Annotated in this window: 101 protein-coding genes, 1 tRNA gene, 1 pseudogene and 2 riboswitches (2 of these 105 only partly in view); of the genes and pseudogenes, 54 read left to right on the top strand and 49 right to left on the bottom strand. The window is 41.8% G+C overall.

Translation table 11 applies throughout. From position 1 onward, the window contains the following. The 6 genes from BC751_RS06500 to BC751_RS06475 all read left to right on the top strand — a co-directional run. A protein-coding gene (locus BC751_RS06500; RefSeq protein ID WP_130274834.1) for an anhydro-N-acetylmuramic acid kinase crosses the window boundary here: on the top strand, nucleotides 1-112 show its 3' end. Its footprint begins 965 nt before the window's first position; the window shows 112 of its 1,077 coding nt (coding positions 966-1,077); the start codon falls outside the window, past its left edge; the stop codon is at nucleotides 110-112. A gap of 62 nt (nucleotides 113-174) precedes the next feature. Next, nucleotides 175-1,401, top strand: a complete 1,227-nt coding sequence (locus BC751_RS06495; RefSeq protein WP_130274833.1) for a Glu/Leu/Phe/Val dehydrogenase dimerization domain-containing protein — start codon at nucleotides 175-177, stop codon at nucleotides 1,399-1,401. Nucleotides 1,402-1,595: 194 nt separating this feature from the next. Beyond that, a complete protein-coding gene (locus BC751_RS06490) occupies nucleotides 1,596-3,098 on the top strand; it encodes a sodium:proton antiporter (protein WP_130274832.1) in 1,503 nt (500 codons plus the stop codon). A gap of 495 nt (nucleotides 3,099-3,593) precedes the next feature. Beyond that, entirely contained in the window at nucleotides 3,594-3,989 is a 396-nt protein-coding gene (locus BC751_RS06485; RefSeq protein ID WP_130273830.1) for a transposase, read from the top strand. After that, nucleotides 3,986-4,936, top strand: a complete 951-nt coding sequence (locus BC751_RS06480) for an IS3 family transposase (protein ID WP_242617320.1) — start codon at nucleotides 3,986-3,988, stop codon at nucleotides 4,934-4,936. The genes BC751_RS06485 and BC751_RS06480 overlap by 4 nt, the downstream gene beginning before the upstream one ends. Nucleotides 4,937-4,987: 51 nt before the next feature. Continuing rightward, nucleotides 4,988-5,719: a TonB-dependent receptor plug domain-containing protein gene (locus BC751_RS06475; RefSeq protein ID WP_130274831.1), complete on the top strand. Its 732-nt coding sequence runs from the start codon at nucleotides 4,988-4,990 to the stop codon at nucleotides 5,717-5,719. A gap of 48 nt (nucleotides 5,720-5,767) precedes the next feature. Here BC751_RS06475 and BC751_RS06470 read toward each other — a convergent pair whose 3' ends face one another. Further along, nucleotides 5,768-6,949: an IS4 family transposase gene (locus tag BC751_RS06470; protein ID WP_130273808.1), complete on the bottom strand. Its 1,182-nt coding sequence runs from the start codon at nucleotides 6,947-6,949 to the stop codon at nucleotides 5,768-5,770. Nucleotides 6,950-7,085: 136 nt separating this feature from the next. Then, on the bottom strand, nucleotides 7,086-8,267 hold the full coding sequence (locus tag BC751_RS06465) for an IS4 family transposase (RefSeq protein ID WP_130273808.1): 1,182 nt from the start codon (nucleotides 8,265-8,267) through the stop codon (nucleotides 7,086-7,088). 385 nt (nucleotides 8,268-8,652) lie between these two features. Between BC751_RS06465 and BC751_RS06460 the strand changes: the two genes are divergently transcribed. Genes BC751_RS06460 through BC751_RS06450 form a run of 3 tightly spaced genes read left to right on the top strand, consistent with a single transcriptional unit; the run spans nucleotide 8,653 to nucleotide 12,004 of the window. Further along, entirely contained in the window at nucleotides 8,653-10,629 is a 1,977-nt protein-coding gene (locus tag BC751_RS06460) for a SusC/RagA family TonB-linked outer membrane protein (RefSeq protein ID WP_130274830.1), read from the top strand. Between the two features lie 28 nt (nucleotides 10,630-10,657). Further along, nucleotides 10,658-11,014 (top strand): RagB/SusD family nutrient uptake outer membrane protein, encoded by a 357-nt coding sequence (locus tag BC751_RS06455; protein ID WP_130274829.1) that lies wholly within the window; start codon nucleotides 10,658-10,660, stop codon nucleotides 11,012-11,014. Beyond that, complete coding sequence (locus BC751_RS06450; RefSeq protein ID WP_278043600.1) at nucleotides 11,015-12,004, top strand: RagB/SusD family nutrient uptake outer membrane protein; 990 nt, start codon at nucleotides 11,015-11,017, stop codon at nucleotides 12,002-12,004. A gap of 40 nt (nucleotides 12,005-12,044) precedes the next feature. Here the strand turns inward: BC751_RS06450 and BC751_RS06445 are convergent, their stop codons facing one another. Beyond that, nucleotides 12,045-12,323 carry a DUF6520 family protein gene (locus tag BC751_RS06445; RefSeq protein WP_130274827.1) on the bottom strand — a complete coding sequence of 93 codons (279 nt, stop codon included), beginning with the start codon at nucleotides 12,321-12,323 and terminating at the stop codon, nucleotides 12,045-12,047. Between the two features lie 356 nt (nucleotides 12,324-12,679). On the opposite strand from BC751_RS06445, the gene BC751_RS06440 reads away from it, so the two are divergent. Beyond that, a complete protein-coding gene (locus BC751_RS06440) occupies nucleotides 12,680-13,291 on the top strand; it encodes a cyclic nucleotide-binding domain-containing protein (RefSeq protein WP_130274826.1) in 612 nt (203 codons plus the stop codon). Here the strand turns inward: BC751_RS06440 and BC751_RS06435 are convergent. From BC751_RS06435 to BC751_RS22745, 8 genes and pseudogenes are all read right to left on the bottom strand, one after another. Then, nucleotides 13,283-13,540, bottom strand: coding sequence for a hypothetical protein (locus BC751_RS06435; RefSeq protein WP_130274825.1), 258 nt, complete (start codon nucleotides 13,538-13,540; stop codon nucleotides 13,283-13,285). The genes BC751_RS06440 and BC751_RS06435 overlap by 9 nt on opposite strands. 871 nt (nucleotides 13,541-14,411) lie before the next feature. Further along, complete coding sequence (locus tag BC751_RS06430; protein ID WP_130274824.1) at nucleotides 14,412-16,955, bottom strand: glycine-rich domain-containing protein; 2,544 nt, start codon at nucleotides 16,953-16,955, stop codon at nucleotides 14,412-14,414. A gap of 560 nt (nucleotides 16,956-17,515) precedes the next feature. Beyond that, nucleotides 17,516-19,027, bottom strand: a pseudogene (locus tag BC751_RS06425) (IS1634 family transposase). Nucleotides 19,028-19,943: 916 nt separating this feature from the next. Next, a complete protein-coding gene (locus tag BC751_RS22030) occupies nucleotides 19,944-21,203 on the bottom strand; it encodes a fibronectin type III domain-containing protein (RefSeq protein ID WP_207226848.1) in 1,260 nt (419 codons plus the stop codon). After that, complete coding sequence (locus BC751_RS06415) at nucleotides 21,175-21,645, bottom strand: hypothetical protein (RefSeq protein WP_130274823.1); 471 nt, start codon at nucleotides 21,643-21,645, stop codon at nucleotides 21,175-21,177. Before BC751_RS06415 ends, BC751_RS22030 begins: the two co-directional genes overlap by 29 nt. A gap of 472 nt (nucleotides 21,646-22,117) precedes the next feature. Next, entirely contained in the window at nucleotides 22,118-22,945 is an 828-nt protein-coding gene (locus BC751_RS22755; RefSeq protein ID WP_130274822.1) for a glycine-rich domain-containing protein, read from the bottom strand. An 8-nt stretch (nucleotides 22,946-22,953) separates the two neighbouring features. Then, complete coding sequence (locus tag BC751_RS22750; RefSeq protein WP_165389805.1) at nucleotides 22,954-23,097, bottom strand: hypothetical protein; 144 nt, start codon at nucleotides 23,095-23,097, stop codon at nucleotides 22,954-22,956. Beyond that, complete coding sequence (locus tag BC751_RS22745; protein ID WP_130274821.1) at nucleotides 23,066-23,782, bottom strand: glycine-rich domain-containing protein; 717 nt, start codon at nucleotides 23,780-23,782, stop codon at nucleotides 23,066-23,068. The genes BC751_RS22750 and BC751_RS22745 overlap by 32 nt, the downstream gene beginning before the upstream one ends. A 345-nt stretch (nucleotides 23,783-24,127) precedes the next feature. Here BC751_RS22745 and BC751_RS06400 point away from each other — a divergent pair, with 345 nt between their 5' ends. After that, entirely contained in the window at nucleotides 24,128-25,222 is a 1,095-nt protein-coding gene (locus BC751_RS06400) for a T9SS type A sorting domain-containing protein (protein WP_207226847.1), read from the top strand. Nucleotides 25,223-25,228: 6 nt separating this feature from the next. On the opposite strand, the gene BC751_RS22320 is transcribed toward BC751_RS06400, so the two are convergent. The 5 genes from BC751_RS22320 to BC751_RS06375 all read right to left on the bottom strand — a co-directional run bounded on the left by BC751_RS22320 (nucleotide 25,229) and on the right by BC751_RS06375 (nucleotide 31,585). After that, nucleotides 25,229-26,899 (bottom strand): T9SS type A sorting domain-containing protein, encoded by a 1,671-nt coding sequence (locus BC751_RS22320; RefSeq protein ID WP_242617389.1) that lies wholly within the window; start codon nucleotides 26,897-26,899, stop codon nucleotides 25,229-25,231. A 511-nt stretch (nucleotides 26,900-27,410) separates the two neighbouring features. Next, nucleotides 27,411-29,219, bottom strand: coding sequence for a transcription termination factor Rho (gene rho / locus BC751_RS06390; protein ID WP_130274820.1), 1,809 nt, complete (start codon nucleotides 29,217-29,219; stop codon nucleotides 27,411-27,413). Nucleotides 29,220-29,972: 753 nt separating this feature from the next. Beyond that, a complete protein-coding gene (gene recO / locus BC751_RS06385; RefSeq protein ID WP_130274819.1) occupies nucleotides 29,973-30,662 on the bottom strand; it encodes a DNA repair protein RecO in 690 nt (229 codons plus the stop codon). Between the two features lie 9 nt (nucleotides 30,663-30,671). After that, a complete protein-coding gene (locus BC751_RS06380) occupies nucleotides 30,672-31,253 on the bottom strand; it encodes a thymidine kinase (protein ID WP_130274818.1) in 582 nt (193 codons plus the stop codon). 5 nt (nucleotides 31,254-31,258) lie between these two features. Then, a complete protein-coding gene (locus BC751_RS06375; protein ID WP_130274817.1) occupies nucleotides 31,259-31,585 on the bottom strand; it encodes a 2Fe-2S iron-sulfur cluster-binding protein in 327 nt (108 codons plus the stop codon). 44 nt (nucleotides 31,586-31,629) lie between these two features. Between BC751_RS06375 and BC751_RS06370 the strand changes: the two genes are divergently transcribed. Then, complete coding sequence (locus BC751_RS06370) at nucleotides 31,630-32,748, top strand: hypothetical protein (protein WP_130274816.1); 1,119 nt, start codon at nucleotides 31,630-31,632, stop codon at nucleotides 32,746-32,748. A gap of 2 nt (nucleotides 32,749-32,750) precedes the next feature. Here the strand turns inward: BC751_RS06370 and rodA are convergent, their stop codons facing one another. From rodA to BC751_RS06345, 5 genes are read right to left on the bottom strand one after another with little or no spacing between them, the layout of a single operon-like run. Next, nucleotides 32,751-34,025: a rod shape-determining protein RodA gene (gene rodA, locus BC751_RS06365; protein ID WP_130274815.1), complete on the bottom strand. Its 1,275-nt coding sequence runs from the start codon at nucleotides 34,023-34,025 to the stop codon at nucleotides 32,751-32,753. Between the two features lie 5 nt (nucleotides 34,026-34,030). Then, nucleotides 34,031-35,830 carry a penicillin-binding protein 2 gene (mrdA, locus tag BC751_RS06360; RefSeq protein WP_130274814.1) on the bottom strand — a complete coding sequence of 600 codons (1,800 nt, stop codon included), beginning with the start codon at nucleotides 35,828-35,830 and terminating at the stop codon, nucleotides 34,031-34,033. A gap of 1 nt (nucleotide 35,831) precedes the next feature. Beyond that, nucleotides 35,832-36,353 (bottom strand): rod shape-determining protein MreD, encoded by a 522-nt coding sequence (locus BC751_RS06355; protein WP_130274813.1) that lies wholly within the window; start codon nucleotides 36,351-36,353, stop codon nucleotides 35,832-35,834. Between the two features lie 3 nt (nucleotides 36,354-36,356). Beyond that, entirely contained in the window at nucleotides 36,357-37,178 is an 822-nt protein-coding gene (mreC, locus tag BC751_RS06350) for a rod shape-determining protein MreC (RefSeq protein ID WP_130274812.1), read from the bottom strand. A gap of 7 nt (nucleotides 37,179-37,185) precedes the next feature. Then, nucleotides 37,186-38,214: a rod shape-determining protein gene (locus BC751_RS06345; RefSeq protein WP_106567326.1), complete on the bottom strand. Its 1,029-nt coding sequence runs from the start codon at nucleotides 38,212-38,214 to the stop codon at nucleotides 37,186-37,188. Nucleotides 38,215-38,432: 218 nt separating this feature from the next. Here BC751_RS06345 and BC751_RS06340 point away from each other — a divergent pair, with 218 nt between their 5' ends. From BC751_RS06340 to BC751_RS06305, 8 genes are all read left to right on the top strand, one after another. Beyond that, on the top strand, nucleotides 38,433-38,903 hold the full coding sequence (locus BC751_RS06340; protein ID WP_130274811.1) for a ribosome maturation factor RimP: 471 nt from the start codon (nucleotides 38,433-38,435) through the stop codon (nucleotides 38,901-38,903). 5 nt (nucleotides 38,904-38,908) lie between these two features. After that, nucleotides 38,909-40,153: a transcription termination factor NusA gene (nusA, locus tag BC751_RS06335; RefSeq protein WP_130274810.1), complete on the top strand. Its 1,245-nt coding sequence runs from the start codon at nucleotides 38,909-38,911 to the stop codon at nucleotides 40,151-40,153. A gap of 68 nt (nucleotides 40,154-40,221) precedes the next feature. Further along, nucleotides 40,222-43,110, top strand: a complete 2,889-nt coding sequence (infB, locus tag BC751_RS06330) for a translation initiation factor IF-2 (protein WP_130274809.1) — start codon at nucleotides 40,222-40,224, stop codon at nucleotides 43,108-43,110. Between the two features lie 65 nt (nucleotides 43,111-43,175). After that, the gene (locus BC751_RS22025; RefSeq protein WP_130274808.1) at nucleotides 43,176-43,367 is read left to right on the top strand and encodes a hypothetical protein; all 192 of its coding nucleotides are present in this window, start codon (nucleotides 43,176-43,178) and stop codon (nucleotides 43,365-43,367) included. Between the two features lie 110 nt (nucleotides 43,368-43,477). Then, nucleotides 43,478-44,023 (top strand): hypothetical protein, encoded by a 546-nt coding sequence (locus BC751_RS06320; RefSeq protein WP_130274807.1) that lies wholly within the window; start codon nucleotides 43,478-43,480, stop codon nucleotides 44,021-44,023. A 217-nt stretch (nucleotides 44,024-44,240) separates the two neighbouring features. Continuing rightward, nucleotides 44,241-45,164, top strand: a complete 924-nt coding sequence (locus BC751_RS06315) for a transporter (protein WP_130274806.1) — start codon at nucleotides 44,241-44,243, stop codon at nucleotides 45,162-45,164. An 11-nt stretch (nucleotides 45,165-45,175) separates the two neighbouring features. Then, nucleotides 45,176-46,717 carry a vanadium-dependent haloperoxidase gene (locus tag BC751_RS06310; protein ID WP_130274805.1) on the top strand — a complete coding sequence of 514 codons (1,542 nt, stop codon included), beginning with the start codon at nucleotides 45,176-45,178 and terminating at the stop codon, nucleotides 46,715-46,717. Then, nucleotides 46,718-47,872, top strand: coding sequence for a DUF3179 domain-containing (seleno)protein (locus tag BC751_RS06305; protein WP_130274804.1), 1,155 nt, complete (start codon nucleotides 46,718-46,720; stop codon nucleotides 47,870-47,872). A 1-nt stretch (nucleotide 47,873) separates the two neighbouring features. Here BC751_RS06305 and BC751_RS06300 read toward each other — a convergent pair whose 3' ends face one another. Next, nucleotides 47,874-49,511, bottom strand: coding sequence for a carbon starvation CstA family protein (locus BC751_RS06300; RefSeq protein ID WP_130274803.1), 1,638 nt, complete (start codon nucleotides 49,509-49,511; stop codon nucleotides 47,874-47,876). Between the two features lie 236 nt (nucleotides 49,512-49,747). On the opposite strand from BC751_RS06300, the gene accD reads away from it, so the two are divergent. The 7 genes from accD to BC751_RS06265 all read left to right on the top strand — a co-directional run bounded on the left by accD (nucleotide 49,748) and on the right by BC751_RS06265 (nucleotide 56,485). After that, nucleotides 49,748-50,590: an acetyl-CoA carboxylase, carboxyltransferase subunit beta gene (gene accD, locus BC751_RS06295; RefSeq protein WP_130274802.1), complete on the top strand. Its 843-nt coding sequence runs from the start codon at nucleotides 49,748-49,750 to the stop codon at nucleotides 50,588-50,590. 138 nt (nucleotides 50,591-50,728) lie between these two features. Then, a complete protein-coding gene (gene nqrF / locus BC751_RS06290) occupies nucleotides 50,729-52,024 on the top strand; it encodes an NADH:ubiquinone reductase (Na(+)-transporting) subunit F (RefSeq protein ID WP_130274801.1) in 1,296 nt (431 codons plus the stop codon). 85 nt (nucleotides 52,025-52,109) lie between these two features. Then, nucleotides 52,110-53,261, top strand: a complete 1,152-nt coding sequence (locus BC751_RS06285) for a formimidoylglutamase (protein WP_130274800.1) — start codon at nucleotides 52,110-52,112, stop codon at nucleotides 53,259-53,261. Continuing rightward, a complete protein-coding gene (locus BC751_RS06280) occupies nucleotides 53,262-53,498 on the top strand; it encodes a cytochrome b5 domain-containing protein (RefSeq protein WP_130274799.1) in 237 nt (78 codons plus the stop codon). Beyond that, nucleotides 53,495-54,337, top strand: a complete 843-nt coding sequence (locus tag BC751_RS06275; RefSeq protein WP_130274798.1) for an N-acetylglucosamine kinase — start codon at nucleotides 53,495-53,497, stop codon at nucleotides 54,335-54,337. Before BC751_RS06280 ends, BC751_RS06275 begins: the two co-directional genes overlap by 4 nt. Continuing rightward, nucleotides 54,334-55,155, top strand: coding sequence for an N-acetylmuramic acid 6-phosphate etherase (murQ, locus tag BC751_RS06270; protein ID WP_130274797.1), 822 nt, complete (start codon nucleotides 54,334-54,336; stop codon nucleotides 55,153-55,155). The genes BC751_RS06275 and murQ overlap by 4 nt, the downstream gene beginning before the upstream one ends. 103 nt (nucleotides 55,156-55,258) lie before the next feature. Further along, nucleotides 55,259-56,485, top strand: a complete 1,227-nt coding sequence (locus BC751_RS06265; protein ID WP_130274796.1) for a pseudouridine synthase — start codon at nucleotides 55,259-55,261, stop codon at nucleotides 56,483-56,485. 38 nt (nucleotides 56,486-56,523) lie between these two features. Here BC751_RS06265 and BC751_RS06260 read toward each other — a convergent pair whose 3' ends face one another. The 3 genes from BC751_RS06260 to BC751_RS06245 all read right to left on the bottom strand — a co-directional run bounded on the left by BC751_RS06260 (nucleotide 56,524) and on the right by BC751_RS06245 (nucleotide 58,841). Continuing rightward, on the bottom strand, nucleotides 56,524-57,111 hold the full coding sequence (locus BC751_RS06260; RefSeq protein WP_130274795.1) for a hypothetical protein: 588 nt from the start codon (nucleotides 57,109-57,111) through the stop codon (nucleotides 56,524-56,526). Nucleotides 57,112-57,484: 373 nt separating this feature from the next. After that, nucleotides 57,485-58,069, bottom strand: a complete 585-nt coding sequence (locus tag BC751_RS06255) for a hypothetical protein (RefSeq protein WP_130274794.1) — start codon at nucleotides 58,067-58,069, stop codon at nucleotides 57,485-57,487. Nucleotides 58,070-58,768: 699 nt separating this feature from the next. Next, nucleotides 58,769-58,841 (bottom strand) — tRNA-Phe (locus tag BC751_RS06245). Between the two features lie 103 nt (nucleotides 58,842-58,944). On the opposite strand from BC751_RS06245, the gene BC751_RS06240 reads away from it, so the two are divergent. The 4 genes from BC751_RS06240 (at nucleotide 58,945) to BC751_RS06225 (ending at nucleotide 63,958) form a co-directional block, all read left to right on the top strand. Further along, nucleotides 58,945-60,279, top strand: a complete 1,335-nt coding sequence (locus BC751_RS06240) for a 4Fe-4S dicluster domain-containing protein (RefSeq protein ID WP_130274793.1) — start codon at nucleotides 58,945-58,947, stop codon at nucleotides 60,277-60,279. A 110-nt stretch (nucleotides 60,280-60,389) separates the two neighbouring features. Beyond that, on the top strand, nucleotides 60,390-61,181 hold the full coding sequence (locus tag BC751_RS06235; protein WP_130274792.1) for a (Fe-S)-binding protein: 792 nt from the start codon (nucleotides 60,390-60,392) through the stop codon (nucleotides 61,179-61,181). A gap of 308 nt (nucleotides 61,182-61,489) precedes the next feature. Further along, nucleotides 61,490-61,981, top strand: coding sequence for a hypothetical protein (locus tag BC751_RS06230; RefSeq protein WP_130274791.1), 492 nt, complete (start codon nucleotides 61,490-61,492; stop codon nucleotides 61,979-61,981). A gap of 51 nt (nucleotides 61,982-62,032) precedes the next feature. Then, entirely contained in the window at nucleotides 62,033-63,958 is a 1,926-nt protein-coding gene (locus BC751_RS06225) for a CHU_0125 family OmpA-like outer membrane integrity protein (RefSeq protein ID WP_130274790.1), read from the top strand. A gap of 19 nt (nucleotides 63,959-63,977) precedes the next feature. On the opposite strand, the gene BC751_RS22565 is transcribed toward BC751_RS06225, so the two are convergent. Further along, on the bottom strand, nucleotides 63,978-64,106 hold the full coding sequence (locus BC751_RS22565) for a hypothetical protein (protein ID WP_278043579.1): 129 nt from the start codon (nucleotides 64,104-64,106) through the stop codon (nucleotides 63,978-63,980). 117 nt (nucleotides 64,107-64,223) lie between these two features. Between BC751_RS22565 and BC751_RS06220 the strand changes: the two genes are divergently transcribed. Together BC751_RS06220 and BC751_RS06215 are read left to right on the top strand one after the other, a co-directional pair. Then, on the top strand, nucleotides 64,224-65,009 hold the full coding sequence (locus BC751_RS06220; RefSeq protein WP_130274789.1) for a DUF3050 domain-containing protein: 786 nt from the start codon (nucleotides 64,224-64,226) through the stop codon (nucleotides 65,007-65,009). Nucleotides 65,010-65,088: 79 nt separating this feature from the next. Continuing rightward, complete coding sequence (locus BC751_RS06215) at nucleotides 65,089-66,261, top strand: methionine adenosyltransferase (protein ID WP_130274788.1); 1,173 nt, start codon at nucleotides 65,089-65,091, stop codon at nucleotides 66,259-66,261. Here BC751_RS06215 and BC751_RS06210 read toward each other — a convergent pair. Continuing rightward, a complete protein-coding gene (locus BC751_RS06210) occupies nucleotides 66,258-67,214 on the bottom strand; it encodes a pyridoxal-phosphate dependent enzyme (protein WP_130274787.1) in 957 nt (318 codons plus the stop codon). The genes BC751_RS06215 and BC751_RS06210 overlap by 4 nt on opposite strands. Here BC751_RS06210 and BC751_RS06205 point away from each other — a divergent pair. Further along, nucleotides 67,213-67,956, top strand: a complete 744-nt coding sequence (locus BC751_RS06205) for a peptidoglycan DD-metalloendopeptidase family protein (protein ID WP_242617388.1) — start codon at nucleotides 67,213-67,215, stop codon at nucleotides 67,954-67,956. The two genes, BC751_RS06210 and BC751_RS06205, sit on opposite strands and share 2 nt — an antisense overlap. On the opposite strand, the gene BC751_RS06200 is transcribed toward BC751_RS06205, so the two are convergent. Then, nucleotides 67,910-68,707 (bottom strand): type III pantothenate kinase, encoded by a 798-nt coding sequence (locus tag BC751_RS06200; protein ID WP_130274786.1) that lies wholly within the window; start codon nucleotides 68,705-68,707, stop codon nucleotides 67,910-67,912. The two genes, BC751_RS06205 and BC751_RS06200, sit on opposite strands and share 47 nt — an antisense overlap. A 96-nt stretch (nucleotides 68,708-68,803) precedes the next feature. Between BC751_RS06200 and BC751_RS06195 the strand changes: the two genes are divergently transcribed. The 6 genes from BC751_RS06195 to BC751_RS06170 all read left to right on the top strand — a co-directional run bounded on the left by BC751_RS06195 (nucleotide 68,804) and on the right by BC751_RS06170 (nucleotide 72,596). After that, nucleotides 68,804-69,286, top strand: a complete 483-nt coding sequence (locus tag BC751_RS06195) for a GNAT family N-acetyltransferase (RefSeq protein ID WP_130274785.1) — start codon at nucleotides 68,804-68,806, stop codon at nucleotides 69,284-69,286. Between the two features lie 41 nt (nucleotides 69,287-69,327). Further along, nucleotides 69,328-69,801, top strand: coding sequence for an antitoxin Xre/MbcA/ParS toxin-binding domain-containing protein (locus BC751_RS06190; RefSeq protein WP_242617387.1), 474 nt, complete (start codon nucleotides 69,328-69,330; stop codon nucleotides 69,799-69,801). A gap of 9 nt (nucleotides 69,802-69,810) precedes the next feature. Then, nucleotides 69,811-70,272, top strand: a complete 462-nt coding sequence (locus BC751_RS06185) for an RES family NAD+ phosphorylase (RefSeq protein WP_130274783.1) — start codon at nucleotides 69,811-69,813, stop codon at nucleotides 70,270-70,272. Beyond that, nucleotides 70,269-71,027: an SDR family NAD(P)-dependent oxidoreductase gene (locus tag BC751_RS06180; RefSeq protein WP_130274782.1), complete on the top strand. Its 759-nt coding sequence runs from the start codon at nucleotides 70,269-70,271 to the stop codon at nucleotides 71,025-71,027. The genes BC751_RS06185 and BC751_RS06180 overlap by 4 nt, the downstream gene beginning before the upstream one ends. Nucleotides 71,028-71,530: 503 nt before the next feature. Next, nucleotides 71,531-72,127, top strand: a complete 597-nt coding sequence (locus BC751_RS06175) for a hypothetical protein (protein WP_130274781.1) — start codon at nucleotides 71,531-71,533, stop codon at nucleotides 72,125-72,127. A gap of 4 nt (nucleotides 72,128-72,131) precedes the next feature. Next, nucleotides 72,132-72,596: a hypothetical protein gene (locus tag BC751_RS06170; RefSeq protein WP_130274780.1), complete on the top strand. Its 465-nt coding sequence runs from the start codon at nucleotides 72,132-72,134 to the stop codon at nucleotides 72,594-72,596. Nucleotides 72,597-72,648: 52 nt separating this feature from the next. On the opposite strand, the gene BC751_RS06165 is transcribed toward BC751_RS06170, so the two are convergent. The 4 genes from BC751_RS06165 to pnuC all read right to left on the bottom strand — a co-directional run bounded on the left by BC751_RS06165 (nucleotide 72,649) and on the right by pnuC (nucleotide 77,941). Continuing rightward, complete coding sequence (locus BC751_RS06165) at nucleotides 72,649-75,045, bottom strand: TonB-dependent receptor (protein WP_130274779.1); 2,397 nt, start codon at nucleotides 75,043-75,045, stop codon at nucleotides 72,649-72,651. A 164-nt stretch (nucleotides 75,046-75,209) separates the two neighbouring features. Then, nucleotides 75,210-75,306: riboswitch (TPP riboswitch) on the bottom strand. A 256-nt stretch (nucleotides 75,307-75,562) separates the two neighbouring features. Further along, nucleotides 75,563-76,627, bottom strand: coding sequence for a fatty acid desaturase family protein (locus tag BC751_RS06160; RefSeq protein WP_130274778.1), 1,065 nt, complete (start codon nucleotides 76,625-76,627; stop codon nucleotides 75,563-75,565). A gap of 173 nt (nucleotides 76,628-76,800) precedes the next feature. Further along, the gene (locus BC751_RS06155; RefSeq protein WP_130274777.1) at nucleotides 76,801-77,325 is read right to left on the bottom strand and encodes an AAA family ATPase; all 525 of its coding nucleotides are present in this window, start codon (nucleotides 77,323-77,325) and stop codon (nucleotides 76,801-76,803) included. Further along, nucleotides 77,318-77,941 (bottom strand): nicotinamide riboside transporter PnuC, encoded by a 624-nt coding sequence (pnuC, locus tag BC751_RS06150; protein WP_130274776.1) that lies wholly within the window; start codon nucleotides 77,939-77,941, stop codon nucleotides 77,318-77,320. The genes BC751_RS06155 and pnuC overlap by 8 nt, the downstream gene beginning before the upstream one ends. A gap of 445 nt (nucleotides 77,942-78,386) precedes the next feature. Here pnuC and BC751_RS06145 point away from each other — a divergent pair, with 445 nt between their 5' ends. After that, nucleotides 78,387-79,025 carry a CPBP family glutamic-type intramembrane protease gene (locus tag BC751_RS06145; protein ID WP_130274775.1) on the top strand — a complete coding sequence of 213 codons (639 nt, stop codon included), beginning with the start codon at nucleotides 78,387-78,389 and terminating at the stop codon, nucleotides 79,023-79,025. 261 nt (nucleotides 79,026-79,286) lie between these two features. Here the strand turns inward: BC751_RS06145 and BC751_RS06140 are convergent, their stop codons facing one another. The 4 genes from BC751_RS06140 to BC751_RS06125 form a co-directional block, all read right to left on the bottom strand. Next, entirely contained in the window at nucleotides 79,287-82,100 is a 2,814-nt protein-coding gene (locus tag BC751_RS06140) for a M16 family metallopeptidase (RefSeq protein ID WP_130274774.1), read from the bottom strand. A gap of 153 nt (nucleotides 82,101-82,253) precedes the next feature. Then, nucleotides 82,254-83,690, bottom strand: coding sequence for an NADP-dependent isocitrate dehydrogenase (locus BC751_RS06135; protein WP_130274773.1), 1,437 nt, complete (start codon nucleotides 83,688-83,690; stop codon nucleotides 82,254-82,256). Nucleotides 83,691-83,857: 167 nt separating this feature from the next. Then, nucleotides 83,858-85,156, bottom strand: coding sequence for a voltage-gated chloride channel family protein (locus BC751_RS06130; protein WP_130274772.1), 1,299 nt, complete (start codon nucleotides 85,154-85,156; stop codon nucleotides 83,858-83,860). A gap of 50 nt (nucleotides 85,157-85,206) precedes the next feature. Next, a riboswitch (Fluoride riboswitch) is annotated at nucleotides 85,207-85,273 on the bottom strand. 289 nt (nucleotides 85,274-85,562) lie between these two features. Continuing rightward, the gene (locus BC751_RS06125) at nucleotides 85,563-86,870 is read right to left on the bottom strand and encodes an IS1380 family transposase (RefSeq protein WP_130273823.1); all 1,308 of its coding nucleotides are present in this window, start codon (nucleotides 86,868-86,870) and stop codon (nucleotides 85,563-85,565) included. A 179-nt stretch (nucleotides 86,871-87,049) separates the two neighbouring features. Here BC751_RS06125 and BC751_RS06120 point away from each other — a divergent pair, with 179 nt between their 5' ends. Then, nucleotides 87,050-87,949, top strand: coding sequence for a TIGR01777 family oxidoreductase (locus BC751_RS06120; RefSeq protein WP_130274771.1), 900 nt, complete (start codon nucleotides 87,050-87,052; stop codon nucleotides 87,947-87,949). Nucleotides 87,950-88,207: 258 nt separating this feature from the next. On the opposite strand, the gene BC751_RS06115 is transcribed toward BC751_RS06120, so the two are convergent. Together BC751_RS06115 and BC751_RS06110 are read right to left on the bottom strand one after the other, a co-directional pair. Further along, a complete protein-coding gene (locus BC751_RS06115; RefSeq protein ID WP_130274770.1) occupies nucleotides 88,208-88,387 on the bottom strand; it encodes a PLDc N-terminal domain-containing protein in 180 nt (59 codons plus the stop codon). 3 nt (nucleotides 88,388-88,390) lie between these two features. Beyond that, the gene (locus BC751_RS06110) at nucleotides 88,391-88,618 is read right to left on the bottom strand and encodes a PLDc N-terminal domain-containing protein (RefSeq protein ID WP_130274769.1); all 228 of its coding nucleotides are present in this window, start codon (nucleotides 88,616-88,618) and stop codon (nucleotides 88,391-88,393) included. 89 nt (nucleotides 88,619-88,707) lie between these two features. On the opposite strand from BC751_RS06110, the gene BC751_RS06105 reads away from it, so the two are divergent. Further along, nucleotides 88,708-91,266 carry a M14 metallopeptidase family protein gene (locus tag BC751_RS06105; RefSeq protein ID WP_130274768.1) on the top strand — a complete coding sequence of 853 codons (2,559 nt, stop codon included), beginning with the start codon at nucleotides 88,708-88,710 and terminating at the stop codon, nucleotides 91,264-91,266. 20 nt (nucleotides 91,267-91,286) lie between these two features. Then, a complete protein-coding gene (locus tag BC751_RS06100) occupies nucleotides 91,287-93,536 on the top strand; it encodes a TonB-dependent receptor family protein (RefSeq protein WP_130274767.1) in 2,250 nt (749 codons plus the stop codon). Nucleotides 93,537-93,696: 160 nt separating this feature from the next. Here BC751_RS06100 and BC751_RS06095 read toward each other — a convergent pair whose 3' ends face one another. The 6 genes from BC751_RS06095 to BC751_RS21865 form a co-directional block, all read right to left on the bottom strand. Next, the gene (locus BC751_RS06095; RefSeq protein WP_130274766.1) at nucleotides 93,697-94,281 is read right to left on the bottom strand and encodes a hypothetical protein; all 585 of its coding nucleotides are present in this window, start codon (nucleotides 94,279-94,281) and stop codon (nucleotides 93,697-93,699) included. An 82-nt stretch (nucleotides 94,282-94,363) separates the two neighbouring features. Further along, complete coding sequence (locus BC751_RS06090) at nucleotides 94,364-95,989, bottom strand: InlB B-repeat-containing protein (protein ID WP_130274765.1); 1,626 nt, start codon at nucleotides 95,987-95,989, stop codon at nucleotides 94,364-94,366. Nucleotides 95,990-96,031: 42 nt separating this feature from the next. Further along, nucleotides 96,032-98,845, bottom strand: a complete 2,814-nt coding sequence (locus BC751_RS06085) for a TonB-dependent receptor (protein ID WP_130274764.1) — start codon at nucleotides 98,843-98,845, stop codon at nucleotides 96,032-96,034. Between the two features lie 194 nt (nucleotides 98,846-99,039). Continuing rightward, on the bottom strand, nucleotides 99,040-100,011 hold the full coding sequence (locus BC751_RS06080; RefSeq protein ID WP_130274763.1) for an AAA family ATPase: 972 nt from the start codon (nucleotides 100,009-100,011) through the stop codon (nucleotides 99,040-99,042). Nucleotides 100,012-100,181: 170 nt separating this feature from the next. After that, entirely contained in the window at nucleotides 100,182-100,841 is a 660-nt protein-coding gene (locus BC751_RS06075; RefSeq protein WP_130274762.1) for a pseudouridine synthase, read from the bottom strand. A gap of 123 nt (nucleotides 100,842-100,964) precedes the next feature. Continuing rightward, the gene (locus BC751_RS21865; RefSeq protein ID WP_165389804.1) at nucleotides 100,965-101,141 is read right to left on the bottom strand and encodes a hypothetical protein; all 177 of its coding nucleotides are present in this window, start codon (nucleotides 101,139-101,141) and stop codon (nucleotides 100,965-100,967) included. Between the two features lie 160 nt (nucleotides 101,142-101,301). Here BC751_RS21865 and BC751_RS06070 point away from each other — a divergent pair, with 160 nt between their 5' ends. After that, a complete protein-coding gene (locus BC751_RS06070) occupies nucleotides 101,302-102,435 on the top strand; it encodes an amidohydrolase (protein ID WP_130274761.1) in 1,134 nt (377 codons plus the stop codon). A gap of 2 nt (nucleotides 102,436-102,437) precedes the next feature. Here BC751_RS06070 and arsB read toward each other — a convergent pair whose 3' ends face one another. The 4 genes from arsB to BC751_RS06050 all read right to left on the bottom strand — a co-directional run bounded on the left by arsB (nucleotide 102,438) and on the right by BC751_RS06050 (nucleotide 105,399). Further along, on the bottom strand, nucleotides 102,438-103,466 hold the full coding sequence (arsB, locus tag BC751_RS06065) for an ACR3 family arsenite efflux transporter (protein WP_130274760.1): 1,029 nt from the start codon (nucleotides 103,464-103,466) through the stop codon (nucleotides 102,438-102,440). Nucleotides 103,467-103,611: 145 nt separating this feature from the next. Further along, nucleotides 103,612-104,223, bottom strand: a complete 612-nt coding sequence (locus tag BC751_RS06060) for a low molecular weight phosphatase family protein (protein WP_130274759.1) — start codon at nucleotides 104,221-104,223, stop codon at nucleotides 103,612-103,614. Between the two features lie 102 nt (nucleotides 104,224-104,325). After that, nucleotides 104,326-104,868, bottom strand: a complete 543-nt coding sequence (locus BC751_RS06055; protein WP_130274758.1) for a DUF6428 family protein — start codon at nucleotides 104,866-104,868, stop codon at nucleotides 104,326-104,328. Between the two features lie 201 nt (nucleotides 104,869-105,069). After that, nucleotides 105,070-105,399, bottom strand: a complete 330-nt coding sequence (locus BC751_RS06050) for an ArsR/SmtB family transcription factor (RefSeq protein ID WP_130274757.1) — start codon at nucleotides 105,397-105,399, stop codon at nucleotides 105,070-105,072. Nucleotides 105,400-105,765: 366 nt separating this feature from the next. Here BC751_RS06050 and BC751_RS06045 point away from each other — a divergent pair, with 366 nt between their 5' ends. From BC751_RS06045 to BC751_RS06005, 9 genes are all read left to right on the top strand, one after another. Then, nucleotides 105,766-106,962: a GTP-binding protein gene (locus BC751_RS06045; RefSeq protein ID WP_130274756.1), complete on the top strand. Its 1,197-nt coding sequence runs from the start codon at nucleotides 105,766-105,768 to the stop codon at nucleotides 106,960-106,962. Between the two features lie 498 nt (nucleotides 106,963-107,460). Next, nucleotides 107,461-107,835, top strand: coding sequence for a hypothetical protein (locus tag BC751_RS06040; protein WP_242617386.1), 375 nt, complete (start codon nucleotides 107,461-107,463; stop codon nucleotides 107,833-107,835). A gap of 197 nt (nucleotides 107,836-108,032) precedes the next feature. Then, complete coding sequence (locus BC751_RS06035) at nucleotides 108,033-108,410, top strand: hypothetical protein (protein WP_130274755.1); 378 nt, start codon at nucleotides 108,033-108,035, stop codon at nucleotides 108,408-108,410. A gap of 122 nt (nucleotides 108,411-108,532) precedes the next feature. After that, nucleotides 108,533-109,375 (top strand): MbnP family protein, encoded by an 843-nt coding sequence (locus BC751_RS06030; protein ID WP_130274754.1) that lies wholly within the window; start codon nucleotides 108,533-108,535, stop codon nucleotides 109,373-109,375. 1 nt (nucleotide 109,376) lies between these two features. Further along, nucleotides 109,377-110,444: a cytochrome-c peroxidase gene (locus BC751_RS06025; protein WP_130274753.1), complete on the top strand. Its 1,068-nt coding sequence runs from the start codon at nucleotides 109,377-109,379 to the stop codon at nucleotides 110,442-110,444. Continuing rightward, a complete protein-coding gene (locus BC751_RS06020; RefSeq protein WP_242617385.1) occupies nucleotides 110,437-111,399 on the top strand; it encodes a hypothetical protein in 963 nt (320 codons plus the stop codon). The genes BC751_RS06025 and BC751_RS06020 overlap by 8 nt, the downstream gene beginning before the upstream one ends. A gap of 94 nt (nucleotides 111,400-111,493) precedes the next feature. Beyond that, on the top strand, nucleotides 111,494-111,937 hold the full coding sequence (locus BC751_RS06015) for a DinB family protein (protein ID WP_130274752.1): 444 nt from the start codon (nucleotides 111,494-111,496) through the stop codon (nucleotides 111,935-111,937). Nucleotides 111,938-112,157: 220 nt separating this feature from the next. Next, nucleotides 112,158-112,694, top strand: a complete 537-nt coding sequence (locus BC751_RS06010; protein WP_207226846.1) for a hypothetical protein — start codon at nucleotides 112,158-112,160, stop codon at nucleotides 112,692-112,694. Nucleotides 112,695-112,851: 157 nt separating this feature from the next. Beyond that, nucleotides 112,852-115,005: a TonB-dependent receptor family protein gene (locus BC751_RS06005; protein ID WP_207226845.1), complete on the top strand. Its 2,154-nt coding sequence runs from the start codon at nucleotides 112,852-112,854 to the stop codon at nucleotides 115,003-115,005. Between the two features lie 84 nt (nucleotides 115,006-115,089). Here the strand turns inward: BC751_RS06005 and BC751_RS06000 are convergent, their stop codons facing one another. Continuing rightward, on the bottom strand, nucleotides 115,090-115,343 hold the 3' portion of the coding sequence (locus tag BC751_RS06000) for a transposase (protein WP_130274749.1). 133 nt of this gene lie beyond the right edge of the window; only the last 254 of its 387 coding nucleotides appear in the window; the start codon falls outside the window, past its right edge; it ends in the stop codon at nucleotides 115,090-115,092.

Genomic DNA, 115,343 nt, shown 5'->3' with positions numbered 1-115,343 from the left:
ATTGATTTTTGCCTTTTTGGGTGTACTTCGTCTAAGAGGTGAAAACAATTGTCTTTATACGGTAACAGGAGCATCCAGGGATAATTGTGGCGGTGTGGTATATGGTCTTTGACAATCTTGCTTTTAGATTGGTTTTATTTTCTATTTTTGCCCCTGTAAACCCAAATATTCAACATGAAAGAGTTACTCAAAAAATTTGAGAACCAGCAGCCAGAAATTGTATTTGAGTGGAGCGATAGCGAATCAGAGGCAGAAGGCTGGGTGGTCATCAATTCCCTGCGAGGCGGAGCAGCCGGGGGCGGAACCCGAATGAGAAAAGGGCTGGACAAAAGGGAAGTGGAATCCCTGGCCAAGACTATGGAGGTGAAATTTACCGTGTCAGGACCTGCTATAGGCGGCGCCAAATCGGGTATCAATTTTGATCCCAATGATCCCAGAAAAGAAGAAGTTCTGAAAAGATGGTACAAGGCAGTCATGCCGCTTCTTAAGAATTATTATGGCACAGGCGGTGACCTCAACGTGGATGAAATCCATCAGGTCATCCCGATTACAGAATCTTATGGACTTTGGCATCCGCAGGAAGGTATCGTCAATGGACATTTCAATGCCACAGAACCCCAAAAAATAAGAAAAATAGGACAGTTGAGACAGGGTGTTTCCAAGGTTTTGGAAGATCCTACTTACACACCAAACGGGCCTAAGAAATACACCGTAGCGGATATGATCACCGGCTATGGTGTAGCCGAAGCCGTGAGGCATTATTATGAGATCTGGGGTGGCCAACTGAAAGGCAAGCGTGCCATCATCCAAGGATGGGGCAATGTAGGTGCAGCGGCTGCCTGCTTCCTTGCGGTAGAAGGTGTTAAAATTGTTGGGATTATAGACAGGGTAGGTGGACTCATTCATGAGGAAGGATTTACCTTGGATGAAATCAGAGAGCTGTTCCTGAAAAGGGAAGGCAATAAACTGGTAGCGGACAACCTGATCCCATTTGAGGAAATCAATGAAAGAATCTGGGACCTTCCTGGAGAGATCTTTATCCCAGCTGCAGCTTCCCGTCTGATTACCAAAGACCAGGCAGAAAGGATGGTAAAAACCGGCCTGGAAGTAATCTCCTGTGGTGCCAATGTGCCTTTTGCCGATCCTGAGATTTTCTTGGGACCTATTGGCTTATGGACCGATGAGCAGGTGTCTGTGATCCCTGATTTTATTGCCAATTGTGGCATGGCAAGGGTCTTTGCTTACCTGATGTCGGATGAGGCAGTGGATACCGATGATGCCATTTTCAATGATGTCAGTCATACTATAGCCAAGGCCATGAAAACTACCTACGAGAAAAATCCAGGTAAAACCAAGATCGCTCAGGCCTCTTTGGAAATTGCTTTGAAGCAGTTGATATAAAAATTAAACCAGTCATCAGCCGGGTTGAATGTTTTTTAATTAATTCAGCCCGGCTTGTTTATTTTATGTAGGCCTTTTCATTCAAAATAAGTAGTTTAGCGAGAACAAACTTGGAGTTTGTAAACCTGTTTTTATAAGTTTGCCAAGTTTTTTCGATCCAAAACACTTGAAGAAAAAAGCTTAATTAACACTGAATGAAGAATATATTAGCCGTTTTTGTGTTCCTATTTGGGATGCTGGTCTTTTCAGACCATGCCGAAGTTCAAGCCCAGGTAGATGCACAGATTGAAACTGTAGATTCCCAAGAACAATCAGATCCCATTACCAGTGTAGTTGCCCATATCCATGATGATGCGCATGAACACCATGATTCTGCGCCCATTTGGTTGGTAATCCCTTTCGTGGCGCTTTTGCTGATGATCGCGACGGGTCCTTTGTTTTATGAGCATTTCTGGCACCATAACTACCCCAAAATTGCCGTTGGCTTTGCCTTGCTTGTTGTCTTCTACTATTTGTTCATCCTTAACAATGTTCACGGCCCTGTGCATGCATTGGCTGAATATGTGCAGTTCATTGCACTTCTGTCTTCTCTTTATATTGCTTCAGGGGGAATCCTTATCGAAATAGACAAGAAAGCAACGCCAATGGCCAACGTGGCACTTCTATTAATTGGAGCAGCTGTATCCAACTTAATCGGTACCACGGGAGCTTCCATGTTGCTCATCAGACCTTTTATCCGTCTCAACAAAGGTAATATTCAGCCCTACCATATCATTTTCTTCATTTTTATGGTCAGCAATATCGGGGGTTCCCTGACCCCTATCGGAGATCCGCCCCTTTTCCTTGGCTTCCTGAAAGGTGTTCCTTTCTTCTGGACATTGGAGCATAACTGGCCGGCATGGATCCTGGCATTGGCCATCTTGGCAACCATCTTCTATTTCGTCGATAGGAAATTCGGAAAGGCAAATGAAGAAGAACTGGAAGAAGTCACCTATACCAATAAATTTGAACTGATCGGTACCAAAAATTTCCTTTGGCTGGCAATCGTCATAGCTTCTGTATTCCTGGATCCAAACGTGATTGACTGGGTGCCTGCCATCCACTATGACGGACAGAAATTTTCTTTCATCAGAGAAATCATCATGCTTTCTGTAGCTTACTTCAGCTATAAATTTGCCGATCAAAAAGCCATCCAAGGGAATGAGTTCAACTTTGAGCCAATCCGTGAAGTAGCATTTATATTTATCGGTATTTTCGGCACCATGATGCCGGCATTGGAGTTGGTAGGCAACTTTGCCAAATCTCCGGAAGGCGCCGCTTTGATCACACACAATACCCTTTACTGGGGAACAGGTATATTGTCCGGTGTTTTGGACAATGCCCCCACCTACCTGAATTTTCTTGCTGCTGCCATGGCCTCCCAGGGGGCTGAAATCAGCAACATCGATATGGTGAGAGATTTTGCCATGGACAATTACCATGATTCGGCCTTTGAACTGATGGCCATCTCTCTTGCGGCGGTGTTCTTTGGAGCCATGACCTATATCGGCAATGGTCCTAACTTCATGGTGAAGTCCATCGCAGAGCAAAGCGGTATTAAGATGCCTTCTTTCTTCGGTTATATCATCCGGTTCTCCTTACCTATCCTTTTACCGGTATTGATCATCACCTGGTTGGTATTCTTTGCTTTTGTATAATTGAAGCAAATCATATAAGCAAAAAAGCTCGGTTTGCACCGGGCTTTTTTGTTTTATGAATGTATTTCAAAGATCGGTCTTTCAGACCTCTTGGGATGGCTATAACAGAGCGGCCCTTCAGGCCTTTCCCGAAATCAGACTTTCCTGAAATCCGTAAAACACGCCATTTTTTAAAATTCAAAAAACTGCCAGAAACCAAATCAGCTTTATATGAGCCAAGAAGCCTTTGAACCGAACAAGTATTATTTAATTCCAATGACCGATAAAAGTTAAATCGACAAAGAACTCATAATTCGATTAATTCGCGGAATTAGTGGTTTTATTTCCGAAATCCGACTTCAGACATCCACTTTTTAAAACGGCTCTCCCGGCTTAAACCTTAAGCAATTAAACCTTAAACTCCTCCAACCCTTCACTTAGTCCCTTCGTCCCCCACATCCCCCCTTTTTTGTCCTTCCCTGAAATAGGTTGACCGTTTTTAACCGAGAAAAAAAGATGTTAAAAACAGGAAAAAGGATTAATTCTCAGCGTAGATTTTCAGAGGAATTTAAACGTAAGTTGGTTGATGATTTTGAGAAAGGAATCATGACAGTTCAGCAAATGGAGCGACATTATGGAATTGTGAACTCAGTTATTTATCATTGGATTTATAAGTATTCGACCTATAATGAAAAAAATATCAGGATAATTGAGATGAAAGACAGTCAAACCAATAGGCTCAAAGAACTCGAAGAAAAGGTCAAAGATCTCGAGCGTACCGTTGGCCAAAAACAGATCATGATCGATTATTTGGAAAAAATGATTGATTTGGCCAAAGAAACTTACTCAATCGATATTAAAAAAAACTCCAAAACCCCACACTCTGGTGGTTCCAATCCAACAAAAGTATGATAAACCATTCGCTCAATGAACTTTATCGGACTGTTGGAGTAACCAAGCAGGCCGTTCAACAAGCCAAAAAAAGGCAGCAAGCATTCGATCTTGAAATTGCCCAACTGGTAATCCTGGCCGATGAGCTCAGGGAAGACCATCCAGGATGTGGGGTCGAAAAAATGTATTATACATTGAAACCCGAATTCATGGGAAGGGATCAATTCTGTGAAATTTTCATGGAAATGGGATATGGTATCAAAAAAATAAAAAACTACCAGAAAACCACTTACGCAGGCCTTTATTCTTATCCAAACCTTATCGAAGGTATGGCCATAAACAGACCTTTTCAGGTCATCCAAACCGATATCACTTACTTTTACCTCAATGGTGAATTCTATTATTTGGTCTTCATTATTGATGTTTATACCAGGATCATCGTGGGATATTCGGTCAACGACAACTTGCGCACAGAAGGTAATATCAAAGCTATGAAAATGGCCCTCAGTACTTTGAGATACCAGCCTTGGGGCCTGATCCACCACTCAGATAAAGGTTCCCAGTACAGTAGTAAAGAATACACCTCCTTGCTCAACAAAAACAATATCCATATCAGTATGGGAAATATCGCATGGGAAAACCCCTACGCAGAACGAATCAATGGAATCATAAAAAATGAATACCTCAAAAGGTGGATAATCAAAGATTTCAGCGACCTGAAAAGAAAAGTGGCGAAAGCTGTAGCCAACTACAACAGCATAAGACTACACAGGGGATTTAAAATGAAATACACCCCCATGGGATTTTATAAAAATATACTAAATTTAAAAGCCCAAGAAAGACCGACGGTGATTGTTTATACCGAAGGAAGAAAAAACTTCTTAGGGGCATCGAGCCCCTTCGAAGTTTGCCCAAGAGAAGAACCTCTGGCTCATGATTGCCCGATGGAAATATTTAATGAATGTTGAACCAAACGGTCAACGCTATTCAGGGAAGGACATGAAACTGAAAAAGTAACAGTGGGCGCTCCTAAAGAAGAGCTTCTTTTGATCAAGTTACGACCTCAGGACCTCTCACTTTCAGAGGTGGAAATAGTATCTACTGGATACCAACAGCTACCGAAGGAAAGGGCAACAGAATCTTTTGTACAGGTGGAAAATGAATTGATTTCCAGAAGGATAACTACCAACCTGATTGACAGGTTAGAAGATATCACTCCGGGATTGAGGTTTAACCGGACCGGAACCGACCCGATAAACATCAGGGGTCGGGACACCTTGTTTGCCAACAACAGGCCTTTGGTGATTATCGATAACTTTCCTTACGACGGTCCACTTGAAAATATCAACCCCAATGATGTGGAAAGTATCACAGTTCTGAGGGATGCTGCGGCAGCTTCCATATGGGGTGCCAGAGCAGGAAATGGAGTAATCGTCATCAATACCAAACGTGGGGGATTCAATACTCCTGTCACCGTTTCCATTACCTCAAATATAAGTACCACAGACAGACAGGATGCATTTTACAGGCCCCTGATGGGTACCCAAGACTATATTAGTATTGAGCGAGACCTGTTCAATAGGGGATTCTATGCAGGGACTGAAAACTCCATTGTAAGAGCACCTTTGAGCCCTGTGATAGAAACCCTTATAGATGCCCGTGATGGGAGGATCACTCAACAGCAAGCTGACAATATCATTGAAGGCTTTTCAATGATGGATGTAAGAAATGATCAATGCTGTCCTAAATAATTTACAAGACAGATGTTTAGCTGTGTTTCTGCAATTTCTATTGTGATTTTATCTGTAATCCGGAAATAGAACCCCCTGTTGGCTTTTTTGAGGAGGTTTTTCATGGTCTTCAAAGGGTTTGTCCAGCCACTTTTGCAGCTCTATTTTAACGAATATGTTCAGTCTGATAAATGCAACCAGATTGGACAGATGCCATCCGAATTTAGCGGTTGCCTTCATCACTTTTAGGAGCAGAATGGTGATCAGCGCGGTCCATATCTGGATCATCACGGCATTTTTCGATGTTCCGATAAAGGTTTTGATATGGAGTAACTGCTTGATGTCCCTGAAGAAGATCTCAATCTCCCATCGGCACCGGTAAAGATCACCGATTGTCTTTGCTGACCATTTGAAGTTATTGGTAATCAGTTCGACGGTCTGTCGGTTTTTTTCGTCCCATACAGCCACTCTTCTGAGTTTTCCGGGGTACTTCACTTTTGACTGCGGGTTTACCAGTTCAATTTCTTCGTCTATCAGTACTTCCTGTGCAGTATTTTCAGGGAGTCGACGTTCATTGATTGTGCTGAACTTAAGGTTATCCTTGTGCCTTATGACGAAAAAGACCCCCTTGCTGTCCCAAATGTTGAGCATCGGAAAGTCATTGTAATAGCGGTCCGCCACTATAACGGATCCTTTCTCCAAAGGAATATCATAAGCGCCTTTATTGTCTGCCATACTTCCTTCTGTAATATTCACATAAACAGGGAGTTTCCCGTCATAGTCCAGAAGCGTATGCATCTTTACAGCACCCTTTTTGGTCCTGAAGGTTGCCCAGTCAAACATCGAAAGGCAAAGACTTACCACCGTGGAGTCGAGCAGATAGACGGGAGCCTTGATCCGTAGTTTTACCCTGCTCAGGGACGCCTGCTGTCCTAAATGCTTCAGAAGCCCGTAATACAGCTCCTTGAACAGGTCAGAGTCCCTGCGCTTGTTCTGATAACTGATACTGGACTTGGATGGTGCCTTGGCAATCCCCAGATGGTTGAGGTTCCCCGTGGCCGAACGCAGGCCGTTTGAAATATCCCTTACAGAAGTACTTTTGGCAAAATGGCAAAAAAGCATGGAAACCAAATGCGTCCAGCTGTCAAAGCCTTTGCAGCCCTTGTCCGTTTGCTTCTCTTCAACCAGTTTCTTGAAAATTGAACGCTCGATTTTTTTAATAATCTGAGAAAACAATGTAATATTACTCATGGGAGGTTTATGTTTTTTGGTGCAAACCCAAAATAGCTATTTTGGGCAAAAAACCAGACCTCTCATATTTCAATGCTGTCCTAAATAATTTACAAGACAGATGTTTAGCTGTGTTTCTGCAATTTCTATTGTGATTTTATCTGTAATCCGGAAATAGAACCCCCTGTTGGCTTTTTTGAGGAGGTTTTTCATGGTCTTCAAAGGGTTTGTCCAGCCACTTTTGCAGCTCTATTTTAACGAATATGTTCAGTCTGATAAATGCAACCAGATTGGACAGATGCCATCCGAATTTAGCGGTTGCCTTCATCACTTTTAGGAGCAGAATGGTGATCAGCGCGGTCCATATCTGGATCATCACGGCATTTTTCGATGTTCCGATAAAGGTTTTGATATGGAGTAACTGCTTGATGTCCCTGAAGAAGATCTCAATCTCCCATCGGCACCGGTAAAGATCACCGATTGTCTTTGCTGACCATTTGAAGTTATTGGTAATCAGTTCGACGGTCTGTCGGTTTTTTTCGTCCCATACAGCCACTCTTCTGAGTTTTCCGGGGTACTTCACTTTTGACTGCGGGTTTACCAGTTCAATTTCTTCGTCTATCAGTACTTCCTGTGCAGTATTTTCAGGGAGTCGACGTTCATTGATTGTGCTGAACTTAAGGTTATCCTTGTGCCTTATGACGAAAAAGACCCCCTTGCTGTCCCAAATGTTGAGCATCGGAAAGTCATTGTAATAGCGGTCCGCCACTATAACGGATCCTTTCTCCAAAGGAATATCATAAGCGCCTTTATTGTCTGCCATACTTCCTTCTGTAATATTCACATAAACAGGGAGTTTCCCGTCATAGTCCAGAAGCGTATGCATCTTTACAGCACCCTTTTTGGTCCTGAAGGTTGCCCAGTCAAACATCGAAAGGCAAAGACTTACCACCGTGGAGTCGAGCAGATAGACGGGAGCCTTGATCCGTAGTTTTACCCTGCTCAGGGACGCCTGCTGTCCTAAATGCTTCAGAAGCCCGTAATACAGCTCCTTGAACAGGTCAGAGTCCCTGCGCTTGTTCTGATAACTGATACTGGACTTGGATGGTGCCTTGGCAATCCCCAGATGGTTGAGGTTCCCCGTGGCCGAACGCAGGCCGTTTGAAATATCCCTTACAGAAGTACTTTTGGCAAAATGGCAAAAAAGCATGGAAACCAAATGCGTCCAGCTGTCAAAGCCTTTGCAGCCCTTGTCCGTTTGCTTCTCTTCAACCAGTTTCTTGAAAATTGAACGCTCGATTTTTTTAATAATCTGAGAAAACAATGTAATATTACTCATGGGAGGTTTATGTTTTTTGGTGCAAACCCAAAATAGCTATTTTGGGCAAAAAACCAGACCTCTCATATTTTATTTAGGACGGTATTGCTCATATTTTATTTAGGACGGTATTGAGAAATGATATAAATGCTTATATCTACAGGCCCAGTACTCTGATCCAACAGGCCGTTAACATTCAGGGAGGTGGGAAAACCTCAAGGTATGTGGTATTTCCGCAGGTAATGATAAGACAGCAGCTGAGCTGGTTGGCAATGAGGGGGAAAGGTTTACTGTTTCTTTTCAGAATGATAACAGGTTTCTGGAAGGGAAACTTAACCTCAGTACAGGACTCTATGCGGTCAAGTCTGAAGGTACAAACAACGGTATCAATCCGCTCCTTTTATCCATGCAGTCGGCTGGTAATGAAAGGCTGTATCCCTACGCCCAGCTGGCTGATCGGGAAGGTAATCCGCTTCCCATTACCCATGAATACAGAAGGGGTTTTGTTTTGGATTCAGAGAACCAAGGACTGCTTGACTGGCAATACAGGCCTCTGGAAGAAATCCGGGCCAGAGATTACCGCACCAACGCCATTGATCTGAGATTGAATCTTGGCCTCGACTATGATATCCATAAAAATTTTAAAGTAACTGCCGCTTATCAGTTTTGGCAGAATAAGAACAGCAGAAATCAGCTCAATCCGGAAAGCACTTATTTTACACGTAACTTGATCAACAGGCTTACACAGGTGGGCCCTAATGGCTCCCTGAGCTTTCCTATTCCTCATGGTGATATTCTAGAAATCAACAACTCCAGTTCATTCAGCCATCAACTAAGGGGAATGTTGAGTTATAGCAATACTTGGAAGGACAAGCATGATTTGTCGGTAATAGCAGGAGCAGAAGTCAAGGATCTTCAGGGACTGAACAACAACAATAGGTTCTATGGATTTGATTCTGAAATCGGAAGAACTTCAGCTGTGGATTATACCTCTTTTTTCCGTACATTCCACTTCCCGCTTTCTGTAACCAGAATCCCGTTCATGCAGGGATTTAGCGGAAATGTAGAAAGGTTTACCTCGGTATTTACCAATGCAGGTTATACTTTCAATAACAAATACCTGCTTTCTTTCAGTGCCAGAAAAGATGCTTCCAATATTTTCGGCGTAGAAACCAACCAAAGAGGGATTCCGCTTTGGTCAGCAGGTATGGGTTGGATCATTTCCAACGAGGATTTTTATGGATTTGATTATCTGCCCCATTTAAAACTGAGGGTTACCCAGGGGTATAACGGTAATGTGGACAGAAGTTTATCTGCATTTACAACAGCAGAAATTTTCGGAAACAGTTTCTTGACCGGAAGACCTTTCGCCAGAGTCCAGAATCCTCCCAATCCAAACCTGAGGTGGGAGAGGATTTCCATTTCAAACCTGGCACTAGATTTTGAAGGAAAGAATGGCAGGGTATATGGCTCAGTGGAATATTTTATCAAAAACGGAAGCGACTTGATCGGAGAAGAGCCTTACCCTCCTTCAACAGGGATTACCCTTTTCAGAGGGAACATTGCCGAAACCAGGGCTTCAGGAATGGATGTGGTGCTGACTACTCAAAACATCAGGGGGAAATTCAGCTGGAACACAAACTTTTTCTTAAGCACCATCAATGAGAAAGTCACTTCTTATGAATTAAAAGCCACTGCACAACAATACCTGAACTTCTCAGCCATCGGCACAATGACACTTCCTCTGGAAGGCAATCCGCTTTTTGCAGTTTATGCGCTCCCTTGGGGAGGACTGAATCCGGATAACGGCAATCCAAGGGGAATTCTAGATGGTGAACCAAGCGAAAACTACAATGCTATTTTGGCCTCTGCCAATCCTGAAGATCTTTTGTTCATGGGTTCTTCAAGACCTACATTCTTTGGAGCAATAAGAAATGATTTCGGATATAAAGGTTTTAACCTTTCTTTTAATATTTCTTATAGCGGAGGTTACTATTTCAGAAGAGAGTCGATTTTGTACGGTACCAACAGGGGATTGGGAGGACATCTGGATTACACCAACAGGTGGCAACAGCCTGGGGATGAGCTTTCGACCCAAGTGCCTTCAGTCCCTGAAGTGGGAAGTGCCAATAGGGACAACATTTACAGGTTTTCAGAAATACTGGTTGAAAGAGGGGATAACATCCGCCTAAGAGATATCAGGTTGAGCTACAGGATCAATACAACAAGTAAAAGAAAATTGCCATTCAGGGATGCTGAGATCTTCCTTTATGGTGACAATCTGGGATTGTTATGGAAAGCCACAAATGATCCATTGGATCCTGACTTCAGAACTACCAGACAACTGAGAAATTTCTCCACGGGCCTGAATATTACACTGTAAAATCTTTCCAAACAAAAATGAAACAGAAATGAAAAATACAATCTACTTACTTTTCCTGATCGGGTTTGTAATTGTTTCCTGTCAGGACTTCCTGTCAGAAAAACCCAGTTTAGGGCTGGTTGTACCTTCCAACCTGGATGATTTTGAGGCAATACTCAATAATGACCACCAGATTTTCAACCAAACCCCGGCCATTGGGGAAATTGCATCAGGCGACTATTTCATTCCACTGCAACACTGGCAGAGTCTAAGACTTGAATGGGAGAGGCAGGCCTATATCTGGGCTGAAGATGTTAACCAAAACGGGGAACTTCCTGATTGGTCCACCCCGTTTCAACAGGTTTTTTATGCCAATATAGTCCTGGATGGCCTGTCTGATCTATAAATCTCTTCAAGTGAGAAGGAACGTGCGGATAAATTAAAAGGCACAGCATTGTTTTTCCGGGCATTTGCCTATCATCAATTGTTGGAGCTGTTTACTCCCTATACAAGGTTTGATGGAGAAGATTCAGAATTCGGTTTGCCTTTAAGGAGAAGTTCCATTGTTACCCCAAATCCTGTTCGAGCAAAAGTTTCAGAAGTAAAAGCATTTATAAAATCAGATCTTTCAAGCGCTGTTGAACTACTTCCTGAAATCGAGCCTTTAAAAACTTTGCCTTCAAAGCAATCCGCCCGGGCACTCCTCATGCGCATTCATTTTATGGAAGGAAATTACAATGCCGCATTAGAACTGGGACAGGTAATCCACGCAAATGGGTTATCACTTATTGATTATACCCAGTTGCCTCTTACTACAGCCAACCCATTTGGAATATTCAATGATGAAGTGATATTTCACAGTCAGTTGATGCTTTATGAATTTTACAGCTCTCCATTGACCTTTGTTGATCTTAATCTTCTATCCTTATATGGCGACAATGATACCAGAAAAGAAGTATTTTTTATAGACCGGGGTAACGGGGGATTGAATTTCAAAGCCTTCCATACCGGTAGACAATTCTGGTTTGGAGGAATAGATACCAATGAAGTCCTTCTGATGTATATAGAATGTCTCATACGATCAGGAGACCTGAATACCGCTGAAGAGCTGATGAATTCATTCCTTGAATTGAGAATCAGAGATTTTGATGGAATCAGTTTCACTGGTCAGCAGCAGGCATTGGAATTGGTTTTATCGGAAAGAAGAAAAGAACTGTTGTTCCGTGGATTAAGATGGATGGACTTAAAAAGGCAGAATCATGAGGGGCTTGAAACAACCTTGGTGAGAGATTTTGGTGAAATCACACATACGCTGAGCCCAAATAGCCAGTCCTATGTATTTCAGATTCCACCTCACGAGATCGATAGAAGTGATATGATACAAAATCCAAGATAAGGATGAAAAAAAGAACCCCGGATGGACCGGGGTTCTAACTTTACATAGGTGGCTGATAAACACCTCGTTCAATACTTTCTTGAATTAGATTTTCCTCTTTGGGATCATCATTCAAGAAAAGTGCAGTACAGATTTGAGTTGGAGCAGTGTTACAACTATAACCTGGCTGAACGGGTGTTCCCCCAACTATTTGACCAGACCCATCAAGAATCGGTACAAACCTGACTGTGGACGAGTCCACCGGCTTAGTAAATGCAAACGCAAATGCCGAAGCCAATACAAATGCTAATAATGGTAATCTTTTGATTAAAGTATTCATCACGCACTTCTTTTTTTAACATTCAAAAAAGACAGCAAAAACGTTTTGGTTGTTACCCTACTCTATTTAAGGCTTTTCGGAACGGCCTGTTAACTGCCTGGGGAAATATGGATCCTACCCACATACTCCCCCCATAGGATCGGGCAGCGCTCTCCGACCTGATCGGAGTTTTAAAGCTAAAAATATCATTCCTACTTACCAAAAAGCTGATTTTTAACAGTTTAACAAAACTAAGTTTTATTAAACACTACTTAATAATTTGGGTTTTTAACCCACATGGCATGGAAATTATTTCCTACCCCCATCAATTTTTCCTAACAAATCAATAAATTAGTTTACCTTTTTGAGACTTAGGAATGGGCACTATCATTGACTATAAGGTTAATATTCTACAATATGCAGACAAGCATGGACTGCACTTCGAAGGACTTATGCATGAGATTTTTCCTTTGACACTAAACCTCCTGTTCAAAAAAGGCAGTCCTATCAAAATGATCAATCACAAGGAAAACTACCTGATATTTATCCATTCGGGACAGGTCTATGGCACATGCCATGATGGCAATTACATCAGCTCTAAAAAATTGATCACCGGAAAGGAAATCTTCCTTCAGGGTATCATTTCCAAAGAACCCCTGCCTTATCAATGCGCCGATCAACTTTGGGTAGCCGCAGATAGGACCGAAATTACCGGAATTGATCTGGAACTGATCCTGAAAAAATTATCCCAAAAAGAAGGTGCTGCCGAAAAGCTTATCGATCACATCCGGACCATAGAACTCGAAAGACACAACAACTACCTCAAAGTACACAACAACAAGTCCATCATCGATAAACTGACTTTCCTCTATCAAACTGATCCAAATAAGATTACCTCTACCAAAAAATACCTGGCAGAATACCTCAACGTCACCTCCCAAGGTCTTTCTAAAGCCATGGCAACATGGGACAAAACCTATCTAGTCTAATTCGATTTTTCCCTCCCTCTTTTTACGCCTTCCCAGATGCCAAAATCCACAAAACTTACACCTATAACAATTCAATCCTGAATCATCCCTCTTGATCCTGATCTTGCTCTTTCTCAGCCGTGCCTTATAAAACTTAAAGTAAACATACCAGGCCACTTCCTCACTGACATAGCGCTGCTTACCAAAGCATTGGAAAACTTCCTTGGCAATGCTGTTGGAAAAAAAATATATCGGTGTGCCATGTTTCATGCCTGTCTTTTTGAAAAAATTTACCAAAAATTTTCCTAAACCCTGCCATACAAAAAATTGGAGGTTTGCAGATCTGGTATTTTGTTAAACCAGTTTCAAAAACTGTATCTTTTCTCTGAAATACTTCAAATACCCAGGTTGATTATAAAAAGTCATCCAGACATTTGCCTGCCCCAGTTCCTTGGATAACAGTTTAAAAACCCTCCTGAAAGCAAATCTAAAAGTACAATTCAATCCAAATAAAAGTCAATTAAAACAAAAATAAAAGGCCAATTGAGCCTTGAATTCTCCGTAGATGTTCCGACCGTGTCCCGTGTATACTCCGACCATTCGCCGACTTTTTGCGATGGATTAAGAAAACATATGATTTTTTTAAGAATATAACATTTCTAAGGAGGATTGGGGGCTGCAGGCAGAATGGCCACAAAGGCACAAAGGCACAAAGGTTTTATTGTGGATAACTGAGCGTACTTGGCGAAAACCCTTGCGCTCTCTGCGGAGAAAAAGGTTCACGCCAAGACGCGAAGGTGCTAAGATCTATGGTGGATAACTCTGCGACCTTTGGCGAAATACCTTTGCGACCTTTGCGGTAAAAAAAATGGTTCACGCAAGGGGCGCAAAGGATAAGCGCAAAGAGCCCAATGAAAGCCTACAACTTCCAGAAATTACAAATTCTTAGAAGCCTCTGCGACCATGGCGGAAATACCCTTGTATCCTTTGCGGTAAAAAAATGGGTTCACGCAATGAACGCAAAGGATAAGCGCAAAGGGCCCAATGAAAGCTTACAACTTCCAGAAATTACAAATTCCAAGAAGCCTCTGCGACCCTGGCGGAAAAACCCTTGCGTCCTTTGCGGTTATAAAGGATTTCCTTATTGTTTCAATACTTTGATATGTTCCACTTTTCTTCCCCATTGGATCTCTACCACAAATACTCCTTTGGGCATTTTTCTTACCAATTCCTCAATTCTAGCATTCATCTCGGTTTCTGAAGCGATGGTCTGTGGTGGGGTGAAAATCATAGGATGAACCAACCTTAAGGTAATGGCCTCCTCCTCATACTGCGAGCGGTCTACCAGACTGACCCTGAAGTTTTCTCCATCTGTAGGATTGGGAAATGCCCTCCAGACCCCATTGATCACTTCCATGGCAGGCACCCTGACGGAGATCACCTTAGAGTACGCAAATTTCCCATTAAAATCCACCTGCTTTAATCGGTAAAAGATATTACCCCCTACCAATGGAGGCTTCTGATCCTTGAACAGGTACTCCACCGGATCATCTGAATAACCCCTTCCCTCGATACGACCGATTTTTTCCCAATTTCTCACATTGCCTACTGCACGCTCTATCTCAAAGTGGGAGTTTTCCCATTCCTTTCCCGTAGCCCATCTTAATTCCACCACCCGCTCCTGCCTTCTGAATGCGGCCTCAAAATAAAGGTATTCGACTGGGAGGATCCTAAAAGTCTGACGGACGATAACGATACCGTTGGCGCCATTGCCGCCTACCCCGCTTGAGGTAGCTCCTCCACCTGAACCTGGTGATCTACCATTTCTTAATGCCCCAGAGCCATTGGCATTTCCACCTACACTGGAACCTCCAAATCCATCACCATTATTTCCAGGTCCAGTTGAAGATGCTCCTCCACCCGCTGAATATGTAATTGATTCACCTGATATATCATAAGATTCGCCTGGCCCACCATCTCTTCCTCCTGCTCCATTACTTCCCTCTCCTGGACCACCAGCACCTCCACCCCCACCACCTCTAATTCCAGAGCCCGCTGCACCTCCTCCTGCTCCGTTTCTTCCTTGGCCAAACTCACCAGTTCCTGCGGTTCCATTATTACTCCCTTGCCTAGCTCCCCCACCTCCTGAACCTCCCCCAGCTCCATTCCTATTTGCATTATTAACAACCGATCCGCCACCGCCACCTCCAATTGCCGTAAAACTCAAAAAGCTTGAATTTGTACCATTTTGCCCTCTGGCATTAGTACTTGTAGAGCCAGCTCCACCTATTCCAACAATTACAGGAATAGTTGAACCAGGATTCAATGATACTGAATTTTGAAAAATCAAACCTCCGGCACCACCTCCTCCGGCACTTGTTCCTCTTCCTCCTCCACCGCCTCCTGCTACAATGAGCACCTGGGCTTCATCTACGATTTCTTCTTCCTCGGTATTGTTTGGAATGGTCCAACCTGTACTACAAGTGAATCTAAAAATCCTATCGACAGTACCATCGCCATTCTCAATAGTAAGGATCTGCAAACAATCCGAAGGAGATCCTCCCACTGCTACAGTGCCATTGGTACATCCTGGAGGTGGCTGGTTTACAATCAAAGTCCCTTCAGTGCCATTTAAGCATCCACTTCCACTGATTCCGCCCCCGACATTCAGGTAATTGATCTGGTTGTTATTTCCTGCTGAAACGTTTCCACTACCATTATTGTCCAAATTTCCACCAATATTTAGCTGTCCAAAAATATTAATATTGCCGTTGTTATTTGTCGTATTTCCAGCGACTGTACCACTTCCTATATTTAAAGTGCCACTATTATTAGTAAGCGTACCACCAATATTGATTGTCCCACTTTGTGAATTAAGAGTGCTACTGTTACTGGTCAAGTTTCCTGTGATTTCAACACTCCCTGAATTACTCAAAGATCCAGAGCTATTTAAAATCAGTGTACCTGTAACTTGAAAGGATCCCTGGTTATCAAAAGAGTTATTGATATTTACATTAGTGCTTACAGATACCGAACCAGTACTAAGGTTGTTAAAAGAAGTTCCAGAATTGAAATTGCCCGTATTAAGGATTATTTGACCTGAATTGATTACAGAACCTCCATTTAGGTTTAAATTGCCAGTCTGGGTTCCAGAGTTGGTGTAGTCCGAAGTAGAAGAATTCAATGTGACCGAACCTGTTTGATCACCGGAGTTATTGTAGGTAGAATTTGCTCCGTTTAATGTTACATTTCCAATATGGGTGCCAAAATTATTATAGGTTACCCCTACTCCTAAAGCAATACTTCTTGCTGATCCAATAGCTCCATATTGCCCAAAATTATTGATTGTGTTATTAGAACCAGTATTGGTAATGGTACCGGTAAAGACTGTATTCTCCGAAATACAAACCGTTGCATTTTGGGTGTTGAGGCTGATATTTCCAGTTCTATTCGCGGCAGTAATACAGATAACTTTGGGTATAGTATTATTAGGTATGTTCGGGCCTCCTGTAGCGGTATCAAAAATGAAGTCACAACCGCTGTCACAAGCTTGGCCTAATGCCACATTATTCCCGATGCAGATGCATAAAAGCAAAGAAAAGAAACTATACTTAACCGGCTTCCTTAAATAAAATAAAAAAGATAAATAACGCTCAATTAAGTCCAAATTAGAAAGGTAATTCATTGCTGACTATTTCTGATTTATAATTTTTATAATTTAAAAAGCGAAAAATAGGGTCTAAAAAATAATATTCAAATTTAGCGAAACATATTTTTCTCTTTTTTTCTATTTTTTAGGCGAAAATTTGTTGACTGAACAGAAGATAATTTTCAAAAAACAGTAAAAATTTAACTTTCGGCCATAATTTTTACTTACATCTTAAGGGATAGTGAATAAAACGAAAATTGGAATAAAAACTAAAAGAAGAATTCAAAATCAACTGTTTAAGCATGAAAATCTCTATTATTTTACAATAAATTTATATTTCGTCTCTAAACCACCCTGTTCCTTTTTTGTTTTTAACCAATTGAAAAAAAAATCCTGAACACCCCATCTTCTAAACAGAAGCCAAATACCTAGCCTATGTGCTATATGAACTTAATCTTGATGTTTCTTGGAATCATCAAAGAGGCGCCGAACCTGAAGACCAAAGGAAAATTTCACTTCGGATCCAGCCATTTTTAGCTTGTCACAAGATGGCGGATCAACCAAAGCTCCTGACTTCGACACTGGGACACCCAAAATCAAAAACCGAACATTTTTGCGAGTTTTTGTTGACTTTCGTTCAAAAATAGGGTCTTTCTCAGCTTTTTACCTGAAGATTTGAGCTGTATTTCAACAGTGTAAATCCCTTTTGCTATTTCTATGGCTTTCTGAGGAGAAAGTTTTGGTCCTTTTTCCAATTACTGCCTTTCCAGTTCCTTAAACACTTTGTAAGCGACGAATGCGATGCTTATATGTGCTTCGATCCTGCGTTGTTTATAATGGAAAACAGGCCTGACTTTGATTTCATTTTTGGTTATCCTGAAGGCCTTTTCTATTTTCCAAAGGTTGTTGTAATTCTCAATGACCTCGTCTTTGTCAAGGTTTGTGTTGGTAATATACCCTTTGAGACCGTCCCATTTCCCATCCTGTTCAAACTTTTCAATATCAAGGGCAATCTTTACCTCCCCTTCCATTTTAAGATACTTGTTATAGCCCCTGTTGTTGATGTGGCTTTTGTTGAGCTTTCCTGATTTTAACTGTTTCTCGAGCTTTTTAAGACCTTTCTCCCTGTTGATCCTGTCTTTTTTGGCTCTTCTGTCTGAATAACTGACAACCATTCTGAGCCCGTCCTCCCAATCCAGCAGCCTGCTCTCGCCGTTTTCAAGTTCAAAAGCCAATATCCTCTCTTTACTTTTATCAGGGGAAGCTTTCAGCCTTGCTCCCAGAATAAACTCGTAACCGTTGTCCCGTAACTCTTTTACATTGCTTTTTGACAGTAAACCTGAATCGGCAACAACAATCGGAGCAGGTAAGCTATACTTCTTTCTAAAAGCTTCTATCACAGGGATCATCGTATGCCCTTCAAACTTGTTTCCCTCAAAAATCTCATAAGCCAGAGGATATCCCTCTAGTCCAACCAGCAGACCCAAAACAATCTGTGGATTTTGATGCTTTCCCTCCTTGGAAAAACCACTCTTTCTAAGATCATCTTCATGATCCACTTCAAAATAAAGCGTAGTAACATCATAGAAAACGATATTGATACTCCCTCCGAGTATTCTCTTGGTATTTTCAAAGCTGATCAGCTGGACCGTTTCCTTATAGTTGTTGTAAAGCTTGTCCATGTACCTGTAAAGGTCCTGAACCTGGAATTCGAGGCCGTGGTAGGTGAGCAGGTAATCACAGGTTTTCAGCTTGCTGGCAGGAAAACAGATCCTGGAATATACCAGCCACCTGAAGATATCATCTTGGATTGCGCTGAACCCAATATCATTGAAAATCCTGTCCAAAAGCAGCTCGGTACCTGAAACAGTGATGTTTTCAACACTTTCCAGAACAGAATCGGCAATCCGTTCTTCATCACTGAAGGGGATTTCAAGTGCTCCTTTATGGTTTTTTATCCATTCCTCCCCAAGAATAAAAAGTCTTTCAACCTCAGATCGATCAGAACTGCTTCCGATCGTTTTTACAACCTTGCTTTTACCTTTGATCTTCTCAATTACCTGAACACTGATCTTGCCACTTTTATTGGGTTTTCTCCGAACAAACATGCCTAAAAGTACAAAAAACCACCCCGGGACACCCAAATTGAGAATCTGAAAATTATAATGATCTATATTTCAATACTTTATGTAAAAATGGGACTGACGACTGTCGAAGTCAGGAAAAATAATATTCAAATTTAGCGAAACATATTTTTCTCTTTTTTTCTATTTTTTAGGCGAAAATTTGTTGACTGAACAGAAGATAATTTTCAAAAAACAGTAAAAATTTAACTTTCGGCCATAATTTTTACTTACATCTTAAGGGATAGTGAATAAAACGAAAATTGGAATAAAAACTAAAAGAAGAATTCAAAATCAACTGTTTAAGCATGAAAATCTCTATTATTTTACAATAAATTTATATTTCGTCTCTAAACCACCCTGTTCCTTTTTTGTTTTTAACCAATTGAAAAAAAAATCCTGAACACCCCATCTTCTAAACAGAAGCCAAATACCTAGCCTATGTGCTATATGAACTTAATCTTGATGTTTCTTGGAATCATCAAAGAGGCGCCGAACCTGAAGACCAAAGGAAAATTTCACTTCGGATCCAGCCATTTTTAGCTTGTCACAAGATGGCGGATCAACCAAAGCTGTCTCTTAAACTGGACTAAAAGTATTTACAGCTACTCAACAATATTGTGCTAATTCACAGATTTGCCCTTTCTGATCGGATTTGCAATCCCAAACCTGGATACCAAGGATTTAGAATCCTAAACAACACTAACCGTCCTTTGTCGCTGAAGATTTTTTTACGCATAAGCTTATTGCTCACATAGAAAATATACCCGTAGAGCAAGTCAGCTTTTGACAAGCAGATTACAAATCACCCGTATCGTTTCCCGAAATTACAAATTCTTAGAAGCCTCTGAGACCTTGGCGAAAATAACCTTGCGCCCTCTGCGGTAAAAAAAGGAATAACTTATTGTTTCAATACTTTAATGTGCTCAACTTTTTGTCCCCATTGGATTTCGACTACAAAGACACCTTTGGGTATCCTGGTGATCATCTGTGACAGTTGTTCATTCATTTCGGATTCTGATCTGACAGCCATGGCCTGGGTTTGGGCTGAAGGATGGATCAAGCGGAATGTGATGGCTACATCATCGTACTGGGATCTGTCCAGCAAATTGATCCTTAACTGATTGTCACGGCTTGGATTAGGATAGGCCCTCCATACACCGGAGGTGAATTCAACGCCTGTAATGCGAACAGATAATACTTTGGAGTAGTGGAAATTCCCATTGAAATCCACTTGCTTGATCCGATAGAGGATATTTGCACTGCCTAGCGGAAGTTTGTCATCTTCAAAAGCATAATCCATCAAAATATTGCTCCATCCGGCAGCGTTTACTTCCCCGATTTTTTCAAAGTTTACCCCCTGAAGTGACCTTTCAATCTCAAAGTGGGAGGATTCCCATTCTTTGGTGGTGGACCAGGTGATTTTGGTGCTACGGGATTGGTTAAGATATTGGGCTTCTAAACTTGAGATTTCAACAGGAAGAATTCTACATCCTGAATATGTAGCACAAGGCACAGGATTCAAAGGATTGGTTTCATCACAAAACAAGGTTATCTCAGCCCTAACTTTACCACTTGAATCTGTTTGATTTCCTATTGGTCTATCTCCGCAAATAAAAACTTGAGCTGTATTTGTAGCGACAAATTTTGAATTTCCGTCAACTGATAAATTTCCATCTACATCTAACTCAGCACTGTCCTTAACTGTCATAGTTCCCCCTCCCACTAAGCGAATATCTCCATCAATTTTTGTCGTATTATTATCACCTAAAGTCAGACCAGATTGTGTTCCTCTAACCTCGACATCTCCTTCAATCAATACGTTACTGTCTCCCCCAAAAAACATTTTTGAATCCCCTGTAATCAATACATCTTCTTTTACAGTCACTTGTGCATTTCCAAAAACATTAAGTTCGGTTTGCCCCCCGCCTGAAATCGTTAAGTTATTTGTTTCAAAAAAGCCCCAAACATTAATTTTTGAACTGTTTCCTGAATATTTAGTGTCATTATTTACAACCAAGCCACCACCATCTAGCACATTAATTGTGGCAACATTTCCAAGATCGATTTGATTTGCAATTACATTCCCAGACTTGTCTCCATCAATATTTAAAATTGTCCTGTTATCTATGTCAATAAAACCGAAAAAAAATTGATCCATTATTAATAAGAGAAATATTTAATTCAGTCGGAGGCTGATTATTTCTCCCTGAAGTTGGTTTTAGGTTCCCTAAAATATTCAGTTCTCCGCCGTCGACAACAATACTTGATGATATTTCCTGGTCCTGAGTAAGGTTCCCAGAGATATTTAAAATCCCCTCTTCATTGATTTTTAAAGTAACATTACTTCCCAAATTGAATGAAGTCAGATTGATTTGATGATTGATTTCAATTATTACAGAACAAGCGGCTGTACCTGAGGAAGGTGGAAAAGCGGAAGCATTACAGGTTCCTGATTTTGTCCAACAGCTTTGTGTTGTCATGTAGTTGGCTTGGGTGGGAGAACATGTTCCATTGGAAGTATAGGTCACCTGCCCAAAACCTTCCACATTTGCCCCAATGAGCAACAGAAAGAAAACGATTAATGCAAAAATATTTTTCATCGGTCTATTTGTTTAGTATTTTTTTTGCATTACAAACATACTTTTTTGTTTTTTATAAAACAAACAAAATCAGGTTTTTATGCAGTTTTTTGTATTTCATATACTGTTTTTTGCCTTAAAATTGGTTTTGGCGTCAATAAAATAGATTTTTACTGCTCTAGAAGGTGGGAAAAATTAATCCTTACAGGAAATCAGGGAGAATATGTTCAGCCCTTTCAGGGTTGACCCGGATCGGTACCCTCCATGTCCCCCGAGTGGCCACTTGGGGCTATTCAAGGTTCAAGCCCCTTTAGGGTTTTGAATTTCATATAATAAGAGATATTGTTTTATACCCGCAATAAGCGTCGCAACTTGAGCAATTGATTTGCAATGATATCTGCGATTATCCGCCAAATCAGCGTTATCTGCGTTCTGTTTAAAAAAAACCACTGCCCTTTGGGAACAGTGGAAAAAAAACGCATGAAAAAAATTATTACTGCCTCAATACTTTGATGTGTTCAACTTTTTGGCCCCATTGGATTTCGACCACGAAGACGCCTTTGGGGATTTTGAGTAACATTTGGGAAAGCATTTCATTCATTTCCGATTCAGATGTTACTGTGATAGGCCTATTCTGAGCGGTAGGATGGATCAACCTAAAGGTTAGCGGTTCCTGATTGTACTGGCTGGCATCGAGTAAACTGATGCGCAGTTCACTGCCATCTGTAGGATTAGGAAAGGCACGCCATACGCCTGAGGTAAATTCAACACTGGGGACTCTGACCGTCATTACCGATGTATAGGAAAAAGTTCCATCGAAATCTACCTGCTTTAACCGGTATAAAATATTGCCTCCGGTTAAAGGAAGATTTTTATCCTCGAATTCATACTCAACTGTAGCGTCACTCCATCCTGCAGCTTCAACCTCTCCTATTTTTTCAAAACTTAAGCCTTGAGTAGTTCTCTCAATTTCAAAATGGGAAGACTCCCATTCTTTTGTTGTAGCCCATGAAATTATCGCAGATCTTGATTGTCTTAAAAATCGGGTTTCATAATAAGCAAACTCAACTGGAAGAATATTAATTAATGAATACCTTAAAATCACGATCCCAGACCCTCCGTTACCACCTGAAAAGTTATTTGCAGTTGAACTTCCACCTCCACCCCCACCAGATCCTGTATTTGCCACCCCTGGAAACCCATTATTACTTGCAGATGCATTTCCCCCAATTCCAGAACCCCCATCAGCAGGAGAACCAGCTGTATTTCCTTGATTCCCCCCTACACCACCCCCTCCTCCAGCAAAAATATTTAAAATCAAACTTGGATTTATTGGAGGTATATTATTGGCAATAGCAAATGTTCTACCTGCTCCACCATCTCCCCCTCGAGAAGCACCTCCTGGAGGATCTCCTGGAGCTCCGGCCCCACCACCACCGCCTCAACCTGTGACATTATTATTACCAACTCCATTCCCACCGGCATTCGAAAATCTACTGATTCCATCACCGAGAGGTACTGGTTGTCCACCTGGTATTGGATTTGATGCCCCTGGGCCATAAGATCCTACAGAACCACCACCAGACCCTCCAAAACCACCTCTTCGTTGATCATCATAAGTAGGAGCTATAGGCGTACCTAATATAGAAGAATTGGCACTTCCTCCCCCTCCTCCTCCTTGAGCTATAATATTTACGAATGGATTATTGTTATCTGTTCTAGTAACGCTTGAAGGATTCCCAGTTCCACCTCTAGTGCTTGAGGATGAACTCCCTTGACCTCCATTTCCAATCACAATATTTAAAGGAGTTGGGGAATTAAAATCGAGACTAAGTGAACCTGTATTTGAAACATACCAAACTTCACCTGCACCTCCACCTCCAGCACCTCTATTACCTGAGTCATCTCTTTTTCCTCCTCCTCCTCCTCCTCCAATTACAAGAATATCATCAAGAAATTGTAAACCAAGTGGAGGAGTCCATAAAGCATCACATTTAAATACTACTATGACTGTATCATCGCTCATATTATAAGTAATAACACATCCATCTGGAGATTGGAAACTTGAAACAACAGTTTGCCCATACCCCTCCATCACCAAACCAAAAAACAGTAAGGAAGCAATTATCAAACGAAAAAAAGATCCAAAAAACTTCATTTTACCAAGGGCTTATCAATTATAATTAATTGAATTACAAATATATATTTTTGCACTTGATTAAAAAACAATTACAGTAAAAAATTACCTTTTTTGCATTTCAAATTATTTATCCTGCATTTTATATGATTTTTAAAACACTTTGTATAATTACCTAAATTATTACATTTGTTCAATTTTTCATAAAAAAAATCAATTTTTACTTGATAAAAATATATAAATCATTTTTATGTCGGCAATCTGCATAAAACTGGATATCAAAACAGAATTTTATAATTACATTTTTTTATTTTGCAAAATTTTATTCTTTTCTATATCTTGAGTCAACAAATAGGCCCTAGTAATATGCTCTTTAAAGAAAAAAAAAGGTTGGTGACCATTGCTATTTCCATTTTGTTGGTCCAATTATTTTTTTACTCCAAGGCTCATGCCCAATGCAGTCAAAACAATTTCGCAGTCACTGAATTGTATTTTTTGGATGTAAACGGAAAGCCCATAGATCCAAGCCTTCATACCATTGGCAGCAAAGTAACGGGTAGGATCTATGCCCGCTTCAGTGGTTCTGCAAACAATTCCTTCTTTCCTTTACATTTTGCCAACAGAGAGGAAGTTGCTGGCATACTGGCCTCCAGCACATCAAGCTCATGTGTCCAGAATACCACCGGGTTAAGCAGCAATCAAATACCTAAAAATGAATTGGTCTATCTTTTCAATTATGAAATCACTTGGGGCAGCGAAACTTTTTTCAGAGAAATCTATATGACCTGGAGAACAAATGAGGGACAAAGCACTTGTAGGACAAATGAGGCCAGCGGCCAATGCTTTGCCTCACCAGAAGGACTTAGGGTCAGTGTAGAATTCAGTCAATTGCCTGTAATTTGGCAGGATTTCTCAGTCAATCGGGACAACAAAAAACAAAATATTATCCTAAAATGGTCCACTGTCAAGGAATGGGAATCTTCACACTTTGAAATCGAAAGGTCAATCGCTGGAGTTGAGTCCTTTGAGGTGATCGGACATGTAAAAAGCTTAGGTTATAGTGATAAACCCACTACCTACCATTTCACCGATCATCAAATCCCTTTTGGATCTCAAAGGCTCTATTACCGCATCAAACAGGTGGATTTGGACGGAACTGTTGATTACAGCAAAACAATTCTTGCTGAAAACAAAACAGAGTCAACAACTTCTAACAACTGGCAGGTTTTCCCAAATCCCATGCAGGATGCTTCCCTTAGAATAAATTACCTCGGCGCAAACCTTCCCGAAAAGGTGGAAGTCCGAATATATGCCTTGGGCCATAGTAAAAAACTCACCCTTCAAACTGTTGAAAAAAACATGGAAATTGGCCACATACTTCAGGAATTTCCAAAAGGTGTATTGATTATGGAAATCATCGAAGCAGAATCTGTGGAGAATATCAGGATCATAAAAAGGTAAGCCGGCTTAATTTTTCAACACCCTAATTTGCTCGCTTCTATTTCCCCAGCCAACCTGAATCAGATAAACTCCTTTAGGCGCATTTGAAATTATCGAATGAATTTGAGAAGATAAGGAAGAAATATCTTTTCCCGATAAAATAACCGGTTTGGAACTTGGTGAAATCAAAACGACCTGAACTTCCTCACCAGAATATTGCCTGGAATCCACCAGTTCCAAATTGAACTTGTCCCCATTCGTAGGATTAGGAAATACCCGCCAAACCGTATTTGATGATTCCATCCCGGGAATCCTTACAGACAAAACCTTGGAGTATTCATATTCTCCATTCAAATTAATCTGTTTTAGCCTGTAGAATAAATTTCCTCCTACTAGAGGCAATAAGCTGTCTCTAAAAATATAAGTTTTCTTTGAATCTGACCATCCTGCAGCCATTACTTCACCAATCTTCTCAAAATGTGCAATCCTTAGAGCCCTCTCTACCTCAAAATGAGAGGTTTCCCATTCCTTGGCAGTAGACCAAGAAAAGTTTACAGCTCTTAGGGAACCATCAAAATCAAGAGATAAATCTTCATAAACAACTGGTAGAAAATTAAAATTGACTGTTCGGCTGAAACACCTTACAACACCTGTTTCAAGATCGGTCATGACAAGAGAATATGTTCCCTCTGATAATCCGGTAAGATTAGTAGGATCTCCGGGATTTATAACATTCCCCAATTCATCAAACCATTGGAAGGAAAAGCTTTTGGAAGGATCCAAATTGGTAATTCTAATAGAACCGTTAGGAGAAGGCTGTACTTGCCCAATGTCAGGGGAAGCGGTAACTGTAGCAGAAAAAGGCTGCTGAATACTGCGGATTATCGGTGCAGGCTGGGGATTCATTGTCAAACCATTTGAATCTCTTACATTTACACTGACCTCAATATTATCATTTGGATTTGCTACAACAGACACAAACAGGCCTCCTTCTACTGGTGGTTGAAGGACACCATTCCTTCTTATATTCCAAGTAATTCTAAAGTCTCCATTACCCCCTGCCACATTGGTCAAGAAATAAGTAATCAAAGATCTATTATCTTCTTCAAAACAATTTTGTAAAGAGCTATAGGAATAAAAAAATCCATCAACTGTAATTACCCTTGTATCTGTCCCCAGATTGACACATTGTCCGGGAGGATAGTTCGCTCCTCCACATCTGGCATTATTTCCCGAATTTGACCAATGTGCTCGGATATTGGTCAACCTAGCAGTTTCATTTTGACAGTCAAAATCTAAAGGCAAATCAACTTTAACTGTAACAGGACGGAATTGTCCATTGGTAAGAGGCAAATCTCCTAAGGAAAAATCAAAATTTGCACTTCTTGTCGAGCCAGAGTTATTTCCAGTATTGGTCGTAATCTCCAAGGTAGATACAATAAAAACACCTGTCCTACCTTGACCTGTGGAAGCAGAATACAAAACAGTTATGTATACATTGTTCCAATCTGGACAATTGTTCAAATCAATGGGGTTTCCTGATGCATCGGTAAAGCTAACCGTTCCTAATCTGAATTGATTTGAGTTATTATTGGGCGGAGAACAAGTCAGACAAGACCTATTGGGCAGTTGAGCCTCTGCCTCTTTTATCCCAGTTGCAAAAAGAATTAAAATGGAAATAAGCTTTAAAAACTTCATATCAAATAATGTGTTTTCCCTGACATTTTAAACGCACTGCAAACTGACCGCTTGAAGCACAATTTTTCTTAGGTAGAAAAAGGCACTGATGGCTATAAATACTTTAAATAGTTTTTGTATATGATGAACATTATTGGCTCCTTCCCAGAGTGATTAATGGCCAAGCATTTAGTCAGAAGCTCAAGTGAAATGTTAGAAACCATCAAATCATGACGAAATTTGAAACATTTATTGGAATTTGACAATTTTTTAAAATATTATTTTTATTTTTTGGGATACAAACCATTTTTTAAAAAAAATAATACAAATTTTGAGCTATGAAAGTGCAGGTAAAAAATCATTCTTTCTGGACTTTTTTTAATCAACATCAGTTAAAATCCATTTTTCTATTTAGAGTTTTAAATGTAAAAAGACCTGTCATGCATTGAAAACCTGACAGATCTCTGAAAAATCCAAAAATAAAAACCCGACATCGCTGCCGGGTTTTGAATTATGTACTTGTCCTTGGATATTATCCATTCATGGAAATCAAAAACTCCACATTGTCCCTTGTGCCTTTCATCCTTTGCAACAAGAACTCCATGGCTTCCTGAGAGGTCATGTCGGACATCAGTTTCCTCAAGATCCAGACACGCTGCATCTCTTCCTTGTCCATCAGGAGATCCTCTCTTCTTGTACCTGAACTCGGCACATCGATGGCAGGATAAATCCTTCTGTTGGCCAGCTTTCTGTCCAAGGCCAGTTCCATGTTGCCCGTACCTTTGAATTCCTCAAAGATCACCTCATCCATTTTAGAGCCTGTTTCTACCAGGGCCGTAGCGATGATGGTGAGGGAACCGCCGTTCTCCACATTCCTAGCCGCACCGAAGAAACGCTTCGGTTTGTGCAGGGCATTGGCATCCACACCACCGGAAAGGATCTTACCGGAAGATGGCACCACGGTATTATAAGCACGGGCCAGACGGGTAATGGAATCCAAGAGGATCACCACATCATGACCGCATTCTACCATGCGCTTGGCTTTTTCCAATACGATGGAAGCCACCTTCACATGGCGCTCAGCCTGCTCGTCAAAGGTGGAGGAAATTACCTCTGCTTTTACGGAACGTGCCATATCCGTCACTTCTTCCGGTCTTTCATCGATCAAAAGTACCATCAGATGCACTTCCGGATGGTTTTCGGCAATGGCATTGGCAATCTGCTGCAACAAGACCGTCTTACCTGTTTTTGGTTGCGCCACGATCATACCCCGCTGTCCTTTACCGATAGGGGCAAAAAGATCCAGGATTCGGGTAGAATAGTTGTCCGAGCGGGTAGAAAGGTTCAGCCTTTCTTCAGGGAATAAAGGGGTAAGGTATTCAAAAGGAATCCTGTCACGGATTTCTTCGGTTGTCTTTCCGTTGACGGATATGACTTTCAATAAAGCGAAATATTTTTCTCCTTCTTTTGGTGGACGGATAGAACCCTTGATATGGTCACCGGTCTTCAGGCCAAAAAGTTTGATCTGGGAAGGAGAAACATATATATCATCTGGAGAGGCGAGGTAGTTGTAATCCAAAGAGCGCAGAAAACCATAACCCTCGGACATGATTTCCAGCACGCCTTCATTTTCGATGATGCCTTCAAATTCCCTCATGCTCACATAAGGTTTTTTCTTGGAAGGAACGGTCTCCGCCGTAGGAACATGGACTTCTTCGATATCTCTGATGTTTTTCCTTCTCGGAAGCTCCACTTCGGCTTCTACAGGAGCAGGGGTTGGGGTAGGAGCAGCAGCACTTGGAACAACCTGTTCTACTTCCACTACTTTTCTTCTTGGCCGGATAAATTTTGGCTTGTCTTCTTCCGAGGAAGCTGCAGGTGCAGGCTGGGATCCAGGCGAAGATTCAGGCTTTTTCTCAACCGGCTCTTCCCTTTTTTCTCTTTGGAAAGCTCTTTCTTTTAATTCAGGCTTCTCCTTTTGCTCCGGCTTTTCTTTGAATTCGGGTTTTTCGCTCACTGAAGCCTTCGGCTTTTCAGTTTTCTCTGCAGCAGGTAGGTCTTCGGTTACGTTTTGTCTTCTGAATTTGGGTTTACTTTCTGCTGCCGGCTCTTCTTGGGGTGATTGAGCGGGTTTGGCTTTTTCTTGTTCTTTGACTTCGGCTTCTACTACGGAAGGTTTCTTCTTGGGAAGGGCTTGCTCGGGAGTGATGGCCTGTTGATCCAAAATGGCATAGACCAGGTCATCTTTTTTAAGGTTTTTGAAGTTTTTGACACCTAGCTCCTCAGCGATTTCCTTCAGTTCAGAAAGAAGTCTGATTCTTAATTCTTCTATGTTATACATAAAAAGCTTATGGAATGATTGATACTAATAAGATGTGTAAATAATGTTGATTGTGTATTGAGTATTACTGATCTGAATGAAAAAGGTATTCAGGCAAGTATAAAATCCAAGGGGTGAGGATTTTGATATACTGTAACGGCACAATATTACATGATGTAAATTGAATACGCAAATTTTAAGCCCAAAAGAAAACAAAAGGCACAATGGTTTTATGATTCAATCCTTTACTGAGGAAATTTACACGCCTTCCCTTTGCATGCTTTTGTCACTGTTCCCGAATTTTAAAAGCGCATACATGATTTATTCTACATTAAAATAAACTTCTCTATTGTAATTCCGGCAGGATCGAGTTGACAAGGAGAAGCATTTTCATGTACTCAAACCTCTGTGATTTTTGATCCTCTTTCTCATTACCCCTCCGTGCCTCCTCTGTGTATCTCTGTCTTATAAAAAAACCGAGCTCCTAAAAAAACAAGCCCCTCAACCTCAAAAGAACAATGTCACGTCCTGGTTTTTCTTGACGCTTATTATACTTTCTTCTCTATAATTCGACTCCCTTGGAGTCGGGATTCCAGAATATCAAATTTACCTCTCAAACCCGGGTTGCACCCGGGGCAAATACCCTAAAGGGATTAAACCCCTATCGGGGTTATTTTGTCACCATTTCAAGCAATTACCTTAATGAATACCTAAATACCTAAACTTCTTAATGGTTCCAAATCCGACTTTCGAAATCCGACATCCAACTTTTCCCTACGCCATCATCTGCCTGAGCACCTTCACCGATTTCCATTCTGCAGGCTGATCCAGGTGTTTTGAAAAAAATACCAACAAATGATCCAGCAAATTTCTCCTGACCTGAACAGAAATCTTGTCTGCATACGCAAAATCCTCCACTATCAGGCTGTCCAAATAGGCCATCTCCGGCCCCCAATCCATTTGTTTGGTAAAATCTTCCCTCAGTTCCTCAAAAAATTCTGCCGCCACATCCGGCGCAAAACCGAGATACCTGGCCATACCCCAGAGGAAAACATTCGGATAATGGCTCAAAACGGCCTGTTCATCATCGAGAACAATCAGCGCTTCCACCAAAAAATCAAAAAGATCTTCATTTTGATAGCCCTCATAAACAGACCGGGACAGTACCTCTGCCATAAACATGGCAATACCCGAACGCAGGAAATCAAATGGGATTTTATGATAAGCCCTTCCCAGTTTAACTTCAGAGATCCGGTTGAGCCCCACATTTTCCTTATTGTAGACTACCAGATCCAAAAGGGTCAGCGGCTGGTAAAATCCCATCTTGGTCTTGGCATTGCTGCTCCTTACCCCATTGACGATGTAGGCTTTCAGTCCCAACTCCCTGGTAAAGATCCTGACAATAATCGAGCTCTCTTTGTAGCGGATATAAGAAACGACAATGCCCTTGGTCTTTACCAACATAGGATTCACTTACCTGTCCTCAAAAAAACACTTCCTGCAGCGCGCCTCATAACTGTCCTTTTCCCCTAATAGCACTTTCTCTTTGGTAGCTGTCAAGCGAAAAGAATAAGAAGCCAATTCCCCGCATTTCATGCAGATGGCATGTACTTTGGTCACATACTCCGCAATGGCCAAAAGCTGCGGCATGGGTTCAAAAGGCCTGCCTTCAAAATCCATATCCAAACCGGCAAGGATCACCCTTTTGCCGGCATTGGCCAATACGCTGGCCACATGCACAATACGGTTGTCAAAAAACTGCACCTCATCTATCCCCACCACATCACAGTCCCCCGCCAACAGGATGATGTCTTCTGCGAAGTTAACAGGGGTGGACCGAATGGTATTTTCATTGTGCGACACCACGTCAAACTCATGGTACCTTTTGTCAATGGTCGGCTTAAAAATCTCCACTTTTTGACGGGCAATCAACGCCCTGTTCAACCTGCGGATGAGTTCCTCTGTTTTCCCAGAAAACATAGAACCGCAGATGACCTCTATATGTCCTTTTTTATCCTTTGACTTTGATTTCCCTATGGAAGGTTCGATAAACATACTGCCTAATCACTATACACCATATGGGGAAATTTATTTTGCTCAGCCACGCGGATGTGCAATTCCCCTGCCTCAATTTTAGCTTGGCAAGATAATCGTTCATCTTCGTTTAATCTGCCTCTTTCCCTGAAAAATTGCTCACGCTCATTTAAGGGACTTATATTTTCCATACCGGACCGCACTATCATTTTACAAGTAGTACATCTCCCCTTTTTTCCGCAAGCATGCATCCAGTCAATGTAGTTTTCATGGATTAATTCAATAACTTTACGGCCAGATTCCGATGAAATTATTTCGTGATTATTCAGATTTTCTATAATAATTTTGATCATGGTTTTCGTTGGAATACTGCAATACCTTTCTATTTCAATTCATTATGACCATCAACAACGCATACATTCAGGACTACGCTGATAAATTTACAGTCAAAATTTGTGATGCCTATTTTTCACAAAGGAAATACATGACAGGACCGGAAATGGTTCAGTTGACACCCAGTATCCAGGTCAATTTTTTCTCAATCAAGAGTTTGTTCGAAGCCTGGCAGCAGGAGTTGGAAAAGATGAAAAGCAATCCTTATTTTGACTACCGCGACAATGCCGTACACGAGGCACTCAGGGAATTTATGAATATCCTTTCCCGAAGCATCAAGGTCGAACGCAAAGATTTTGAACCCTTGCTGAAAAATGCAGTCGTGGAATCCATTCAATTGGCTTTGGACCCGGTGGCCTACTTTGAGAAGGAATTCGACAAAAAAGACCCTTCCCAGCTCAATGCTTACCTCAAGGAAAACAAAAAATACTTCAAGTGGCATACGGACCTGATCCAGAATATCATCGACCGGGCCGGACTAGCCCATACCAGGGAAGCATTCAAACAGGCATTGAACCAAAACTTCGAAAGGCTGAGCGATCAATTGGAGCCAGCTGAAAAATTACTGGAAACGCTTAATGCGGTATATCCATTAGAACTCCCCAAATTATTTGAAAATCCATCAGTGAATCAGGCTGTTGAAGCAAATACTCCTACACCTGAACCCCCTCTGACAGCTGAGGGACCCAAAGCGCAAACTACAAGCCAAGCTGCTGAACCTGAAAAGAAGCCTGAACCAGAAACAATAAAACAGTCCTCCAGCCCTTCCAGTTTACCAAGCGCTATTAATTACAAAATGGCCCCAATGGAAAATGCCTTGGATCCGCTACAGATCTGGTCAAAGTTTGAAGCTGAGGAATATTCCATCATGAAAGGTACCATCAAAGATCTGGCAGACAGCATTGGCATCAACCAGAAATTCATGTTCACCAAAGCCCTTTTTGACGGCAATCCTGACCTGCTTAGCCACGCGTTGAAATCCATCGACCAATGCGAAAGTTTTGCAGACGCCATCAATCTGCTCAATCAGCGCTATGTAGGGGAATTGAACTGGGACAAAAACTCGGATGAGGTCAATGAATTTTTGCAGCTCATCTTCCGCAAATTTGACCATAGAAATTAAGCTTATTTCATCCTTCCCAAAAGCTGAATCCTATGGGAGTCCAGTTTGATAAAAATAAAGAGCAAGATAGTAAATGACCATAGGGAAGAACCTCCGTAACTGAAAAAAGGAAGGGGTATTCCGACTACCGGAAACAGGCCTATGGTCATGGCTATGTTGATCATAAAATGGAAAAGCAGGATGGAAATTACACTATAGCCATAGACCCTGGAAAACCTGTTTTTTTGTCTTTCCGCCAAAAACACCAAGCGGATCAACAAAGCACAGAAAAGGAAGATCACGACCAGGGACCCTACCCAGCCAAACTCCTCTCCCAGGGTACAGAAAATAAAATCAGTGTGCTGTTCGGGGACAAAATCAAACTTGGTCTGTGTGCCTTCCAGGTATCCTTTACCGGCAAATCCCCCAGATCCGATAGCAATTTTGGACTGGGTCACATTCCAGCCCACCCCCAGGGGATCAATGTCAGGATTAAAAAGAACCATGATCCGGTTTTGTTGGTGTTCAGGTAATTTGGAAACGACATAGTCCAAACTGTATGTGTATGCAATGGTCGCCAATCCCAAAATTGTAAAAGCCAGTATCCTGGAAAGTTTCTTTTTCCCTAATAAGATAAAAATCACTACCACGGCAACCACGCCGATGACGATATAGAGGTTATTTTCAATTCCCAAAGCCAGCAATGAAACAGCTATAAAGGCCAGACCCAGCACATAATAACGCTGTGGCATTCCCTCTCTATAAAGCATGATAAAAAACGCGGAATATACCATGGCAGTTCCTGTGTCCGGCTGAAGCATGATCAGCGCTACAGGAAGCATGATAATCAATAAAGCCTGCATTTGGTATTTGAACTGACTGAGGTCAAAACTCGGCCTTTCCATAAATTTAGCCAAAGCCAATGCGGTGGCAAATTTGGCAAATTCCGCAGGCTGTAGGCGGAAAGCACCAATTTCAAACCAGGCCCTTTGCCCATTGATTTCTTTTCCAAAAAATGGAGTGATCAAAAGGAACAGCAGAAAAATACCATAAAGGACTAAAGAAAGATTTTCGAAAAGCCGGTAGTCCGCTACCATGATGATGGTGATCAACAGCAAGGCCGTACCGATCCATACCAATTGCTTTCCGGAATTGATAGAAAAGTCGAAAATACTTTTGGCAGCTTGTTCGTCATAGACAGCCGCATAGATATTGAACCATCCCATGATGACCAATAGGGCATAGATGGTAATGGTGATCCAATCTATTTTATTGATGTATAAATCGTCCTCTCTCACTGCTATTACATAAATTTTCCTGCAAGCACATACTCTTCCAAGGCAGGTCGGGTAATCTCACCCCTTAAGTATTTTTCAATCATCAAGCTGGCAGTACTAGCAGCTGCCCTACCTCCCCAGCCTGCATTTTCCACATACACGGCGATAGCAATCTTTGGATCCTCCTTAGGGGCAAAGGCAATGAATACGGAATGGTCTTCTCCCTGTGGGTTTTGGGCAGTCCCCGTCTTACCGGCAATGGTGATGTCCTTGATCGCTGCCCTTGCGGCAGTACCATAGATGGCCTCTGCCATGGCATCCTGAATCAGGTCAAAGTGCTGGGCGTCCACTCCTACATCGATTCTTGTCCTGAACCTTTGGGGTATTTTATTGGGATCTCCATCCACTGCTTTGACCAGATGTGGGGGATAATAATATCCTTTATTGGCAAAGATGGCTGCCAAATTGGCCATTTGAAGCGGGGTTACGAGCATCTCTCCCTGTCCAATGGAGAGCGAATAAATGGTGGAATATTTCCACCTACCTGGCCCATAAATCCTATCATACAGGTTACTGGAAGGAATGGAGCCTCCCTTTTCATTGTAAAGGTCAATGCCCAAAGGCCCTCCAAGGCCAAATTTTACCACATATTCCCTCCAGGTGTTCAATCCAATTTCGGTATCCTTGAAGGTACTCCTGGAAACCTCCCTATTGATCATTGCCCTGTAGGCTTGATGGTAATAGGGGTTGCAGGAATACTTTACGGCTCCAAACAAATTCACTGGATTGGGATGGTTGTGGCAGGCTACCAAGGAACGGTTACATGAATAGGTGGTATTGGGACTCAATACGCCCATTTGCAAACCCACCAGCGACTGCACGATTTTGAAGATAGAACCGGGAGGGTACATAGCCATGATGGGCCGGTTGAAAAGCGGTTTGCTGTCATCTTGGTTCAACTGCATGTAATTGGCTCCAAACTTTGCGCCGGTAAGCATATTGGGATCATAGCTTGGCGCAGAAATCATGGCGAGAACTTCTCCTGTTTTAGGCTCAATGGCCACCACAGAACCTCGCTTGCCCGCCATCAGCATTTCCCCATATTGCTGCAATTCCAGATCAATGGTGGAGGTAAGGTTTTTACCTGCCACAGCAACTGTATCATATTCCCCGTTTTTAAATGGTCCTTTATCAACCCCCCTTACATTGACCATTCGGTATTTTACCCCTTTGACCCCTCTGAGTTCGGGCTCATAAAACCCCTCAATACCGCTCAACCCAACATAGTCCCCCTGCCTGTAATATTTAAGGGTGTCACGCTCCAACTGTCTTGCACTGATTTCCCCAATATAGCCCAAGGCATTGGCAGCACTTGGCTGAGGATAAGACCTAACCGCCCGGGTCATGACAAAAAGCCCCGGATAATCAATCAGGTAATCCTGAATCCTGGCAAATTCTGTGGTAGAAATCTGTTTTTTCAAGGGAGAGGGCTTTACAGCTGAGTATTTCCTTGCAGCTGTATATCCTTCTATCAGCTGCTCTTTACTTATCTGGAAAATTTCACAAAAACGTGCTGTATCCTTTACCGAAAACTCCCGGGGGATGACCATCAGATCAAAAATGGGATTGTTGTAAACCATGATTTTTCCGGTGCGGTCATAGACCAGTCCCCTGTAAGGGTGGTCCACTACCCGCTGTATGGCATTTCGCTCTGCCCTTCTCAAAAAAGTGTCATCCGCTACTTGTATCAAAAACAGTTTTGTAAGCAATACCACACCTACCAACACGATGGCGATGATAATGATTAACGGTCTTTGATCATTCATTTTATATACCCCTCCTTCTCCTGTAGAATAGTAATTGTACGACAATGCTCATTACGAATACAAAAATAGTACTTGCAATAATCTTTTGAACCACGGGAAAGAACAAATTGGTTCCCAAACTGTCTACATAAAAAAACAAAATGTGATGGACCAGAATTAAGGGGATACTGTAAGTAACAAACCATCCCAGTCCCATATTCAACATAGAGGGCTGAAGGTTTTCATCATATCCTCCCGTAGGGGTCAGAATATCCAACCAAAAATTCCTGAAAAAGGCTATGGCTACCAGGCAAAGGGTATGCATCCCCATGGTATCGTAAAAAAAATCTACGATAAGGCCTAATATAAAAGCAATAAGCATCAAGGGAATGGTTTTCATTTCAACAGGGAGCAACAGCACATACAACACATATAAAAAGCAAAAAGCGACACCGAAAATCACCATGTTTTTGAGCATCAGCACCTGCACTAAAAAATAGAGCAAGAAACTACCGGCCAATAAAAAAACCTTCCTGCTGTTCATGCTTTATTTATTTTCCACGTTCAAGTTCTCCAGTTCTTCTGCCAGCTTATTTTCTACCAAATAAACATAAGATATTTTGGTGAAATCTGTTGATAACTGCACGGTAATATCAAGGTAATTGGTTTCAGGCCCTGGCTTCACTTCAATAACCGTACCGATAGGAATACCTTCCGGAAAAACAGCATTATAGCCAGAAGTCACGACTTTATCCCCTACTTTCACCTGAACATGCCTTGGCACGTAGAGCATTTTAGCCTTTTGGGGATCCACACCATCCCATTTCGTAGACCCAAAAACTTCCGTAGAAGCAATCTTAGAGGAAACCAACAATTCTGTATGCAAGAGGGAAATCACTGTTGCAAAGTTCTTGGTCACCCCTTTTACCCTTCCTACCACACCTTCTTCATTGAATACCCCCATACCCTCGTGGATTCCATGTTTTGACCCTTTGTTGATGGTCAGGTAATTCTGGGAAAGATTGATGGAATTATTGATGACTTTGGCTCCTTTGAACTGGAAGGTAGCTTCCAGGGCACTGTCCAAGGGAATGTAAAGGCTATCTGCAGGCTTTCTATATCTTTCTAACTCTGCCAACAATTCGGCATTTTTTTCAACCAAAGCTTTGTTGACCGAAGCAAGAGAAAAATAATCGATGATATCCGCTTGGGTATCCAAAATACTGGCACTGATTTGGTTGGCACTATTAAAAAATACGGATCCCTGTTGGCTGTTGTTGGAAACAATCATCCATATGGCGATTGTTTCCAACAACACGAACAACAAGAATGCCCTTATTCTATATAGAAACAGTAATATCCTGTACATCCAAACATTAGGTCATCAAAACAGTCCTGAAATTCTGGATATTTTTCAGCGCAGTACCAGTTCCCCTTACCACAGCCCTTAAGGGATCTTCGGCAATGTGTATAGGAAGTTTGGTCTTTTGATGTAACCTTTTATCGAGTCCTTTGAGCAAGGCACCACCTCCTGTCAGGTGGATACCATTATCATAGATATCGGCCGATAATTCCGGGGGGGCAATTTCCAGGGCTTTCAAGACAGCTTCCTCTATTTTGGAAACAGACTTGTCCAAAGCAAAAGCAATTTCTGAGTAGGAAACCTTAATAACCTTCGGAATACCGGTCATCAAATCTCTACCTCTGATTTCATAATCTTCAGGTGCATCCTCGAGCTCCGTCAAAGCCGAACCAATGGCAATCTTCACCTTTTCCGCAGACCTTTCACCGATCAATAGGTTGTGCTGTCTTCTCATGTAATCCAGAATATCTTTGGTAAAAGTATCCCCTGCTACACGGATGGACTGATCCGCTACGATTCCAGAAAGGGCTATCAATGCAATTTCGGTAGTACCGCCCCCGATATCCACAATCATGGACCCCATCGGTTTTTCGATATCTATACCAATACCGATGGCAGCAGCGATCGGTTCATAAATCATGTACACTTCTTTTGCTCCGGCATGTTCTGCTGAGTCCCTAACAGCTCTTTTCTCCACCTCCGTAATTCCGGAAGGGATACAGATAACCATACGGTGCGATTTAGGGAACATTCCCTTATTGTGGCCGGGGATCATTTTGATCATGCCCCTGATCATTTGCTCAGCAGCGTAGAAATCAGCAATCACCCCATCCTTCAATGGACGGATGGTGCGGATGTTTTCATGCGTCTTTTCATGCATGTTCATAGCGTCCTTCCCTACAGCCAGCACCCTGTTTGTTGTCCTGTCGATGGCGATAATTGATGGCTCATCTACGACAATTTTATCTTTATGAATGATCAGCGTATTGGCTGTACCAAGGTCTATTGCAATGTCACTTGAAAAAAAATCGAATAATCCCATTATTTTTTTCTTGATTGATCTTCTTTATTTACCGTGAATTTTTAACTGTCGGTCCAGCATATTCAACGTGGGTGGGCAAAATTATTATCTAATTCCCAATTTATTACAACAATGTTGTTTTTTTTTATAATAATAATTTCATTATCTTTGCAGTGTATTATCCAAGCTATCGGGAGGGGACAAGAGTCCCCTCTTTCATTTATCAGCAGTGAAGGAGTATGAACTTAAAACAAAACATTGAGGAAATTGTAAACAAGCATTTGCCGGATGAATCCCATTTTATTGTGGACATCCAAGTAATTGAAAAGGGCAATAAACCTCAAGTTAAAATCTTGATAGACGCTGATTCGGGCCTGAGCATTGACAGTTGTGCCAAGGTAAGCAGGTCGGTAGGTGAGGAAATTGAAGCCAAAAATTTAATGCCTGAGGCCTATGTGCTGGAGGTGTCTTCCCCTGGTTTGGATTATCCGCTAGCTTCCAGGAGACAGTACGCCAAAAATGTGGGACGAAAGCTGAGGGTGACCCTGTTGGAGGGTAAAGAAATCGAAGGGGAGCTTATGGCTGTCGAGCAGACAGAAATAAAGTTAAAAATCAAGGTAAAGGAAAAAGGCAAAAAAGCAGCAGAGCAAGAAATCTCCGTGCCGCTTGACCAGATAAAAAAATCAATTGTGTTAGTCTCTTTTAAATAAAAAAAATGGATGCTAAAGTTCTAATAGAATCATTTGCAGAGTTTGCAAAGTCTAAAAATGTGGATCGTCCTACCATGATCCGTATTCTGGAAGATGTATTTAGAGCGATGATTCGCAAGAAATATGAGACAGATGAAAACTTTGATGTCACCATCAACGCTGACAAGGGCGACCTTGAGATTTTCAGGATAAGGGAAATTGTTGATGACAATTCCGAAGATATCTGGGATTTTGACAAAATCAGCTTGAGTGAGGCAAGAAAGATCGAACCTGACTTTGAAGTCGGTGAAGAAGTGTATGAAAAAATAGAATTGGAGGAATTTGGCAGAAGAGCCGTCATGATGGCAAGACAGACTTTGATCCAAAAAATCAAAGATCTGGAGAAAGACCTCCTTTTCAACCAATATGAAGAGTTGGTGGGAGAAATCGTTTCTGCTGAAGTTTACCAAATCCTGGGCAGGGAAGTGCTGCTGATAGACGGGGAAGGCAATGAGCTTATCCTCCCAAAGAGTGAGCAGATTCCTAAAGACAGGTTCCGAAAAGGGGATACTGTAAGGGCTATTGTCCATAAAGTTGAAATGGTAAATGGAAATCCGAAAATTATTCTTTCCAGAACTTCTCCGATTTTCCTTGAAAGGTTGTTTGAGAATGAAGTACCTGAAGTATTTGACGGTTTGATTACCATAAGAAAAATCGTCAGGGAACCGGGAGAAAGAGCAAAAGTTGCCGTGGAATCTTATGATGACCGCATCGATCCGGTAGGTGCCTGCGTGGGTATGAAAGGAAGCAGGATTCATGCAATCGTAAGAGAGCTTCAGAACGAAAACATAGATGTTATCAACTATACAGACAACCTGGAGCTGTATGTACAAAGGGCTTTGAGTCCTGCAAAAGTATCCTCCATCACCGTGGATAAAGAAAACAAAAGGATTTCTGTGTATCTTAAGCCAGACCAAGTATCCCTGGCCATCGGTAAAGGTGGATACAACATCCGCTTGGCTTCCAGATTGGTAGGTTATGAAATTGACGTGTTCCGTGAACTCAGTGATTATGAAGAGGAAGATGTGGATTTAGAAGAATTTGCAGATGAAATCGACAGCTGGGTGATTGATGAATTGAAAAAAACAGGATTGGATACTGCAAAAAGTGTCTTATCTCTCACCAAAGAGGATCTTTTGAGAAGAACTGAACTGGAAGAAGAGACCATAGATGAAGTATTTAAAATCTTAAAACAGGAATTTGAACAGTAAATAAGGGCTGAATAAGACAATATTGGCCTATATTTGCCAAATAATTATAGAGAGAGTTTTTAGCGCGTATGTCAGAAGATAAAACCATGAGATTGGGCCAGGTGGCAAGGAAACTCAACGTAGGGATATCTACGATTGTGGAGTTTCTTGCTAAAAAGGGCTCAGATGTAGAAAACAATCCGAACTCCAAAATCAACATGGACCAGTTCAATATGTTGGCAAAAGAGTTCAAATCCTCGGCTTTGGAGAAGGAGGAAGCATCCCACCTGTCCATTGGTAAACGTCATCATGAGACCTTTACCATTGAGGCAGAATCAGATGTGAAAGAGGAAAAGAAGCCTGAGCCAGTAGCACAGGTTGTACGTACTCCCGAACCTCCTAAGCCCCAACCAAAACCGGTTATTGAAGAGGAAGAGGAAAAAGTTGAAAAAATCCCCGTGGAAGCACCAAAACTTCAGGGAATTAAGGTCCTTGGCAAAATTGATCTTGGTGGGAAAAAAGAACCCGAGAAAAAGGAAGAACCAAAGGCAGTAGAACCGCAAAAACCAGCAGAAGCGCCTAAACCTGCTCCTGTTGAACCAAAACCAGAAGTTACCCCCCAGGCTGTGAAGCCTCATACTGAAGACGTCGCTAAAAAAGAACCTATCTCTCAGCCAGAGGCAAAAAAAGAACCTATTGCCCCTAAAATTGTCGAAAAACCTAAGCCCGTTGAACCTCCGGTAGGAAAACCTGCACCCAAGCAGGAAGAAGAATCCGAAGTCATCGCTGCCAAAGCCGATGCCCTAAAAGGGCTTACCGTATTGGGTAAAATCGAACTCCCTACGGACAGGTCCAAGAAAAAAGGGAAACCTGTGGCTTCTTCTGATGAAAGGGGTAAAGATAAAAAGAAAAGACCGCGCAAAAGAATAGATAAGGCTGGGCCTGACCGTCCTGTGGAGGTGTCCAAAGGGCCACAGCAACAGCAGCAGGGAAGACCTGATCAAGCTGGACAAAGGGACAGGGACAAAAAAGGAAAAGGAAAACCCGCTCCTCAACAAAATGTCAGCAGGGTTCAGAAAGCTGAACCTACACAGAAAGAAATCCAGGATCAGATCAAACAAACCCTTGCCAGACTCCAAGGAGGTGGAAAAGCCGGAAGCGGTAAAGCCAAGAGAAGAGACAAGAAAGCAGAAAGACAAAGAGAAGAACTGGAAGGCCAGGAAGATTCCAAAGTACTAAAAGTAACAGAATTCATCTCTGCGAACGACCTGGCATCTCTCATGGATGTCTCCGTAAACCAGGTAATTGCAACCTGTATGTCTTTAGGCATGTTCGTATCCATCAACCAAAGATTGGATGCAGAAGCCATTACCATCATTGCGGATGAATTCGGTTATGAAGTTGAGTTTACCAAACCTGACGAAGAAATCGAAGTAGCAGAGGAAGAAGATAGAGAGGAAGATCTTCAGGAAAGGGCACCTATTGTTACCATTATGGGTCACGTAGACCATGGTAAAACTTCACTTTTGGACTATATAAGAAGGTCTAAAGTAACAGCTGATGAAGCGGGTGGTATTACCCAACACATCGGTGCTTATGATGTAAGGACTGCTGATGGACATAAGATAGCTTTCTTGGATACCCCAGGTCACGAAGCCTTCACGGCGATGCGTGCCCGTGGTGCCAAAATCACAGACGTGGCAATTATAGTAATTGCCGCTGACGACAGCATCATGCCACAGACCAAGGAAGCCATCAACCACGCCCAGGTGGCAGGGGTTCCAATGATCTTTGCAATCAATAAAGTGGATAAGCCAAATGCCAATCCAAATAAAATCAAGGAAGAACTGGCCAATATGAACCTATTGGTGGAAGAATGGGGAGGTAAATACCAGTCACAGGATATTTCTGCCAAAACGGGGCAAGGTGTTGACGAATTGCTTGAAAAAGTACTGTTGGAGGCTGAAATTCTTGAATTGAAGGCCAATCCAAACAAACGTGCTGTGGGTACAGTAATAGAAGCTTCTTTGGACAAAGGACGTGGCTATGTGGCTACCATCATGGTTCAGGCAGGAACGCTTAGGATTGGAGATATCATGGTGGCCGGCCATCATTATGGACGTGTGAAAGCCATGTTTGACCATAAAGGCAAAAAACTCACCGAAGCAGGTCCATCTACTCCAGTTCAGGTATTGGGACTAAGTGGTGCCCCTCAGGCCGGCGACAATTTCAAAGTATATGAGACTGAAAGAGAAGCAAGAGAGATTGCCAATTCCAGGGAGCAGATTCTTCGAGAGCAGAGCATGCGAACCAAAAAGCATATTACACTCGATGAAATTGGCAGACGTCTGGCTATCGGTAGCTTCAAGGAACTGAACCTGATCATCAAAGGTGACGTGGACGGATCTGTAGAGGCACTTTCCGATTCACTATTAAAACTGTCCAAAGAAGAGGTTTCTGTAAATATCATCCACAAAGGCGTAGGTCAAATTTCCGAATCCGATGTGTTGCTGGCTTCTGCTTCTGATGCGATTATCTTAGGCTTCAACGTAAGACCTTCTTCGAATGCCAAGAAACTGGCAGAGCAGGAAGAAATCGAAATCAGACACTATTCCATAATCTATGATGCAATCAATCAGATCAAAGATGCGATCGAGGGTATGTTGGAGCCTGAGTTTGAAGAGGTGATTACAGGTAACATCCAAGTGAGGGAAGTCTTCAAAATTTCCAAAGTGGGCACTGTAGCGGGTTGCTATGTGACAGATGGTTACATTACCCGTAAAAATAAAATCCGTGTCATACGTGACGGTATTGTCATCCACGATGGTGAAATCGATCAGTTGAAGCGTTTCAAAGACGATGTCTCTGAAGTCAAAGCCGGATATGAATGTGGCATTTCTATTAAAAACTTCAATAACATCCAAATTGATGATACCATTGAAGGGTACATGATGCAGGAAGTAAAGAAGAAAAAATAAAATATGAAAAAGGAGCTCCAAAGGCTCCTTTTTTTATTTTCGCCCTGCTATCCAGATATTCATTCATGTTACAGGCACTCATCCTTTTTTGTCAGATCATGCTGTGGGTCAGCATTTTTTCCTTAATAGCAGGACTCTATAAACCTGTCCTGGTACTTTGGTACCTAGACCGGATGAACAGATGGAAGGTCATCAAAATGTATGGGGGACTAGGATTATTTTGGTTGGTGATTTGGGCTTTATTGACCTTCCTATGAGATTTCTGCGGAACAGATCAATACAAATTTTATTAAATGCAAAAAAAAAATTACTGAGATATCCTTTCTCAAAAAAAATCCTTACATTTTAGTAAAATTAAGTTTGCATTTTGAGAAAAATCAGTGCCATATTGCTTCTTTGCTGCTTTGCATTGTACCACTTTGGTTACTATGTGGCCTATTTTTCCTTTCATATTCAAATTGAAAACAACTGGGCAGATAAAATCTACAGCGATCAGCAAGAGGGTTGGGAAGAAAGAATCTTGGAGATACCCATGAGTCTTCCTTACATGCCAGATGAAGAAGATTTCAGAACTACCAATACACGATTTGAAAAAAATGGCCAATACTTCAGGGCCATCAAACAAAGATATGTCAAAGATACGCTTCAGATCTTCTATGTTCCCGATACTGCCAAAAGCAACCTGGACAAGACCATCAAACAATGGGTAAGTTCCCTCGTACAAGATGATTTGCCAGATTCGGGTAATAATTCGCTCTTGTCAAAAATCTTTGTCAAGGACTATACCCAGCCATTTAATGATTTCCATTTTGACAATCCATTTAAAGCAGAAAAACAATTGATAGGGTTTATTTTTTCAGCTTACCAAAATCAATTTCCGGAAGTAAACTCCCCACCTCCGCAGGTTATTTAGTTCAATTTTCTTTTCTAATCTTTCCATTATTTCTTTCCGGCCGATTGAAAGTTTTGGAGTTTTCATATCCTTAGACTTTAAAACATCATAGGTTCATGAGAGCGGACCTTTTATAAAATATAAATGCCTGATGGGAAGCTTTATGGATGATTGGATGCTGTGTTGATATTTTATTTCACAGCAATATTCCATTTTTGATTCAACCAAACCTTTAAGTATGAGAAAATTTTACTGCGCAATAGTGCTTATGGCAATATTGTATCTTAACCATATACCACAGACCCGTGCCCAAATGCCCTTTGATGAAATTATGATGCCAAAAGGTGAAATCTGTTTTGCAGGAATTTATGAAAACGGTAAATGGAACCAGTACTGGGAAGGAGATTATTTGAGAGAAAATGCCAACATTGGTACTTTGACCCGGCAGATGTTTATGCCCATGGTGGCCATGGGATTGACAAAAAAAATCAACATTATTGCTAGTTTACCTTATATAAGTACCGAAGCTTCTGGAGGCACTCAGGTTGGACAATCCGGCATTCAGGATTTGAATGTTTCCATGAAAGTAGACTGGCTTCAACACCGTGTGGGAAGCGGAAGGATTCTTTTTCTGACCAATACACACTTCAGCACACCGGTAGGCACATATTTATCTGATTATATGCCATTTAGTATCGGTGCCGGGGCTCCAGAAGTGGGTGTCAGGGGAATCGGAGGCTATAAAATGGATAATGGCCTTGTATTCAGAATGGCCGCAGCTTACCTATGGAGGGGACAGACCGAAATTGAAAGAGATTATTACTACAAAAACGGAAGCGTTTATTCCACATTCATGAACGTCCCCAATGCACTGAATATTCATGGAGCTATTGGCTACTGTACCCTAGAAAACAGGCTCAGGCTGGAAGCCACTTATATGAGTTTAAATTGCCTTTCCGGAGATGACATCAGGGCTTACAACAGGCCACAGCCTACCAATAAGATGGAAGTCAGCCAAATTGGTTTTTGGACACAATACTACATCAAAGCAGACCGGGGCTTCGGAGCCATTGCTTACCTGAACCATACCATTACAGGACGAAATATGGGTAAAGCCACCGCAATAGGACTCGGTCTCACTTACCAATTCAAAGCATACTAATCTGATATCCCATGAAAAAAAATATATACCAACTAATCATTCTTATAGTCGCAGCATTTTGTCTGCAATCCTGCCTTGAGGAGACTCCCAGATATTACGATTTTGAGTCTTATGAATTCAGCACCTTGGATGAAAACGGAGGTAACTGGAAGCCCATTTTAGTGGCTAATCCTTCCCAAATTCAATTGACTGCACCGCAAGCCATCAACTCTGCTGCTTATCAAGCTGAATTGGCAGAAGTTAAGAATTTAATTGCCGGAATGACTGCTTCGGAAAAACAGGCTGTTGAGTATTGGACAAGCAATCCTGTAATCCGATGGAATGAAATTGCCCTTGAAATGGCAGCAAAATACAACCTTATCCCTGGCCCAAATGCCGACGGAACCTACACTTTGCCCAATCCCGCCAATCCTGTTGGCCCACCTGCTTTCCCTTTTGCCCATCCACCCTACACCAGTAGGATGTTGGCATACCTGAGTGTGGCCCAATATGATGGTTTAATACTGGCATGGCATTATAAGTTTAAGTTCAATAGAATGGGCCCCTATCGCCAAGATCCAAATATTCGTTCCGCTTACCCTGAAAATGGCCTGCCTTCTTACCCATCCCACGGAGCGGCGGTGGCCAAAGTATCCAAAGAAATCCTAACACTCATGTTTCCTTTGGAAGCAGCCGTTTTGGAACAGCATTATCAAGAACATCTTCAAAGTATGCTGCAGGCAGGAATCAATGTTCGCAGTGACTTAGATGCAGGCATCTATATAGGCGAGGAAGTAGTCAAATTAGCCAAAGCCCGCGCATCCACGGATGGTATGGCCAAAGCCCAAACACCGAAGACTGTATCAGATTCCATTGCGAATGTTGCATTTGAGCGTTTTGGATGGAAATGGCAAAATCAAGAAATCCCTCAGCGGCCGGTTGGCCTGACTCCGCTTTTTGGTCAGGTGAAAATGTGGCATGTGCCTACAGTGGAAGAAGTTAGATCTGGTCCTCCTCCGGCCATAGGATCACCACAATATGAAGAGGACGTCAGGGAATTAAGACGCTATGCGGCCCACATGACCCTGGAACAAAGGAGGATTGCCAACTGGTGGGAAGACGGTTTAGGCTCCTATACCCCTCCTGGCCATTGGAACAAGTTTGCCAAATTATCCATCGTCAAAAATAAACTGAACCCCTTAAGGGCTGCCAGGGTATTTGCCTACATGAACACCGCAATCATGGATGCAGGTGTAGCTTGCTGGGACACCAAATATTATTACCATTACCCACGGCCTATTGAAACAATCCGTGGATTCAAAACAATTCTTGGTACCCCCAATTTTCCTGCTTACACTTCTGGCCACAGCACTTTTTCGGCGGCTGGAGCTGAAGTCTTATCCTTCTTCTTCCCCAGCGATGCCCAGCGCTTTACTGAATGGGCAGAAGAAGCCGCTGTTTCAAGAATTTATGGCGGGATACATTACCGATTTGATGCAACAGAAGGTACTAAACAAGGCCGTCTGGTGGGCACTTATGCTGTCAATAAAGCAAAAGTTGACGGACTGTTCTAAATGAAAAAGTATTTTTTCATAGGAATTGTCGGACTGGCTTTGCTGGAAATTGGCCGTATTTATTTTATCATGCCTATGCCAGGGAGTCAGAAATGGGACTCCCTGCATTTGGCTTACTTTCTGCACTCTTATCGCTGGACGGGAATTTTTCTCTTTGGCGCCATGCTGCTGATCGGTGCAAAGTCCGCTTTTGCTTCTTCAAAATGGCTATCAGGAATTTTGACCCTGCATTTGCTGGGATTCATCTACATGTTCAATTTCAAAATGACAGCAGATAAGATGTTCCTACAGCCTGAAAACTTAACTTTCTCCAGCTTTGAAGAAAATTCCTTGGTTGACAGCAGCCTGGTTTTGGTGGCATCATATAAAGGCGAGGCCAAAGCCTATCCGATCCGTTATATCGCTTACCACCATCAAGTAAGAGATCAGATCGGAGGAAAAGACATTATGGTAACTTACTGCAGTGTCTGTCGGTCAGGAAGGATTTTTGAACCTGTAGTCAATGGGCAAACTGAAAATTTCAGGTTGGTGGGCATGGATCATTTCAATGCCATGTTTGAAGATCAATCCACCGGATCCTGGTGGCAGCAAGCTAATTGGGAAGCCGTAACTGGACCCTTAAAAGGATATCAACTCCCCGAATTGGCTTCAAGCCAGATGAGTTTGGGAAAATTCTTCAGCCTATATCCTTCAGGCCAAGTGATGAATGGAGATCCTAAATTCCTTTCCAAATATGATAGTTTAGGCAAATTTGAATTTGGGCTCAGCAAAAGTAAACTCACCGGAACTGACAGCCTTTCATGGAAGCAAAAATCCTGGGTAGTGGGTGTAAGGATCAATGGAAAAACCAAAGCCTTTGATTGGAATGATCTCAAAGCACAACAAATAATTCTTGACCAACTTGCCGGTAAACCAATTGCATTGGTTATTTCGGAAGACCGAAACAGTTTCCGGGTCTTTTTGAGACCTTCTAACCAGCATAAAATAAAGCTAATCCCTGGAGATAAAATCATTTTCAATGAGGATACCCTTAATTTCAATGGAGTCAATATTAAAACAGGCGCTCAGGAACTGATAAGCATTACAGCCTACCAGGAATTCTGGCACAGTTGGAAGACATTTAATCCTGGAACTGAAATCTATTCCCCTAAATGATCTATTGGGATAATTTCACCGGCTTCTCTATTTCTTTTTTCAGACTTTTGGATGCCAGTACAATCAGGGCAATGGAAAGAATAAAAAGCAGGGCTGCAATTACCGATAAAACATACACCTGACTTTGGAAATTTTTCCAGGCAAAAAGCCCCAAGGAGGTCAAGGTAACAGTGAACATAAAAAACATGGGTATGGTAACGAAAGTAGCGCTGATTTTTTGTTTCATCAGCCAAACTGCCACAGTCAGCAATGCCAAGGCGGCCAAGAGTTGATTGGCAGAACCAAAGATGGGCCAAAGGGTACTGAAACCTCCTGAAGCCAAAAGCAGGATGGATAAAATGACAACCACCGTCGTTGAAAGGTATCTGTTTTGGGAAACTTTGGCACCCACTGGGTGCTTTACATCTTCAAAATACTCCTGCAAGGTAAACCTTGCCAAACGTGTACAGGTATCCAAAGTGGTCAATGCAAAAGCAGAAACGGTCAATGCCACAAAGCCTACGGCAAAATTTTCCGAAATGCCCATGGAAGAAATCATACTTCCTAGCCCACTGGCAAAAAGCGGCACAGGACCTTCCTCTCCCAACCTTCCCAGGTATTCCCCCCTACTCAGCACAATCACCGCTCCCACAGAAATGATGGCAAGGAAAGATTCAATCAGCATTCCCCCAAAACCCACCACTTTGGCATCGCTTTCCTTGTCCAGCTGCTTGGAGGTTGTCCCTGATGCAACCAAAGAATGAAATCCACTGATTGCCCCACAGGCAATGGTCACAAACAATACAGGAAATAAATAACCCAGATTATCGGAATTGATATAAATATCCGTATCCATTTTGATCTGCGGATTGGCGATGAAAACCCCAATTACAGCGGAAATGATCAATCCATATAAGAGAAAACTGTTAAGGTAATCCCTTGGCTGAAGCAACATGGATACAGGGGTGACAGATGCAATAAAAGCATACGCAAGCAATACATATACCCAGGTCTGATAATCAAGTTCAAAGGGAAGTTGCATTCCCAAATAGACAAAATAATACATCAATATCACTCCGATTGCCGAAATGAGCACAAATGCTGTTCTGCTATTGCCCACCACTTTACTGACGAGACCAAAAGCAACCGCCAGAACAATGAAAAGGATAGATGCTGAGGCCACACCGGCATTGTTGACAAAAGTTTTGGCGATAATATCAGCAAATACCCCTATGATAAGAATCAGGGTAGAAAAGCTGAAAAGGATGAAAAACTGTTTGCCTTTTTGACCAATATTGTTTTGAATGATCACGCCAATGGACTTGCCCTGGTTTCTCAAGGAAGCAGCCATACTGCCCAAATCATGGACCGCACCAAAAAATATCCCTCCCAACAGGATCCAAATGACTGCCGGTATCCACCCAAAAGTTACTGCTATGATAGGCCCAACAATTGGTCCAGCTCCTGCAATGGAGGCAAAATGATGGCCTAGTACCACTACAGGCTTACTTGGCACATAATCAACACCATCCTTGTACATATGGGATGGGGCTTTCCTTTTATCGGTGAGGCCAAATTTGTTATAAACGTATTTACCATAAGTGAAATAAGCTGTCAGCAAGATAATACCAGACAAAAGCAGTAAGGTGGTCAAAGCCATATCAAAGGGAATTAAGCAGGGAAATTTCATCCATTTTCATCAAAATACCAATGATAATTTCAGGATTTAAACAATATTCTGATTTTTTTCATTGCAGCAAGAAAATTATCAGACCTTCATGGCATACCATCCCTGAAGGAAATTAGGACTAAGACCATTGGTAAATTTTATTTAATGGAGAATACCTATAAATTTGTAGTCCCTGAAATGAGAATTTCGGAACTAAACATGTAAATATGGCTTGGTTTAAAAGAACAGACAAAGGAATCAAAACCTCTACGGAAGAAAAAAAAGATGCTCCGGACGGGTTGTGGTTCAAAACCCCAAAGGGCAATATTATCCATACCAGGGAATTAAAGAACAATTCCTATGTTTGCCCGGATGATGACTACCATGTAAAAATTGGATCTAAAGAATATTTCGAAATTCTTTTTGACAATAACCAATTCAAGGAGTTGGATGCAAATATGAAATCCGGGGATCCGCTGAAATTTGTGGATTCCAAAACCTACACTTCCAGGATTCAACAAACCATTGAAAAAACAGGATTGAACGATGCAGTCAGGACTGCCGTAGGAAAAATGAATGGGTTTGACCTTGTCGTAGCCTGTATGGATTTCAATTTTATTGGGGGGTCGATGGGTTCTGTGGTCGGTGAAAAAATCGCCAGGGCAATTGATTACGCTCTCAAGCATAAAATCCCTTTTTTAATGATCTCCAAATCCGGTGGGGCCCGAATGATGGAAGCAGGCTTCAGCTTAATGCAAATGGCCAAAACTTCTGCCAAGCTGGCACTTTTGGACAAAGCCGGAATCCCTTACATATCTTTATTGACAGATCCCACAACCGGAGGGGTCACTGCTTCGTATGCGATGCTAGGTGATTTCAATATTGCCGAACCGGGGGCATTGATCGGCTTCGCCGGACCAAGGGTTATCCGTGAGACAATCGGTAAAGATTTGCCAAAAGGATTCCAGAGTTCCGAATTTGTACTCGAACATGGTTTTTTGGATTTCATCATCGATAGGAGACAGTTGAAAAACAGATTGACAACACTCCTAAGATTGCTCAACAATTAGGCAGGAAATGCGTTTATGGATTAAGTCGTCCAGTGGTTAAAATAAAATTCAACTTTGGCCGATTTTATTGATTTATAAATATATTTGTGGGCCGGAATAGGCTTTAGACGGAAAAATCAAAAGTAAAATTTATAATAAATGGGTTCAGTAATTATTACTTCGATAGTAGCATTTACGCTGATTATTTTGCTACTGGTTTTTATTCTGTTGTTTGCCCAGTCCAAATTGGTGTCCTCAGGTGACGTGAAGATTGTAATCAATGGGGAAAAGACCATTGTTACTTCTGCAGGTTCTACCTTATTGAGTACTTTGGGCAACAATAAAATCTTCCTTCCCTCTGCTTGTGGAGGTGGCGGTACTTGTGCCATGTGTAAGTGCGTCATAGAAGAAGGAGGAGGAGAAGTTCTCCCAACTGAAGAAGGTCACCTTAGCAGGGCTGAAAAACAAGGAAAAGTCAGACTTTCCTGTCAGGTAAAAGTAAAATCTGACATGAAGATCAGAATCCCTGAAGAAATCTTCGGTATCAAGAAGTGGGAATGTGAAGTTATCTCCAATTATAACGTATCCACCTTTATCAAGGAGTTCAAAGTGAAATTACCTGAAGGGGAAACCCTTCACTTTGAATCAGGAGGTTATATTCAGATTGACGTTCCGCCAATTACTGTGAGCTTTAAGGATATGGACATCACGCCACATCCTGAATTGGGTCACCCAGCAGATGTTTACAAGAGTGATTGGGATAAATTTGGTCTTTGGGATCTTGTCATGAGAAATGACGAAGAGCTCTTCAGGGCTTACTCCATGGCCAATCACCCAGCTGAAGGTAACATCATCATGTTGACCATCCGTATCGCTACCCCACCATGGGACAGAGCCAACAACAAGTGGATGGATGTCAACCCAGGCGTATGTTCCTCTTACGTCTTCTCCAGAAAACCTGGAGATAAGGTAACCATTTCAGGCCCTTATGGAGAATTCCATATCAACCCTACACAAAGAGAAATGATTTACATTGGTGGTGGTGCAGGTATGGCTCCTTTGAGATCCCATATTTTCCACTTGTTCCACACTGAAAAGACCAATAGAAAAGTTTCTTACTGGTATGGAGGTAGATCTAAGAAGGAATTGTTCTATGTACCTCATTTCAGAAACATCGAAAAAGATTTCCCGAACTTTAAATTCTATATCGGTCTTTCCGAACCACTTCCGGAAGACAACTGGAAGATTAAAAAATCTCTGGACGATGACGGTGATGGCTATGTTGGATTTATCCACCAGGTACTATATGACAACTACCTGAAATACCATCCTGAGCCAGATGAGGTTGAATATTACCTCTGCGGACCTCCTTTGATGAATGCGGCAGTATTGAAGCTGTTGGATGACATGGGAATACCTCAGGAAAACATCAGATTTGACGACTTCGGTGGTTAATATAACTCAAGTCCCGCAAATGCGGGACTTTTTATTTTTCTCCAGCTTTTTTATTTTAATTTTGAATTCAGCTTAAACCAAATTTATGAACCTTAAGTCATTCTTTGATCCCATACCGGAAACACTCATACAGCATTCGTATTCTCACAATTCATTTTTTAACTACATACATCCTTATGTAGAGGATTTTCCTGACATCAGGGGAATGCAGATTGCCCTCATCGGCCTCAAAGAAAAAAGAGGCATGAAAAACAGTGACACACTCGAGAGGGCTTCCCTGGAAATCAGAGAAAAATTGTACCAACTGAAGAAAGGTCATGGGCTGTACAAAATTGTGGATCTGGGAGACCTTAAGCTGGGCGAAAACAGAAAAGAATCCATACGATACATACAGACAGTAGGGGAATACCTGATCAAAAAGCAAATCCTGCCCATTTTCTTTGGAGGAACGCACGACCTGGATTTCGGACAGTTTCTTGCCTATGAAGGACTGAAAAAGATGATTTCCATGGTAACTGTTGACGCCAAACTGGACATGGAGGATGAAGGTCAGCCCACGGAGGTTCATTCCCAGGACATCATTCTGCATCAGCCCAATTTTCTGTTCAATTATAGTCATTTGGCCTATCAGAGTTTTTTGGTAGACCAGGACCTCATCAATGTGATGGAGAAATTGTACTTTGAACATGTACGTTTGGGCAATCTCAGACATAATTTCAAAGAGGTGGAACCCATTATCAGAAACGCTGACTTATTGAGTTTTAACATTTCGGCCATCAATTCATCTGATGCACCGGGGGCTGCCGATGCCCAACCTTTTGGACTCACGGGAGAGGAAGCTTGCCAGATTTGTAGGTTTGCCGGAATGAACGAAAAATTGTCCTCTATGGGCATTTATGGTTATCAGCCCTATTATGATGACAGTAGGAACAAGACCGCGTCTGTCATAGCCACTATGATATGGTATTTTATTGAAGGATTTTATGACAGGAAGGACAGCCTTTCATTCAAAAGCAGCGACTATATCAAATATACCGTATCTTTGGACACCAAACCCTCTATTATCGTATTCTATAAAAGTAAAAGAAGTGATAAATGGTGGATGGAGATTCCTCAGAGTGAACAGGATAAGTTTGATCGGACCAGTATAATCCCATGTAGCTACCAAGATTATCAAATGGCCCAATCCGGTGAAATTCCTGAAAGATGGATCAATGCACAGCTTAAGTTGATGTAGATGAAAACCTACACCAAGCAACAGCTTGCCCTGCGAAACGGGCAGGACAGGCCTGAAATTTGGGTTGCCTATCAGGGGATCATTTATGATGTCACCCAATCCCGGCTCTGGAAAAACGGAAAGCATTATGAACATTGGGCAGGGCAAGACCTAAGTGAAGAACTTCAAGATGCCCCCCATACAGCCCATGTATTCCTGAAGTTTGAGCCAGTAGGAAAACTTGAAGAAAAGATATGATACTCATAGCGGACAGCGGAGCAAGCAAAACAGACTGGCGGCTGATCAATAAAAAAGGAGAAATCGCCCAACATCGGGGCATAGGGTTCAATCCCAACTATCAAACTGCCGCGGAAATGGCCAGTGATTTGCAGGATGAATTTTTGTTGAATTTGCGGGGCGAAGTTGATGTCGTTTATTATTATGGGGCAGGATGCACCTCAGCAAAAAACCGGGAACAGGTAGAAAATGGCTTGAGAACTGTTTTTAGACATGCTGAAATATTTGTGGACCATGATATGATGGCGGCTGCTAGGGCCACTTGTGGACATGAAGCAGGGATAGCCTGCATATTGGGTACAGGATCAAACAGCTGTGATTATGATGGAGAGGTTATTATCGACAAAAGACCTGCTCCGGGATATATATTGGGAGATGAAGGAGGTGGTGCCTATATCGGAAGAAAATTTTTGGCAGACTTTATCCATGAGGAAATGCCAAAAAAAATCAGGGAAAAAGTCCTGGATAAATTCCAGCTGGACACACAGACCATCATTGAAAATGTGTACCAAAGGCCATTCCCTGGCAGGTATATGGCTAGCTTCTGCCGATTTATTACCGAAAACAAAAGTGAGCCTTATTGTTACATGCTGTATTACAACGCGTTTCAGGACTTCTTCAAAAAGCATGTCATGAAATATGAAAATTACAAAAAGAAGAAAGTGAACTTTGTGGGATCTATTGCTTTCTACAACAGTGATATTCTCAGGAGTGCCGCATACGATGCTGACATCCATGTCAATTTGATCATTGAATCCCCGATAGCGGGACTTAGCCTATTCCACCAGAACTTACTATGAAAAGCACAACCGAAAGCAGTTCGCTCTATGATAACCTCGAACAGATGGACATTCCCACCCTGCTCGAAAATATCAACAAAGAAGATAAAAAAGTAGCACTTGCCGTAGAACAACAACTTCCCGAAATAGCCGCTTTGGTAGAACAAATCGTTCCAAGAATGAAAAACGGTGGAAGGCTGTTTTATATCGGTGCCGGCACGAGTGGAAGGCTCGGTATTTTAGATGCCTCAGAATGTCCGCCTACCTATGGAGTTCCATTTGATTGGGTCGTAGGGATCATTGCAGGAGGTGATCAGGCCATCCGGAAAGCAGTAGAAAATGCCGAAGACGATGCTGATCAGGCATGGAAAGACATCCAACAATTCGGATTCAATGAAAATGACACGGTCATAGGAATTGCAGCTTCCGGTACCACCCCCTATGTGATTGGAGGTGTAAAAGCAGCTAGAAAAAAGGGACTGCTTACCGGATGTATTACTTGCAACCTGAATTCGCCGTTGTCCGAAGCAGTGGAATATCCCATCCAAGTCGTGGTAGGACCGGAATTTGTAACAGGAAGTACCAGAATGAAAGCCGGTACAGCCCAGAAAATGGTTTTGAACATGATATCTACAACCACCATGATCAAACTTGGCCGGGTAAAAGGGAACAAAATGGTGGACATGCAGCTTTCCAATAAAAAACTGGTGAACAGAGGGACCAGGATGATCATGGAAAGCACAGGGCTCAATGAAGAAGAAGCCCATGAAATGTTGCTCCAGCACGGTTCTGTAAGGGCCGCTGTTGAAGCTTTCTACCAGAACAACAACAAAGGCTGAGATATTCGGAATACTTTCGCTAACTTTGTGGTCCTTTTGGGATTGGACATCTAAATCCCTGAATAAAAGGATTCAATTAATCCAGCAGAGATGCTGCACCGACATGAGAAAAGATAATAACAGAAGAACTGGCTTCAATGGAGAAGGCAGAATGGATTCAAAGAAGACGGGCGTAAAATTTGGGCCTAAGAAAGATTTTTTTGACAAAAGAGGAGATAAAAAAACAGAATTTTCAAAAGACTCCCGAACCGAGAAAAGAGAATACAACAAGGATAAAGGGTTCGATAAAGGGAAGGGGTTCGATAAGGGAAAAGGATTTGACAAGCCTGCTTATGGTGAGAAATCCAGGTATTCCAATGACGGCCGAAATAAAGGTCCTCAGAAGCCTTACAGTTTCCGCTCAGATGAAAAACGCACCGAAGGCGAATTCAAAAAAGTTTACAAAGGAAGGGGCAAGGATGAAAAACCGGTCCATGAATGGGTGCCGGCTGATAAGTATTCCAAAGACACCCGCTATCCTAAGAAAAACTTCAAAAAACCCTTTGCCAAACCTATCAATGAGGAAAGACCGGAGTACAATTTTGAAAAACTTGAGCAAAACCACAAAAAGAAAAACAAATCAGAGGATATCCGTCTGAACAAATACATCTCCAATTCAGGCATTTGCTCCAGGAGGGAAGCAGATGAGCTTATCCAAAAAGGCGACATTACAGTCAACGGGCAGGTGATTAAAGAGATGGGATATAAGGTAAAACCAGGGGATAAGGTGCAGTACAAAGGCAAGCTGATCAATCCAGAAAAACCTGTTTATCTTCTCTTGAACAAACCCAAGGACTTCATTACCACAACGGAAGATCCTATGGAAAGGAAAACGGTGATGAACCTGATTGCCAACGCCTGTGAAGAGCGGGTATTCCCTGTGGGAAGGTTGGATAGGAATACTACCGGTCTGTTGCTTTTCACCAATGACGGGGAACTGGCGGCCAAACTCTCACATCCTTCCAATAACGTCAAGAAAATTTACCAGGTGACCTTAGATAAGCCCTTGACTCAAAATGATGAAAAAGCAATTTTGGAAGGGCTTCAATTAGAAGACGGATTGGCCCAGGTAGATGACATGCAGGTTTTGTCCAAAGACCGAACCATCTTGGGTCTGGAAATCCACTTGGGAAGGAATAGAATTGTCAGGAGAATTTTTGCCCACCTCGGATATGAAGTTGTAGCTTTGGATAGGGTGATGTATGCAGGTCTTGACAAAAAAGACCTCCCGAGAGGGAATTATAGGTTCCTGACTGAAAAAGAAGTAATCCGATTAAAGTTCTTTCTATAAAAAAAGCCGCATAAGCGGCTTTTTTTATAGAAAACATCTTATCTGGCAATGATACGCTCTGTATAGCCGCTTTCAGTATTGATATAAAAATCAATTCTGGAAAGCATACTGATTCCTTGCATTCTATAGATCTTATTAAGGCCAGAGACATTATCAAGTTTTTCTTCATGCAACAAAGCACCGTCCTTAAAAATGGACACGGTAATGTCCTCAGGTATTTCTGAATTCACAGATAACCTAAAAGCATTGTCTCTCATTGGCTCCAGATTGGATGTAATGAAATGTGTTGGTTTTTTAACAGGACTCTCAAGGTTTATAGAAAGTCTGTCTACCAAATTTTGTCCGTTCATTATTTCCATGGTGTAATTACCGGGACCAATCTGATTGAAGTTATACACTTTAGCAAATGCATTGTTGTAAAAAACCCTGTGCCTTTTAACCAAAGTATTGTTCTCATCATAAATCCTGACTGTCACAGGACCTTCTGGAGTCCCCTTAAAACGGAACAAAACTTTGTTTTCCTCTACCTTTTTTAAAGAAACCGGAACCTCTGATTTCCTCTCTTCCGAAGCCGTGGCATAGGCCATGCTTCCAAACAACATGATACAAGCTAATAATTTTTTCATGGTAGTAATAGATTATTGGTTTATAGTAAGCTTTCACGGCAAGGAAACAACAAGGTTTTTCTCTTCAAAGGCACAAAACCAAGAACATCAGTAATTTACATTCAAATGTGAAGTAGCTCACAAAATCAATTCTGTTTGGGATAAATCAGATTTTAATATTTTTTGCATCAAAAAGTTAAAAATTCAAAATTAAAGTTTTTGCTTTTCGAATTTCAAAAAATGGGTATAGACAGTCCATTCCCCTTCCAAATTCAATCATTAAATCTTTTTAAGATGATCATAAACGGCCAATTTCCAAGTCAAAACAGCTGATTAAATAAAAAGGACCGCATTGCTGCGGCCCAGATAGTACTATTGTTTTGTTGATATTCTCTTATTTCGCTGCCATCAGCTTAGAGTAACCGTCTTTGGTTGCCACCACAAATTCAACATTTGCTGATGGACTTACTCCTACCAATCTGTACAGTTTCTGAACACCGGATACGCTGTCCAATCTCTCTTCATGGATCAATTTGTCATTTTCAAAAACAAAGATAGAAAGGTCTGACTCCAACAATGCATTGTAAGTCAGCTTGAAGGCATTTCCTTCAACTTTTTCCAGTTTGGAATAAACAACCGGCTGACGGGAATTTGCAGCACTGAAGTGGACAGCAAGTTTTTCCACTTTGTTTTGTGCATCCACCACTTCTACCGTGTATTTACCTGGCTTCAATTGTGAAAAGTCATAATACTTGGCAAAGGCATTCTTCGATGTAATTCTGTCTTTTTGTACAAGGAAGTTGTTTGCGTCATAGATTTTCACAGTTACAGGTCCCTCAGGATTTGCTCCATAAAGCAACTGAACTTTGTTGTCATCCACTTTTCTAATGGATACCGGCACATCTGCAGGTCTCTCTCCTGCTGCCATGGTGCTCATAGACACACCAAAGGCGATCATCAATGCAATGAATACTCTCATAGTAGTAAATAGTTTAATAGGTTTAAGAAATTTCAATGGGTATTGGCTCCATCAGGCATTCCCTGTTAAAATTTGAAGCCGGTTATTTGGGGGGATTAAAAGCCGATTGTTCTTTGACTACGATACAAATATAAGACTACAGGAATCTTTTTTGCAAATTTTTCAACAAAAAAGTTATTTTGTTGAATTTTCGTTAAGAAAACAAAATTATTTTTTCATATTTGTAAAACCAATGAAATTTCTTCGGAATCGATACCATAAAAAATCCAAAGGTAAATTTTAAAGCTTTTTCCAAATTAAATTTTTTTTTAAAAATATTTTTAACAAATATTTAAAACATTTCGCAATCGATTCCACGCTTTATAGAAGATACTACTTCAAAACAAAAAAATAGCCTTTGACCGCCTCCCTGTTCTTGGTCCAGAGGTAGGCCATGCGGTAGAATTTGCTTTTCAATGGTCTGGTATGTGCTTCAAAGAAAAATGACTTCATTCAGGTAGATGATGCATAGGGATGGTAAATGTTACAGCATCTTGAAAAAAATCAAATTAGATTGATTTTAAATTACCTTGAAAAAATAGTATGCATGCCTACTATTTATTATTTTGCGCATGCATTAAATTAAGGTATGAAGAGAATTCTGACGCTACTTTGGACAAATTGGACAATAAAAAAAGCCCTGAATTGCTTCAGGGCCTGTGGTGATGAGTGGACTCGAACCACCGACTCACGGATTTTCAGTCCGATGCTCTACCAACTGAGCTACATCACCGTCTGTTAAAGTGTTGCAAAGGTAGGTATTTGAAGTTTTCTTGCAAACCATTTCAATAAAAAAATTAATATAAACCCATCCAAAAAACGCTAAAATAAACAATATGAGCATTTTACCTCAAATCATTTTTGTGCTGGTTTTGGCTGTAGCGGGGTACATTTTATATAAAAGGGTATCCTTTCTGCGCCGCAATATCTTCTTGGGAAAAGGAGAAACCCGGAACGATCAGGCAGATCAGCGCTGGAAAACCATGTTTCTCGTGGCCTTTGGACAAAAGAAAATGTTCAAAAACTTTATTCCTGCCATCTTGCATCTTCTTATTTATGTGGCATTTGTAATCATCAACCTGGAAGTACTGGAGTTTATCATCGACGGACTGACCGGTTCCCATAGGATTTTTGCTCCGGTTCTTGGCACTACATATGGGGTAGCCATGAACATTTTTGAATTTTTGGCCATTGCAGTACTTGTCTCCTGTATCGCTTTCCTGATCCGAAGAAATGTGATGAAGGTAGAGCGCTTTACCAAGCCCGAACTGAAAGGCTGGCCTGCGATGGATGCCAACCTGATTCTGGTAATTGAGATCATTCTGATGTTGGCGATTTTGACTATGAATGCCACCGATCAGCTATTGGCAGCAAGGGGTGTTGAAAAATACACACTTCTGAACGGACTTTTCTTCAGCAGCATGCTGCAGCCCTTATTTATGGGAATGGGTGATGGGGCTCTGGTCTTTATCGAGCGCTTTGCCTGGTGGTTCCATATCATCGGCATCCTTGCATTTGCGGTATATGTGACCTACTCTAAACATTTGCACATCTTCCTGGCTTTCCCTAATACCTGGTATTCCAACCTGAAGCCCAAGGGAGAAATGAAGAACATGCCCGAAGTCACCAATGAAGTCAACATGATGCTGGGCATTGCCACTGAAGGAGGGACAGACCCTCCAGCAGAAATCGGCCGGTTTGGAGCCAAAGACATCAATGACCTCAGTTGGGTCAATGTGATGAATGCCTACAGCTGTACGGAATGTGGAAGGTGTACAGCCGAATGCCCTGCCAATCTCACTGGCAAGAAACTTTCTCCCAGAAAAATCATGATGGATGTAAGGGACCGTGCAGAAGAGGTGGGAAAAAGCCTCGATACGGGCGGGCCTGGACTGGAAGACGGCAAATCCCTTTTGGGTGATTACATTACCAAAGAAGAGATCAACGCCTGCACCACCTGCAACGCCTGTGTAGAAGCTTGCCCGGTGAATATCGACCCGCTTTCTATCATTTTGCAGCTGAGAAGGTATGTGGCCATGGAAGAGTCCGGAACACCTGCTCAATGGAACGCCATGTTCCAGAATATGGAGACCTCTTTCTCCCCCTGGAAATTCTCCCCTTCAGATAGATTCAATTGGGCAGATCAGGTGAAAAATGAGGAAATGAAATAAATAAGCCAGAGACTACAGACAAGATGAGGGAGATTAGTAATTAGAATTTCTACCTAACTTCTCGCATCTCTCCTCTCGCTTCTAATGTTTAACATCTAATAGTCATAAAAATGTCAACATATAAAGTTCCAACCATGGCCGAAATGGCCGCTTCCGGTGATAGTCCTGAAATCCTATTTTGGGTAGGTTGCGCCGGTTCTTTCGACGAGCGCTACAAAGCCGTAACGCAGGCTTTTGTAAAAATATTGAATAAGGTGGGGGTGAGTTTCGCCGTCTTAGGTTCTGAGGAAGCCTGTACCGGTGATCCGGCAAGAAGAGCAGGCAATGAATTTCTTTTCCAGATGCAGGCCGTGGCAAATATACAGGTCATGAACGGCTATGGGGTAAAAAAGGTAGTGACTGCCTGTCCGCACTGCTTCAATACCATCAAAAATGAATACCCTGCACTTGGAGGCACTTATGAAGTGATCCACCATTCCCAATTCCTGCAGCAACTGATCAATGCGGGAAAAGTAGTGCTTCAGGGAGGAGGAGAGTTCAAAGGCAAAAAAATCACCTTCCACGATTCCTGCTACTTGGGACGTGCCAATGATGTGTACGAAGCCCCAAGGGAAGTGATCAAAGCCCTGGACGTGGAACTGGTGGAAATGAAGCGCTGCCGTACCAAAGGCCTCTGCTGTGGAGCAGGAGGAGCCCAGATGTTCAAAGAACCCGAACCGGGCAATAAAGACATCAATATCGAGCGCACCGAAGAAGCCTTGACCACCGGGGCCTCAGCCATCGCAGTGGGCTGTCCTTTCTGCCTGACCATGATGACAGATGGCGTGAAAAACAAAGAACGGGAACAGGATGTCAAGGTCTATGACCTGGCAGAAATGATTGCCAAGGATATGGGTATTTGAAACTTAGCCAAAGGGTTTTGTCTTGACTTCGACCTGTCAGGTTTTGAAAACCTGACAGGTTTTTTTATAGTCTTGCACTTTCTTAAATGAGAACAAAGGAAATATTTTTCAATCCAGAATTCTAAAATCCAAAATGCCTCTTTCAAACCTATGCTATTGACTTGCCAAAATCATTTGCTTTCCAGTTATCACTAACAAATCCAATCATTATACAAGAACTATAAACCCTTCACTTCAAATTCTCCGTTTAAAAAGAGAACTAAATTGAGCCAAAAGGCCTTATTTTAGGGAATCAAATAAAGCATCGTATGTATTTGGAATTTGATAAAATGCCGGCGCATTCCCGGATTTGGGTGTACCAAGCAGACCGGAAGTTTAGCACACAGGAATTGGACTGGATCTCAACACGCTTAAAAGCTTTTTGTGAACAATGGAACACGCACGGTACCCTTATGCCCACTTCGTTTACCATCAAATTTGGACAAGTAATCATTCTTGGAGTAGATGAAAGCCAACTGGGGGCATCAGGCTGCTCCATTGATTCTTCCGTACGTACTTTAAGGGAAATACAAGAGCATTTGCATGTCAACATCCTCGATCAGGGCAAAGTTGGTTACCTACAGTCAGAGGAGCAGTTAGCAGTAAGCCCATTCCTTGGCCTCAAATCAAAAGTTACCGAAGGCATCCTAAAAGCCGATTCTATCGTATTGAATCCTGTAGTCCAAAGGAAGTCTGATCTGGAGGAAAACTGGCTGATTGCTGCAAAAGATAGTTGGTTGAAAAAATTCTTTATGAATTAATTATCATAAAGTCCTATATTTAAAAACGCAGAAAAATCTTTTAATAAGCCCATGAAGCAAATTGCTGTATTTCTGGTAATGACGGTCATTGTCTTTGGCTCCTGTACCAGCCTTTTTCAAAAAGGGCAAAACCAATTCCGGGCAGGAGAATACCAATTGGCAATCAGTACTTTTTCAAAAATACTGGAAAATGATCCGGATAACCAGCAGGCCAATTTCTATGTGGCAGAAAGCTACAGGCTATCTAACCGGGTGGAAAAATCAGAAGCCTATTACGCCAAACTGATTGAAAACGAGGAAACATTCGAGTCCTATTTCAGATTGGGGCAGAGTTTGAAGAGTCAGGGAAAATACGATGAGGCCAAAGCAGCATTTACCAAAGCCCAGGAAATTACCCTGGATGACAATTACCAACGTCTGGTCAGATTGGAACTGGACAACCTATCAAAATTAGAGACCATTGAGCCATATTTCCCCTATCTAGTGGTAGAAAACTACAGGTTACTCAACACTCCTTATGCAGAATATGGTCCTTTTGTCAGTGAGGGTTTTGTGTATTTTACCAGCAATAGGATTCCAAACGGCATCTACAAAGGAACAGGAACCCCTTATTTGAAAATATTCAGGGCCAAAGCAGAGGGCATTAAAGTGGATGTACAAAATATTCAGCTCTTGCCCCAGTTCCAGAATGAAAACAACCTCAATCAGGGTTCACTGACATTGAGTCCTGATGGGAATATGATAATTTATTCCCGCTCCAATTCTGAAAGCACTCGGGACCTTCCGGACACCCACCTTTTTGCCTCTTATTTCAGGGGCGGTGGCTACACCCAACCAATCTGGATGCCCGTCAATGAAGATGAGTTTTACACCAATCAGACTTCTGCTTTCAGTCCTGACGGGAATGAGCTCTACTTTGCTTCAATCAGACCAGATGGACAGGGAGGATTGGACCTTTACCGCGCTACCAAACTGGCAAATGGGGATTTTGGAAATCCAGTTAACCTAGGGCCTCAAATCAATACCCCAGGTAATGAAATGTTCCCTTATGTGGCACCGGATGGCAAACTCTTCTTTGCTTCCGATGGACATCCAGGTTATGGTAAATTGGATCTCTTTGTGGCAGAGCGGACCAACAACGGGTGGGAAGTAAAAAACCTCGGCCCCAATGTCAATACCATCGCTGATGACTTCGGCATTTTCTTTACCAAATACCCCACAGAGGGATTCCTGTCTTCGAACCGTGAGGGTGGCTTAGGAGATGATGATATTTATTATTTCGAAGATAAAACCCCCAAACCCAAAGTGGTCAATGTATTCCTGAATGTTACCACCAAGGAGAAAAAAGACGATGGCTCCGAAGTGATCCTACCACAGACCAGGGTGGTGCTTTACGATGCCAATAACAGAAACGTAGGTGGAGATTTCTCTAATCAAAACGGCCGCTTGAGGTTTACCCTTGCCCCGGATCAGAATTTCTCTTTGATCGCCTCCAAATCAGGATATTTTACCAAAAGTCTGACTTATTCCACCTTGGGTAAAACACCTAGGCCAGAAGACCTGATCCAGGATGTGACCAATATTGTGCTGGATACGACCATTGTGCTTGATCCCCTGATTTTGGAGAAAGCCATCGTACTGGAAAATATTTATTATGACCTGGACAAAGCAGATATCCGACCAGATGCAGCTTTGGAATTGGATAAATTGGTGCAGATCCTGAAAGACAACCCAAGTATCCGTATAGAATTGAGTTCACATACCGATGCCCGTGCCTCCGATGCTTATAACGATGCACTATCGCAGAGAAGGGCAGAGTCTGCAGTGGCCTACATCGTCTCCAAAGGCATAGATGCCAGCAGATTGGTGGCCAAAGGCTATGGCAAGCGCCAGCTGATTATCCAAAATGCTCAGACGGAAGAAGAGCATCAGGTGAACAGAAGAACAGAGTTTAAGGTGATTGAAATCAGAGATTGATTACCGTGATTTTAAGTGCTTAAAATTGAGGTTTATAGCAAGGAATAGCATCATGAGGAACGTCATTCTGATCCGCCAAAGGCCAAGAAGAATCTCCTAAATCATAGGAGACCATTACTTCTTCCAAAGTGACTGTTTCCATTTTCATTCATTTACAATTTTCAGAAAGGGATTCTTTGACAGGAATCCCTTTCTTATTTTTGCCCTAAAATTGGAAAACAAGCCCTTATAGCTGTCCGTTAATCCTTTAATATCAACATAGAATATGAATCCAAGAATAGAAAAACTCATGGAGGCGATAGCGCCTTACCGCAATTCCCTTTTACAACATCCCATTTACCAAGACATGAAAACCCTAGAGGATTTTCAGGTTTTCATGGAGCAGCATGTCTATGCTGTTTGGGATTTTATGACCTTATTGAAAGCCCTACAGCTCAAACTTACCGGAATGAGTCTGCCTTGGAGACCTGCTGATGAGCCTCTGGTAACCCGGCTGATCAATGACATCGTCTTGGCCGAAGAAAGCGATGAAGACGGACAGGGAGGCTATTGCAGCCACTTTGAACTCTACCTCAGGGCGATGAAAGAAGCCGGTGCCAGTACTGAGAAAATAGACAACCTATTGGGGCATTTGGGAACAGGAAAAAGTTTTCAGGAAGCCATTGGGCTCGTGGAGCTTCCACAATCTGTGATTTCCTTCTTGAACAAAAATTTTGAGGTGGTGGAAAAGGGAAAAGCCCATGAAATCGCCGCTTCCTTCACCTTGGGCAGAGAGGATCTGATTCCAGACCTCTTCAGACAACTGGTCAATGACCTGATCAAAAGCAAACCGGATCAACTGAACACCCTTGAATATTACTTTGAAAGGCATATTCACTTAGATGAAGACCATCATGGACCCTTGGCCTTGAAAATGCTCCTCCACTTATGTGGAGAAGATGATGCAAAATGGAAAGAAACAGAAAAAGCAGCCATTGAGGCATTGGAAGCAAGAAAGGTCCTTTGGGATGGGATTCATGAAAGCATCCTTGCCAATTCAGTCTTGACTTGACAAAAAAATCCGCTTGAAATCAGGCGGATTTTTTTTATCAAGTCAATGGCGGTCAGATTAGAAATGATTATTTTTAAGTATGGCCCTTTCCAATACAAATATTTTTGTCCAAGAGATTCAAGGCATCTCCAAAAGAGACTTTGAAATCGTGGAAAAGAAAGGAAAAGGCCATCCGGACAGCATCTGCGATGAGATTGCAGAGGCAGTTTCCAGGGCATTGTGCCGATATTACTTTGAGCATTTTGGCAGCATCCTCCACCATAATGTGGACAAAGCCCTCCTCGTGGGCGGGCTGTCTAAACCCACGTATGGAGGAGGAAAAGTAATATTCCCCATAGAACTCTACATTGCAGGCAGGGCTACAAGCCAGGCATTTGGAAAGTCCATTCCCGTAGATGAATTAGCCATAGCAACTGCCAAAGATTGGCTCAAGTCAAATCTTAGAATTCTTGATATAGAAAAAGATGTTCGGATTATCCCAAAAATCCGTACCGGAAGTCAGGATCTGATCGAATTGTTCCAGCGCTTTGGCAAGGGAGAAATCCCTTTGGCCAATGACACTTCCTTTGGAGTGGGCTACTATCCGCTCTCTATACTAGAAAAGAAAGTCCTCGAAATTGATCACCTGCTCCACCATCCAAAAACCCTTATGAGATTTCCCTGTATCGGAGAAGACACCAAAGTCATGGGGGTATCAATGGACAGGGATATGAATTTTACCTTAGCCATTGCGATTTTGGACCGCAGTATTTCCAATTTGAAGGAATATATAGCACAAGTAGAAGAAATAAAGGCTTTTGTCGCAGCACACATGGATTTGGAACCCTCGCGCATTTTCATCAATACCGCTGATGATTACGACAAGGAAAGCATTTATCTCACTGTTACCGGATGCAGCGCTGAAAACGGAGACGATGGTCAGGTAGGACGGGGAAATAGGGCAAATGGATTGATCACTCCCTACAGGCCTATGAGCCTGGAAGCAATTGCAGGAAAAAATCCCGTATCCCATGTTGGCAAAATTTATAATCTCTGGGCCAGGGAACTGAGCAAGGAAATCTGTAACCTGGGCTTTGCGGAAGAAGCTGAGGTCTTTATAGTATCTCAGATCGGAAAACCCATCACTGAACCTATCCTTTTGGAAGTCCGGACAAAAAATGCTGGGGCATCAAGCGATGAAATCCGCTCTTTTGCCAGAGCAAAACTTCAGGAGATGCCACTAAATTGGAATAAAATCATCCTTCCAGATTAAAAAGGTAATTTCCCCAGATCCACATTTCCTCCGGAAAGAATAATGCCCACCTTCTGACCCTTGAAACGCTCCTTATGTTTCAGTAATGCCGCCAAAGGCACTGCACAGGAGGGTTCAATGACTATTTTCATCCGCTCATAAATCAGACGCATGGCATCAATGATTTCCTCATCAGTAACCGTCAAGATATCATCTACATAATCCATGATGATGGCAAAATTGATATTTCCCAAGGAAGTCAATAGACCATCCGCAATGGTTTTGGGACCAACCATAGGGATCAATTGTTTGGCATGAAAAGAGCGGTAAGCATCATCTGCACCGGCAGGTTCTCCGGCTATAACTTGGGTTTGTGGGGAAATGTATTTAGTGGTCAGGGCAGTTCCTCCAAGTAAACCTCCCCCTCCTACCGGTGCCATGATGGTATCAAATGCAATCCCTTCTTCCCACATTTCCAGGGCACAGGTTGCCTGTCCTTCGATGACATCCATGTAATCATAAGGTGGTATAAAAGTAGCTCCAGTCCTGTCGACAACCTCCTGCAAGGTGGTTTCTCTTGCCTGAAGGTTTGGCTCGCATTCGATAATTTCTCCTCCATAACCTTTCACCGCTTTTTTCTTGATTTCAGGTGCATTGGAAGGCATCACAATATAGGATTTGATTCCGGCTACCGTCGCTGCCCTGGCCAAAGCAGCGGCATGATTGCCACTGGAATGGGTAGCAACTCCGTTTTTCTTTTGTTTATCTGTCAATTTGACCACTGCATTGGCGGCCCCCCGTGCTTTAAAGGCACCAACTTTTTGGAAGTTTTCGCATTTGAAATAAATCTCACAACCGGCAATCTGATTGATGGCCTCTGAGTTCATGATGGGGGTCCGGTGAATAAAAGGCTGTATCCTTTGGTGGGCAGCCTTGATATCGTCAAGAGATGGAAATTTCATCGTTTCAGTCATGGAAATAAATATAAGGCAAGGCTTTGGTACTGTCAAAATTTTTATCTTGCGGTTTATGAAAAACAGCTTGCAAGAACTGCTCCTAAGTGAAAAAACCTTTCCCATCATGGGTGAAGCCCTGAATCCTGAAAATACTATGGAGATGGATTTCAGCCCTGCCAACACAGGACTGATGACCTGTGATTTTTCGGATACCAAAAGTTTTGATCATTTTGTCTTTGACAAACTTCGCGCTGCGGGCAAGAAATATGGGATTGGGGGCTATTTGGAACATAGGGCCATCTATGCCCGCTCAGAAGTTTTCGTGACTGACCAATCGGATTTTAGAAATATTCATTTGGGAATCGATATTTGGACAGAGGCTGGCCATCCTGTATTTGCCCCGCTGAGCGGCAAGGTTTTTTCTTTTCAGAACAATGCGGGTTTTGGGGATTACGGTCCTACGATCATTTTGGAACATGAATTAAAAGGAAAAAAAATTTACAGTCTTTACGGGCATCTTGCCAGGAAGGATTTGAAAGGTTTGGATGTGGGCATGACCATACCGGCAGGAAAGGCCTTTTGCCATGTAGGCCCATATCCTGAAAATGGGGATTGGCCACCACACCTACATTTCCAACTGATGTGGGACATGATGGGCAATTGGGGGGACTTCCCTGGTGTTTGTTCCCAAAGGGAAATAGAAAAATACAGGGCTATATGTCCAGATCCTCAGGTACTGACGGGCTATTCGCCAATGTAATGATCCTGATTCCTTCCAAAGTCAGGTTTCTGTCCACTACCTCAAATGCATCTTCAAGGGTAGTCAATATAGATGACAAACCGCCAGTGGCAATAATCCTACATTGATGGCCTAATTCCTTTTGGATGGTTTCCAGCATCCCTTTGACCAATCCTGTATATCCGAAGAGAATACCAGCCTGTATGGAATGGGTGGTATTTTTCCCCAAAGCTGATTTTGGCATCTTAAGCTCTACCTCTGGTAGCTTGGAAGTATTGGAAAACAGCGCTTTAATAGCCGTTTTCAACCCGGGAACAATATTTACCCCCAAGATTTTTCCATCCTCTCCCACCACGGTAAAGGTGAGTGCCGTACCAAAGTCTACAATGATGCAGGTACTTTGAAATCTTTCATAAGCAGCAGCCACATTGCACATCAGGTCTGAACCGATTTCATTGGGCCGGGAAGTTTTGACTTTGAGTCTGGCATAACTTTTACCGCTGATCAGGTAGCAGGACTTTTCAAGATACTCCCTGCAAAATTGCTGCAAGACCGAATTGATCTCCGGCACCACCGAAGAAATCCCCACTTTGGTAATACGGTCATTCTTGATCCCATTTTCCAGGAAAAATAAATGCAGTTCTCTTTCCAGTTTCAATACGGACAAATCCTTGTGGGTATTGACCCGGAATTCATGTGTCCACTTTTGCAAGCTTTCATCATAAAAACCGAAAACAATATTGGAATTGCCGGCATCAATAGCTAAGAACATATATGCAGATTTTGTTAATTGACCGATAAAATCCGAGGATGGTGTCAAATATATAAATTGATTTTTTGCTTTTCTGTTTTTTGATAACTTTCCTCCATGTACACTATAAGAGAAGGTAAAAAAGAAGACCTGCCCCGGGTTTTGGAATTGATCCGGGAGCTTGCGGTCTATGAAAAAGCACCCGATGAAGTCATCAATACGGTAGAAATGATGGAAAAGGACGGATTCGGCCCAAATCCCATTTTCGGCTTTTTCGTGGCTGTCAAAAATGCTACTCAGGAAATCATTGGAACATCCATTTACTATTATCGATACAGTACCTGGAAAGGAAAAAGGCTGTACTTAGAAGACTTGATCGTGACGGAGTCCGAAAGAGGAAATGGTGCAGGCAAACTACTCTTTGACCGCACTTTGTTAAAAACACTGGAAGACAATTGCTCGGGAATGACCTGGCAGGTATTGGACTGGAATACCCCTGCAATCAACTTCTATAAAAAATACGGCGCAGACCTTGATGGAGAATGGATCAACTGTAACCTGCAGCAGAATCAAATCAGAGAAATATTGCAAACGCAATAATTAAATTTTGCAAATAAATCAAAAAGTAAGTAAGTTTGGATATGGCAAAGCAATACAAACTCCCCTCCCATTACACCTCCGAAAAGCCAATTAGTGGCTTCTTCTCTCCACTGGAGGAGCAGTATTTCTTTTCTCCCAAGGTATCCAAAGTAGAGGAGCCCCTGCTGATGGAAGAGCAGTTCCATCTTTCGGAGACCAAAGAAATGTTTGACTACCTGCAGTTCAGCCAGGCAGAGGTGGCAGAGGTTTTAGAAATAGATCCCAGCACCTTGGTACGATGGAAAAAGGAAGACAGGCGGCTGAGCAGGTTATTGACCAAAACCATCAAAGACATGGACAAAATCATCGCCAAAGGAATTAGAATTTTTGGGACAGAGGCCCTCTTTCAGGATTGGTTGCATACTACCAATGAATCTTTGGGTAACCAAAGGCCCATAGATCTGATGCGCAATCCCTATGGGGTGGAGCGCATAGAGGAGGCTTTGGAGGCCCTATCCTGGGGCAATATACTTTAAACCATCGCTTTGAAATACTTCAGACTGATAGAAAAAATACCAGGCAGATTGCCTTTGGGTTACGGTCCTGGATCAGGGAGGTGGAACCCTTTTGGGATTCCTGTCATTTATGCCTGCAGCCACAGCGCCCTGAATTTTCTTGAATTGTTGAGCATCAAAGGACCGGTAGTTTCTCTGACTGCTTGGTCTCTCGTTGAATTTGAATTAGCCGAAGATCCCCCCTTTTTGGGAGTAGAGGACTTGCCTCTGGATTGGAGCCTAAGACCCCATCCCAAAATTACCCAAACCATAGGTGCTTTTTGGACCAAACAACAAGAGCATGTTGCCCTGAAAGTCCCTTCCTGCCGCATCCCATTGATAAATTATCCCCAAGAGCATAATTTGCTGGTCAATCCACTTCATCCCGATTTCAGCAATAAAATAAAGTTTATCCAAGAGACAAACGTATCATTTTCCATTAACCCATTATGAAAATCGACCTTACCCAGCAAAGAATTTTAGTGACCGGTGCCTCAAGAGGCATTGGCAAAGGAATTGCCGAACAACTCTCCGCTTCCGGTGCGGAAGTGCTGTTGCATTTCAACAGCAACCTGGAAGCTGCCAAAGCATTGCAGCAGTCCCTGAAAAACCCTGCTCATTTGGCCCCATGTGACCTCTCAGACCTGGAACAGGTCAAAGGCTGGATACCTGAACTCATCAAAACACATGGAAAAATTGATGCGGTTGTTAATAATGCCGGAATTGCCATTTCCATTCCCGACAATGCCCCGACAGAAGAATGGGCAGCCGCCTGGCTCAAAACCATGGATATCAATATCAATGCCATGGCGATTATCTGTAAGGAATTTATCGAGCATGCAAGGACCAACAAAAATGGCAGACTGGTAAACATTTCTTCCAGAGCAGCTTTCCGAGGTGATACTACTGATTATTTGGCTTATGCGGCCTCCAAAGCAGCCATTGTGAGTTACACCCGCTCTATCGCAAGATATTATGGCAAAGAAGGAATCAAAGCGTTTATCATTGCTCCGGGTTTTACCCGTACAGATATGGCGCAGGATTTTATGGATCAATATGGAGAAGAATATGCCCTGAATGACATTGCTCTCAACGAACTCACTGAACCCAAGGACATCGCTCCTATGGTAACTTTACTTTGCTCCGGTTTGGCTGATCACGCAACGGGTTGCACCATTGATATCAATGCAGGGTCTTATGTGCATTGAGGAAAATGATAAAAAAGGGGGATTTCGGAGGGCTGATGTCGAAATGAAAAACAGGAGGCTATACAACACAAATAAGAATCAAGAGGGGAGTACCATGTCCATGTAAGAAGTACCAAGTGATTTTGGATGTGATAAGGCCGAATTCGGAAATGATAGCAGGTATTTAGGGGTTCATGAAGTAATAGTTTAAAAAGAAGGCAAAATAACCCCGATAGGGGTTAAATCCATTAAGGATATTTGCCCCGGGTGCAACCCGGGGTTGAGAAGTAGTTTTGATATTCGGGAATCCCGACTCCAAGGGAGTCGAACTCAAAAGAAGAAAATAAAATAAGTGTCAAGTTAATTCAAGACGCGACAAAGCGTAATTTGGCATGGAGAGTGAGGAATGAAGAATGAGTAAAACTACTTTATCTCCTTAATGATGGGTTGAGAATTCTCAAAATCCCCTTCTTTTCTCCCAAACCAATCTTACTGGAATCCTGTTAAAGGGAAAAAAGCTTTCCATGTCACCATCCAAAGACAGTCTTTCCCCTGAAATGATCAAGATCTTGAAAATCTTTGGAATAGGCTCTCTGCTTTTCGTTTTTTTACTCTCTTTTTTTAATGAAAAGCGGGCCGACAATTCCGGGGATGCCAATTCCTTATTTCGGATCACGGATGCAGATAGAATTTTTTTCAAAAATGTCCGAGCAGCCTACTATGAGCTGGAAGAAAGGAATGATGCCAAAATCAATATCTACCGTTATGGAAAAAGGATCAAAGATGAAGAAATGCCCAATCTTAACCTTTCCATTTTGATCAACCGTATCAAAGACGAAGCTTATATCTTCGTGGAACCAATCCCTCAAAACCTTCCCTTCAAATTGATCTGGAAAAATATTTCCAATACAGAAACCGGGGAGTTTATTTTTTATGGAGGCGGCACTTTGGAACACTATGATTTTGTCAGTAAATTATCTCCCCTACTGGAAGAAAGCTTCCAGTTAGAAATGGAACCAGAAAACGGTAAGCGTCATGAAATCCTTACAGATCCCAAACAAAGGGAGGCTTTGAAAACAACCATCAAGGACTATTACCGTTTGACCAATAAACCCAAATAGCCCGATGGAACTAGAAAGAATCAATAACCTATGGAAGTTTCTGTCCATAAAAAATAACCTCAAACTGGACTGCTCGAAGGATAAAGAAGTAGCATACCAACTCACCAAAGGCAACCTGGTTTTGAAACATATTTTTAACCCGCAGCTGCTCCAACAGTCCAAACTCCTGATAGGGGACAAAAATTTTCAGGAGAAGTTTTGTCAGCATGCCTATGTTTCTTCCAAAAAGCGTTTTGGCTTCAAGGAAAAGCCCGCTTCCTTGACTTCACAAAAAATATTCTTTCCCAAGGAGCTTTTGCTGAAGTACCGAAAATTCGACCTGGAAATCTGCAAGGATTATCAGGGACATATTCAAGTTAGTATTGGTCCTTTTTTCCCAAAAAACATTTATGAGATCCTTAACCAGGTAAATCCCATTGCCCGTACATTTTGGGTGAAGAACTTCTTTGCTGAAGGTATACGTAATTAAAAAACTCCCTTAGAAGAGCATCCAAGAGAGTTTTTATATTCATTCCTTTAGTTTAGAACAAGAACTTGATCCCGGCCAGGAAATTGGTTCCGGCCTGTGGATAAAAGAAATTTTCTGTCACCAATTCTCTCCCGGACACACCTTCACCAGGAAGGAAATAGCTGAACGTGTAGCCATTGGGCTCATACAGCCTGTTGAAGATGTTATTGACCAATACCGTAACTTCCATATTTTTCACAAATCGAGGTCGCAAAGCATAATTAAACCTCAAATCGGATGTCCAAAAAGCATTCAGGGAACGGGCTTCATTTTGGGTATTGTCCAAAAACTGCCTGCCCACATACTTATTGAGCAAAGAAATTTCCAGGTTTTTGACAGGCTTATAATCCAAAATGGCGGCACCCACCACATTGGGTGAGAAAGCGATATCGGTATTTTGGTGTACGATCACTTCCTGTCTAAACTCAGCGGTGGAATAATCATCCAGGTATTCCAAAAATTCAGCAATCTTATTGCGGCTGAGTGCAAGATTACCCCCGATGGTAAATTTCTCAGTCAATCTATAAGCACCATCCAACTCAATACCCAAGCGGTAAGAGTCATCTACATTGTCCCTAACATAAGCTCCCACGTCATTCAGTTGACCTGTCAACACCAACTGATCTCTGTACTTCATGTAGTAAATGTTGGCATTATAGGAGAAATTGGCCGATTGCCTTTTAAATCCTGCTTCAATATTCTGCAGGTTTTCATGCTTGGGGGCCCGCTCGATAATAGGAGAATCGGTAAAATCCCTTCTTACAGGCTCTCTATTGGCCACCGCATAAGAGGCATACCACTGCTTTCCTTCAGCAACTTGATAAGTAAATCCGAATTTTGGATTGAAAAAGGCAAATTTCACCTGACCTGTCACATCTCTCAGGTCATTGTTGATCCCATCAAAACGGTAATCGATCCATCTGCCCTGAAGGTCGCCATATGCAAACAGCCTATCCGTCAATTGGTAGGTAGCCTTTGCGTAAATGTTAGCATCATCTTTGACTGCCACATTATCATAGTACCTGTCCCTGATATTGGTATTTCCGGCAAACTGCATCCAAATGATCTCCCCAAAATGGTCACCGTCATATCGGTTGATTCCTCCCCCTAATACTGCATCCAATCTGCCATCATCAGAAATATAATTCATGGAAAATACCCCTCCATAGAAATCATTGTCCAACCACCTTCTGCGGATGATATCCATGCGGGAAATGGAAGTTTCTCCTACCACTACCGGAGGAAGGCCGTATCTGTTCAGCCTGTCATTTGGCCTGAATTGCTCAAAAAATCCCCTTCCATAGGTATAGTGTAAGGCTGCATTGGCTTTCCAGTTTTTACCAAAAGTTCCTGTATAGATCAACTGATAGTGATCCTGCTTGTAATCATCGACCTGATTGTCGTAGGTATATGGATTGAAAGTCCTGTTGGTGGCCAAGAGGTTTTCGGGAACCCCTTCCCAGGCTTGATAAGTGACTTCTGCCCCGGCAAAAACATTCAGTTTTACCACATGCTTTTCCCCATAATACCCTCCGGAAAGGAAATAAGACCTTAGGTCAGAAGAAGCCCGGTCGATATAACCATCCGAGGCAATTCGCGACAGCCTTCCATCAAATGCCCAGCGATTATTAATCAGTCCGGTACCTACTTTCACCATATGCCTTCTGGTATTGAATGAACCGAAGGAATTATCAATTTCCGCATAGGCTTCATCTTGTCTGGTGTCTGTCTGGATATTTAAACTTGCCCCGAAAGTAGCTGCACCATTAGTGGAAGTCCCCACACCTCTTTGGATCTGGATATTGTCCACAGAAGAGGCAAAATCCGGCATATTGACCCAAAAAACACCATGGGACTCTGCATCATTAAGAGGAATACCGTTGACAGTCACGTTGATCCTGGTCTGATCTGATCCCCGGATCCTTAAACCCGTATATCCTACCCCAGCACCGGCATCTGAGAACGAGACCACAGAAGGGGTGAAATTCAGGAGTATGGGGATGTCCTGACCAAGATTAAGTCTTGAAATATCCCGTTTGCTCACTTTGGAAAAGGTGGTAGGTGTGAGATCTGTAGCCCTCGTGGCATAGACGATAAATTCCTCTGTCAGTAATGCACTAGGAGTTAGGAAAATCTCTAAAACCAGGTCTGTTGGAACAGACACTTCCTTCACCTGACTTTCATAACCCAGGTAACTTACCCTCAGGGTATAAGTACCTGAAGGAATGTTCCTGATCTGGAAATTACCGGAAAGATCAGAGGTGGACCCTCTGCCTGTTCCCACCAAGATCACATTGGCACCGACCAATTCTTCACCTGTGGCACTCTTCACCACACCTCTCAAATTAGATTGGGCATAGGTAGCCCATACCATCAGCCAAAAGGCCAATAAAAACAGTGATTTTTTCATAAATGCTTGACATTTCACCGCTTTGCGGTTTTTTGGTTAAACATCAGAAAACCTAGGGGCGATTCTCTGTTTTTTGTTTACCCATTTCCGAAACCAAGATATTTTTGGATTGCATGCACGAACCAAAGCCTTGTCTTTGGTGACTCTGAGTCAAAATATATTGGTAATCGGTTTACTCATTTCCCTTCGCCGGCACTACCCGGATCAGGTATTGTGGGTATGATCTCAGCCCGTTGTATTAAGGCACCCCTCATGATCTGAGTGCGAAGGTAGATAGAGCATTTGTAAAAAGCAAGGGCTGAAGGCAGGATAGGAAAATTAAAGGGATTTTAAAAGTCGAAAGGGGGATTTCGGAATTTGATTAAGCCAAGGGTCATTGAAAAACCCAGAAATGGATATAATCCCTTTTGGGTAATGGCCCCGGGTACAACAACCTTAGGTTAAAAAAAAGCAAGACAGCTACGCTGAATTGCCCTATTCTTTTCAAATGGAGTTTTTTATCAGATGAACAGTAATCCTATTCCCTTCCCAAATGCTTCAAGTGGTTGACATGGGAGGCAAGGGCCACTCTCATTTTTGGATGTTCGATATATGGAATCCCATATTCCCTACAAGTCTCCTTGATGATCTGGGAAATCGCCGGATAATGGATATGCGAAATATTGGGAAACAGATGGTGTTCAATCTGGAAATTCAGACCACCGATAAGCCAGGATAAGACCTTATTCTTAGTGGCAAAGTTTGCGGTAGTCTTCAACTGATGGACTGCCCAATCATCTTCCAACTTATTGGTCGCCTTATCAGGGACAGGAAATGAGGTCTCTTCCAGGACATGGGCCAATTGGAATACCACACTCATGATAATGCCGGTGGCCAATCCATATACAAGAAATCCGATCAGCCAGGGCATAAACCCAAGCATATAAACGGGAAGTACAATGAACAAGAATAGATGTTCTACTTTGAACCCCCAAAAAGACACATGTTCCTTCAAGTCCATTTTTTTGATTGGTGTTTCTGCCACCTTTTTGGTTACATACTTCTTATAATCCGTGAAAAACACCCAATAGAAATACAGAATGGAGTAAATGAAAATGAAGTAACGATGCTGAAAGCGATGAATTTTGTACCGCTTCTGATTGGGGCCCAATCTCAGGAATGCACCTGCATTGAGGTCATCATCATGATCATCCACATTGGTGAAGGAATGGTGTGCCACATTGTGTTTGGTTTTCCACATGTACACATTGGCTCCCAAGAAATTGATGGAAATTCCGGCCAGTTCATTGACCCATCCTTTTCGGCTGAAACTCCCATGCGCTCCATCATGCATGACATTGAAACCTATCCCTGCAGTAAGTGCCCCAAGGATGATGGATTCCAAGATGGCAAATGGCCAGAAAGGAGTAAAGAAAACCAAGTGAACATAAATCCCAATGAAGGCCAAAACCATCACGATGGCCTTGAAATAGAGGGAGGAATTTCCGGTTGTTTTAAGATTTTTTTCTGAGAAATAATTTTTGATTCTACCTTTCAGGTCTTCATGAAAGGAGGATGCGGCTTGAAATCTAGGCGGACGCATTTACTGAATTGAATGTGATAATTAATTTAAAAGGAATGAAAAACAAACAGGGTGATCGTCCGACATTCTTCATATAAAGGTAATGGAAATAAATGAGGAATTTTAACATGTCTTAAAATTGCCCGGTCAAAATGCGACAATTTAACATCTTTTACCAAAACTCCTCCACCAATTTATAATTTCAGATGTTTGCGGATAGTTTTCACGGACTTTTGGATCCTTTCTGGCTCCGTTCCTGAAATGATTTCAAAAGGAACCCCTGTTTGAGAGATAAGATTTCGGTACAACTCAAAAAAATACTGTCTCATTTCGGGCTCCGGATGCTCCCGCTGTGGATCTTCCTGCCAAGGAATATCAATGTCTGTCAATAAATAGACATCGTATTTCCTAAGTTGAATCTGCTCAGATATCCAATCATGCACCTTTCCGAACCTGTGCTCTGACCATACCTTGATCACATGGAGGTCTGTATCACAGATCAGAAGCTGATCTGCTTTTTGGGCATGTAAATCTTCCCATTCCAATTGCCCTTTGGCGATTACCAACATGTCGTCATAATCATAGGGCCTGTCCAGTTTCTCAATGTAAGTTCTGGCATATTCAGGAACCCAAGGGGCTGAAAAATGCGCTGCCAAAGCTTGGCTCAAAGTACTTTTCCCAGTAGATTCAGGACCTATAACAACCACCTTTTTACGCATATACCTCCTGTTTTACTCTGGCTGTCCTGATCCACTCCATCAATCCAATGATGGCCAATACTGTGAAAAACAAAAACTGGAAAGAGGTCAGCATCAAACCCTTGTAGAAGTACAATGGCACTGAAACTATATCCGTAATGATCCAGGCAATCCAGTTTTCCACTTTTTTCTTGGCCATCAGCCACATCCCTACAAAAGCTGAAGCGGTAGTAAATGAATCCCAATAAGGGACATCAGAATCGGTAAAATTGGCCAAAACGATAAACAAGATTATATAAGATCCCAGAAACAAAATCACTGATGTGGCAATCCCTTTTTTGTCCAACCAGGTCACCGGAAGCTCCGGTTTCCCGTTTGAAGGGCGGGACCAAAGGTACCAACCATAAATGGACATGGAAAAATAATAGGCGTTGATACCCATATCCGCATAGAGTTTATACTTCAGGCAGATATAAACATAAATCAGAGTTGAAATCATGCCTGTGGGAAAGACAAGGATATTTTTTTTGATGGAATAAAAAACAGAGGCAATACCAAAAAATACCGCTATGGCCTCCAGCCAACTCATTTCAGCCACCCCTTCTTGGATGCCTTCCCAAATCCATTGTAAATCCATAGAGCGAATTAAATGAGAAAATTTGGGAATGGAAAGAAGGCGGACGTCGAAAGTCGGATTGCGAAAACATTGAGGAATTAAGGAAGTAAAGGTGCTCATTAAAAGATGGAGTTCCCCACATCAGTTTTTCAAACTATAGATTGACTAAAATATTCATTATAGTTATCTTACCTCTATGAAACGTTTCGCTAAATTCATTTATCTCTTTTTTTCCATCCTATTTATGGCCAACCTTGCTTGGGTTGTGTACCATTGGAATACATTTGAATCGTATAGGATCCTAAACTTTGATATACCAAAACATTACTATTTAGCCCTTCAACCATTATTTGCCGGGTCTTTGTTTCACAGCTTTTTAAACCTTGGAAAGGAGGATGAAGGACCTGGAAAGCTGTAGTGAAAATTTTATGATTAAAACTTTAAGGGTGAAATATTAAAATTGAACATGACCGCATTCCTACACTTTTACCAAAAAGAGCGCAAGCTTGAAAAGTCTAAGATCCTGAGATACGCTGTTATTACCACCCTCATTGTATTCTGTTATGAATATTTACTGGTAGATCCTATTGCCATGCAACTGGGGGTAGGTGGATTGAATAAGGGTTTCAGCAATTCTGACAACATAGATGTTTTAAGTGCTTTGGTCTTAGCGCTAATTTTAGAGGAATTGTTTTCAAGGGGATTTCTTTCAGGTAAAAGGAAACATTTTGGGTTTATTTTTATCCAACCCATAATTGGGATGGTGATATTTAAAGAATACTGGTGGGTATTTATGGGAATCGGACTTGCTTTTCTGGTATGGGTCATTCATGAACAAAACAAAAAGCCAGATGATGTTTACCTTTCAACTCCTTTGTTTTATACCTCCTTTGTATTTACCACGTTGTTTTTTACCATACTTCATCTTGGGAATGTAGAATCCTCCTCACTTGCCTTGGATTGGACCTTTACTTTTGCAGGTATCCTGCCAGGCGCGATTTTTTTCGGATGGGTCAGGTATCAGGAAGGATTGGGCTATTCCATGCTTGCCCATGCTGTTTTCAATACCCTGACCATTACTTTGAATGAAATTCTGTATTTGTAAGAGGATGATTTAAATACCTATGTTGAAGAATTTTCATTTGGCCACAAAGACACAAACTCACAATCAGTGAAAAAACTAACGGGACTTTTGGACTTTACATTCTCAAGTTCTTGGATTTGGTGATTCAAATCCTTCTTTATAAACATGAACAAACTCCTAAACCTACAATGGTCCGCTATTCTTCATTTTTAATTCATCATTTTACATTAAACTTCAATGGTCAAAACAAGCGGAAGCCCTGTACGCCCTAGAAATAAACCCTTACTCCCTTCTTAAAGGAAACTTCTTAATTTCAAGAAGATTTTCTTTGACCAGGAATTCCTGAGCCGCCCGCTGTATCCTCTCTGGTGTAACTTCCTCAATGAACTTGCCGGCCTCTATGATCAGCTCTAAAGGCAGCCCATACAGACGGAAGGCTGACATCTGGGCATTCCAGTAATTATTACGCTTAAGGTTCTCCTCCAAGGCTATCCTTCGCTTCTCTTTGACTTTGTTAAGATCCTCTTCCATTGGACCATTTTCCTGGATTTTCCTTATTTCTTCCCAAGCAGCTTCTATCAAAACATCCACCATATCAGGGCTGCATGGAAATCCTATTGAAAATGAGAAATTCCCCATGGGCTGAATGCCCATACTGCCATTGGCACCGACCCCATAGACTCCACCGATTTCCTCCCTCAGGGATTCAATCAATTTGATGGTAAGGATTTCTCCAAGGTAGCTGATGTCAGTTGCTTTTTTCCTGTCGTATTCTACCTCAGCAGAAAAGAACAGGATCACCTGGCTTTTTTCATCTGTCCCCACTTCTATGACCTCAGTCCTACCTCTGGGAGTCCTGATGCCCATATCCCTAAACCTGTCCAAATGACTTGGATCGGAGGGTAAGGAAGCAATATATTGCTCCAATAGGGGCTTGAAAATGTCGAGATCTATGTTCCCAGTAAAGAAAAATTCGAAATTTGCCGCATTGCTAAAACTTTGAGCATAGATTTCCAAAGCTCTTTGCATATCAATTTTTTCCAATTCTTCAGGATCATAGATGCTGCTGGCCCTAAGGTTACCGTCCGCCAGGATGTGGTTCAACATTTTTGAAAATTGGTAATCCGGATTGGATTGGGCTGATGCCAATTGTGTCTTTTGGTTACTGATAAAGATATCAAATAACTGCCTGTCTTCTCTCGGTGCAGTAAAGTACAAATGGATCAATTGTAAGGCCATCTCCAGATCTCTTGGTGAGGTACTACCAGAAATCGTCTGGGAATAGGTACCTACATTGGGGGTAACCGAAACGGATCTACCTGCCAGGATTTTGCGCAGATCGGTAGGGGTAAAATCACCAATACCCATCACATTTACCAAAACCCCTGAATAACTCGCGGAGTAATGGTCTTCCTCTCCAAATAAGGAACCCCCCCCCTCACCTCTTGCACTGAAGACAATCTCATCATTCTTAAAATCTGTTGGCTTTACAAAAACCTTTACCCCATTGGACAATATGATTTCATATACATCAATAGAAAACAGATGGTCCATTGCCTCAATTCTTCCGGTTTGTGGCAGCGTTTCAAGTAGGTTTTCGGATAAAAGTTTTTCCTCATAGGCTTGTAAATCCATTTGCTTCACTGCATCAAATAGGGCTAACACCTGCTGCTCTGTTGGCAATTTATCTTTTTCAGCATCTGGGGCTGTGATGATAATGATCCTATTGTCTTCCCTGACCAAGGTTTTTGCCAGGGCATTGAGCTCTTCCAATGTTATCTTCGGGAGGATTTCCTGATAAAATTCGTACTTCCAAGCCTCTCCTTCTGCAAAGCGACCATTAAGGTAGTGGTTGACATAACGGCCCACCAAAGAGCGGGATTCCGTTTTGTCCATTTCTTTAAATGCTCTCTCTGCATTATTGAGTACCGAACGCTTAACCCTGTCCAATTCGGCTTGGGTGAAACCAAAACGGGCTACCCTTTCATTTTCTACAATCAAAGCCTGAATACCAGCCTCCACCATCCCGGGAGAAACTACCCCTGAAGCAGAAAAATAATCCATATCCCTAACAAAATTGCCATAACCTGTGCCTGCAAAAATAAATGGGGCATCAGGCTGCTGTCGGATTTCGTCAAGACGCTGGGTCAACATTCCCCCGTACAAGCTTCTTAACAGCCAATTACGGTAATCTTCCTTGCTCTTGGTAGGAAGGGCTTTATGCTTATAAAAAAGCTGAATCTGAATCCCGGGAGCTTCCTGATCTGTTAAAATGGATACAAAAGTTTCCTTGTGCTCAGGCACCTCAAAAGACTTTCTTTTTGGAGCATTTTTGGGATTTTCCCAAGCACCAAAAAACTCTTCAATCAAAGCGAGTAACTTGTCCGGATCTTCATCACCTACAGCAATGACGGCCAAATTGTCCGGGCGGTACCAGTCCCTGTAAAATTCCCGTATGGTCTCATATTCAAAATGCTGCACCACTTCCATTTTACCTATTGGAAGCCTGTCGGCGTATTGGGAATTGTAAAGCATAAGAGGTAGATATTGGTCTCTGAGCCTTTGGGAATAACCCTGTCCGGTTCTCCATTCTTCTACAATGATGCTGCGCTCAGCATCGATATCTTCCTCCCTCATCAGAATACCTCCCGCCCAATCGCTGAGGACCAGGAAACCACTTCGTAATTTTTCCTCATCATCTGATGGAATGGGAAGTATATAAACCGTTTCATCAAAACTGGTGTAGGCATTCAGGTCAGCACCAAAGGATACACCTATGGATTGGAGATAAGAAACCAACTCATTTTTCTCAAAATTCCTTGTTCCATTAAAAGCCATGTGTTCGGTAAAATGCGCCAGACCAAGTTGTTTTTCAGTTTCGAGGACCGAACCGGCATTTACCGCCAAACGCAATTCCACTTTATTTTCGGGTTTGGGATTTTGCTGTATGTAGTAGGTTAGCCCATTGGGGAGTACTCCATATCTTACCCTTGGATCTAATGGAACCTCTTGGGATAGATTGACCTGAGCGAAGCTTTGGCCTATGAAAAAAAATAAAAGAACAAGGAAAGAAATCGGGAATTTGTTGGTTTTCATTTTCAGTTAAGGCTGATTAAAGCAACCAAAATAGTAAAAGGACTTAAAAATTGCCTCATTCGAGCTTAAAATTCCCCTTAAAATTATTGTATTAAAAAAAACCACTTCCGGGAACTCTCCCGAAAGCGGTCCAATATATTCAACTATCACAAACTATTGGCCTTGTCCTAGAGAGTAGGCCGATTTTCCTTCAAAAGCATATAGGTTTTCTGTTTTGATCACATCAACATGCCTTGCTTCTGCCATTTGTAGCAATTGGATGATGTGCTGCTTGGTAAGCTCCTTTCCTCCTACGGGTTTGAAGCGGCAGCGCCAGTGATCGGTGCAGAAAGTTTCAGGGAATCCCTCAGGCCAAACTTTGATGCCACGGTTGGTAATCATGGTCAATTTCACCTCATCTGAATTCAATTGCTGCATCTTTTCGGCCAGTTCCTCTGCATCGGTTCCTGCCCAATGCACAAAGATATCTACTCCTTCCAACTCCTTTTTAAGGGGAGCCTTACGGGTATATTTAGGTAGGTTAAGGGTAGTCTCTTTAGCATAAGTCACCGCTTTGAGCTGGGATGGCTTTTTACCCAAATTCCTGATCACCGCCTCAGCAAACTCTTTGGTACCCACTTTTTCCTTGCTTACGCCTTCTTTGTAGATGTCATAGGTGTGTATACCATCTTCGATGGTTTTCAGCCAGGCATTTTGTACTTTTTCAGCTACATCACTTTGTCCGATATGGGCAAGCATTTGGATAGCACCCTGCAGAAGTCCGGATGGATTGGCCATATTCTGACCTGCCCTTCTTGGGGCGGAACCATGGATCGCTTCGAACATGGCGCATTCCTCACCAATATTGGCGGAGCCTGCTAAGCCTACAGAACCTGCAATCTGTGCAGCCACATCACTCAGTACATCTCCATATAAATTAGGCATTACTATCACATCAAAAGCTTCCGGCGTATCCGCCATCTTGGCCGCTCCGATATCAATGATCCAATGCTCTTTTTCTATTTCAGGATATTCTTTAGCAATTTCATCAAACACCTGATGGAAAAGCCCATCGGTTTGCTTCATGATATTGTCCTTGGTAAAACAGGTCACTTTTTTGCGACCGTACTGCTTGGCATATTCAAAAGCATAGCGGACGATTTTCTCACAACCTGGTCTACTGATGAGTTTAAGGCACTGCACCACCTCATCAGTTTGCTGGTGTTCTATACCGGCATACAGATCCTCTTCATTTTCCCTTACAATCACAATATCCATCTGTGGATGCTTGGTATCAACAAAAGGATGTAAACTCATACATGGGCGTATATTGGCATAAAGACCTAAAAATTTCCGGGTGGTCACATTCAAACTCTTGTAACCTCCACCTTGGGGAGTCGTGATGGGGGCTTTCAAAAAAACTTTGTTCCTACGAATAATATCCCAAGATTCTTTGGCGATACCTGAAGTGTTGCCGGCTAAATAAACCTTTTCACCTACTTCAATTTCATCTACCTCAATTTGGGCACCTGCGGCTTTGATAATGGCGAGCGTGGCGTCCATGATTTCCGGACCGATCCCATCTCCTTTTGCTACTGTAATTCGTTTCATTGCCTTTTGATTTTGTTTATAATTAGGCAAAGTTCCGAAATCTATTTCATAAATTATTATTTATGTTTGAAATATTTATCATAATTTATATTTATGGCTTGTGTTTGATTTGAACTACCTCTCTGTTAATTTTTCCATACTTGGAAACAAGCTTAAATCCGATCAGGTCAAAGTTCTCCTAGCTTGCTCCCTTTCTTATCAAACCTCTTCCTGCTTTTTGGACTGCCTATAATCTGGGAATTGTAGATGCCGGCATGACCGCTGAATTTGTAAGCCAAAACACAGGCCAAACCGATAAAAATCCCTGCTTCGGCACCAAATAACTCTATTCCCATCAATGTACAGGCCAAAGGAGTATTGGTTGCCCCAGCAAAAACACCCACAAACCCAGCTCCTGCCAATAGGGCCATGGGTAATGGGATAATTCCAGAAAGCGCATTCCCCAGAGTCGCCCCAGTATAAAACAAGGGGGTAACTTCCCCTCCTTTAAATCCCGAACCAAGTGTCAGGGAAGTCATAAAGATTTTCACGAGGGAGTCATACCAAGGGAGGTTTTCTGAAAAGGCATCCACGATGGTCGGAACACCCAGACCAATATATTTGGTGGTTCCCATAGCCCAGACAATCAATGCTACCAAAACACCTCCAATTACAGGTCTTAGGGGAGGATAATTGATTTGGGAATTGAATAAATGGGACCAGTTATGTGTTGCTTTGGCAAATAATCTGCCTACCAAACCAAACGCAATGCCCGCCGGAATCATCCATAAAAGGTTGGGAATATTGAGATCTGGAACCATTGCTATTTCATAGTGTGTATGGTGGACGTTCCAAAATTCTGCACAGGCATAATCAGCCACATAAGCGCTTATAAAAGCAGGAAGAATCGCCTCATACCGTATCCTTCCGATAATCAGCCACTCCAATGCAAAAACTGCTCCTGCCAAAGGAGTACCAAAAACCGAAGCAAATCCAGAAGCCACCCCGATCGTGATCAGGATTTTCCGGTCCTCTTTACTCAGTTTGAGCCATTTGGTAAACTGGTCTGCAATGGCCCCTCCCATCTGCACGGCCGTACCTTCCCTACCCGCCGAACCTCCAAAAAGGTGGGTGGCCAGGGTACCGAAAAGGACCAAAGGCGCCATCCTAAGGGGAATGGTCCTTTGTGGATTATAAAATTCTTCCAACAGTTGGTTGTTCCCCTTTGAAACTGACTGGCCCAAATAATGATAGGTCAGCCCAATAATCAAACCTCCCAGCGGAAGCAGGGCAATGATCCATAGATTGGCTTCACGGTAATCGGTCACCCAGTTCAGGGAAACCAAAAACAAAGCAGAAGCAGACCCGGCCAAAAAAGCCACAATCCCGGAAATAAGGAGCCATTTGAGGGTAAACACAAAACTGGGAAGAAACTCCAGCTGCAGAAATTCCTTGGTTTTTAAATATGCTTTGATCCTCTCCAACATACAATTTGAAATTAAAATTTAATCCAAAGACTATGCATCCCCGGTTAATCGTTGAAGTAGGAGTCATCAGCACCAAAAATGGGCGGTTAAAGGTGGAACCCCATCACCTATAAGGGAACAAAAATATACTTTCTTGGCAAAATCTTTAGAAAAAGCCCCAAAATTTGTATATACCTAAAATCCGCAGGATTTTAGTTTGGAGATTTGAATCTGCTTGTTTGTGTTCATTTTTGGTCTAGTTCGGGAATTTCTTCCCTTTGATTGAAGAGTGTTCATAGTTTTGAGACAATGGATTTTAGGTTTGAGGATAAAATGGACGGTTTTTTTCCTCAATTTTAATGGAAAAGGCATACCTCTTCCCTGTAAATCTTTATTTTTTGAGCTCCTGAGGGGTTTTTATCTGAATTTAGTTCAAAATCGGCTTGTAATCCTTACTCGTGAACAGTTTGAGCACTTCTCTTCTTCCCGTTCTTATCCACTTGGCTGAAACAGTGATAAATCTGAAGATAAACTTCTTGAGCCTGTCGGTAGGCTTAAGCCAATCAACTTTTCTGGAATACTCTCCAATGATATAGGTGTAAAAATTGGCATACATAGCCGTCATAAGCATAAAGGAGGTATTCTCTGCAAGGAACGAACAGGGCAACTTAGACCAGCCAAAGTCATTGTTGAGTACATCAAACAAGCGTTCGCTTGCACCCCGGGCGTTATAAAACCTTACAACAGCTTCATTGGACGATGTATGTTCATTGGTCAGAATAGCCCTGTAAGTAAATGCATCTCCACTAAACACATCTGCCTGCCCGTCTTTACGCCTGATTCTGGTAATGACCAGCCTGTAAGACCTGTCTTTACCGAAAGGTTTGTAGTCGGATAGGTCAGTAACTTCCATTTCCTGTACACCCAAACGTATTTTCTGCCACTTCTCAGGGGCTATACTTCCAAGGATATTATCCAGTTTGGCACATCTGTTTGCCCGTATATAAAAGCTTTCGGTATGTGCTTCCAGTGTGCGGAGAACTTCTTCCTGATAGGATGCTGAATCGGCTCTGAACCTTCCGATACGGATATTTTCATTGGTAAGCTGCCCAAACATGCGTGTAAGTGTATCAGCCTGCAAATATTTGGCCTGACTGTTGCCATTTCTGCCCTCTACGTACACAGGAATGGCCTGTGAAAATTCAGGATGTGCTATGGAAGCTACACCTGGCTGATATCCATAGACGTGTTTATATGTCTTTTTTGAATCGTACTTTTCAGTTGGAATGACGGTGTTGTCATAATCGAGGTCGTAAGCAACACCTGACTTGAGTAATCCGGTCTTACAAGCTGATTTTAACAACAAGCTGTTGAGTTTTCCATTGATATTAAATTCATGGCTTACTCCACTGGACGGATTTATAAAGAGTTCTGTATCAACAGCAAGCTCTTTGATACCTCTCAGAATTGTATCGGCACTGCATACTGAAAATGAAGGGACCTGTTCAAGTGCGTCTCTCAAGTGAACATTGATATCTTCAGTACAGTCGCCACCATTAAAGAAAATAGCCATATGATTGGCGAAAATGTCACTGTATGAAAACCCTCCCCTTAAGGCTCTAACCCCCAATTGATTATCAATGAGTTCTGGGAGACCAGAATTTTTGAAAGAGTTAAAAACAAAATTAAAACCTCCGAAAGGTGTGATTTTTTCTGTCGAATTCGTAATTTTCATACCGCTTATCAAGGATGTGTGGTAACACCTAAATAAGTGAAAAAAAAACGAGCCGGAAAAGCCTGAATTGAATAAATTCAGCCACTTTTTCGGCTTTTTTTAAATCCGCCCTGCGGATTTAAGGATATAATAAAAACAAAGCGCGTCCCTGGGGATTTTATTAAAAGAAAGTAACAGCTATGAAAAACATATTGATTACCGGAGGTTCCGGTCTGGTAGGCAAAAAAACAACACAACTTTTGGAAAGAAAGGGCTATGCAGTAGCCTGGCTTAGCCGTAACCCAATCAAAAACAGTCAAAAATCCTTTTCCTGGGATGTGGAAAAGCAGCAAATAGATCCTGAGGCCATACTTTGGGCAGATGGCATAATCCATCTTGCCGGGGAGGGTGTTGCGGACAAAAGATGGACCGAAGCCCGCAAAAAAGCCATTCTTGAAAGCAGGACTCAATCCACTTCTTTGCTTTTCCAGGCAATGGAAAAATCCGGAAAAAGACCAGAAGTATTCGTTTCAGCTTCTGCGGTCGGTTATTATGGTTTCAACACCGGAGATGAAACCGTGGATGAGCATAGTCCTGCTGGAAATGATTTTTTGGCAAAGGTGGTCATTGCCTGGGAAAATGAGGTACAAAAAATCGAAAAACTTGGCATACGTACGGTTCTGTTACGAATCGGTATTGTCCTGGACAACACTGGGGGCGCCTTAGTGGAAATGCTCAAACCACCTATAGCCGCTCCTTTGGGAAGCGGCAAACAATGGATGAGTTGGATCTGTATAGATGACTTGGCCAGAATGTTCCTTTTTGCCCTTGAAAAAGAAGAAGTAAAGGGAATTTACAATGCAGTAGGTCCTAAGCCCGCCACCAATGAAGAACTGACACAAAAAGCTGCCAAAAAAGTAGGGAAACCTTTTGTTGGTATCGGTGTGCCGGGTTTTGCACTCAAATTGGTCCTGGGTGAAATGGCACAGATGGTCTTGGGCGGGAACAGGGTGTCTTCCAAAAAAATCCGCGATGCGGGCTTTGAATTCCGGTACCCCAATCTGGAAGAAGCTTTGGAGAAGATTTACAATTCCGATTGAGGAAGAGAAGGGATTTGGAATTTCGGAAGGCTGATTTGGGAAGTGGAAAACATTTAGAGTTAAGGGCTTTAAGGGATTCATTAAGATTGCATTAGAGGATAGTAGAAAAATTAGGAAGCAAGAAATTAAGTTTACCAGGAGGCTAATTCGCAATTGGCAAAGGACATTAATTACAAGATTTTGCGAGCAAAAGGGAAATACAAATAACTTTTGTTCTCTTTTGTCCCTATTGTGGTTCAAAAAATCCTATGAATAGAATTAGCTTCTAAGCGTAGTTTTCTTACCCATCAAAAACCATAGGATGGTTCCGAGAAGCGGAAGAAACAAAACCACCAGTACCCAGACCAATTTATCATTGGGTCCTCCAAATTTGCTGCTCACTACATCATAAACCGTATAGACGTAAATGGCCAGACCTATTATTCCTAATCCAAACATAGCTTAATTTTTAGTGTGTTTTTGGGAAAAAGTTTTCTGTTCCCCTGAAAGAATAAAATAAACGATTGGCCCAATGGGATTGGCAAAAATCAGCACCACAGCCCAAACCAACTTCATATTGGAATCCTTGAATTTTGATTTGATCAAATCCACTATTGCCCAAACCCAGATTATCGTATAAACTATACTCAGGACGACAATAAAAACAGCGAAATCAGAGTTGAAATCCATACCATCAATAATTATTGCCTTTCAAACGAATTTAACGTTTTTTTATTCAAATTATCATAAAATTGGCACTAAATCGAAATGACCTACCAATGAAAGCAATCCGTTTTGTTTTTGCCCTGATCCTGACTTTGGCCATTTTTCCGGTCAAGGCACAAAATTCCTTAAGCTATTACTTACCTGAAGGCTACACTTATAATCCCAAGGTCCCCACGCCAAAAGAAGTATTGGGTTTTGAAGTAGGTGATTGGCATGCCACCCATGACCAGGTTATCATGTACATGCAGGCCATAGCGGCATCCTCAGACCGGGTTAGTCTGGAAATAATAGGACGAACTTATGAAATGAGGCCTCAGATTGTCCTGACCATAACCTCCCCTTCAAACCATACCAAATTGGATCAGATCAAAGCGGAAAGGAAAAAACTCCGTGATCCTGGAGCCAGTGTAGATTTACAAAATATGCCCTTGGTCATGTGGGCAGGATATTCCGTACATGGAAATGAAGCCTCTGCGGTCAATGCGGCACTTTTATCAGCTTACCACTTTGCAGCAGCCAATGAAATTGAAGCAGAGCTGGAAAAAATCATCATCCTATTAGATCCGGCATTGAATCCGGATGGGGTCAACCGCTTTGCATCTTGGGTCAATTCCCACAAAAGCTATGTCATGAATGGAGATCCTAATAACAGGGAACTGAATGAGGCTTGGCCAAGAGGCAGGACCAACCATTATTGGTTTGACCTGAACAGGGACTGGCTACCTGCCCAACATCCTGAATCCCGGCACCGTGTGGCCAAATTCCAGGAATGGCTGCCCAATATCCATCTGGACCATCATGAAATGGGAACCAACAGTACCTTTTTCTTCCAGCCTGGCATTCCGGCAAGAAACCACCCGCTGACCCCCAAGAAAAACTTTGAATTGACCGAAAAAATCGGACAGTTTCATGCCAGGCATTTGGATAAAATAGGTTCACTTTATTATTCCCAGGAAAGTTTTGATGACTTCTATTATGGAAAGGGATCCACCTATCCGGATGTTCAGGGATCTATCGGGATTCTTTTTGAGCAGGGTTCTTCCAGAGGCCACTTGCAGGAAAGTATCTATGGCCCTTTGACTTTTGCTTTCACCATCCGCAATCAGTTTGTGACTACCCTTTCTTCTTTTGAAGCCGCCAAAGCCATGCGGGTAGAACTGAATACCTTTATGAGGGATTTTTACAGAGAAGTAAAATCCGAATACGACAGCGACACCAATAAGGCTTATATTTTTGGTGCTAAGGAAGATGCCGGAAGGACATTCCATCTGGCAGACATCATCCTTCAGCACGATATTGACCTGTTCAGCTTAAAAGAAGATATCACCGTAAATGGGGTAGAGTTCAAAAAAGAAAAGGCATTTATCGTTCCATTGAACCAACCCCAATACCGCCTGATCAAGTCCATGTTCGAAACCAGAACGACGTTCCAAGACAGCCTTTTCTACGATGTATCTGCCTGGACCATGCAAATGGCCTTCAATTTGGATTTCATGAACCTGAGCAGCAGAATACTCAATTTGGCATCCGTAGAACCTGTAGATAAAAAGCTCTCCCTTAGAGAGGGGAAAGTAATCGGTGAAAAAGGCGCCTACAGCTATATTTTTGGCTGGAGCGAATATTATGCACCAAAAGCAGCCTATTTCCTGATGGAAAAAGGTTACCTCGTAAGGGTCGCCCATGAAGAGATTACCCTACCTGGTGGGCCAAAAATGAAGCGGGGAAGTATCATTGTTAACAAAGGACTAAGCAAAGCTTCCGATGAAAAGTTCTTTGAGGACCTTCGGGTAGCAGCCAAAAATTCAGGGCTTGACATTCATGCGGTGACCACCGGTTATACCAAGGGGATCAATCTTGGCTCTCCCCAGATTGATGTTTTGAAAAAACCGGAAATTGCCATCTTGGTAGAAGGAGGAGTCAGCAGCGCTGAAGCTGGCGAAGCCTGGCATCTTTTGGATCAAAGGTTTGAAATGCCTGCTACCTTATTGCCGGTAGATAGGATTGCTGTGGTGGACCTGAACCGCTACAATGTGATCTACATGCCCAATGGAAATTACAATTCCCTGGGTAAAACAGCTGCGGACAAACTCAAAGCCTGGGTCAGTGCAGGAAATACCCTAATTGCAAGAGGATCTGCCTTGAACTGGCTCAACCAGCAAGAAGTTGCCAGCTTTAAGTTCAAGAATGAGCCGGAAAAAGACACGGCAGTACAACGATCTTATGCCGATTATGAAAATGCCACGGGTGCAAAAGTAACAGGAGGTGCAATTTTCAACACCAAGCTGGATATTACACATCCGATCGGCTATGGTTATGAAAAGTCTGAAATGTTCAGTTTCAGAAGCAGTAATCAGTTTTTACTACCATCCGAAAACCCTTATGCCAACCCAATGGTTTACACTTCAAGCCCACTGGCAAGTGGTTATGTTCACCCGAGTAACCTCAACCAACTGAAAGATACCGGGGCCATAAGGGTGTCATCCGTAGGCAGAGGAAGGGTCATCGGCATGGCGGACAATCCTAATTTCAGGGCATTCTGGTTTGGAACCAACAAATTGTTTATGAATGCCATATTCTTTGGTCAGACCATCAATCCTGGAACAGCTAGGTAACATATATTGAAAAACCCTATATGAAATCCCTAAGCGTAGGCATCGTCTCATTGGTACTAACCTTGTCTTTAGGCTTTGCTCAAAGCTCATTGACCTTTATTGATAAAAACACCGGAATGCCAATAGCTGGAGTTGTGGTAAAAATCCCATCCCAACAGAATCAGGTATCTGATGAAGAGGGACAGGTCAATATTCAGGTTTCAAAAAGTATATTCATTTCCTATTCTCATGTAGCCTACGAATCAGGGGGCGTTCAAATAGAAGAAAATGAAAACAGAACCATTTTCTTGGTCCCCATCACCCGTCCTTTGGGAGAAGTCCTGGTGACTGGCTTTGAATCCGAAAGGCCTCTTGTGCATCAGGCGGGAGCCATCAGTAAAGTCCTGGAATATGAATTGTACCGCTTCAATGAAAATTCAATTCTCAGCGCCTTCAATACCAAGCCCGGGGTAAGGATTGAACAGCGGGCTCCTGCCAGTTACCGGATCTCCATCAGGGGAAGTTCTTTACGCTCACCCTTTGGTGTAAGGAATGTCAAAGTATATTGGAATGATATTCCATTCACTTCTCCGGACGGAACAACAGCGATAAATATCCTGGACCTCAGCAATGTCCAAAACAGCGAAATCATCAAAGGGCCAGGAGGAAGTATCTATGGTGCAGGCAATGGGGGGGTGATCAGTTTTGAAAGCCGGAGGCAGGTCACTGAAAATTATTTTTCAATAGATTATGGTCTTGGAGATTTTGGATTGAATAGGTACAGGATAGGCATCGACCAACAAATAGGGAATGGTGGTGTAAGTGCTTCTTATGTGCATCAGCAATCCGATGGTTACCGGGAACACAGCGCCATGGACAGAAAGGTTTTCCAATTGGCCTTGCACAGCAATCCAAATGAGAATCAATCCCTGAGCACACAAATCCTCTATTCCGATCTCGATTACCAAATTCCGGGAGCCTTAAATGCAGCACAGGTTGAAGACAACAGAAGACAGGCCAGGCCAGGCTCTGTCGGCCAGAATAGCTCCATTAAACAAAAAACTTTATACGGAACCCTCAGCCATGAACTTAAATTCCATCAAAAGTGGAATAACAAAACTGCTTTATACCTGAACACAACTGAATTTGAAAACCCTTTTATTCTGGACTATAAGAGAGAAACCGCTTTTAGTTATGGCGGTAGGACAAAATTTACCTATGATGCTATCTGGGGAAAATTCCCTGTCAAAATTATTGCCGGTGGAGAGTATCAATATGGAAAGACTTTGGCCCAAAATTTTGGAAATCGTCAGGGCAAAGCCGATACCATCAGGTTCAGCGATGACCTGATCACCACACAGGCTTTTCTTTTCCAGCAATTTGAAATTGAGTGGACTTCCAAGCTTTTAATGACGCTTGGCTTTAGTGAAAACTTCTCCCGATATGATATAGACAGGCAAATTGATGCAGGTCCAGGAAATCCTACCTTCAATTCCAGAACATTTGATCCCATTATCATTCCCAGAGTGGCTATGGTATATAAACTGAATGACATTTCTGGAATACATGGCAGCATCAGTTCGGGATTCTCTCCACCTACCATAGCAGAGGTCAGAACAAACGAGGGCAGCATCAACCTGGATTTACAGGCAGAAAGAGGTACCAATTATGAGATAGGATACCGGGGAAGCTATGGAATTTTCAACCTTGACCTGACGGCTTTCTATTTCCAACTCAAAGAGACCATTACCTCATTCACCAATGACCAAGGAGTAGTGCTTTTCCGAAATGCAGGCGCCACCGATCAAAAGGGAATCGAAGCGCAAATAGACTATGCCATTTACCGCAACCAATTGAGCCAGGTTCAGGAAATCAAATTAAGCCATGGCTACACAGGCCATTTCTTTCAATTCTCGGAATATAGCTCCGGAGGGGCTGATTTTTCGGGCAACCAACTCACAGGAGTAGCCCCTAACACCTTGGTCAACTTATTGGACGTCCGTACCAAACCGGGGTTTTACCTGAATTTAACCCATCAATATGTGGATGAAATTCCTTTGAACGATGCCAATACCGTATTTCAGGAGGCCTATAACCTCATAGGGAGCAAGTTGGGTTGGAGAACCGTTTTGGGAGGAAGATGGGACTTTGAGGTGTATGGAGGTGTGGACAATTTGTTGGATGAGACTTACAGTTTAGGCAATGACCTCAATGCTTTCGCTGTAAGGTTTTACCAACCGGCCCCCGGAAGAAACTGGTACGGTGGAGCAAAGCTTGGATTCCGGTATTAAAAAAATAGGAATAAAGTCCCTTAACTTTATTCCTGAAGGTTTATCACCGTGAACAAAAAAATTGCTTAATCACCCAAGACAAATGTAATAGAAATAATAAAGCCAAAAAATACCCTGTACAGGGTATTTTTTGGCTCATATAGGTAATTTTATCTTGGAATTATATAATTTCTTCTAGATCAGGCTGATGGATACTGTTTATTTTCCATCTCCTCTCCTCCACATCGAAGTAAACTTTCGCATCAGGAAATTCAATATATTCTTCCTCTCCGGAATTTTGAGGATAGTACGGGCTCAGGTCTTCGCCCTTGACCATTTTATCAAAAAGCATCAAACCCTTTTCCAACATTTCAGGAATTTCGAATTTCCAAGTACGGAACACTTCTTCGTAAAATTCCAATTGACCATCAGAAGTTCTTTTCATTTTAACGCCTATGGCCACTTTTTTGACTTTCAATGAAGGAGCAATCCTACTTGCTAAAAAATATTCATAACCATCTTTTTTGTAATAGGCTTCCAAGGTGTAATCTAAGGCAAGCTTACTATAGTATTCATCATATACCGGGTCAAACTTTGTTTGGTGGGTCGCCTTTTTGGGAAGGTGGCCCATATACCGTATGCTTGTCAATAAAATTTGTTTTTGTTCTTTCTCATTTAGATATTTTCCTGGGTCATATTTACTACCGCCTTCACAAGAAATAAGTATCAACATTACCAGAAAAAAACCTTTAACGTATAGCTTCATTTTTTTTAACCTGCTTTTTTTGAAATAAAAAAGACTTGCCCAAAATCATAGATTAGGGCAAGTCTTACCATTATTTATTTAATTACCTAGAGGAATAATTCACGTTCAACGGGTTGAATTCAGCCCAAGTGTCAGTCCAATCTTCAGCACCAAAGGCACCGATGAATTGAACTGTTTTGTCGAAATGGTTGGTTCTAACCGCTTCAGCAAATTTAGCATTAGAGAAATCCGCTCCGCTTGCCAGCGTTCCATTGGCAAGAAGAGAAAAGTTTGGATTTCTTGGATAAGTAGCCAAAGTATATCTTGCAAAGAAATTGTCAGGATTCAGACCATAACCTCTGTAGAAGTTCTCCCAAGGCTCATCCGCAGCTGGAAGTCTTACTGTGGTATTGCTTGCTTCCCAAATGGACTGAACATCTGCTACCACTGCACCACCACCGGCAGCATAGTCTGCATTAGGATTGATCAGGATGTTGTTAGCCAAGACTCCTCTTCCCGCCTGATATTGTTGTGTAACAGATTGTGTATTAAATCTCAAGCCTACAGGGAAGCCAGTGAAGACAGAGTTGAAAATCGAAATGGCAGTTCTTCTTCTCAAATCAATTGAGTGGAAATTATTTCCAGAAATGGATCTACCTACTCTATCCCTAGGCCCATAAACAGTTACGTTAGAGAATGTACCTGTAGTATATGGCTGCACATCATTGTCATTAGGACCGTTGTCCGCCTCAAAAGCATTGGATTGGGACTGATCAGCAAAGAAAGGGTTTCTCACCACTAAGGCAAACTGAACGTTTCCAGAGTATCCAAAATCCACATCAAGATCATCATCCCATGTAGAGTGTGAGATCAAGTATTTATGGTTAACAGTTCCACCAAACCATTCGAAACCATCATCACCACCAAAAGATACCATAATATAGTCCATTTTTGTTCCTCGGCCTACACCTCCCATGGTGATAGAGTTGGTTTCGTTATTAGGCGTCAATTCAATTCCTGCATATTCAACCCTCAAATAAGTCATCTCCCCGGAGTTGTCATCGTCATCAGTACCACCGAACACTACCGGAGGATCAATGCCCTCAATATTTGGATCAACTTGGTTGGTTCTAGCTCTTCCCAAAATTACCAACCCACCCCAGTCACCTCTATCTCTCTCTCCAGGCGATTGAGCAGAGGTCATGATGATTGGTCTTTCTTTTGTTCCCCTGGCAATCAATCTTCCACCTCTGTTTACAACCAAGGTAGCTCTTGATCTCTTCTCGCCATAAATAACTGTACCTGGCTCAATGGTCAGAGTTACACCATTTGGAACAAACACCTGACCTTTAAGCAAATACTGTTTATCAGCTGTAAGGGTTCTGGTAGTCAAAGTTCCTTCTAATTCAACAATATTACTTACCTGTTCAAAAACCGCCACAACTGCTTTGTCTGCGTTCATTGTAACAGATACAGGGTTTGTTGTTCCTGTCACATCTCCTTCCCATCTTACAAACTGCCAACCAGCATTTGCGGTGGCGGTAATCTGTACATTGGCATTCTGTGCTTGTGGCCCAGTAGCCGGACTTACCGTTCCACCTTGGGCTGGCAATGCCACGGTAGATAAGGTATAAGTTACTGTCGGCTCAGTATCTTCGCCACAGGAAAACATGACGAATGCGACAGCCAATACAGTAGCCCATCTCATTAAGTTTTTCACTTGTTTCATAATTTTTGTTTTAAGTGTATTATAAAGTTTAGTTAGGTTTCATTATTTGATCCTGTAATTCAGGGACAAGCTGAAAAGGGATCCTCTTCTCCAGATATACATTGGGTCATCTATGTCTCTGGAAATCTTGGAATCAAAATTGGAGTCCTGATAGAATCTATACTGGTAATTGAAGAGATCCTGGATACCAAATTTCAGTGTAGTTCTTTCTTTGAAAGTCTTGCTTACAGTAAGATCCACGACATGTCTTTCCAATTCATAAATGGAAGGGAAATTGGTATTGCCTGCCACAAAAATCCTTGGACCCTGTACATTGTAGGCAATGCTGGCCTGGAAGTTGGAAACTGGATCAATGTAATACATAGCGGCATTGACCATGTAAGGAGACTGGCCTTGAAGGGCGCGTCTGTTGGCTTCAAAAGCCACATCCTCACCAAGGAAAACTTCAGACCATACTAGGGATGTGTTGACATTGAAAGATAAGTTCCTCAAAATTGGCGCTAAGGTTACCGTACTCAAAGCTTTCCTGGCTTCCAATTCGACCCCGTAGACCGTTGCATCTACAGCATTATTGTAGGTAAACTGAAGGTTTTCTGTTACGTTCAACTGAACCCTTTCAATAGGATCTTTGAAGAATTTGTAGAAAGCACCTATACTGAAGGTTTCACCTTCATTTGGATAGAATTCATACCTCAGGTCGATATTGTCTATCCTTGCCATCTGCAGGTTGGGATTTCCAAAGAAACCCGCGATGAACTCAAAGCTGTAATACAAGAAAGGTGCAAATTCCCTGAACTCCGGACGGTTAAGCGTTTTGCCGTAACCGGCCCTAAGCAATGACTTTTGGCTAAAATTATAATCGACATTCAAAGAGGGAAGGTAAGCCAATTCAACATTTTCCACATTGATAGGGCCTGCATCTGTGGCACTGTTCAAGTTTTGTACACTATATTCTGTTCTCAATCCACCGGAAAGGTTGAAGTCTCCTACTGGATAAACACCCCCAACATAACCTGCTGAAACAAAGGTTGAAGCATCATAACTGTCACTTGGCCTTGTTCCTTCCTGTACCAACCATCCGTCACCTTGTCTGTAATTCTCTGGAGCGAAAGCCTCATAAATCGGTTTTCTCAATAACTGCTCACCCCTTTCCTGATCATGGAATCCAGGGAAGAATGTAGTAATATACCTGGCTTCAAAATCTCTCCACTTATAGTCAACCAAATAACCGGCCCTTAAAATCCTTGGCCTGTCCTTTTCAACTCCTGCAAATTTTTTCTCGAAATTAAGTCCGTTGACAACAACTCTTTCTGTCATATAACCATAATACCTACCTAAATCCTGAGGGCTTGAACTTGGAGGGGCAATGATGACATATTGACCTTCTGTACCCTCAGTGCTGAACCTGGCTCTTAACCTTCTGAAATCCGGCTCTTCATGGTAAAGGTAATTGCCTCCCAATACCCAGTTCCATTTGGTTTTCTCATTGTTAAATAGGTGGGTTCCTTCTAATTGACCTGTATACAATCTTTTAGATTCATATCTAAAGGAATAATCCCTTGCACCTTCAGGCCTTTGAACAAAGTCCTTACCTGTTCTGAATACCGTCTCATTCATCCCTGACTGGTTGAATAGATTACGGAATTCGATTTTATTATCCGCATTGAGTCTCAACATCCAGTTGGACATAATACCTAATTCATTATCCTTGATGTAGGTATTGTCAAAATACTCATCTCTTTTTTCGGTGGGCCTTCCAGGTTCGGGGAAAAAGTACCTGCTCCTCTCAGCTAGGAAATATTGATAAGATTGGGAAAGCGAAGCGCTCGTGATGGTGGATAACCTTTTTCTTCCTAATCTCCAATTCTTACCGAAGGCAAGACCTATACTTCCGTCAGGCATAGCATTGGTGGAATCCATCCTGTAGTTATTGTCCAATAATTGACCTGCAGCTGCCCTGATAGGGTTTCCGGTACCTGAACCCACCAAATCTGAAGTACTTGGGAAATTACCGGGAAGCCCTCTGCTAGAGTCAAATCCCAACCAGTCAGTTTTAGATCCACGTGTCTGGCTGTATTGGTTAAATGTGGTGTTTTGCCTAAACCCTACACCCATTCCTATATTAATAAAGTCTTCATCAGGCGTGTTTTTGGTATAAACCTTGATCATACCACCTGCAAAATCACCAGGAACTTCAGGAGAAGCAGACTTGTAAATCATCATCCTGTCCAGATTTTCAGATGGAATCAGGTCGAAAGAAAAAGTTCTTTTGTCCACTTGGGTAGTCGGGGCGATTGAATTGTTGATCATCACCACATTGTAGCGGTCATCCACACCACGAACCCTTACAAATTTGTTGTCTACAATACTGACCCCGGACACACGCTTCATGACCTGTGCAGCATTGCCGTCCTGAGATAACCTGATCTGCTCAGAGGAAATACCACTGACGACCTGAAGGGATTTTCTGATTTCAGAAACGATAGCAATATTGGAACCGGTCTCTCTAGAGGCGACTACCACTACTTCTCCCAAGTCACCCAGGTCTTCTTCTAACACAATATTCAAAACTGTAGCTTTTTCAGCCACAACCTGAATGTCTTCAAACCTTAGCGTTTTGTAAGAAATAAAAGAAACAACAACCGTGTAAATTCCCGGCTCTACCCTGGTGATCTCAAAATCCCCATCAATTCCTGTGGCTACACCCATGGATGTGCCTTCTATAATAACATTTGCGCCTATAATGGTTTCTCCTGACTTCGAATCAGAAACCACTCCTCTGATAGAACCCGTTTGTGCATAAACCAGGTTTACCAAAATCATTGTTAAGGCAGTTAGCAATAATTTCAATTTCATAAGTGTTGACTTTGTACAGCTTTTTCGAACGCTACAAAGGTCGACAGCCAATGTTAATTGAGCGGGTAAGAAAAATTATGAATTCATTAACCTGTTGGTGTAAAAATGAATCAGCCATTACAATTTTTTAACATTGCAATGGCTGATGAAATGGGTTTGAGATAAAAAATTCAGGCAGTTAGCGCCAAACTCGTTTATTTCAATGTTACCGATTTGTTAATCGGAATTTTTTCCAATAATCTTCGAACAAGGTCTCTTGTGCTTACATTATCTGCTTCTGCCTCATAGTTGACGATAATCCGGTGGTTAAGCACATCTTCAGCTACGGCTTTGATATCCTCGGGAAGCACATAATCTCTGCCTTCCATGTAAGCAATTGCCCTGGAAGCAAGGTTCAGATTGATACTGGCTCTTGGAGAAACACCAAACTGAATGTATTTGGCTTCTTCTTTCAGTCCATATTTTTCAGGAAAGCGGGTTGCAAAAACCAGTTCAATGATATAGTTTTCCAAAGGTTCTGCAATCTTTACCTCATTGATGGCTGCACGGATTGCAAAAATATCCTCTTTAGAAAGTATTGCCTTTACATCCGATGTAAACTGCATATTGGCCATCCTTCTCATGACTTCCATTTCATCTTCTTTGGAAGGATAATCAATATGTACCTTCATCATAAACCTGTCCACCTGGGCTTCAGGAAGTGGATAGGTTCCTTCCTGGTCAACCGGGTTTTGGGTAGCCAAAACTAAGAAAGGCCTGTCCAACTGGAAAGTGGTCTCGCCAATGGTCACTTGTTTTTCTTGCATGGCCTCCAAAAGAGCAGACTGAACTTTGGCAGGAGAACGGTTCACCTCATCTGCCAAAATGATATTGGCGAAAATTGGCCCTTTTTTCACTTCAAATGTAGCCTCCTGTTGATTGTAAATCATGGTACCTATCAAATCTGAAGGCAATAAGTCCGGGGTAAACTGAATTCTCCTAAAATCCAAATGCAATACCTTAGCCAGGGTGTTGACAGTGAGCGTTTTTGCCAGACCCGGGACACCTTCCAAAAGGATATGACCATTGGTAAAAAGACCTACCAACAACCTGTTGATCATCCTGTCCTGGCCTACCACTACTTTTTTAACTTCCTCAATTACCTGTTGGATTTTCTCCTGATGCATCTATTCTCTTGTAATAAAGTTTCAAAATCAATTTACAAAGCTAGGGATACCTTACATCGGCAAACTTAAAAAGGCATGCCATGTACTGAAGCGGTCTAAAATTAGAACAAAATCCCCTATATGCCAATTACTCCCCCTCCTTCTTGATAAATGGTTAGAAATATTAACATTTATCGCCTTTTTCTGACAGAGGAACCTGTAAATGTTTTCTTCAGATTGTCTTTTTTGGTATTCTGGATTTTTCTTTCTGTGACATTCAATAAGCGATAGAGTTCTTCCTGCGTAAATTCCCTCACCTCTCCCGATTCAAAGCCTTCTATGGTGAGGTTTTCCATCGACCATCGAACCAAACGTAGGGTGGGAAAACCCACAGCAGCGGTCATCTTTCTCACTTGCCTGTTTTTACCCTCTATAAGGGTGAGTGAAATCCAGGAATCAGGAACAGACTTACGGAATCGGATAGGGGGATTCCTTTCGGGAAGCTCAGGAACTTCTTGTAAAAGCCTGGCAAAGGCTTTCTTGGTCCTGTACATTTTTCCGTCCACATTGATCTCCACTCCGGCTTCTAACTTACTGATGGCTTCCTCTGTAGGAACACCCTCTACCTGGGCAAAGTAAGTCCGCTTGTGGCCGAAATTTGGATGTAACAAGTAATTGTTCAGTGCTTTGTCATCTGTAATCAACAACAAACCCTCGCTGTCCTTGTCTAACCTTCCTACAGGATAAACCTCTTTGGGAAATTCTCCAAGTTCCTTTAGGGTATCCTTTTCCCCACTGAATTGGCTTAGCATACCAAATGGCTTGTAAATCACAAAATAGCGGAAAGACATAAAAGAGAATTTAGAATTTTAGCAAAGTAGAATCTGGACAAAGTTCTGAAAAAATAAATCAAAAGGCTCATGCTGTTTCAGATTTGTAAACAGCATGAGCCTTTTGATTTAGTTGGGTTTCAATTAACTTCCGCAACCGATACAATCAAAATGGCTGTCCATAGGCTTGATACCCTTCAATTGCATTTCCAAATTATGGATTCGGTCTCTGGCGTCCATGTCCTGAAACATGTCTCCTGTCAGGCTAGCCCTAAGCTTTTCAATTTCCTGTTCGATGGCTGTTTTTTGCTCTGCTGTCATTTTGAAATGGTTTAAATGGTAAGTGCCTTCAATATATAAAAGTTCGTCTAAATTTGTAAGTCTCCTGAAAAACAGGGAGAATAATTTTACCTTTATGTTTTCCAAGTGGCTCGGAAATTGTGGCTTTTAGAACATTGTTTTACCACTAATTTATTAAACCATGGATAAATCTTCATTTGCTAAGCTCAGTACATTCAGAAAACAACTGCACCAATATCCGGAACTTTCCGGCGAGGAAAAGGAAACAGCCAAAAGGGTGTTGGACTTTTTTAAAGATATCCCAGTAGACAAAACCATTCAGAATCTAGGAGGAACTGGCCTGGCTTTTGTTTTTGAGGGAAAGGAACCCGGCCCAACATCTTTGTTCCGATGCGAACTGGATGGATTACCCATCAAAGAGGAGAACAACATCCCCTATCTAAGCAATAATTCAGGCAAGTCACATGTCTGTGGACATGATGGCCATATGGCCATCATTTCAGGATTAGGCCTTAAACTGGCCGAAAAAAAACCAGCTAAAGGTAGGGTAGTGCTTTTGTTCCAGCCTGCAGAGGAAACAGGGGAAGGCGCTCAAGCCGTGATTAATGACAAGAAATACGAAACGATCAGGGCAGATTATGCTTTCGCCCTGCATAACTTACCCCGCTATGACATGCATCAGATTGTTATCAAAAAGGGGGCTTTTGCTTCAGCATCTGTCGGCATGATTGTAAAGTTAAAGGGTAGAAATTCTCACTCTGCCCATCCGGAGGCTGGCAATTCTCCTGCTCTTGCCATGTCCAAGATCATCGTGGCATTGGAAAGATTGCCGGATGCTATGAAAAAGTTCACCCTTGTGACCGTCATCCACGCCAAACTGGGAGAAATTAATTTTGGAACCACTCCCGGTGAAGCAACAGTGATGGCCACGCTTAGGGCTTATGAAAACGAAACCAGGGATCTTTTGGTCACTTATGCGGAAAAACTCTGTGGACAGATTGCCAAAGAATATGGATTGGAGGTTTCATTTGATTATACAGAAAAATTTGCAGCTACTCACAATGATCCCGAAGCTTGGGATTACGGAAATACAGCTGCCAAGAAATTGGGGCTCAAAACCAAACATGTGCGGGTTCCTTTCCGCTGGTCGGAAGATTTTGGGCTCTTTTCAAGCTCTACCAAAACCTTGCTTTTTGGACTGGGTTCGGGCAAAAAACAACCGCAGCTTCATGAACCCCATTTTGATTTCCCTGATGAGTTGATCCCAACAGGAGTGGATATGTTCTGGGAAATCATTGGGCAATTGCATCACTGAAACTAATACTTCCATTTATTGGCCAATGCTACCAAACTCAGCATTACCGGAACTTCCACCAAAACACCTACCACGGTCACCAAAGCTGCAGGACTTTCCAATCCAAACAAGGCTATGGCTACGGCCACTGCCAATTCAAAGAAATTACTGGCTCCTATCATGGAAGCAGGAGCGCATACCGCATGCCTAAGTTTCAGGTTTTTTCCCCCGAACCATGCCAAAAAGAAGATAAAATAGGTCTGGATAATCAAGGGAATAGCTATCAGCAGGATAATCAGTGGATTGTTGAGGATATTAGGCCCCTGGAAAGCAAACAATAAGACCAAAGTCAACAACAAAGCAATAATGCTCACTGGCTTGAATTGGGGAAGGAATTTGGATTTGAACCATTCTTCCCCGTATTTGGCTATTAGGCTTTTATTGGTAAGTACACCTGCCACCAAAGGAATCACTACAAAGATGATCACTGAAGCTACCAAAGTTTCGTAAGGAACTGTGATATTGGTAATCCCCAAAAGAAAACCCACTAAAGGAACAAAGGCCACCAAGATAATCAGGTCATTGACCGATACTTGCACCAAAGTATAGTTGGGATCCCCATCGGTTAGATAAGACCATACAAATACCATCGCTGTACAAGGTGCCACCCCCAAAAGAATCGCGCCAGCTATATATTCCCCTGCAAGTTCAGGTTCAATATAAGCGGAATAAAGTTGGTCAAAAAATACCCAAGCGAAAAACGCCATGGTAAATGGTTTGATCAACCAGTTGATAATGACGGTCCAAATCAGCCCCTTGGGAGCCTTCCCTACATTTTTGACAGATCCAAAATCAATCTGCAGCATCATCGGGTAAATCATCAACCAGATCAATATAGCTATAGGCAAATTGACATTGTAAATTTCCAAATCAGACAAAACAGAAATATCATCCCCAGCCAAATGACCGATTAGGATTCCAACACCAATACATAAGGCAACCCATAAGGTCAGGTATTTTTCGAAGAAGGCTATTTTTTTGGTTTCTGACATTGCTCTAAGTTTTATTGGCAACTGTTTTTATCTTTCATTTTATTTATCCAATCACTGATACTTATCGATATCAGCTCTGCTATATTAATTGATATTTGGTTTGGTCCAGAAACAATATCAATAAATATCCAATATCTACCAATATCTATTTTTTAATTTTCGAAAACACATACAACATCTCCGAAGCAATCTGCAAGGACCTGGTATCATACATCTCAACCTCTTTTTCTGTATCATCAAATGCTTTGGGGTCTTCATACCGGACAGGAATTCTGGCTTCCGCACCGGGAATAAAAGGGCAGTTTTCATCTGCATGGGAGCAGGTCATTACTGCTGCGAACCCTTTCGGAGCATTGGCAGGATCGTCATAGACTTTGCTGAAAGTAATAATAGGATCCTCATCATCTGAGAAGAAAACAAAGTATTTGGGATTTCCATTTCCTTCTTTGCTGACCTTGAATCCAAATCTTTTGATAGAGGCCACTGCTCGTTCATTGAAGGCAGTTACTTCCACTCCTCCAGAATAGGAGTTGATGGCTATGCCATAAAAGGCCGCAGCTACTTTTCCCCAGATTTGCGAAAACTGGCTTCTTCGGGAATTATGGGTACAGATAAAATTCAGGTTGATTTCCTGACCCTGATCGACTTTTTTTTGGACATAATCAATCAGGTGCTGAAGAACTTCTCTGCGTTCTTGAGGAATGGGAAGGGCCTGAGCCTTCTCAATGTAGGTTTGGAGGGTTGGGTATAGGTTCATTTCTTAAGAATCAAGAGGCAAGAATCAAGAGGCAAGACACAAGAAACGAGACGCTAGAGGCAAGAGTATGTCTAATCTCTAGCTTATCGTATCTCGCATCTCTTAACAGCAGCCCGATCCAGGTTCACAGCTATTCGCTGTTTGGAGGGAAGCCAGTGAAATTCTAAGTTTTGGTTTTTCGGTAACAGGTCTGCAGCAGGCTGCGGCTTTTTCTTCGGGAGTGGTGGCCCTGTCTTTGGCTTTGCAAGTTGTTTGATCTGGCGTGAGTTGTACGATCAGGGCATTACCGGTATCCTTGATGTTATGAACTGGAAGGACAGCTGTTGGAAACACAGAATTACCATATTCAAATTTGATATCAGCATCCGGATAGGTTTCCCTCACACGATTGACCACTTCAAAAATCTTCAAGGCCTTACTGGTATCCACGGTGTGATCAGGCTCAGGGACTTCATTTTCCCACAATTGCACATGCACTTCTGACCACTGATTGCGTATTCCACCACAATCTACTGTGTCGAAGTTCACATTTTTGATTTCGGTAATATGATAATCAGTTCTGACATATTGCCCGGACTGGTATTCGAAGAAAAGTGCCTTTTCAGGGTTTTCTTGAAGGTTTTTGATGAATTCGGTTGTTTTCATTTGTTTCTCGCTAAGGCGCAAAGGCGCTGTTTTTTTAGATTTTAGACGCTAGATATGAGATGCTAGACTCTGTTATTCTTTGATCAAGGCCATGAATGGCTGAGATTCGGTGAGGTCTTCTGTTTCAATTTTAAAGACCAAAACATCAAAATATCAAGTAAATAAATCTTGAATCTTGTGTCTTGCATCTTGAGTCTCTAACTAACAACATCCCGATATCTTCGGAAAGCCACTGAATAAGTCTTGAAATAAATTCTGCACTTCAGCCCATCGCACCGCATCAATGCAATAATTGACAGAAACCCCTTCTATGCTTCCTTTGATTAGTCCGATTTCCTTGAGTTCACGGAGGTGTTGGGAAATGGTGGCTTGAGCCAGTCCGAGTTCCTGTACCAAATCTCCATTGATACAGGAATTGGCCTGAATCAAATATTCAAGAATAGCTATGCGCGCAGGGTGGGCAAAGACTTTGGCAATTTTCGCTAGTTCGTTTTGACGGTCGGTGAAGAGATCTGTTTTGGTGACACCCATGTGGAGACGGTTAGAGATTAGAAGCGAGAATCTAGAGATTAGATTTTAGAGGCAAGAGGCAAGACAACCAACAATATCCCAGTATCTAAATATCATAATATCTGTTTCTAGCATATTTATATTTTAGTTGAATTGTATTTCGGTATAAGCATATTTCAATCATTAATACATCGCAATATTACGATATTTAAATCGTAGAAACCAAACCCATTGAATCATTTTTTTATTACCTGATTTCTTTTCATATTTGCAATAAAGTTGCAAATAATGTGGGTTTTGATCAGGATTAAACTAATTTAATTGACGAGTCTTCCACTAGCAGTTTTATTAACCAATCGAAATTCCACTTTTCTCACCAATCAAATCATGGAAAAGAAATTACCCGTAACTGTACTCAGTGGCTTTTTGGGAGCCGGAAAAACAACCTTGCTAAATCATATTCTTCATAACAAGGAGGGCCTCAAAGTGGCCGTGATTGTCAATGATATGAGTGAAGTCAATGTGGATGCTCAATTGGTGAGAAGTGAAAATACCCTTTCCAGAACGGAGGAAAAGTTGGTGGAAATGAGCAATGGTTGCATTTGCTGTACGCTCCGCGAAGATTTGATGCTGGAAGTAGAGCGTTTGGCCAAGGAAAATCGCTTTGATTACTTGTTGATAGAAAGTACGGGTATATCAGAACCTTTGCCTGTAGCTCAGACCTTTAGTTTCGTAGATGAAGAAAAGGGGATTGACCTCTCTAAATTCAGCCGTTTGGACACTTTAGTGACCGTGGTAGATGCCTTTAATTTTTACAAAGATTTTGGATCGGCTGATACCGTGTACTCCAAAATGCTCAACGATGATCCAGAAGATCAGCGATCCATCGTAAATCTATTGACAGATCAGATTGAGTTTGCCAATGTGATCATTATCAACAAAGCAGATTTGGTTTCTAAAGAAACCGTGGAGGAATTGGCTGCGATCATTCACAAGTTAAATCCAGGTGCAAAAATCATCAGCACTTCCAATAGTAAAGTAGATCCTAAAGAAATTCTCAATACCGGTTATTTTGATTTTGAGGAGGCTTCCAATTCTGCGGGTTGGCAAGAAGAACTCCAAAAAGACCATCATACGCCAGAAACGGAGGAGTATGGAATTTCTTCCTTTGTTTTCAGGAATAAAAAACCCTTTCATCCCCAGCGATTTTGGAAGTACATCTCAGAAAACTGGCCTGCTGGAGTCATCAGAAGTAAGGGACTTTTCTACATTGCTTCCAGAAAAGATCAGGCACTTTCCTGGTCCCAAGCAGGAGGTTCCTTGAAAGCAGAGCCTGTGGGTGTTTGGTGGGCCAGTATGCCTTTTAAAGAGCGTATGTATTATGCCTCATATATTGAAAATCAGGAGTACATTGAATCTAAATGGGATAAGATCTTCGGAGATCGAATGAACGAGCTTGTCTTGATCGGACAGGACTTGGATCAGGAACAGATTATCAAGGAACTAGAAGGATGTTTGCTCAACAATTTAGAACTGGCAGAGTATCTGAAAGGTAAAAAGTTTACGGATAATTGGCCGATTTAAGAAGTACTTTTTGATGTGCTCAATTCCAAATATAGTTAAGTATTAGTACTTAGTTTTGGACATATGTTTGTTGGAGACTTATTTATTTGCCCAGATAGGTAAGGAGGTTCTCCATTTAGCAGATTCACTTTCTAAGGGAACTTTGGGAAAAGAGGTCTGCACATAGTTTTGTCCAGACTCAAAGCAATCAGTACTGCCGAACAATTTCAATTTCAAACTGATACCACAACTAAGAATCTGCAGATTTGTCAATGCGCTGCCTGAAGATGAACAACCTTCAACAACCGACTTGGAACTGAAAAGAAAAGCGGGAGCAATATTGGAAACTTATAAACGGATCCGAAAGAGCAATTAGCCCTAGAAAGTAGCTATCCATTCCTTGAATTGTTGAAATTCATTCGGGAAAATTTAAGTGAGTGTAATTGTGTAAGAGAAAAGTCTTTTAAATTCCTCGAACCTGTTAACTAATTTTAATCTTTTTTTAGTACCTTTGAACCGATGTTAAAGAGCTTGATGTACATATTTATGGCAGCCTTGTTGGTACTGAACGCGATGGTATATTCCGTCATTCAGGGCTCCTATGTATTGAATAAAGCAGCTATCATCGAAAATTTCTGTGTCAACAAATCGCAGCCGGAACTCAAATGTGATGGGAAATGCTACTTAGCCCAGCAATTGAAAGCCGAAAAAGAAAAGCAGGACCAAAATAGCCAACATTCCTTTGCAATGGATTTTGGACAGTTTGTAGTTGCTGAGCAAATGTTGCTTTTGGAATTTGATCCTATCAATATTGAAGCTAGTTATTCTCAGCTTTATTTAGAGCTGACTCCAAGTATTTTTTCAGGTGATATTGTAACACCTCCCCGTATCTAATCTTAAGGCTGTATTACGCCTTGCCCATCGGCAGGTGGTTCTTTAGAATATGCCAATTTAATGGTATGAATGATTCATTCATTGCTGACCGCGTAAAACAGACTTTATTTCGAAACCTTTCCACCATTAGTTCTAAGGCTAAATTTCTTCAAAAATTAGCGTAATCAACAACTGATAAAAGTAATCGGGACATCTCCATGGTGCGTACCCTTTTCATTCTTTGCATGGCCTGGATGGTCATACTTAACAGTATGGTCTATTCGGTTATTTGTGTCAATTTTCAGCTGAACAGATCCTTTATTGTGGAAATGTTCTGTGAAAACAAAGACCTACCCATGTCTGAGTGCCAAGGAACTTGTTATCTTAACAAACAATTGGATCAAGCATCGCAAGAATCGGATAGTGACTGGATGAGTTTTAGAGCAGATTTTAATTTGTTTATATTTCCAGAAACCATTACAGAGATTGTGGCACTCATCGTCCAGCCACTAGTTTCCGAGTTGAATTGGCATATTGTTAAACCATATATTGCCGAAATTAGTACTTTAGAAAGGCCACCGGAAAACGATTTTTAATGTACCGAGGCTAGTTTTTATTAGCCTTATTGCATCAAGACTTCAACTGGTCTTGTCTTCAGTTTATTTTCTATAATTAAAGAGGCACTAATTAGATGCCTTACAAAAAACAATTGCCAAAAATGAAAAAGTTTAAATCATTACAATATATCATAAGTGCTCTTCTTCTGTCAGTTTCGTTATGGTCTTGTCAGGAATCAGAAAATCCTGATCTCAATGAAACAGGCGAAATGATTGTGAAATTTGATAATTATGTCGGCAACCGCCCATTGGTTCTTGATCCTCCCGGTAGCACCAATTACAGATACATGCTTCCAAATGGTCAGGAATTCAATATCACAAGGTTTGGCTATTACATCAGCCATATTAAATTGGAAGGTCCAAATGGTGAGGTCTTTGTTGACCCTATGTTGGCATCAGCTGCTGAAATCAAAGGTTACTACCGGGTTGATCAGTCAGACCCTAGTACTTTTGAAATTCACTTGAAAGATATCCCGGCGGGTCAATACAATAAAATATCCTTCAATCTTGGTGTAAAAGAAGATGGTATAGTCGAGGGAGCTGTTGCAGGTATACTTGACCGAGCGGCCGGTGGATGGTTTTGGAATTGGAATTCAGGTTTTATCCACTATATGTTTGAAGGTCATTCCCCAGCTTCTGAAAGAGTTCAGGGAGATCTTCGCAATAGAATTCGCCTACATCTAGGAGGTTGGAAAAATATTTCTCCAACTGATGGAACACCCCAGCGTTTCTTTGACAACAATGTAACAATCAGTCTGCCTTTTGATGCTACGGTTCGTGTCAATAAGGCCATGCGCCCTTCACCTCACATTCATATGGACTTATTGCAAGTGATAGGTCAAGCTGATTTTGCAATTGACAACAACATTCACACACCATCCGAAGGGCGTCCTTTTGTTCAGCGTCTTTCAGATGCTTTTGTTGTGGACCATACGCATCAATGAAATGATAGAAGTTAAGGATAAAAAAGGAGGTTGGATCTTATGGTCTACCTCCCTTTTCTTCATTTTGTTGATAATTGCTTGCTCTCAGGCACCAGAGGCTCCTGTTTTGGATAGGTATCAGTTTGAAAAACCAAGTCATTTTCCTGAACCCACATATACCTTTAGAAATAATCAAGTACATGAAAAAGGCTTCAAACTAGGGAGAAGATTGTTCAATGACCCTACGCTTTCGCGTGATGGATCGGTATCCTGTTCTTCTTGTCATTTACAGAGCCACGCATTTGCAGACACTTGGCTGCATCCTATGAGTATAGGAGTTGATGGAAGAGAAGGAAAGCGCAATGCTCCTCCTTTATTCAACCTAGCTTTTCATAAGGAGTTTTTTTGGGATGGAGGAGTGACTCATCTTGATTTTACCCCCATTCTCGCATTTGAGAATGAGGTAGAAATGGATATTGAGTTTCCTGAAGTCGTGGCTCGAATCCAAAGACATCCCGAATACCCAAGATTATTCAAGGAGGCATTTGATGTGGATGAAGTTACAGGACCATTTGTACTGCATGCTTTGAGTCAGTTTATGTTGATGATGGTGTCTGCTGATTCTAAGTACGACCGCTATATCAAAGGCGATTCTAAAGCACTCACATCCTTAGAGCTTGATGGGCTAAAGCTTTTCAGACAACATTGTGAAAGCTGCCATCAAGAGCCTTTGTTTACAGATTTAAATTATCGAAACAATGGCGCTCAGCGTACCATCACAGATTTTGGAAGAGAGATCGTAACTGAGCGTATTCAAGATCGGGGCAAGTTCAAAGTTCCTTCGCTTAGAAACATTGAAGTGACTAGCCCATATATGCACAATGCTCGATTTGAAACCTTGAGACAGGTTTTGGATCACTATACAGATGGAGTTACCGAACAAGTTACCATCGATCCGAAAGTATTTGCTGATGGGAAGCCGGTGATTGCTCTCACTTCAGACGAAAAAGAGAAAATCATAGCATTTCTAAAAACCTTGACTGACCCTGGGTTTCTTTCAAACCCTATATTCTTCAATACCAATGACTAAAACAATTAAAATAGCACTATTTCTGCTGACCTTTGGAATGATTCATGCACAAGCTCGAGCTTGTGATGCTTGCGGTTGTGCTTTGGGGGGCTTCAATTTTGGTGTGATTCCGCAAAATGAAGCACATTTTGTGGGTGTGCGTTATGCTATAGCCCAATTCTACGCTAACTCCAGACACGGTGGAGTATTGGAGTATTCTAATGATACCTATCAACGGTTAGATTTGATGGCTAGAGTTGCTATAAATGAAAAATTACAGCTTAACCTCGTACTTCCCTACAAGTACAATACCATGAATGGTAGCCACGAGTCAGAACAATTGAGTGGCCTTAGTGATCCTATGCTGATGCTTAACTATAAACTATTGGATCAGAAGGGGAATCCTATGGAAAAATGGCTCCACAATCTTTGGGTTGGAGTGGGTATAAAAGCGCCTTTGGCTGACTTTCAGTTTTCAAGAACAGAAAATTTGATCAATCCAAATTTTCAATTAGGAAGTGGATCCTGGGACTATTTGGCCATGCTCAACTATACCAGCATGCGTAACCGGTTTGGATTAAATGTGGAGGCTGTGTATAAATTCAATACGATCAATTCACAAGATTATCGCTTTGGTAATCAATATAATGCACAGGCAAATGTGTTTTACAAAGCATTCATCGGCGGAACACAGCTGTTCCCTTTGATAGGAGTGTACCATGAGTTTGGGGGCCAACATACCCATGAGGGTTTTTTACAGGCCAATAGCGGTGGAAGATTAAGTATGGCCCAAGTGGGGGTGCAAGCTCAATTTAAAACCTGGATGCTACATACTAACTACCAAGTGCCCATTAGTCAGGATTTCAACAGTGATACTCACGTGAGTATTCAAGCACAGAACAGGCTTTCACTGACTGTAGTGAAATTTATTGGGAAGAAGAAAGAGCAAAATGTTTTTTCTTTCCAACCAAACTAATGGACTATTCACAGCGATCATTCCTGACCTACGTTCCCAAGAAAAGGTAGTTGATGACTGTCTTTTCTTTTTATCTAATTTATCTAAGCGATTTATGAAAATAATTCTTTCTATTCTTGGCCTAGCTTGCTTTATGGTGAACTGCACTTCTTCTACTGTGGAGGAAAAACCCTTCACATTTGATCATGCAACGGCAATATTACAATCCCTAGAAAAATCTAAGGCATACACGTATGCGATTTTAGATCAAATGCCTGACAGCCAATACAGCTATAAACCGGCCCCTGAGCTGATGACATTTTCTGAACATTATGTTCACAATTCCATCTTTACCTCCAATCAATTGGCCAATCGGCTCAATCTTGAAAATCCATTCAAAGATTTCAAAAGAGACCGTGATTTGAACAAAGAGGAAACCAGATTGGAAGTGGACCGCATGTATGCATTTATGATCCAAACATTGGATTTTCTTCAAGCCAAATGGTGGGTTGTCAAATTTGTCCATTTGAAATTTTGCAATAGTTATGCTAACAGATAATCGTTCGATACTGTATGCTATCAATCACTCGACTTTGCTGTGGGAAACGCCCATACCAAATCCATCAAAAATCCTAAAGGAATTTAACTTAACCATTCATTACAATTTACTTTATGATGCAATATTCAAGGAAAATTTTACCTTAAAAGAATTAGAAAATTTCAGTTAATTGAAACTGTTAATTGGCTTTTCGTCGTAAAACTACTACATCTTAATGGTCATGTTTCCTTGTCGAATTAACCTCCTAAAACTTCTCCTTCTTTTTCTGATTTATAACCCGACTCTATCCAAGCAGCACAATCAGGAGCAATTATCAGTAAAATCTTCCAGTTCAAGCTCGATAAAAACCGGAGGCTATATTAGCGTGGTAAGCAATATATTTTTTTTAAGCGATGAAGAGCAATCCGTGTTTCCAATGAATACTGTTGGATTTCCTACAGGAATTAATTTTTCTCTTAGCGAAAGAGTAGCTTTTTCAGTTGAATTTGTTCCCACAATAGATTTTTCTGATGGCCCCAAAGTAAAGGCTTTTTTATTTCATCCGGGAGTAATTTATAATTTAGACAAAAATCACGGAATAGCCGGAAGAATTGCATTTGAAAGTAATGGGCAAATTGGCTTTACTCCTGTCTTTGGTAAGACTATCCATAGATTTTCAAATTCTAACTTGTCGGTTTCAGTTCCATTTCCAATTAGGTTTGGAAATGATCTGCCAACAAATGTATCAATGGGTTTACAAATTGGCTGGGGGTTTTAAAAAATACATCTGTTCCAAATTATTGATTTAAGAGGTCAAAAGCATTGATTTTATTTTTTTGTTTTTAACCGTTAACTAATTTTGTCCGGTAAGAGACTCAATTATGCATTCGGAAAAAGGGCTATCAGTTTACATATTTTCAAAAATTCTGATTGCTTTGATTATTTTTATTCATCCATTTTTAGCATTAAGTCAAAATGATACTCTGAAGACAATCGATCTACAAGAAATAGGTATTAGGGGCTTCAAAGAATTGAGTCCTGTTACCAGCTTGCAGGAACGAACTTTTCTTATACCAATAGGAGGAAGAAAAACAGAAGTGATCCGTATCAGTGACTTACCTGCCAATATTGCCGAAAAAACAGGCCGACAGATTTTCGCTCAGATTCCGGGGGCTTTTGTTTACGATATGGATGGGCCCGGCAATCAGGTTAATCTTTCTGTGAGAGGACTTGATCCTCATAGAAGTTGGGAGTTCAATGTAAGGCAAAACAATATTATCATCAATACGGATATTTATGGATATCCTGCGTCCCATTACAGCATGCCCATGGAGGCAGTGGAAAGAATAGAATTAGTTCGAGGGACAGGTGCCTTACAATATGGCCAGCAATTTGGGGGCATGCTGAATTATGTCCTAAAGTCTCCCGATACAACTAGAAATTTTGGATTTGAAAATATGACCACTTTTGGCTCTTTTGGGCTTTTTTCCTCGTTTAATGCAATCGGAGGAAGGGTGGGCAAATGGACCTATTATGGATATTACCAAAACAGAACCTCAAATGGATATAGAGATCATGCCCGTTCTGATTCGGATGCGCAGCATTTTTCATTGACCTTTGCTGCTAACGAAGACTTGAGTATTAAAGCTGAAATTTCCCGCAGTACCTATCTCTACCAGAGCCCTGGGCCACTTTCTGATCAAATGTTTAGAGAAAACCCAAGGCAAGCTTCCCGTTTCAGAAATTTTTATTCTCCGGAGATATGGGTTCCTGCCTTGACACTAGATTACAGGGTAGGGCCTAATACCCATATACAATGGATTAGCTCCATAATCTACGGAAAAAGGGGAGATATAGCTTTTCCCGGAAATGCGCTTGCCATCGACAATATTAGACCCGAAACCAACAGTTTTGCCCCCAGAAATGTTGCCATTCATTATTACAATAGCCGTACCTCTGAACTGAGAATGCTGCATGAATACAAATTAGGTAAGATCAAAAACGACCTTAGCATTTCGTCAAGATATTTTAACAATATCAACGACCGAAATCAAAGAGGAAGGGGCAGCAGCAACACATTTTTTGATTTATCAGTGGATGGAAACTTCGAAAATGAACTTACCTTACACAGTAGAAGTCTTGCTTTTGCAATTGAAAACCAAATCTATATTAAAGACAATTTTACTGTTTCTCCCGGTTTAAGGTACGAAAACGGCCGTTCTGATTTGACAGGCAGTATAGCTTATTTAGAAGAAAGACAGGTCCCCCAAGAAATACTTTATGACTTTCTCACGCTGGGTGTTCATGGCCAATGGTTCAATGACAAAGGGGTGAGAATTTTTGGCGGGATTTCACAGGCAAATAGACCAGTACTTTTTCAGGACTTGGTGCCCGGTGACCCCTTTGCCAGGATAGCTGAGGGACTGCAACATTCCTTAGGTTACAATACTGAAGTAGGAATAGAAAATAGGAAACATAAATACCTGCAATACAACCTGACTTTCTTTAGGACATTTATTGGGAATAGGATAGGTAATTTGATAGATGTAGAAGCCGGACAGACCTTTGTTACCAAAAGCAATATTGGTGATAGCCAGACTGATGGTATAGAGCTATGGCTGAATGGAGTCCTTTACAACGATTCAAAGGCTAAAATTTCAATTTTCAATGCTTCTTCGTACATGGATGGCAGATACGTAGCTGGAACATTGAGAAGTGGTTCAGAAAATGTTTCCATTGTCGGAAACAGAATCGAATCAGTACCGGAATGGATTATCCGTACCGGATTGACCATAGAATTGGGACGGTTTAAATCATTACTCCAACACCAATATGTCAGTGAGACTTTTGCGGATCCACTTAATACAATCATCCCTTCTCCAGATGGGGCAGTAGGATCAGTTCCGGAATACCATATTTTTGATTGGAACAGCAGCTTTTCACTTTCTGAAAAGTATGTTTTGAGATTTGGGGTCAATAATCTTCTCAACCGCCAATATTTTATCAAAAGACCTACCATGTATCCCGGTGCCGGAATTTGGCCATCGGATGGTAGAAGTGTGGTGGTTTCCGTCAATGTGAAGATTTGATTTAAAATAGATGAGTCTCATTTTGAATGTTGAGAACTACTGTCATCCTACTAAATTAAGATTTTCTTGATAATTGGCCTAGTTTTACAATTTAGGGGGTGTTTTTGAATTTTGAAAAACACCCTCATTTCTAACTTCAAACAGGTCAAGTTGTACTATTTCTAGATCCCTGCCTGAAACCGATAATTTTTTAGAATTGATGAGTTTGACCAGTGATATATAGGAGCACATATTGATTGCCGCCATATTTACAATTGTTAAGAACTGTTCGGCTTCTTTAGATTGCTTATGAATAACTGTAAAGAGTAAATTAGCTATCAATGTTATCCAGACCTGCG

Origin of the sequence: Cecembia calidifontis (genome assembly GCF_004216715.1) — a bacterium.
GTDB classification, from domain to species: Bacteria; Bacteroidota; Bacteroidia; order Cytophagales; family Cyclobacteriaceae; genus Cecembia_A; species Cecembia_A calidifontis.
The sequence above is the reverse complement of the archived record's forward strand: the minus strand, read 5'-3'. Positions and strand labels throughout refer to the sequence as shown.

What these genes read in the sequence shown, in the direction of transcription:
- mrdA (WP_130274814.1), bottom strand. Translation starts at nt 35,830, where the DNA reads ATGAATGATCAAAGACCGTTAATCATTATCATCGCCATCGTGTTGGTA.
- BC751_RS22565 (WP_278043579.1), bottom strand. Translation starts at nt 64,106, where the DNA reads ATGAAAATGGAAACAGTCACTTTGGAAGAAGTAATGGTCTCCTATGAT.
- BC751_RS06080 (WP_130274763.1), bottom strand. Translation starts at nt 100,011, where the DNA reads ATGCATCAGGAGAAAATCCAACAGGTAATTGAGGAAGTTAAAAAAGTA.
- BC751_RS06010 (WP_207226846.1), top strand. Translation starts at nt 112,158, where the DNA reads ATGTTTCCTTGTCGAATTAACCTCCTAAAACTTCTCCTTCTTTTTCTG.
- rho (WP_130274820.1), bottom strand. Translation starts at nt 29,219, where the DNA reads ATGTATAACATAGAAGAATTAAGAATCAGACTTCTTTCTGAACTGAAG.
- BC751_RS06315 (WP_130274806.1), top strand. Translation starts at nt 44,241, where the DNA reads ATGAGAAAATTTTACTGCGCAATAGTGCTTATGGCAATATTGTATCTT.
- BC751_RS06085 (WP_130274764.1), bottom strand. Translation starts at nt 98,845, where the DNA reads ATGAAATTGAAATTATTGCTAACTGCCTTAACAATGATTTTGGTAAAC.
- BC751_RS06495 (WP_130274833.1), top strand. Translation starts at nt 175, where the DNA reads ATGAAAGAGTTACTCAAAAAATTTGAGAACCAGCAGCCAGAAATTGTA.
- recO (WP_130274819.1), bottom strand. Translation starts at nt 30,662, where the DNA reads ATGTTGGTAAAGACCAAGGGCATTGTCGTTTCTTATATCCGCTACAAA.
- BC751_RS06465 (WP_130273808.1), bottom strand. Translation starts at nt 8,267, where the DNA reads ATGAGTAATATTACATTGTTTTCTCAGATTATTAAAAAAATCGAGCGT.
- BC751_RS06215 (WP_130274788.1), top strand. Translation starts at nt 65,089, where the DNA reads ATGGCCCTTTCCAATACAAATATTTTTGTCCAAGAGATTCAAGGCATC.
- BC751_RS06105 (WP_130274768.1), top strand. Translation starts at nt 88,708, where the DNA reads ATGAAAGCAATCCGTTTTGTTTTTGCCCTGATCCTGACTTTGGCCATT.
- BC751_RS06485 (WP_130273830.1), top strand. Translation starts at nt 3,594, where the DNA reads ATGTTAAAAACAGGAAAAAGGATTAATTCTCAGCGTAGATTTTCAGAG.
- BC751_RS06260 (WP_130274795.1), bottom strand. Translation starts at nt 57,111, where the DNA reads ATGAAAAAATTATTAGCTTGTATCATGTTGTTTGGAAGCATGGCCTAT.
- BC751_RS06175 (WP_130274781.1), top strand. Translation starts at nt 71,531, where the DNA reads ATGTCACCATCCAAAGACAGTCTTTCCCCTGAAATGATCAAGATCTTG.
- BC751_RS22745 (WP_130274821.1), bottom strand. Translation starts at nt 23,782, where the DNA reads ATGAAGTTTTTTGGATCTTTTTTTCGTTTGATAATTGCTTCCTTACTG.
- murQ (WP_130274797.1), top strand. Translation starts at nt 54,334, where the DNA reads ATGAAAAGCACAACCGAAAGCAGTTCGCTCTATGATAACCTCGAACAG.
- BC751_RS21865 (WP_165389804.1), bottom strand. Translation starts at nt 101,141, where the DNA reads ATGACAGCAGAGCAAAAAACAGCCATCGAACAGGAAATTGAAAAGCTT.
- BC751_RS06130 (WP_130274772.1), bottom strand. Translation starts at nt 85,156, where the DNA reads ATGTTGGAGAGGATCAAAGCATATTTAAAAACCAAGGAATTTCTGCAG.
- BC751_RS22750 (WP_165389805.1), bottom strand. Translation starts at nt 23,097, where the DNA reads ATGGAGTTGGTAATAATAATGTCACAGGTTGAGGCGGTGGTGGTGGGG.
- BC751_RS06035 (WP_130274755.1), top strand. Translation starts at nt 108,033, where the DNA reads ATGGTGCGTACCCTTTTCATTCTTTGCATGGCCTGGATGGTCATACTT.
- BC751_RS06020 (WP_242617385.1), top strand. Translation starts at nt 110,437, where the DNA reads ATGACTAAAACAATTAAAATAGCACTATTTCTGCTGACCTTTGGAATG.
- BC751_RS06355 (WP_130274813.1), bottom strand. Translation starts at nt 36,353, where the DNA reads ATGAACAGCAGGAAGGTTTTTTTATTGGCCGGTAGTTTCTTGCTCTAT.
- BC751_RS22320 (WP_242617389.1), bottom strand. Translation starts at nt 26,899, where the DNA reads ATGAAGTTTTTAAAGCTTATTTCCATTTTAATTCTTTTTGCAACTGGG.
- BC751_RS06275 (WP_130274798.1), top strand. Translation starts at nt 53,495, where the DNA reads ATGATACTCATAGCGGACAGCGGAGCAAGCAAAACAGACTGGCGGCTG.
- BC751_RS06285 (WP_130274800.1), top strand. Translation starts at nt 52,110, where the DNA reads ATGAACCTTAAGTCATTCTTTGATCCCATACCGGAAACACTCATACAG.
- nqrF (WP_130274801.1), top strand. Translation starts at nt 50,729, where the DNA reads ATGGGTTCAGTAATTATTACTTCGATAGTAGCATTTACGCTGATTATT.
- BC751_RS06060 (WP_130274759.1), bottom strand. Translation starts at nt 104,223, where the DNA reads ATGAACCTATACCCAACCCTCCAAACCTACATTGAGAAGGCTCAGGCC.
- BC751_RS22030 (WP_207226848.1), bottom strand. Translation starts at nt 21,203, where the DNA reads ATGGATCAATTTTTTTTCGGTTTTATTGACATAGATAACAGGACAATT.
- BC751_RS06200 (WP_130274786.1), bottom strand. Translation starts at nt 68,707, where the DNA reads ATGTTCTTAGCTATTGATGCCGGCAATTCCAATATTGTTTTCGGTTTT.
- BC751_RS22025 (WP_130274808.1), top strand. Translation starts at nt 43,176, where the DNA reads ATGTTACAGGCACTCATCCTTTTTTGTCAGATCATGCTGTGGGTCAGC.
- BC751_RS06415 (WP_130274823.1), bottom strand. Translation starts at nt 21,645, where the DNA reads ATGAAAAATATTTTTGCATTAATCGTTTTCTTTCTGTTGCTCATTGGG.
- BC751_RS06305 (WP_130274804.1), top strand. Translation starts at nt 46,718, where the DNA reads ATGAAAAAGTATTTTTTCATAGGAATTGTCGGACTGGCTTTGCTGGAA.
- infB (WP_130274809.1), top strand. Translation starts at nt 40,222, where the DNA reads ATGTCAGAAGATAAAACCATGAGATTGGGCCAGGTGGCAAGGAAACTC.
- BC751_RS06030 (WP_130274754.1), top strand. Translation starts at nt 108,533, where the DNA reads ATGAAAAAGTTTAAATCATTACAATATATCATAAGTGCTCTTCTTCTG.
- BC751_RS06480 (WP_242617320.1), top strand. Translation starts at nt 3,986, where the DNA reads ATGATAAACCATTCGCTCAATGAACTTTATCGGACTGTTGGAGTAACC.
- BC751_RS06440 (WP_130274826.1), top strand. Translation starts at nt 12,680, where the DNA reads ATGGGCACTATCATTGACTATAAGGTTAATATTCTACAATATGCAGAC.
- BC751_RS06400 (WP_207226847.1), top strand. Translation starts at nt 24,128, where the DNA reads ATGCTCTTTAAAGAAAAAAAAAGGTTGGTGACCATTGCTATTTCCATT.
- BC751_RS06095 (WP_130274766.1), bottom strand. Translation starts at nt 94,281, where the DNA reads ATGAAGCTATACGTTAAAGGTTTTTTTCTGGTAATGTTGATACTTATT.
- BC751_RS06135 (WP_130274773.1), bottom strand. Translation starts at nt 83,690, where the DNA reads ATGAAACGAATTACAGTAGCAAAAGGAGATGGGATCGGTCCGGAAATC.
- BC751_RS06490 (WP_130274832.1), top strand. Translation starts at nt 1,596, where the DNA reads ATGAAGAATATATTAGCCGTTTTTGTGTTCCTATTTGGGATGCTGGTC.
- BC751_RS06015 (WP_130274752.1), top strand. Translation starts at nt 111,494, where the DNA reads ATGAAAATAATTCTTTCTATTCTTGGCCTAGCTTGCTTTATGGTGAAC.
- BC751_RS06460 (WP_130274830.1), top strand. Translation starts at nt 8,653, where the DNA reads ATGCAGTCGGCTGGTAATGAAAGGCTGTATCCCTACGCCCAGCTGGCT.
- nusA (WP_130274810.1), top strand. Translation starts at nt 38,909, where the DNA reads ATGGATGCTAAAGTTCTAATAGAATCATTTGCAGAGTTTGCAAAGTCT.
- BC751_RS06025 (WP_130274753.1), top strand. Translation starts at nt 109,377, where the DNA reads ATGATAGAAGTTAAGGATAAAAAAGGAGGTTGGATCTTATGGTCTACC.
- BC751_RS06445 (WP_130274827.1), bottom strand. Translation starts at nt 12,323, where the DNA reads ATGAATACTTTAATCAAAAGATTACCATTATTAGCATTTGTATTGGCT.
- BC751_RS06435 (WP_130274825.1), bottom strand. Translation starts at nt 13,540, where the DNA reads ATGAAACATGGCACACCGATATATTTTTTTTCCAACAGCATTGCCAAG.
- BC751_RS06140 (WP_130274774.1), bottom strand. Translation starts at nt 82,100, where the DNA reads ATGAAAACCAACAAATTCCCGATTTCTTTCCTTGTTCTTTTATTTTTT.
- BC751_RS06180 (WP_130274782.1), top strand. Translation starts at nt 70,269, where the DNA reads ATGAAAATCGACCTTACCCAGCAAAGAATTTTAGTGACCGGTGCCTCA.
- BC751_RS06040 (WP_242617386.1), top strand. Translation starts at nt 107,461, where the DNA reads ATGTTAAAGAGCTTGATGTACATATTTATGGCAGCCTTGTTGGTACTG.
- BC751_RS06160 (WP_130274778.1), bottom strand. Translation starts at nt 76,627, where the DNA reads ATGCGTCCGCCTAGATTTCAAGCCGCATCCTCCTTTCATGAAGACCTG.
- BC751_RS06255 (WP_130274794.1), bottom strand. Translation starts at nt 58,069, where the DNA reads ATGAGAGTATTCATTGCATTGATGATCGCCTTTGGTGTGTCTATGAGC.
- BC751_RS06340 (WP_130274811.1), top strand. Translation starts at nt 38,433, where the DNA reads ATGAACTTAAAACAAAACATTGAGGAAATTGTAAACAAGCATTTGCCG.
- BC751_RS06345 (WP_106567326.1), bottom strand. Translation starts at nt 38,214, where the DNA reads ATGGGATTATTCGATTTTTTTTCAAGTGACATTGCAATAGACCTTGGT.
- BC751_RS06165 (WP_130274779.1), bottom strand. Translation starts at nt 75,045, where the DNA reads ATGAAAAAATCACTGTTTTTATTGGCCTTTTGGCTGATGGTATGGGCT.
- BC751_RS06220 (WP_130274789.1), top strand. Translation starts at nt 64,224, where the DNA reads ATGAATCCAAGAATAGAAAAACTCATGGAGGCGATAGCGCCTTACCGC.
- BC751_RS06190 (WP_242617387.1), top strand. Translation starts at nt 69,328, where the DNA reads ATGGCAAAGCAATACAAACTCCCCTCCCATTACACCTCCGAAAAGCCA.
- BC751_RS06075 (WP_130274762.1), bottom strand. Translation starts at nt 100,841, where the DNA reads ATGTCTTTCCGCTATTTTGTGATTTACAAGCCATTTGGTATGCTAAGC.
- BC751_RS06225 (WP_130274790.1), top strand. Translation starts at nt 62,033, where the DNA reads ATGAAGCAAATTGCTGTATTTCTGGTAATGACGGTCATTGTCTTTGGC.
- BC751_RS06470 (WP_130273808.1), bottom strand. Translation starts at nt 6,949, where the DNA reads ATGAGTAATATTACATTGTTTTCTCAGATTATTAAAAAAATCGAGCGT.
- BC751_RS06055 (WP_130274758.1), bottom strand. Translation starts at nt 104,868, where the DNA reads ATGAAAACAACCGAATTCATCAAAAACCTTCAAGAAAACCCTGAAAAG.
- BC751_RS06170 (WP_130274780.1), top strand. Translation starts at nt 72,132, where the DNA reads ATGGAACTAGAAAGAATCAATAACCTATGGAAGTTTCTGTCCATAAAA.
- BC751_RS06090 (WP_130274765.1), bottom strand. Translation starts at nt 95,989, where the DNA reads ATGAAACAAGTGAAAAACTTAATGAGATGGGCTACTGTATTGGCTGTC.
- BC751_RS06455 (WP_130274829.1), top strand. Translation starts at nt 10,658, where the DNA reads ATGAAAAATACAATCTACTTACTTTTCCTGATCGGGTTTGTAATTGTT.
- BC751_RS06045 (WP_130274756.1), top strand. Translation starts at nt 105,766, where the DNA reads ATGGAAAAGAAATTACCCGTAACTGTACTCAGTGGCTTTTTGGGAGCC.
- BC751_RS06050 (WP_130274757.1), bottom strand. Translation starts at nt 105,399, where the DNA reads ATGGGTGTCACCAAAACAGATCTCTTCACCGACCGTCAAAACGAACTA.
- BC751_RS06115 (WP_130274770.1), bottom strand. Translation starts at nt 88,387, where the DNA reads ATGTTTGGATTAGGAATAATAGGTCTGGCCATTTACGTCTATACGGTT.
- BC751_RS06100 (WP_130274767.1), top strand. Translation starts at nt 91,287, where the DNA reads ATGAAATCCCTAAGCGTAGGCATCGTCTCATTGGTACTAACCTTGTCT.
- BC751_RS06205 (WP_242617388.1), top strand. Translation starts at nt 67,213, where the DNA reads ATGGAAATAAATATAAGGCAAGGCTTTGGTACTGTCAAAATTTTTATC.
- BC751_RS06265 (WP_130274796.1), top strand. Translation starts at nt 55,259, where the DNA reads ATGAGAAAAGATAATAACAGAAGAACTGGCTTCAATGGAGAAGGCAGA.
- BC751_RS06280 (WP_130274799.1), top strand. Translation starts at nt 53,262, where the DNA reads ATGAAAACCTACACCAAGCAACAGCTTGCCCTGCGAAACGGGCAGGAC.
- BC751_RS06155 (WP_130274777.1), bottom strand. Translation starts at nt 77,325, where the DNA reads ATGCGTAAAAAGGTGGTTGTTATAGGTCCTGAATCTACTGGGAAAAGT.
- arsB (WP_130274760.1), bottom strand. Translation starts at nt 103,466, where the DNA reads ATGTCAGAAACCAAAAAAATAGCCTTCTTCGAAAAATACCTGACCTTA.
- BC751_RS06210 (WP_130274787.1), bottom strand. Translation starts at nt 67,214, where the DNA reads ATGACTGAAACGATGAAATTTCCATCTCTTGACGATATCAAGGCTGCC.
- BC751_RS06120 (WP_130274771.1), top strand. Translation starts at nt 87,050, where the DNA reads ATGAAAAACATATTGATTACCGGAGGTTCCGGTCTGGTAGGCAAAAAA.
- BC751_RS06235 (WP_130274792.1), top strand. Translation starts at nt 60,390, where the DNA reads ATGTCAACATATAAAGTTCCAACCATGGCCGAAATGGCCGCTTCCGGT.
- accD (WP_130274802.1), top strand. Translation starts at nt 49,748, where the DNA reads ATGGCTTGGTTTAAAAGAACAGACAAAGGAATCAAAACCTCTACGGAA.
- BC751_RS06380 (WP_130274818.1), bottom strand. Translation starts at nt 31,253, where the DNA reads ATGTTTATCGAACCTTCCATAGGGAAATCAAAGTCAAAGGATAAAAAA.
- BC751_RS06125 (WP_130273823.1), bottom strand. Translation starts at nt 86,870, where the DNA reads ATGAAAATTACGAATTCGACAGAAAAAATCACACCTTTCGGAGGTTTT.
- BC751_RS06110 (WP_130274769.1), bottom strand. Translation starts at nt 88,618, where the DNA reads ATGGATTTCAACTCTGATTTCGCTGTTTTTATTGTCGTCCTGAGTATA.
- BC751_RS06145 (WP_130274775.1), top strand. Translation starts at nt 78,387, where the DNA reads ATGACCGCATTCCTACACTTTTACCAAAAAGAGCGCAAGCTTGAAAAG.
- mreC (WP_130274812.1), bottom strand. Translation starts at nt 37,178, where the DNA reads ATGTACAGGATATTACTGTTTCTATATAGAATAAGGGCATTCTTGTTG.
- BC751_RS06195 (WP_130274785.1), top strand. Translation starts at nt 68,804, where the DNA reads ATGTACACTATAAGAGAAGGTAAAAAAGAAGACCTGCCCCGGGTTTTG.
- BC751_RS06370 (WP_130274816.1), top strand. Translation starts at nt 31,630, where the DNA reads ATGACCATCAACAACGCATACATTCAGGACTACGCTGATAAATTTACA.
- BC751_RS06230 (WP_130274791.1), top strand. Translation starts at nt 61,490, where the DNA reads ATGTATTTGGAATTTGATAAAATGCCGGCGCATTCCCGGATTTGGGTG.
- BC751_RS06300 (WP_130274803.1), bottom strand. Translation starts at nt 49,511, where the DNA reads ATGGCTTTGACCACCTTACTGCTTTTGTCTGGTATTATCTTGCTGACA.
- pnuC (WP_130274776.1), bottom strand. Translation starts at nt 77,941, where the DNA reads ATGGATTTACAATGGATTTGGGAAGGCATCCAAGAAGGGGTGGCTGAA.
- BC751_RS06070 (WP_130274761.1), top strand. Translation starts at nt 101,302, where the DNA reads ATGGATAAATCTTCATTTGCTAAGCTCAGTACATTCAGAAAACAACTG.
- BC751_RS06310 (WP_130274805.1), top strand. Translation starts at nt 45,176, where the DNA reads ATGAAAAAAAATATATACCAACTAATCATTCTTATAGTCGCAGCATTT.
- BC751_RS06240 (WP_130274793.1), top strand. Translation starts at nt 58,945, where the DNA reads ATGAGCATTTTACCTCAAATCATTTTTGTGCTGGTTTTGGCTGTAGCG.
- BC751_RS06375 (WP_130274817.1), bottom strand. Translation starts at nt 31,585, where the DNA reads ATGATCAAAATTATTATAGAAAATCTGAATAATCACGAAATAATTTCA.
- BC751_RS06430 (WP_130274824.1), bottom strand. Translation starts at nt 16,955, where the DNA reads ATGAATTACCTTTCTAATTTGGACTTAATTGAGCGTTATTTATCTTTT.